Below are 115,343 nucleotides of genomic sequence, written 5' to 3'. Positions count from 1 at the left end.
ATCCCGGTGCTGCGGGACACTGGGCTTGCGATGGTGGTGTGGGCGATCGCGGTGGCTGGGGCGTTAGCCCTGGCGGGGTCGCTGGCGCACTAACAGTGCGCTGACGACTGCGACGGTGCGAATTGTCCTTGTTGGCCCACGCTTTCAGCTCCGCAGCTGGTCTCACTCCTCGTCGGGCAGCGACTCACCGCGCAGCCGAGCCCGTAACTGTTCGCGTTCGAAACGCCGACGCTCGCCAACGACAGCAAGCGCTGCGGTGGCGCGCCGACGCAGCGGACTGAACAGCCAGATGCCCAGGGGCATCGCGATGATCAGAGCGAATAACGCGGCTACGACGATGGGCAGCTGGGTTACCCCCAACAATCGCGCCACCCCGTAAATCGCACCGCTGAGTAGGATCACCAGCAGTAACCGGGCCGCGGCGTAAAGCAAGACGTCGACGACTAGGCGATCTCGATTGTGATCTGCAGCGCTGTTGCTGCTTGGCCCTTCTGACACGGTTTGAGCCTACGGCGCGGGTATATTCGCTCCAAGGAGGTCTCCAAGGAGGTGCGCGTGCTTTACCTGCTCCTCGTCCTGGTTTTAGGGACGCTGATTTACATCGGCTGGCGCGCCGCGCGGTCACAGGCCAACCGGCCGAAGACTCGCGTTATCGGACCCGACGACGATCCAGAGTTTTTGTGGCGACTCGGGCATCGGGACGACAACCCGCGCTAGTGACGATCGCAAGCGCGGCGGAGCCGGGCGCAGCGGGTCGTCACTCATCAAACCCAGCGACGATCGCAAGCGCGGCGGAGCCGGGCGCAGCGGGTCGTCACTCATCAAACCCAGCGACGATCGCAAGCGCGGCGGAGCCGGGCGCAGCGGGTCGTCACTCATCAAACCCAGCGACGATCGCAAGCGCGGCGGAGCCGGGCGCTGGGGGTACCTCCCGCTTGCGGGGGACAGGTCTTCACCCAGCAAACCTAGACCCGCACTAGACGGGGGAACCCGTCCGCGAGAACTGCTGCCAGCTCGGTGAGCGCTTCGCGGGTCTGTCGCCGCAACCGATCCAGGCTGATCTCGGCGCCTTCCTCCAGATGAGGGTCGAAAGGCACCAACCGCACTGCGCGGCAGCGCCGCGAGAAGTGATCGACCACCTTATTGATGTCGACCTTGCCTGTTCGCGGTCGCACGGCGTTGATGACTGCGATCGAGTTGCGCACCAGGCCCTGGTGGCCATGCGCATCCAGCCAGTCCAGCGTCGCCGAGGCGCTGCGCGCGCCATCAATGGATCCCGAGCTGACAACCACCAGAACATCGGCTTTGGCCAACACCGACGACATCGCCGAGTGCAGCAGCCCGGTACCGCAGTCGGTCAGCACCAGGCCGTAGAACCGCTCCAGGATTTCCAGGATGCGGCTGTAGTCGTCGGCGCTGAATGCGTCGGAGACCGCCGGATCGCTTTCCGACGCCAGCACTTCCATCCCGCTCGGGCCCCGCGAGGTGTAGCGGCGGACGTCGCTGTAGCGCTCGATGGTTCCAGCGTCGTGCAGCAATTGGCGCACAGTGGCCGGGGTTTCCAACGAAATCTTCTGGCTCAAGGTGCCGCGATCGGGATTGGCGTCTACCGCCACCACCCGGTCGCCTCGGATAGCGGCGAACGTCGAACCCAGCGTCGCGGTGATGGTGGTTTTGCCGACCCCACCCTTCAACGACAGCACCGCAATCCGGTAGCAACCCCGTACCGGCCGGTTGACCTGGGCCACCAAGTCGTTGTAGTGGGCGGCCCTGGGGCTCTCCCCCAGATTGATCAGCTGGCCGGACAGCACGTAGAGCAAACGCCGCCAGCCCTCCGACGGCGGCGGTTTGACCGGTCGCATGAGCATCCGGGTGGACAATTCCGGATATGGCGTGTGTGGCACGACCTCCGGGCGGTAGGGGGCAGCCACGGGTCCGACGGGTCTGTCAATCTCGCCACCGTAATAGCCGCTGAATTCCGCCGCGTCGACCCGCGGGACGCCGGTAACCAAAGTTGAATCCGAGTACGGCATCTGGGCCGGCGATGCGGGTGCTGTGGGAGGTGTCCCGGCCCGCGAGTCAGGTCCGGGGGGCAGCCGCTGTCTGCGAAATCCCGCAAAGGCGCGGGTCGGTGCTGCGCCGCCGGATTCGCCGGGCGGGCCGCCGGAGTACGGCTGCGGCGGCAACTGTGTTGTCCGATTGTCAGGACTATCGAGGCCGTCACGGCGCTCACGGGTTCGGGGCGTCTGCACCGGTGGATGCTCGGACACGTGAACTTCCCCTTTGCTGCAATCTTGGGGGCCGTCCGTCTACGAACTCGTCAGCCCACTCCCGCATACGAATGCAGGCCTACCGTCACCAGGTTAACGAAAAACAGGTTGAAGACCATGGCCACAAACCCGACCACGTTGATCCACGCTGCCCTCCTGTCCCGCCATCCCGCGGTTGACCTGGCGTGTAGATAAGCTGCGTATACCACCCACGCGACAAATGAAACCGTCTCCTTGGGATCCCAACCCCAGTACCTGCCCCAGGCTTCCTCGGCCCAGATCGCACCGAAGATCACCCCGAAACCAAACACCGGAAACGCAAAGATCGTCGTTCGATAGGCGATCCGGTCCAGGGTCTGTGCGTCGGGGAATCGCCGCACCAGTCGGGCCAGCGCGTATTCACTGCGCTCAGCGTCTTCGGGGTCGGGGTCCGCCAGCCGCGAGGTGCGCAGCAGGAACAAGATGCTGGCGATGCCAGCGACCAGGAACACCCCCGAGCCGAGGCTGACCACGGACACGTGGATGGGCAGCCAGTAGGACTGCAGCGCCGGCATCACCGGTGCGGCATTGGCGTAGAGCCAGCGCCCGGAAATCGTGAGCAGGATCAGCACCGGCACCAGCAAGAAAACCCACAGCGGGCGATACTGCCGGCGGCGCAGCACGATCGCGCCGGCGACCAGCCCGGAAAAGCAGGTCAGGTTGATGAATTCGTACATATTGCCCCAGGGCACCCGCAGGGTGGCCAGGCCGCGCAGCACGATGCACGCCAGCAGCAGACCGATGCCGAGGTAGGCCACGGCCAACCCGGCCCGCCCGACACGTTCGTCGAACGGCCGTTGCGGGGCGTCCATCACGATGCCGGGGGTGGCGCTGTCGGCGGCGACACTATTTTGCGCCCCGGTCTGGGGGCACCTCCCGCTTGCGGGGGACAGCCGCGCGTAGTTGTCTACCCGGCGGCCGCCAACGTACGCCAGCTCGTAAGCCAGCAGCAGCAGGGCGACCACCAGCGCCACCACGGCCGAGGTGAACGCCCAGTCGGAGTAGCGCGCCAGGCCGATGTTGACGTGCAGAGTGTTCATTTGACGTCCACCTGAGAACTCCTTATGGCTGCGGGCGTCCGGTCAGCCGCGACGGGCTCGCCGAGCCCGGCCATTAGCCGCTCCGTCAATCGCTCGAATTCGTCGCCCCACCCGGAATTGTCGGTGCGCGCCAAGCCGCCTAGTTCGACATTCACCGTACCGGCCTCCTCGCGACCAGCCATCGTGAGCCTGACCCACACCCGGCGACGACGCACCACCAGCGACACCACCAGCCCGGCCATCATCGCGATGGCGAAAACAAGCACCCAAGCCTGGCCGGGATCATGCGACACCTGCAGATTGACGAACGGCACGGCCCCGTCAAAGCGGACCACGGTGCCCGCCCCCGGACCTAGGTCAAGCCGGACCTGTTCACCGGCGCGCAGATTGACCCGTTTCTCTTTGGTCAGCCGGCCCTGATCGATCAGCCGGGGATCCAGGGTGAACAATGACTGCGGGCGCCCGCTGTCCAGGCCGGTGTCGCCGCGGTAGATGTCGATGGCTACCGCAGGGGCGTTCAGCGCCGGGAAACGCGACGACAATAGGGTGCCGTCGAGCTGCTCGGTCGGTGCCAATAGGCCCTGGATCGCGATCTCGTGTTGACGACGCTCGCTCGCGTTGGGATAGCTGCCCGCGGGCGGGTCGATGCGTGCCACGCCCGACGACAGCAGCGTCTGCGGGTTGTCGGGTCGCCATTGCACGGTCGACGTGCGCGTCTGCCCGTCGGGGAAGGTCACGGTGAAGGTGGGCGCGTAGCCGTGGCCCTGCAAGTACACCCGGTCACCGCCGATGCGCAGTGGGTGGTTGACCTCCAGCCGGTAGGGCCGCCAACTATTCACCGTCAGATCGTGGCCATCCTGATAGTCAATATCCGCGGCGAACGAGGTGGCCTGTCCCGAGGGCAAGTACTGCGCCGCAAAGTCGTTGACCCGAATGCACAGCTGGTGCAACGACGTGCCGTCGACGGTGTTGCCGGCGCGAAACGAGTCGAACGCGGCCGGCGATGCTGAGCAGAAACCGGGGCCGCCGTCGGCGATGACAACAACATTGCCCTCGTAACCGAACAGCTTGCCGACGGCCACCGCAACCAGCAGACCCAGCAGCGAGAAGTGAAAGACCAGGTTGCCGAATTCACGCAGGTAGCCCTTCTCAGCGGACACCTCTACCGTTTCGGAGACAGCGCCGTCGTGAGTGCGGGTGGCCGTGCGCCAGCCGCGCAGCCGACCGGCGATGACGCGTGCCAGGGTCTCGGCATCACCGATGGCCGCACAGCTGGCGTGTTTGGGCAGCCGGGCCAGGTTGCGTGGGGCCGCCACCGGCGTGGCGCGCAGGCTGCGGGCATGCTCGATCATCCGCGGGGTCAGGCAACCGACCAGGGATACGAACAGCAGCGCGTAGATGGCGGTGAACCAGAAGCTGGAGAACACGTCGAAGGCCTGCAACCGGTTCAGCCACGGCCCAATTATCGAGTGAGCAGCCAGGTAGTCGTCGACCTTGCCGGCGTTGAGGCTGCGCTGCGGCAGCAGCGCACCGGGTATGGCGCCAAGCGCAAGCAAAAACAGCAGCACCAGCGCGGTGCCCATCGAGGTCAGCGCGCGCCACATGTTACGCACCCAGGCCAGCAGCCGCGTGAGAACCTGCGTCAAATCGACACCCTCACGTCGCTGACGACGGCATCCCGCAGCCACGAAACGAAGTCATCCCACACCCCGGCGATCAGTGCCGCACCGATCGCAATCAGCAGCATGCCACCAAAGACTTGGATGGCCCGGCTGTGTTGTCGCAGCCACCCCAAGCCGGCCACCGCCCGCGCCGAACCGAACGCTAGCAAGACGAACGGGATTCCGAGGCCCAGGCAGTAGGCGATCACCAGCACGATTCCACGCATCACATTGGCGCCGTCGGTGGTCGCGGCGACGGTAATTACTCCGCTCAACGTCGGCCCGAGGCACGGCGTCCAGCCGAGCGCGAATACGGCGCCGAGCACCGGCGCGCCCGCCACCGTCGTCAACTGCCGCGGACTGAACCGGGCTTGGCGCTGCAAGGTCGGGATCAAGCCCACGAACACCAGCCCCATCACAATGGTCAGCACGCCTCCGACCCGCTGCAGCAGCACCTGATTGGTGGTCAGCATGGTGGTCATCCCCAGGACGGCGACGGTGTCCAGCACGAACACCGTGGTGAACCCGGCAACAAACAGCGCCGCAGACCCCGCCACCCGCCACCGGGCGGCGGGTGGGGCTTTGATCGCGCCCGACCCTGGGAGCGCCTCTTCGTCAGAGACACCGTCGACCCCGACGACCGCCGCCAGATACGACAGGTAACCAGGCACTAGCGGCACCACACACGGCGAGGCGAACGACACCAGCCCCGCCAGCACACACACCCCTAGTGCCACCAGCAGCGGTCCCGCAGCGGCAATCTCGGTGAAGCCGGTCATTGACCGGCTTCCTGGGCCAGCCGCGCCACCACGGGTTGCAAATCCCCGGCGAGCAATTCCCGCAGAAATACCGCCGCGACCCGGTGCTGACGGTCCAGCACCAACGTGGATGGGATCACGGTGGTCGGGTATTTGCCGCCGAAAGCAATCAGGGTCCGCATCGCCGGGTCATAGATCGACGGGAACGTGACATGGCGGTCGTTGACGAAATCCTGAGCCGCCTGGCGGTTGTTATCGCGGACATCGATGCCTAGAAAAGACACCGAGGACACTCCGGATCTCCGCGTGGCGTCATAGACCTGCTGCAATTGGGTCACCTCGGCCCGGCAAGGCCCGCACCATTGGCCCCACACGTTGATGACGACGACCTGGCCCGCAAAGGGTTCCGCGTCCAGCGACAGCGTGCGCGCCGGATCCATCAGGTCCGGCCCGGAAAGCGGCCCCGGGCGGCCGCGGCTCGCGGGCGGATCGTAGAAGATGTCGGTCTTGCCGCCGGGCGAAACGAATTCGAAGGTGCCGCCGTGGACTACCGCATCGCGACCCGAACAGCCCGCGAGCAGCGTCACCAACGTCACCAACACTGCCCCGACGATCGCCAGCCGCCAGATGATCATGGCGCCACTCCTCCGCATCGCTTCGCTCTGCATCGTCACCGGCGCGATCAAGTGCCCGCCGGCTGGGAATACTGCACGTCGACCAGCCGGTCACCGTCGTAGACGAAGGTGGTCACCGAGCCCAACGCGCAGTCTCGGCGCCGCGGATCGTGCCAGAGCCGCTTGCCGGTCAGGTGTAGCCGCAGCGTCCACACCGGCAGTTGATGGCTGACGCACACCACCTCATGGCCGGCGCCGCGGGCGCGTGCCTTCTCCATCGCGGTCGTCATCCGGGCCGCGATCTCGACGTAGGACTCCCCCCACGACGGGGTGAACGGGTTACGCAGCTGCCACCACACCCGCGGGTCCCGCCAAGCGCCGTCTCCGGGGCCGACGCGCCGCCCCTCGAAGAAATTGACCGATTCGATCAGATCGGGGTCGGTGTCCACGGGCAGGTTGTGTTTCTCGGCGATGGGCGCCGCGGTCTCCTGCGCCCGCTGCAGCGGGGAGGCGATTACCGCGACGACATCACGATCGGCTAGTGCGGCGGCGACCGCGGCCGCTTGCGCTCTGCCCGTCTCAGACAGGCCGAATCCGGCGAGCCGGCCGTAGAGGATTCCTGTGGGGTTGTCCACCTCGCCGTGACGCACCACGTGAACCCGGGTTTGCTCGGCCATCAGGACTTCCGCTTTCGGGCGGCGGCTGCGGCCGCGGCAGGCAGCGCATCAGCGATACGGCCGAACGCGTCGTCGTCGAGAGCAGCCGAGACGAACCACGCTTCGAACGCACTGCACGGCGGGTAGACGCCCGCGTCGAGCAGGGCATGAAAGAACGCTGGATAACGCCAGATCTGACTGTTGCGGGCAGACGCAAAGTCGGTCACCGCCGTTTCGGAGAAGAACACGCTGAACATATTTCCGGCCCGCGGAATCTGGTGTGGCACACCGGCATCCGTGAGCGCCTCGGACAACAGCGTAACTAACCGGTCGGCATTGCTATCCAGTGCGGCATAGACCGCGTCGTCGGCGGCCCGCAACGTTGCCAATCCGGCGGCCATCGCCACCGGGTTACCCGACAGCGTCCCGGCCTGATACACCGGCCCCAGCGGCGCCAGCCGCTGCATCACCTCGGCGCGCCCGCCGAACGCGGCGGCCGGCATTCCGCCGCTCATGACCTTGCCGAAGGTAAACAGGTCAGCGGCGACCGGATCGAGTCCGTACCAACCACTTCGGCTGACCCGGAAACCGGTCATCACCTCGTCGATGATCAGTAGCGCACCGTGCTCGGCCGTGATCGCGCGCAGCGCCGCGTTGTAGCCGGGTGCGGGTGGGACGACTCCCATATTGCCGGGACTGGCTTCGGTGATCACCCCGGCGATCTGGTCCCCCAACTGGGCGAACGTCTGCCGAACGGCATCGATGTCGTTGTAGGGCAACACAATTGTGTCAGCCGCGGCGGCGCCGGTAACCCCCGGCGAGGATGGCAGGCCCAGCGTCGCCACCCCAGAGCCCGCGTCAGCCAGCAGCGCGTCCACATGGCCGTGATAGCAGCCGGAGAACTTGATGATCTTGGCCCGGCCGGTGAATCCGCGGGCCAACCGGACCGCGCTCATGGTGGCTTCGGTGCCGGAGTTCACCAGCCGTATCCGCTCGACGGGCGCCACCCGCCCGATGATCTCGGCGGCCAGCTGCGTCTCCGCCGGCGTCGGCGCCCCGAACGACAACCCGGAGGCGGCGGCCGTGGCGACGGCGTCGACCACGGCGGGATGCGCATGGCCGAGGATCATCGGCCCCCACGAGCAGACCAGGTCGACGTAGCGGTTACCGTCGGCGTCGGTGAGCCAGCAGCCGCGCGCTTCGGTGATGAAGCGCGGGGTGCCGCCGACCGCCGAGAAGGCGCGTACCGGGGAATTCACCCCACCGGGAATGACGGCGCAGGCATCCTCGAACAGCTGCGCCGAGATGCTGACGGCTGGGCCGGCCGGTGCGGTTGCCTGGTCAGTACTGGCCATGACGACCAGTGTTCCAGCCTCCGCGACTCGTTGAACTACAGGGTGTAAGACTTGAGGTCGGCCCAAGCCGACGAGTTGGATAACGGCATGCAACTACCCCAATGGCTCGCCCGGTTTAACCGGCACGTCACCAACCCCATTCAGCGGCTGTGGGCTGGCTGGCTGCCCCTGCACGGCATTCTCGAGCACGTCGGGCGGCGATCCGGCAAGGCTTACCGCACACCGTTGGTGGTGTTTCGCGCCGACGTCAATGGGCAGCCTGAGTTTGCAATCCTGCTGACTTACGGCCCCGACCGGGACTGGTTGAAGAACATCACCGCCGCAGGAGGCGGGCGGATGCGCCGCAGCGGCAAAAGCTACGGCGTCACCGACCCCCAGGTCGTCACGAAAGCCGAAGCTGCCCAGCACGTACGCATCGGCCGGTGGCTTTTCGCCAGGCTGCCGTTTGAGCAGGCGGTGCTGCTGACGCAGACTGGGTGAGCACGAGCAGACTCGTTACCTGCTCGATCACGATCCCCCCAGTCGGCGCTGCGAGCAAAGATTTTGTGGCGCAGGTGGTCGTGCGGTCACCAGGAAATATCGATTCCCGGCCTCCGCTAAACCTATAGCCTCCTGCTGGACCCACCGGACTCGTTGGCGATCTCTGGCGCCGCCAAAAACCAGCGCACCTTCGCCATCGCAGCCATCGCCTCTCTTGCATAGAGATTCATCGCCCGGGGGCCGACGAATTGTCAACGTCATCATCGTGAAACACCTAATCGTCATTGAGGAGTGAGAGAACTTCGCGGGCGAACTCTCCAGCGCCTGCGCGCAGCAGTGAGGCGAGGATGTCTTCGACACTTACTGGCGGGTGGTTCCGCTTCTCGACCATTTCGATCAGGCAGCTAAGCATTCCGCTCTTGCTGAGATCGAGTGCGTCGAGCAGGAATTCGTCTGCAGTGACGGCATGAAGCCCCACGGCTCAAGGACATCATCTGGAAAGTGCTTATCGTCATCCGTGACGATCGCCGCCGCATTTCCGCGCACGGCCGCGGCAACTACATGGCGATCATCAGGGTCGGGTAGTCCATCGCGCGTGATAACTCAGCCATGATGGCGTCACTCCACAGTGGGTGGAATGCGCCCCTCCGGGCGAGTGTTAACAGCAGATCCGCTTTGACGATAGGGACCATGCACGCATGTATCCAGCACCACTCGGAAACCGGACATCAGCCCTTTTTGCGCCGCTCTGCCCGCGCCGCACGAACAGCTTCTTGGAACTGTTGGGCCGGAATCTCGTAAAGGCTGTCTTCCTCGGCGTCCGTGACAAGCTTGGTAAGCAGTTCGCTTCGCTCGGCACTGCGACGCTTCTGGTAGTCCAACACCTCACTCAACCGCAGACGCCGATGGCGACTACCGCTGGGCTTGTCATCCTTCAGCTTGCCCTCATCAATAAGCTTTACCAGCGTCGGACGACTGATACCGAGCAGGTCAGCAGCCTGCTGCGTGGTCAATAGTTGCTCCACCGGGACGATGGTGACGCCTCGCTGCTTCCGCATCGCGGCGACGACACGGACGAGCACGTCATAGATTTCCAACGGAAGCGGAGTTTGCTCACCGTCTGGTCCGAGCAATGCTGCTGGTTCAGTGTGCCGCTCCAGGAACTTCGACAGATCCAGAAGCTCACGCATGTCTTCCGGCGGAAGGACAGTTCCTTTCTCACGAGTGCTGGTAGTCATAGACCCATGGTCTGCGAAATTCGAAAAAATCGCAACCACCGACGCTGGGTCGCATATCGGAATGCGCTGAACGCCGAGTACGCGTCGGCTCAGGCGGGCGGCCCAAAAGACCAGCCTGCGCTGGTAGGTACACATGAACACCTGCCGGCACACTATGACATCATGGTGTCATGACAACGAAGACCACGGGCCTGACTCTGCGTCTGCCAATAGAACTGGCAGACGCATTGAAGAATTACGCCTTTGTCACCGGCACGTCCGCCAATGAGGTCATCAAACAAGCACTGGTCGAATTCCTGAAGGCCAACGCCCGCACCGACATGGTGCGAGGCGCCTTCGAAAGGGTGCTTCAACAGCACGCCGTCGCGTTCGAGAAGTTGGAACATCTCTGATGACAATGTGGCTGACCGCCGCCGACGTGGAGCAATTCAACGCGCGGTTCGTCGGCCCTGACCTGCTGAGGGACTTCGGCCTCCTAGAGGCCGCGGTCCTGCGGCCCCAGGCCACTGCGTTCGGCGACGACGCATATCCGTCGCTGCACGAGAAAGCGGCCGCTCTGTTGCACAGCTTGGCCCGAAATCATCCGTTCGTCGACGGAAACAAGCGCACCGCGTGGGCCGCAACAGCGGTCTTCTACCACCTCAACGGTTACACCATCGGTTCCCACGTTGATGATAGTCAAGTTGTCGGCCTTGTCGTTGACGTCGCGGAGGGGCAGTTGGACGTGCCCTACATCGCGTCCACGCTCAAGGAATGGGCGGTTCCATTCCCGACGGACGACGAGTGGACGGACGACGCCGCCTACGCTTCCCCGGCATAGGCGCATTGAAATGCAGCCAAGGGATCGGCGCTTTACAAATGGAGGTCAAAATTGACTTGGATTAATCGGTCCGACGGCGGTGCCTGCGATGACATACCGGGTTGCGTATTCGCTCGTTCGCTAACGGTTTCAGCTACTTCTTTGAACCATTGCATACCAGCATAAATCAGACATATACTGTTTTGTACAGCCTACGGACAGCTCGAGCCAGCAGATATGCAAGCTCCCCGACTGGCTTTAATAAAGGCGGTCCACATGTCTTGGAAGAACATTTGCGACGACTGCAGCAGCAAGGTTAACCCTGATGGCCCGTTCCGGCTGGTTCGCGTAGGCACACAGGCCGCACCGAAAAAGACGGCGCGCTCCCCGGCAAGATTCTGCAACGGGCCTACCCCTGCAAGCATCGCATCGGGTACGCGTAAGTCAGGCGGGATCGACAAATGAGCGGTCAACCACTCAGGCTTGTGGACCTGGGATATGAACTACGGCTTTTGCTTGGCGCGGATAAAATCGTGGCATTCATCGAAGCTCACGACAACGCCGCATCAAGCGATACAGACAGATTCGGCAACATCGTCAACTACTTCAAAGATTCAGTGTACTTGTATTCGCGAAACCTATTAAATGCGTTCGTGGAGCATGCAGATACCGAGATAGGCAAGGTTCCGGGCAGGATCGGATCCACCGCCTACCGCAATAAAATTAAAGCGCCACTTGAACGATATGTTATGCATTTAGAGAGTGCGCGCGATCAGAGCGGTAAGGTTCAAAATACCTTGAGCGATGGACGCTACCTAAATGAATACATCCATGATTTGACTGCAGAAGTTCGGCGCTGTTGGTCTGAATGGATTGACTCAACAGAAAATCAGGAACTCAACGACATCTTGAAGGCCGCCGACAAAGATGCGCACAACGATTGCTCAGGTTTGAAAGGACTACTCAAGTGAGCGGTGAAGCAGGCCACCATGGAGGGGATTGGGTGCGTAAACGCAGCTCTGCCCACTACCAGGCCCAGCTACCTCGGACCAGACAATCAGCGTCATTTCGCGCCAGGTCAACTCACTAGCAGAGGCAAAGGCTCATCTGTCGGAATTGGTAGCCCGCGGTGAAGGCGAGAACCAGGACAGCCTTGCCGCAGCAATGCAAGCACGCCGAGCTAGGACGTGACCGACCGGCGATACCAGCTGATAATCGCGCCGATCGCGAAAAAGAAACTAGCCGAACAACTTTCCGAATCCGTGGCGTTCGCTGCCGACAAGTACCGGATCGATGACGAGGTGCAGCACGTCACCGTAGTTGGTGTGTTCAACCGCGCAGATGCATACCGTGCCCGATAAACAACGGCGTGGGCACGATCATAGTTTCGCCGGCCGTGAGATACCGCGGGACTTTGGCCGCCCGGACGCCTCAGATGGGCTGCGAATACCTCAGCGCCCAAAGCGATTTCGTTGACCACCGGCAAGCCTCTCGGCCCTGCCACCGGCTGGCAGTTGGCGGGCGGCCGAGCCCCGCCGCCACTTGACGAGGAAGTACAACGCAATCACGACAGCCCACGACAACAGGCTGAGCCAGAGTTGGGTGTGCGCGCCACGGTCGAACGCCATCTGTACCAGCACACCCACGATGCCGGCGACGGTAAGGATGGAAAGCCATGGGAAGAACCACATTTTGACCAGAAGCTTATCCGGAGGCGTCCTACGACGAAGAACGATTTGGGAAAGTGCAATCAACATGTAGACGAATAGGACGACGGCGCCTGACGAGTCGAGCAGGAAGGCGAACACCGTGCCGGGCGAGAGCCAGGCCATCACGACACAGCCGAAACCCACCACCGACGAGCACAAGATCGCAACGTAGGGGACCCCGCGCCGGCTGAGCTTGACCAGCTGAGCCGGTGCCTCTCGGCGGCCGGCGAGCACGAATAGCATGCGCGACGCGGTGTATAAGCCCGAATTCAAGCAAGACAGTACGGCGGTCAGCACCACCGCATTCATGATTTGATCCGCACCGGGAATGCGCATCCGCTTGAACGCAGCCACGTAGGGCGAGGCACCGACCTGCACAGAGTCCCACGGCAGCAGCACAACCAGTAGAAAGACCGAACCGACGAAGAACACCACGATGCGGGCGACCACGGTGTTGGTCGCGCGCTGCACCGCGCGCTCCGAGTTGGGGGTTTCGGCGGCGGCGATGGTAGCGATTTCCGCGCCGACCATGGAGAAGATCGCGACCACGATGGCGGCAAAGACGGCCCCCACCCCATTCGGGAAGAATCCGCCATGCGAACCGAGGTTGGACAAATCCAGCTGACGATCTGGCCACAGCCCGAGGACGAACAATGTGCCGGCGCCCAGAAAAGCCACAATGGTAGCGACTTTGATTCCGGCGAACCAGAATTCGAACTCCCCATAGGATGCGACGGAGAACAGGTTGGTCACGGTCATCATGACCATCAGGACCAGCGCGGGCAACCACAACGGCGCATGAAACCAGTAGGTGATGACCTTCCCGCCGGCGACGGCCTCGAATCCGACCACGATTACCCAGAAATACCAATACAGCCAGCCAACCGAGAAGCCGGCCCAGCCGCCGAGGGCTTGTCCCGCATAGTCAGCGAACGATCCCGTGCGGGGGTTCGCGGCAGCCATCTCACCGAGCATCCGCATCACCAGAATGATCAGCACACCGCACACCGCGTAGGTCAGGAACGCGGCCGGGCCGGCCGCATGGATTACCACGCCAGACCCGACAAACAACCCAGCGCCAATCACGCCGCCGATGGCGATCATGTTGAGCTGACGCTGCGACAGACCTTGGCGCAGCTCCGATGGACTACCCATGGCTTGCCATTTCGTGGGTCCTCCTGGCGCGCCCCGCCACCTAGTGCTGGTGTCTAACCACAGCACATTAGGGGGCGAGGCACCACTCGGGAGCGTCCAATGTAGAGCTATCGAAGCCGGCGGGATCAGATCCTGCCGGTTTAGCTGCGCTAGCGCTATTGCGGGTTTCCGGTATGGGCGTCGAGCGTCACCGTCGGTTGGGTCGGGCCCTTGAAATCAAACATTCCGTCCAGTACACCGGCGCGCTCGTCGAACGAGTGATCGCCAATGCGGCCGGTGCTCCAGTTGTCTTCGATGAACCGAGTGATTGAACTTTGGTCAGTAAGCGTGTGGTCCACGAAATTTGTTTTGGCATAAGGTGATATCACCAACAGCGGTAGCCGCGGGCCATACCCGCACCGTCCTTGGTAGACGATGGGTGCCCCGCCCGCATCGCCGCATTTACCTGGGCCGTCCAGAGCGTCTTCGGCTGTGGCGGAAGGCGATACGATCACCGGGGGCTGGTGGTCGTACCAGCCGTCGGAGTCGTCATAGGCGATGACAATGGCCATGTCCCGCCATTCCGGGAGTTTCTGCAGATGGTTGACCGTTTCAACGAGGAACTGCTGTTCGTCGAGCGGATCAGAATAACCGGCGTGCGCATCTTGGTAGCCCGGCGGTTTCAGAATGCTCACCGATGGCAGATGCCCCCCATCGGCGGCGGCCCAAAAGTCTGAGAGATCGTATTGGTGGTTGGCCTGATCGGTGAAGCCGATCTTGTCGGTCGCGCTCGGCGGCAAGTGATGCGGGTTGGCCGTGGATGGGTAGTACTGAAACGGCTCGTGGTGGGGCAGGTAGTCGGTTCTGGTGCCGAACGGCAATGCTCCGGTCTTGCCGGTGCCGCCCAGGATCTCACCGATGTTGTGCGTCGCGCCGCACACCGCCGTGCCGTCAGGCTTGCGGCTAGTGGGTTTGAAGCCGCCTTGAAAGTAGCCCCAGGTGACGCCCTTCGCGTTGAGCAAGTCACCGATGTTCTTGTTATCGGCGCTGAACTGAACCTGCTCCTGGCTGGAGCAATCATCACCTAACGGTTGCGGATCTGCGATCAGGGTGCCTTGTCCGTTGCCGGCGTCGTCGATGACCGCACGGGGCGGGAACGGTCTCCCGTCCGGCGTGTATTTGGTTGTTATTCCATGGGTTTGACCCGACACCAGGTTGATATGACCAGGCGTAGAAGGGCCGAAGATGGTGCCGTGGAAGTTGTCGCTCATCGAGTACCGCTGGGCGTAATTCCACAGCGCGGTCACCGAGTTGCCGTCGTAGTAGGACATCACCAGGCCGGGAGTGCTGAAGAACGGCGGTACGCAGGGGGCACCCTCGTCGTGTTCGACGAACCGGTCCATCGCACCGCCATTGGAGGACAACTGCTCGGTTTGGTATTCGTGACGCTGATCGCAGGTCAGCTGCTGACCCAGTCCACCCAGACGTATCGGCTGCGCCGAGTTCGGGTTGTGCGTCAACAAGTCTGGGGTCAGACCATTGACCGCAGGGGTGCCGGGTTTGGCCGTGAATGGCTGACCATCGGTGTTGGCGGCATGAGGATAGGTTCCGAAGTAGTGGTCAAAGGAGATGTTCTCTTGGAAGATAACCACGAGATGGTGGATCGGTGTCGCCGTGACCGGTCCCGCGCTCGGGGCCTTGGACCCGTGCGAGCACGCCGCGACAAGAACAACCACCGCGGCCGCAGCCAGGAAACGCACACCCGTCGGGCGGGGCGTGTTGCGGGACCGCGAATTCAGGTGACCGTTGGGCTGCGATGACATGTCGCAGACCCTATACCAGGCCTTAGGCGGCCTAAAAGGTGTCCATTGAGTTAACGACATGTGAACCATCGGCTGGCCGCCGATCAGGTGTCGAACTGCGGATCACTGCCTCTGCAGACCCTGCGGTGCCAGGTAGATCACATTGTCCTCGGGTGCGGCGTGGCTCGGCCGACAAGGCTCGGCCGTCGCGGCATTATGACGGCCGTGCCTGACCTGAACCGCCGCGCGGTATTACGCATGGGCGCCGGCGCTAGCGCTGCGGCCGCTGGCGTGTGGGCGTTGGGCGCCATCCTGGATCCGCTCGAACCGCAAGCGGCGCCGCAACCCCTGGCTCCCGCCCCGTTTGAGCCCGTGACGGCGGGTAACGCCCTACCCACCAGGCTGACCGGCTCGTTCATCTCAGCGGCTCGCGGCGGCGTCAAGACCAATTGGGTTGTCGCTTTGCCGCCGGGCAAGACCGGGGTGCTGCGTCCGGTGATTGCGTTGCACGGCAAGGGCAGCAACGCGGACATGATGCTCGACGCCGGCGTGGAGGGCACGCTCGCCCAACTGATCAAGGCGGGCCGACCGCCATTCGCCGTGGTCGGCGTCGATGGTGGTGATACCTACTGGCACCGACGTGCGTCCGGCGTGGACTCCGGCGCAATGGTGCTCGACGAGCTCCTGCCGATGCTGTCCTCAATGGGCATGGACACTTCCCGGGTCGGCTTCCTGGGCTGGTCAATGGGCGGATACGGGGCGCTGCTGCTGGGTGCCCGGCTGGGGCCGTCGCGGACCGCCGGGATTTGCGCGATCAGCCCGGCGTTGTTCACTTCATTCACCGGCAGCACCCCCGGCGCGTTTGACAGCTACGACGATTGGGTGCAACACAGCGTGGTGGGCCTGCCGGCGCTGTCGTCGATCCCCCTGCGGGTGGACTGCGGCACCAGCGACCGCTTCTATTTCGCCACCCGCCAATTCGTCAACCAACTGAAAACGCCACCGGCGGGAAGCTTCTCCCCGGGCGGGCACGACATTTCGTATTGGCGAGAGCAGCTACCCGGCGAGCTGGACTGGATGTCATCCTAGCCGTACGCGAACTTTGCCAGCCGCGCGGTGAACTTCTTGCCCAAGCCACTCGTCTTATCACTGAAAGGTTTTGGGAGGTTTGAGATGTTGGCGCTGCTGGTCTGCCTTTCGGCGGTCACGCCATTGGCTGGGCTTGGCCTGGTACTGCTGCAGGAGCGGCTGGAGCGCTGGGCCTACGAGCGGCATGCACAAGACTAAAGGAATTGTGCCGCTTAGCTTTTCACCTCACGTTTGGAGAGCATTCGGGCACGAAGAAGCCGGGTCGCCCCGACTACCGCCAGGATCCCGGCGAGCGTTCCCAACAACAAGGTCAGCAGCAGCTGCTGAGGGTCATACACCACCGACATTGTGATCGGTTGCCCATCGGCAACGGGCGCGACGGCAACCGTGTAACGCGAGCGCAACCAGCTCACCTCAGCGCCCACGAAGATGAGAAAGGCCAGACCGAGTTCGATCACCCCTCGATAACGACCGATCACCGCGGTGACCCGTTGTTGTCGTCACCATCGACGTCGGTGACATCCACACGCTCCTGGACCAGCGGAGTCAGCACCGCCCGAAGGTGACGATGACGACGCGCCCAGGCCTGCGCGGTGCGGCCCCCGCTGAGCTTCAGACCGATGCCGACGCGGCCGCGCGGCACCCCGACCAATTCGCCAAGCGCCCGCGCCGACTGCCACGGCTGCAGCTCCTGGTCGGACGCCGGTGAATTCTCGGCTTCCGGGTAGATCTTCACGATTTCGGCAACGAGGATCGTCTCGGTGCCCTGACGCAGGACATGGTCGGTCAGTTCGACCGAGGAATGGATCCGCGCCGCCTTCACCTGGATGCCGACAAACCCAGACACCAGCACCAGAAAGATCAACGGGACCACCGGCTGCACCGCTGCGCCGCTCCAGATTTCAATCAAGATCATGGCCGTCGCTGCCGCCGGTCCCGATAGCAGCCAAATCCAGCTGGCGCCGGGCTCATAAAACAACGGCTTGCGGTTGGCCTCCGTCGTTGACGTCATCACGACAGCCAACCCGCCACATCAGCAGCCCAGTAGGTGAGCACGATATCTGCCCCGGCGCGCCGGATACTCGTCAACGACTCCAGCGCAGCGGCACGTTCGTCAATCCAGTTGTTTGCGGCCGCAGCGCAAATCATCGCGTATTCCCCCGAGACTTGATAGGCGGCCACCGGCACCGGCGAAACGGCGGCCGCAGCGGCGACGACGTCCAGGTACCCCAACGCGGGTTTGATCATGATGATGTCTGCGCCCTCGTCGAGATCCAGCTCGATTTCGCGCAACGCCTCGCGGGCATTGCCTGGCTCCTGCTGGTAGGTGCGCCGGTCGCCGGACAGGCTACAGCTCACCGCCTCGCGGAACGGTCCATAGAACGCCGAGGCAAACTTCGCGGCGTAAGCCAGGATCGCTACATCGGTGTATCCGGCGCTGTCCAGTCCGTCGCGGATCGCGCCTACTTGGCCGTCCATCATCCCGCTCGGCCCAACCATGTGAGCACCGGATTCCGCTTGCGCCACAGCCAGTTCCACGTATCGTGCCACGGTGGCGTCGTTATCCACTCGGCCCCGCTCGTCGAGGACGCCGCAGTGCCCGTGGTCGGTAAACTCGTCCAGGCAGGTATCGGCCATCAATACGGTGGCATCGCCGAGATCCTTGACCAGGTCGCGAAGAGCGACATTGAGGATGCCGTCGGGATCTACCCCGATCGAGCCGGTTGCGTCCTTATCCTGGTCGCGGGGTACGCCGAACAGGTTCAGTCCACCCACCCCGGCGGCGACGGCCTCGTCGGCGGCGCGGCGCAACGAATCCCGGGTGTGCTGCACAACGCCCGGCATGGAAGCAATCGGCCGCGGCTCGTCGATACCGTCGGCGACGAACATCGGCAGCACTAAATGCCTTGGCTCCAGCGAGGTCTGCGCCACCAGGCGGCGCATCGCGGGGGTTGATCGAAGCCGACGCGGCCGGTGCCGCGGGTAGCTACCCATGCTGGCCGCGAGCGTCCGCAAAATGCCAGCCCCGACGGCGTGTCGCCGTGCAGACACGCGCGCTCGGCCAGTGGGCAGCCACTAGGTTCGATGAGTGCCGACCCGCTGCGCCCGGCTCCGCCGCGCTGGCGATCGCCACTAGCGCCTGCGGCTCTTCTTGCGCGGTGGGGGCAGCGCGCCCTCGGCGCGCAGCCGAGCGGCATGTTCGGCCAGGGCGTCAACTAACGGACCAACCGCGGCGGTTTCGGGCTGGACATCCACCCGCAAGCCAAACTCGGCGGCGGTCTCGGCGGTCTTGGGCCCGATGCAGGCGATGATGGTCCGCGCGTGCGGTTTGCCGGCAATACCGACCAAGTTGCGCACCGTGGAGCTGGAGGTGAAGCACACGGCGTCGAAGCCGCCCGTCTTGATCATTTCCCGGGTGGCCGCCGGCGGGGGTGCGGCCCGCACCGTCCGATAAGCGGTGACATCCTCGATCTCCCAGCCACGCTCGCGCAGTCCCTCGGCAAGCGTTTCGGTGGCGATGTCAGCGCGCGGCAGCAAAACACGGTTCACCGGATCGAAAACGCTGTCATAAGGCGGGAATTCGTCCAGCAGACCCAGCGACGACTGTTCCCCGGCCGGCACCAGCTCCGGGCTGATCCCGAAGGCACGGACCCGGTCGGCGGTCGCCTCGCCGACGCAGGCGATCTTCACCCCGGAGAAGGCTCGGGCATCCAGACCGAACTCGCCAAACTTCTCCCACACCGCGCGCACCGCATTGGTGGAGGTGAACACCACCCATTGGAAACGACCGTCGACCAGCCCCTTAACGGCGCGCTCCATCTGAGCGGGACTGCGCGGCGGCTCGACGGCGATGGTCGGCACCTCAACCGGCAACGCGCCGTACGACGTCAGCCGCTCGCTCATCTCGCCGGCCTGGTCCTTGGTGCGCGGCACCAACACGGTCCAACCGTAGAGTGCGCGGCTCTCCCACCAGTTCAGCTTCGCCCGGCTGGTCACCGTCTTGCCGATGGTCACCACCAGCGGCCCGGTCAGCGGGTCCCCCCCGGACGGGGACAGCTTGGCCCCCTGATCCTGCAAGGCGCCGCTCAGGACGGCCGGGTCAGCCAATCCCGCCAGCGTGGTTTCGACAGAACGTTGCTGGCAGGTCGTGCCCTGCGCAGTCACCACGCAGGGTGTGGCCTCGGCCAGCCCGTGGTCGATCAGGGTGCGCGCCGCGTCGGCCAGATGTGATGCGGTGGCTTGCAGAATCAGCGGCCCGGGAGCCGCGGCCAACGCGTCCCAATCCACATGTGGGTCACGCACATCAGCCACCGTGTGCGACGAACCCAGCGGCAGCCCGGCATAGGTCGGGACAGCGCTGCTGGCGGCCAAGCCAGGCACAATCTCGATGTGTAGGTGGGTGCGTGCCACGGCGTTCACCTCGGTGATGACCGCGTCCACCGTCAACGGATCACCCGCCACCAGCCGCACCACGTCGGCACCCGAACGAGCCTCGGCGGTCAGCATCTTGGCGACCTCGGTGGGATCACCCAGCGCAGGACGGATGTCGGCGCCACCGGACATGACCGCCGGTGCGGCGTGGTTGTGATCCCCATCGGGAGCACCCTCGGCAGCGCCGCCAGCGGCCGCAGCCGGACCGGCGGGTGCCGGGCCAGAGACCGGTGGCAGGTCCTTGCCAATCAGCGCCAACACCGGCTCAGGTACATCGGGGTCGATGAAAACCAGTGCGGCGTTTGCCAGCACCGCGGCAGCCTGGGTAGTCAGTAATCCCGGGGCGCCTGGACCGGCGCCCACAAAGGTGATGCGGCCCGGTCTCGGCTTGCGCCCTCGCGTCGTCATTGTCGCTCCCACCACTCTCGTTCAACTTCCTCGCGCCCGGTCTGGCCGCGCTCCCCACATCAGCTCCCGGGCACCGAGCTCGAACAGCTCGGCGGCGACCGCGAGCCCAAGCTCGCTTGCCCGACCGGACGTGCCGATGCCGGACGCGCGGATCACGTCGGATCCGTCCAGCGCCGCCACGCAGCCGCGCAGCGACAACTCTTCGAAGACGCGGCCTTCCTCATCGCTGGACTCGACCACCTCAGCGATCGCGCCCACCGGTGCGGAGCAGCCGGCCTCCAGTTCGGCGAGCAGGGCTCGCTCCGCAGTGACCGCCGCACGCGTGTCGGCGTCGTCCAACTCCGCCAGCACTGCCGCCAACCGGCTGTCACCAGCACGGCATTCGACCGCGAGCGCACCTTGAGCCGGTGCGGGCACCATCTGCACCGGATCTAGCGTCTCGGTGACTTCATCGAGGCGTCCCAGCCGGGCCAACCCGGCCCGGGCCACCACGATGGCGTCAAGATCACCACTGCTTACCCTGTTCAACCTGGTATCTAGGTTGCCTCGTAGGGGGCGGATTTCCAAACCGAGACCCAATGCCCTAAGCTGTGCTGCCCGCCGCGGCGAGGACGTGCCCACCAGTGATCCGGCCGGCAATTCCGCAAGCACCAGCCCGTCGCGGGCTATCACGGCGTCGCGGGGGTCGTTTCGTGGCGGTATCGCCGCCACCGTGAACCGCGGGTCGTCGGCGGTTGGCAAATCCTTGTGCGAGTGCACCGCAGCATCGACACGGCCTTCTTCGATCGCCTCACGCAATGCGGTGGTGAAGACGCCCACACCCAGACTTTCGATAGGCGCAGACGATTGATCGCCCGCGGTGCTGATGATCACCAACTCCGCGGGATGCCTGTTGGCGATGAGAGCGTCTCTAACGAGCGCAGCCTGGGTGGTGGCTAGCAGGCTGCCCCGAGTGCCTATCCGGATCACGTGGGCCAATCAACTACTCGGTGGGATGTTTGGAGCTGCCCTGCGCAGCACTTGTGCCGTGCCTAATGGCGTCGTCGAATCCGCTTGCTACCACTGGTAATTCACCTGCGGTGGCGACCGCATCAACGGCGGTCTGGTCAAGCTCGAAAAGCTCGCGCAGCGCCTCGGCGTAGCTGTCACCGCCGGGGGCACTGGCGAGCTGCTTGATCCGCACGGTAGGCGCATGCAGCAGCTTGTCCACCACCCGTCGCACGGTGCGTGCCACCTCCTCACGCTGGCCGCTGTCCAGCCCAGGCAGCCGGTGGTCTAGGCGCAGCAACTCCGCCTCGACCACATCGGCGGCTCGCTGACGCAACGCCGTCACCGTCGGGGTTACCTCGGCCATCCGCTGCCCGGCCAGATATGTGGCCACTTCGGCCGCCACAATGCGGCGCGCGGCATCGACGTCGGCGGCAGTGGCGTGAGCCGACGGTTCACGCTGCACACCGTCCACATCGACGACCCAAACGCCGGGCAGTTTGGCCACCGCCGGATCCACGTCGCGCGGCATGCCCAAATCGCATATCACCAACGGCTGGGTCGTTTCGTCACGGCGCATGGCGGCCAGCGCATGGTGCACGTCGGCCAACGAAACCACGGGGCTCACCGCCCCCGTACAGCTGACCACTAGGTCAGCGTTCGCCAGTGCCTCGGCCAGCTGATCAAGGGTCCGTGCCTCCGCCGGCACGCCCGATTCACCGATCTTGTCGGCCAGCCGCCGCGCTCGAGACAACGACCGGTTGAGTACCTTGATGCGCCCGATGTTGGCCTGCGTCAGGTGCGACGACGAGAGTGCACCCATCGCGCCAGCGCCGATCACTACCGCGGTCCGGCCCGCCAGCCCGCCCAGCGTGCGTTCGGCCATGCCAAGGGCGACCGACACCACCGAGGCCCCGGCAGCGTCAATGGCGGTTTCGGAATGCACCCGCTTACCCACCGACAACGCTCGTTGGGCCACCTCGTGCAACACCCGGCCGACCGCGCGATTAGCCTCAGCGGCGGCATATGCGCGGCGCACCTGACCCAGCACCTGCTGCTCGCCGACCACCGCTGAATCCAGGCCGCTGGTGACCGCGAACAGGTGCTCGACGGCAGCCTCGCTGTAGCGGACGTAGGCGTATTTGGTCAGGTCGCCGATCGACATCGCGGAGTATTCCGACAGCACCTGCCCGATCACTGACAAACCGGCGTGGAACGCGTCCACCACGGCGTAGACCTCAACCCGGTTACAGGTCGACAGCACCATCGCCTCGGTCACCAGCGGGGACTGCAGCACTCGGTCGACGATCTTGATCTGATCGGGTTCGTCCAGGCTGAGTTGTTCTAAGACCGAGACCGGCGCACTGCGGTGCGAAACCCCGAAGAGCAGGATGCTCACGGCAGCATCACCTGGCCAGCTCCCTTGCTTTCATCCAGTAAGCGGACTGGTGTCTACGGTAGACGTTGATCAAGTGGGCTACCAAATATCGTCAGCGGGTCAGATCCGCGCGGAGCCGGGCCTCGTCGACCTCCCAGTAGCTGTGCTCGCGGCCGTCGAGCAGGATCACCGGCAGACGGTCGCCGAAGGCCACCCGCAGCCCAGGGTTGCCCGCCAGCGCCGCGGCGTCGACATCCGTCACCGTCAGATCGAAGCCCAGCTCACCAGCCAGTTCAGTCAGCTGGGCGTGTACTCGCCCGCAGATGGTGCACCCGTCGCGGGTTAGCAGCTCAACCTGCGGCCGACTTGGCGCCTCGGTCATGGCCACCAGTGTGGCAGCCGTGGTCGAGAGGCTCTGCGAGTGAACCCACAGTGAATTGTGGCCCGGTGGGCCTGTCGATGTTGACACGGCTGTAGCCCAAGCCAACAGATGGCCGAGTTTCGGCGCTAGGCAGGAAGCATGCTCGCCGAAATCGACTCTCTGGTAACCAATCTGCGTGCAATGTGGTCGGGACAAGGTGCGGCGGCACATGCCGAGGTGCGCCGGCACTGGGCCCGCGGCGAGACGCTGATGCGCAACGCGTTAGCGCAGTTGGAAGCCGCCGGTGCGACCGCGCACCACAACTACACTGACGCCATGTCAACGAATTTGGCGATGTGGTCGTGAGCCGATGGACCGCTGGGCGTGGCCTCCGCGATTCGCAGTTAACATCGCGACGCTGACTCACCGGCTAGATGCGTAAACCTCCGCAACACATTTGCCAGATAGGGTTGATGTCGGCCACCGAACCGGCCACCGGGCAAGCGCAGCGATTTAGGAGGGTTTCGCGATGGCTTCCCCTGACCTGGGCAACGCACATAACGGTCGCATTGAGCTGGATTCCCTAGCCGACAACGCGAGCGCCAACCGGTCGCTTAACGACATGCACACCGCAGTGGCCGACGCCGGGGTCGGCCCGCAACCGCCGATTGACCTGACCGCGGCGGCATTCTTCGACGTCGACAACACGCTGGTGCAGGGCTCGTCGGCGGTGCATTTCGGTCGCGGGCTGGCCGCTCGCGACTATTTCACCTATCGCGATGTACTCGGATTCATCTACGCCCAAGCTAAGTTTCAGTTGCTCGGCAGAGAAAATAGCGAGGACGTGGCCGCCGGCAGGCGCAAAGCACTCGCGTTCATCGAGGGACGATCGGTCGAGGAGCTAGTCACTCTGGGCGAGGAGATCTACGACGAGATCATCGCCGACAAAATCTGGGCTGGCACCCGCGAGCTCACCCAGATGCACCTTGATGCCGGCCAGCAGGTGTGGCTGATCACTGCCACGCCATACGAACTCGCTACCACCATCGCACGTCGACTCGGTCTGACCGGCGCACTGGGAACGGTCGCCGAGTCGGTAGCCGGGGTATTCACCGGCAGACTGGTCGGCGAGATCCTGCATGGAGCCGGGAAAGCGCACGCGGTCCGGTCGCTGGCGATCCGGGAGGGCCTCAATCTGAAACGCTGCACCGCCTATTCCGACAGCTACAACGACGTGCCCATGCTGTCGTTGGTGGGCACGGCGGTTGCCATCAACCCGGACGCCCGGTTGCGCAGTCTGGCCCGTGAACGGGGCTGGGAGATCCGCGACTTTCGAACCGCTCGCAAGGCCGCTCGGATCGGGGTGCCGTCGGCCTTGGCGTTGGGCGCCGCGGGCGGCGCGTTGGCGGCAGCCGTGTCGCGTCGCCGCGAGCGCGAGTAATCGCACGAGAGGCGCACCGACCGCATCAAACCACGTGTCGCGTCGCCGCGAGCGCGAGTAATCGCACGAGAGGCGCACCGACCGCATCGAACCCAAGGGTCGCGTCGCCAATCACGCTGATAAGCTGCGCCGTTGAGCCCATAGTTGAGCGGAGAGCGCAGCGTCATGACAGTTCCCCTAGAGGCCGAAGGACTCATCGGCAAGCATTACCGACAGCTGGATCACTTCCAAGTCGGACGCGAGAAAATCCGTGAGTTCGCGATCGCGGTTAAAGACGACCACCCAACCCACTACAACGAGGCTGCAGCCGTCGAGGCCGGATACCCTGCACTAGTGGCCCCGCTGACCTTCCTGGCGATCGCTGGGCGACGCGTGCAGCTCGAGATCTTCACCAAATTCAACATCCCGATCAATATCGCCCGGGTGTTCCATCGCGACCAGAAATTCCGCTTCTACCGCCCGATTCTGGCGCAGGATAAGCTCTACTTCGACACCTATCTCGACTCGGTGATCGAGTCCCACGGCACTGTGATCGCAGAAATCCGCAGCGAAGTCACCGATGCGGAGGGCAAGCCGGTTGTCACCAGCATTGTCACCATGCTGGGCGAAGCCGCACATCAGGACGCTGACGCTGAAGAAACCGTGGCCGCAATCGCGTCGATATGAAAGGCGAACCATGGTTCCGTCACAGAGCCATCCGGCCGAAACCCGGCGCACCCAGCTGAAACCACCGGTCGAAGCCGTCCAGTCGCATTACGACCGATCAAATGAATTCTTCAAGCTGTGGCTCGATCCGTCGATGACCTACAGCTGCGCATACTTCGAGCGCCCCGACATGACGCTGGAAGAGGCCCAGCGCGCCAAGCGTGACCTCGCCCTGGGCAAGCTTGGGCTAGAACCCGGTATGACGCTGCTCGACATTGGCTGCGGCTGGGGATCGACCATGCGGCATGCGATCGAAAAGTATGACGTTAATGTGATCGGCTTGACGCTGAGCGAGAATCAGCTCGCTCACAACAAACTGAAGTTCGCCGAGATGGCCAACACCCGGAAGAACCGCACCAAGGACGTGCGGCTGCAGGGCTGGGAGCAATTCGACGAACCGGTCGATCGCATCGTCTCACTCGGCGCTTTCGAGCATTTTGCCGACGGCGCGGGAGACGCCGGGTTCGAGCGCTACGACAGCTTCTTCAAGATGTGCTACAACGTGCTGCCCGACGACGGCAGGATGCTGCTGCACACGATCATCGTGCCGGATGCCAAGGAAGCTAAGGAGTTGGGTTTGACGGCGCCGATGAGCCTGCTGCGCTTCATCAAGTTCATTTTGACCGAGATCTTTCCTGGCGGTCGGCTGCCGCAGATCCCGCAGGTCGACCACTATTCATCCAACGCCGGTTTCACCGTCGAGCGGTACCACCGGATCGGGTCCCACTACGTCCCGACGCTGAACGCCTGGGCCGCAGCGCTGGAAGCACACCAGGACGAGGCCATCGCACTGCAGGGCCAACAGGTCTACGACACCTACATGCATTACCTGACGGGCTGCTCGAACCTGTTCCGCGACCAGTACACCGACGTCTGCCAGTTCACTTTGGTCAAGTAGCCGGTGTTCGGGCTCAGCCAAAGAAGATGTTGCGGCGCCCGGCAAGCAACCGATACAGCGTCTGCTGGATCGTCTCACGGACCTGATCGGTCAGCTCAAAGGTGACCATCGGGTCCTCGGCGTCCGTGGCGGCATAGTCGGTGGTGTAAATCGGCTCACCGAACGCGATACGCCATTTCGACGGCAACGGCACCAGACCCGCAGGCCCAGCCAGCGGGAACAGCGGCGTGATCGGGAAATACGGCACGCCGAACAGCCGGGCCAGCAGCTTGACATCAGCCAGCATCGGGTAGATCTCTTCCGAGCCGACGATCGAGCACGGCACGATCGGCGCCTTGGTGCGTAGCGCCGCCGTGACGAAGCCGCCGCGGCCGAACCTCTGCAACCGATACCGGTCCTCGAAGCGCTTGCCCAGACCCTTGTAGCCCTCCGGGAACACGGCAGTGAGCTCACCCGAGGCGAGCAACCGGTGCGCGTCCGCCGTGCAGGCCATGGTGTGCCCCGCCTTGCGGGCGGCTTCGCCAACCACTGGCAAGTCGAACACCATGTCGGCTGCCAGCAGCCGCAAGTCCCGTTGCGCTGGGTGCTCGTCGTGCACCGCCACCGACAGCATCAATCCATCGAACGGCAGCACACCGGCATGATTGGCCACCACCAGCGCCCCGCCGGTGCTCGGCAAATTCTCGATACCGCTAACTTCGACCCGGAACCATGACTTGAAGAAAAACCGGAGCAAAGGCCGAACGATCGCATTGTTGAAGTGCGGATCGAACCCAAACTCGTCGACCGTGTAGTCGCCGGTCAACCGCTGCCGAAGGAACCCGGCAACGGCGGCAACACGCTGGGCAAGTTCACTAAGTGGTGCTTCAGTGGTTGTCCCCGACAAGCTGGTCGCGCCCGCAGCACGCCGATGTTCATCGATTTCGCGGACGACTGCCGCGATCTGCTCAGCTGAGGCGCGGCCGCGCGGATCAGAGAGTAGTGAGGGATGTTGACGAGACCCGTCGGCCCGGTGACCGGCTCTCCGACGTGTTGCTACCCGACCCCGATTGGTGTGCAGCGGAATGACATTCGCTCTGGTTTCGCCCACCACAGTTTCTACCTGACCCCACCCCATGGAATTGGATTTCGGCTACTCCAGCGCTGCGCTAACGCTATGGCGCGACCCTCCAAGGAGCGTACCCGATGCGGGTCGATTATGGGAGTCAAGCCTCGGCCACGAACATAATCATCGAACGCCTCGGCCGTGGTCCACTTCGGGTGGTAGCCGAGTTCGGAGGCCATCCTGGTGGTGTCCATGACCCGGCCATAGCTCAGGTAATCAAATTGATCCCGACTGATTTCGGTGTAGCGATTCGCCCGCCGTAGCGAATCAAGTGCCCAGACGCCGAAGCTGGGGACCGGCACCGGGATCCGGCCGGCCCGCCGGATCGCCTGCGAGAGCATCATGATGCCGCTGGCGCCGATGTTGAAGGTGCCGGCCTTGCCGGCCATTGCCGCGCACTCCAGCGCGCCCAACGCATCCTGCTCGTGGAGCAGCTGCAACCGTGCATCACGGCCGAACATCGTCGGAACCAACGGCCCGGCCAGGTACCGCGACAACGTGGTGTCCATCGCCGGGCCGATCATGTTGGCCAGCCGCAGAATGGTCACCGCGATATCGGGCCGGCGCCGGCCCAGCCCGCGCGCGTAACCCTCAATATCGAGGCTGTCCTTGGCGAAACCCTCGCGGAAGGGTCGCCGGCTACTGCTGTCCTCGGTGAACATCACCGGATCACGGGCACTCGACCCGTAAACCTCCGATGTCGACTTCAACACGACGCGGCGCACGGTGGGCGCCTTCTGGCAGGCAGCGAATAGTTGCATCGCGCCCATCACATTGAGTTCCTTCAACGCCGCACTACCGCCGGACCGCGGCGCATAGGACGCTGCGGCCGCGTGCACGACCGTGTCGACCTCGCCGTTGCGAATCACCTTGGCGATAAAGGGATTACGAATATCGGCACGAACGAACTCGGCGCGACCCATCCGACGCAGCATGTCCTTGCTGGGCGCGATCGCATCCACCGCGATGACCGCGTTGATCAACGGGTTTTGCGCCAACCGAGCGGTCAGATAGCCGCCCAGAAAGCGGCAGGCACCAGTAACCAGTACTACCTTGGGGTGGTGCGCGGTGCCGCCTGTTCCGGCGCCGTCCTGACCACTCGAGGAATCCACTCAGTCAGCCTAACGGCCAGGAGAAACAGTGACGTTACAACCGTATGAAGACCGACACCGGCAGCGGCGGTTACTTGCCAAGTTTTCTGCGCTGCACCCGGGTGCGGCGCAGCAGCTTGCGGTGCTTTTTCTTGGACATACGCTTGCGCCGCTTTTTGATTACTGAACCCATGAACTCCGCTATCCCGTGACCGGCTTGGAAGAAAATTTCCCGGTCACTTTACCCGGCTGGCCGGGCCGAACACCAAACGGGTGCCGACCGTGAATTCCACGACGCGACACGCGAGGTCGCCGTCGCGAGATTCACAGTCGGGCCAAGGGTTGGGCTAGCCCGCGTCGAAGTACGACGTCTCGAGCATGTCGTGGACGGCCTTGGCATGCACCCGGAAGGACCGCCCAACCCGAACCGCCGGCAATTCGCCGTTGTGCACCAGCCGGTACACCGTCATCTTGGAGACCCGCATTAGCGCCGCCACCTCGGCCACGGTGAGAAACTGTGTCCGGGCCTGCTGGCCCTCGACCGAACCGGTGTCCCGCACCGATTTGCCAGCTGAATCCCGCGCCGATGGCCCGTTCGTAGACGTCATCGCAACCCAATCGTGTCAGGCACGCGCAATGCCAGCGGCTTCCCCTCCGCTGGCACCCACACGTGCATACAAAGAGGAGAATAGCGGGACTAGTGGGGTTACTGGTACTGGTGGGGGACAATCGGTTCAAAAAACCTTGAATTATTCCGATGTAATTCGTAGCTGTTCAGACCGGCTTTTGGCGGCCTGAACCGCCGCATCGACAGCCCCCCGCAACCCGCCACGTTCGAGTTCGCGCAGCGCAGCGGCGGTAGTACCACCAGGCGAGGTAATCGTGGCGCGCAGTTGCGTCGCCGTGGCGTCCACCTGCGCGCCCAGCGGCGCCACCTGGGCCGAATGCCGATCTTGATCCATGCGCTCCAGCAGCATTGCCGCGGACCCCGCCATGGTCTGCGCGGCCAGTTCGGCGGCCACCTGACGACTCAACCCCGCCGCGACGCCGGCATCCACCAACGCCTCGACCAGCAAAAAGAAATATGCCGGACCCGAACCCGATACCGCGGTCACCGCATCCATTTGCGGCTCGGGAACCGTCAGAACACCGCCGACCGCGTCGAACAGGGCCGAAACCTCCTCGAGCTGTTGACCAGTGACGAAACGGCCCTTGGCCAGCGCGGTAACCCCCGCGCCCACGAGCGCGGCCGCGTTCGGCATGGCCCGGACCACCGGTGTCCCAGCCGGCAGCTTGGACTCGAAGTAGGTGATCGTGACCCCAGCAGCCACGGTGACGAACACTTGCTCAGCGCTGTCATTCTCGGCGGCGGCGGCCGCCTGAACCAGGTCCCCCATCACCGATTCGACGTCGGTCGGCTTCACCGCGACAACGACAAACGTTGCGTTCTCGACCGCGTCGGTTACCGACGTCACCAACACCGAGTAGGTGTCCGCCAGGTACTGGGCGCGATCGGGCATCCGTTCGGCCACCACCAGGTCTTTGACCTGCCGCCCTGCCCGCAGCAGGCCCGACAGCAACGCCTCACCAATGCTGCCGCCACCGATGATCGCGATTCTTGCCATGCCGGAAAGCATCCCAGACAGCTCGGCTCAGCCGTGCTACCGGGCAGGCGGGAGTCGGGGAGGTACCAGGGCCAGTTGGCGAGACTGCGCCACGATGCGGCCAACCTGGTCGACGACGATGTGATCCTGGTCGAACCAATCCTGCCCGATCTCTAGGCAGGTGCAGATCACCCGCAGCCAGCCGTCGGCGGGCAAGCACCGAAGATAAGCGGTAAGTGCGACGGTAGGCGCCCAGCCGGCGCGGCCCACGGCCAATGTTCACCGGCGCCGACAAATCTCCGCACATGAGGGCGAACAGCGCGTCGGGAGCGACGCCACGCGGGCGCGCCCACATTTGGATCACCGGCGGCCGCCCGGCCCTGGCGGGGGCCAGCGTCGACAGCACCGGCCGGACATCGCAGCCTTCACCCAAGTGCACCAGGCCAGCCATCGGGTGGCCTGGCTGGATCGGCGCGATATCGTCGGGCGGTTCGGGCGCCATCAGATCCACGACGGGGTTCGCCGACAGCAGAGGTGCGGCTGCATTGGCCCCGCTGTCGCCAGCGACCCAATGCTCGGGCTCGCCGAGGTTGACCACGACGTGTACCGCGGTGCGGTCGTCTTGGGTGAGCTCAACATCGACCACGCTGATCCGGCGGCCACGTTTGCGGATCGACGTCGTCAGCCGCATCAACCCCGGATCAGGCGCCCATAGGAAACTGGCCGACACGGCGACTGGTTGCAAGGCCGGTTGCAGTCCGCTCGATTCGCCACCGCATGCGGTGCGAGCGGCGTTGGCACACAGTGCCAGCATCGCGCCGCCGTGCACCTTGGGCCCGATGGTCCAATACTGGTTGAGCTCGCCTTCGTATACGCCGGCATCGACCTCCCGAAGCGTCATTGCGGTGGTGAATAGCGCGTTCATGGCAGTCCTCTGCAGGTCTCGGCGACAATCACCGCAGTAGGTGCGTGCGAGCGAATTGCAACGATTCGGCCAGCATGGTTTCGCGCTCAGTTGCCGAACGCGCGCTGGACGTGGACACCTCGAGCACCACGTGGCCGGCGAAGTCTCCGCTGGCCAGCAGCTGGCACACCGCAGCGGTAGGTTGCGTGCCACGGCCAGGCACCAAGTGCTCGTCGGCGGGCAACCCGCTGCCGTCACACAAGTGCAGATGCACCAGCCCCGAGCCCATCCGCTGCGCCATCGCCAGTGAGTCGGAGCCTGCGGTCGCGGTGTGCGACAGGTCCAGGGTGTAGTGCGCGTGGTTACCGTCCAGCGGGTCGAAAGAGGGTGCGAACGCCGAGATCGCCGGACCCGGGCCACCGCCACGCTTGCGCATCCGTTCCCGTGACTGGTCGGCCCCGAAAAATCGGTCGGCCCGGAACGGGAACATATTTTCGACGGCGATCATCACGTCGCTAGCTGCTTCCAGGGCGGCCACCTGGTCGCTGAATCCTTCGGCGTAGCGCCGTTGCCAACGGAACGGCGGATGCACGACGACGGTCTGCGCGCCCAGTTGTTCGGCGGCTCGCACGCTGCGTTCCAGTTTGGGGACTGGGTTGGCGCCCCACACCCGCTGCGAGATCAGCAGGCAGGGCGCATGCACGGATAGCACCGGCAGGCGGTAGCGCCGCGACAGCTTCTTGACGGCATCGATGTCCTGGCTGACCGATTCGCCCCACACCATCAGTTCGACCCCGTCGTAGCCGAGCCTGACCGCATACTCGAATGCGGCCTCGGCCCTCAACGGGTACACCGAGGCCGTCGACAGACCGACTTTGATGGCTGGGCGCAAGGTCGACGTGGTTCCGAGTAGCTGGGCCTAGCCCGATTGCAAGGACAGCGCTAACGGTCCCAGGGTGATCAGCGCACCCACCGCAACCGCGATCAGCGTACTGGCGATGTCCTCGGTTCGGCGAACTACCCGCACCCCGACCACCAGGCCGAGGATCACCAATACCGATAACATCAGCGCCACGATGCTGTTCCAACGCCACAGCTGGTCGAAGGCAACGAACAGCCCAGCGCCGAACACGACGGCCAGAATCGACTGCAGCACGATCAAGCCGCCGCGCCACAGTTCTTCGAATCTGCTCCGCCAGCCGCGGGCAGCTGAGGCTATGCCAGCAAGATCGGTGTGCAGGTCGAGATGCTCCTCGTCGAGGTCTGCTCCGACGGCCTGCGACCTCGCTGCGGCGTGTTCGTCGCCGCGCCGGCGAGCTAGCTCATCGGCAAGGGTCTGCCCGCTGAACAGCGCCTCCGCTGACACTTGCACGTGGGAGCGCACGTACGCCGACTCCTCCGCCGCTAATTCGGCCGCGCGTACCTCGGAGTCCAGCACGTCCACCGGGATATCGGCGAAGTGCTCCAGTGGATCCGGGCTCATCCCCTCGGCATCGGATTGCGGCTGCGCGGTGCCGGTCGGAGCTACCGGGTGCCGGGCGTCGCCGAGGTGGGGCAGCGGCCGCGGGTACGCACTCCGCTCCGGTCCCGACCCGCGTTGGGTGGGCGGCGGGGACTTGGGCCAACGCGGCTCAGGCTCGGACCAATACCCGGGTTGGACGTGGCCGTGGTCGTCGACCGGTGGTTCAGATTGGGCGGCCGGCTCGACAACCCGGACTCCTCCGTTGGCCCGATGAGCGTGGGTGGCTGTCAGATGCTGCTCGTCGTCGTGGTCATCGTGAATGATCGGAATCTCGCCGGTCAGCTCCGCGACGGTGACCGCGTCGCTATCACCGCGCCGGCGGCGGCGGCGCCGGCTCACCTCGGGGGCGCCGATGGTTCCATTCTTAGCCAGCAATTCGGCCACCGAGATCGGCCGAGGGCGGGGGCTTTCGCTGTCGTTGTGTGGTCCGGTCATGCTTTGTCGCCTCTCGATCGGTTAGCTGCGTTCCGATCAATCTCTTGGCCTCTAGCATCCCGCACCGAGGTTTGCACTAGTGCGGTTCCATCAGCTTCGCTGTCGAGTTTGCGCAAGATGAGACCTTCCCGTAATGCCCACGGGCAGATATCCACCGTTTCTATCGACAGCGCTCGCATGCTTGCTTCCGCCACCAAAGCGCCCGCCACGATTTGCGGCGCCCGCTCGGCACTTACCCCTTCTAGTTCGGCACGGTCAGACGCCGTCATCCTAGAGATAAACGCAATGAGTTGTCGCAGGCCGTTGGCCGTCAGCGTCCTCTTCGCCCGTGGTCCCGCGGCCGACGGCGCCGCACCAGTGAGCCGGGCCAACGAACGAAACGTCTTCGATGTTGCTACCGCGAGATCGGGGCTGCCCGCTTCGAGGACGGTCGCGCTAGCATCCGACAGCTCGGAGTCCAGCCAGTCACGCAGCATCGCCACCCGGCGCCGACCGGGCGGATCGTCTGGCAGCCACTCACGGGTTAACCGTCCGGCGCCAAGCGGCAGTGATAACGCGACCTCAGGCTCCTCATCGACACCGCTTGACAACTCCAACGAGCCGCCGCCGATGTCGAGGTTGATGATTCGCCCCGCGCTCCACCCAAACCATCGCCGCACCGCCAGAAAGGTCAGCCGCGACTCGTCGACGCCGCGTAGCACCTGCAACCGGACACCGGTTTCCTTGCGCACCCTAGACAGCACGTCGTCGGAATTTTCCGCCTCGCGGACCGCGGACGTGGCGAAAGCCATCAGCTCAGCGCAGCCGGAGCTGACGGCAATTTTGGCGAACTCGTCGATTGTGGAAACTAGCTTGTCGGCACCGCGCTTGGTGATTTTGCCCGAGCTATCCGTGGCTTCGGCCATTCGCAGCGTGGCCTTCGTCGAACTCATCGGTGTCGGATGTCCGCCGCGATGAGCATCCACCACGAGCAGATGGACCGTGTTGCTACCCACATCGAGCACGCCCAACCGCACAGAACACCAACCTAGCCGGGCGACGATGCGGGCGCTGCGCGACCCGCTGAGGAGCCCGGCAAAACAAACCCCGCCGGGCGACGATGCGGGCGCGATGTCGCCGGGTCGGGCGGTACAGCATCGTGGTCTAACGTTGAGTCCGTGGCAAACTCGCGCCTGGAACCGGTGCATCCGGGGGAAGAGGTCGAATTGGATTTCGCCCGTGAGTGGGTGGAGTTCTACGACCCGGACAATTCCGAGCACCTAATCGCGGCCGACCTCACCTGGCTGCTGTCGCGCTGGACGTGTGTGTTCGGCACACCTGCGTGCCGGGGCACCGTGGCCGGTCGGCCAGATGACGGCTGCTGCTCGCACGGTGCATTCCTGTCGGACGACGACGACCGCGCTCGATTGGACGACGCGGTAAAAAAACTCAGCCACGACGACTGGCAATTCCGCGAAAAAGGCCTGGGCCGCAAGGGTTACTTGGAACTCGACGAGCATGATGGCCAATCCCAATTCCGGACCCGAAAACACAAGGACGCATGCATCTTCCTCAACCGACCCGGGTTCCCTGCCGGCGCTGGCTGCGCGCTGCATAGCAAAGCTCTCAAGCTGGGCGTGCCGCCGCTGACGATGAAGCCCGATGTCTGTTGGCAACTGCCGATCCGACGCAGCCAGGAGTGGGTAACCAGGCCCGACGGCACCGAAATTCTCAAAACCACGGTCACTGAATATGACCGCCGCGGCTGGGGCTCCGGTGGCGCGGATTTGCATTGGTATTGCACCGGCGATCCGGCCAGCCATGTCGGCAGTAAGCAGGTGTGGGAAAGCCTGGCCGACGAACTCACCGAACTGCTTGGCGCGAAGGCCTACGCCGAGCTGGCGGCAATGTGTAAGCGCCGCAACAGATTAGGGCTCATCGCAGTGCACCCGGCGACGCGGGCGGCCAAGTAACGCCGGCTACCCACCGAATCCTGGACCGGGCGTGCCGCCTTCTCGGTACGACGTGACCATACGCAGCGCGCTGGCCTGCAGGTATGCCTCGACCGACGCGGCGGCCCCCGCCGCGTCGTGCGCCAGCACAGCCTCGGTGATGGCCCGCAAGTCAGCGACCACCGGGTCGGGGTCGGCGTAGGCACCGGTGAGCTCATGCTCACGGCCGCCGAAGGCGTGCTCGACCCAGCGATACAACAACCCCAACGCACGGTTGCCGGTGCTGTGGATGAGCACACGGAAGTAGGCGAGGTCGGCTGCCTGACGCGCTGGGGCTGTCTTGGCCTCACACACCCCGGCCAGCGCGGCGCGCACTGCCTCGGCATCATCGGGCGTGCTCCGGTCGGCCGCCAGCCGGCCGATCAGAGGACCTAAAGCCGCCCGGATCTCAAACAGCTCGATCAGGAACTCGGGACCTAGTTTCCGCACCAGCGCCTCGACGACCGCGGGATGGGTGAGGGCCGTGGGATCGCATACCACGTTGCCGCTCCCATGCCGGGCCTCAATAAGACCCATCTGCTGCAGCCGGGCCAGACCCTGCCGCAACGACGTGCGGTTAACACCGAGCTGCTCAGCCAACTCCCGCTCGGGCGGCAGGGTCGAGCCCGGCGGGAAGGCGCCGTCGAGGATGGCGTCGGCGATCGACGCAGCGATCTGCTCGTCCACCCGCTGGCGATCAGGCGGCTGAATAACGCTTGACTGGTTCATTGGCTCAACCAATATAGTGGATGGACCATCAACGGGGGCGGCCACCCGACCGGAGGTAATAGCAGTGGACGACGAAATGCGATCGGCGGTGACCCCGCGCTGGCGGGGCGCCGCGGGGCGCCTAGAAGTCTGGTATGCCACGCTGTCGGATCCGCTGACGCGAGCTGGCCTGTGGGTGCATTGCGAGACGGTGGCGCCAACGTCCGGCGCTCCATACGCACACGGCTGGGCGACTTGGTTTCCAGCCGACGGCCCACCGCGCACCGAGCGTTTCGGCCCCGAAACCATCCAACCCGCAACCGGCATGGCGTGGTTCGACGCGGCGGGTGTACGAGCGGCGCAGGATGTGTTGACCGGACGCGCGCGATCACTCGGATGGGATCTTTCCTGGAAGGACACCAGTGCGCCGCTGTGGACATTTCCGCGCCTGGCATGGGAGCGCGAGTTACTGCCAGGCGCTCAGGTGGTCATCGCGCCCACCGCCGACTTCACCGGTTCGCTGACAGTCGACGACACCACCCACTGCGTCGACGGATGGCGCGGTGGCATCGCCCACATCTACGGGCATGGCAATGCACAACGCTGGGGATGGATCCATGCCGACCTCGGGGGCGGCAATGTCGTAGAGGCTGTCACCGCGGTGTCACACAAGCCGGGACTGCGCCGGCTTGCTCCAATGGCGTTCGTTCGCTTCCGTATTGACGGAAAAGACTGGCCCGCAGCCCCCGGAAGAATCCTGCCGTCGCTGCGGATGCGGACAACACTCGGCCTGCAGCACTGGCAGCTGGAGGGACGCATCGGCGCCCGCGACGTGCTCATCCGTGTCGACCAGCCCGCCGACCGGTGCGTGAGCCTGAGATATACCGATCCGGACGGGGCCGTCGCGGTGTGCACCAACACCGAGCAGGCCGACATCCACATCGAGGTCGGCGACCGGCACTGGTCGGTGCTGGGCACCGGGCATACCGAAGTCGGGCTGCGCGGCGTCGAAGCACCCGATATCAACGAAAGGATCCCGCCGTGAGCTTTCTCCTCGACCCGCCGCTGCTGATTGCCGCAGGAATACTGATCGAGCGCGGCCTGCCCGCCAACCGTCGCGATGTGGCGGAAGCCGCAACCCTGGGCATCTTCTTCGGCGGCTCGTTCGGGCTCTACCACAACGTGCCCGGTCTCGGCGTGCTGTGGCGTCCTTTCCGCGCCCACAATGGCCGCGACTTCATGTGGAACAGCGGGGTTTTCGACGTCAAAACAGACGAAGCGGGATGGCCGCTGCACGCAGCGGCCGGGGGCATCTTCGCGACCTACCCGTTCTTCATCAAGCTGGGACGGCGGCTCGGGCGCATGATATGAGCCGTCTCGCCGCCTCGTTCGGCGCCGCGCTGCTCCCCGAGGAGTGCGGCGGCCCAACATCTGACCAGCTGGTCGAACGCGTCGACCGCTACCTCACCCGGCTGCCGACGGCATCGCGGCTGGCCGTGCGGGCCGGCTTGGCATCAATGACCGCGGCGAGCTACCTGACCACCGGCCGGCCGCTGTCGCGGCTTGACCCCGGCCAGCGGGAGCAGGTGCTGCGGCGGGTCGCCGCGCTGAGCCCAGATGCCAATGCGGCCATCGAGGCGATAAAGGTGATCGTGTTGCTGGCCAACGGCGCCGACAGCTACGCACCGGAATTGTTCGCTCGCGCCCACGAGCATGACCCGGCTCGCCCCGACGCCGCCTTGACCGTCACCCAGTCAACCGACAGCGCTTCCGTTATTACCGCCGACGCGGTGATCGTCGGGTCCGGCGCCGGCGGCGCCATGGTGGCTCGCACCTTGGCGCGAGCCGGCTTCGGAACCGTCGTGCTCGAAGAGGGTCGTCGCTGGACGGTCGACGAGTTCCGTACCAGCCACCCGATTGACCGCTATGCCGGCTTGTACCGCGGCGCCGGAGCCACCATCGCGCTGGGACGACCGTCGTTGGTGCTGCCGATCGGCCGCGCGGTCGGTGGCACTACCGTCGTGAACTCCGGCACCTGCTTCCGGCCGCCGCTGGCTGTGCAACGACGCTGGCGCGACGAATTCGGTCTCGGCCTGGCCGATCCGGAGCGGCTGACCGAGCACCTCGACGACGTTGAGCACACGCTGCAGGTGGCGCCGGTGCCGCTCGAGATCATGGGCCGCAACGGACGCCTGCTGCTCGACGCCGCCGAATCGGTGGGCTGGCAAGCGATGCCCATACCGCGCAACGCACCCGGCTGTGCAGGCAGCTGCCAATGCGCAATCGGGTGCCCCCGCAACGCCAAGTTCGGTGTACACCTCAACGCATTACCCCAGGCGTGTGCGGCCGGCGCGCGGATCATCTCGCAGGCGCGCGTCGACCGGGTGCTGCACCAACACGGACGCGCCCGCGGAGTACGAGCCCGCCGACCCGACGGCACCGCGCTCGATGTGCTAGCGGAAACCGTCATCATCGCCGCGGGCGCCACCGAAACACCGGTGCTGTTGCGGCGCAGCGGTCTTGGCGGCCACCCGCGGCTCGGCCGAAACCTCGCGCTGCATCCGGCGACCATGCTGGCCGGGCGCTTCGACGAAGAGGTTGTCGCGTGGCGCGGCGTCCTGCAAAGCGCCGCCGTCCACGAGTTTCACGAATCAGCTGGCGTGTTGATAGAAGCCACCGCTACCCCGCCGGGCATGGGGTCAATGGTCTTCCCCGGCTACGGCGCCGAACTGCTCGGCTGGCTGGATCGGGCGCCGCACGTCGCGACGTTTGGCGCGATGGTGGCCGATCGCGGCGTTGGCTCGGTTCTGTCGGTGCGCAGCGAGACGATGGTCCGTTACCACCTCGCCCAGGCCGACATCACCAAGCTGCTCGTCGCGATGGAGGCGATCGGCCGGCTACTTTTCGCCGCCGGCGCGGTCGAGGTACTCACCGGTCTGCCCGGCACGACGACCGTGACGTCGCTGCCCGCACTGCAGGAAGCGCTACGCCGATGCAACCCCCGATGGCTGCACCTGGCCGCCTTCCATCCCACCGGCACCGCGGCCGCCGGTGCCGACGAGCGGCTCTGCCCGGTCGACGCGCGAGGCCGGCTGCGCGGCATCGAAGGTGTGTGGGTTGCCGACGCGTCGATCCTGCCCAGCTGCCCGGAGGTGAACCCGCAGCTATCGATCATGGCGCTGGCGCTGGCCGTCGCCGACGAGGTGGTCGGCGCGCACTGATCGAGAGTGCATCCTGGGCGTCCAGCGTGCGGCCTGGGCGGGATCGGGGCGAATTTTTCGCCCCCAGTACACGCTCGACGCCCTCAACGCACACTCGTTGCCGCGACCAGTGGACAGCGACAAATGCCCGGAGCGTTTTCGATACCACCAGCCCGCTGCCGGCAGATACGTCGAGCTAGCCCTCCAGTTTGTAGCCCAGCCCCCGCACCGTCACCAGGTGCACCGGGTTCGCGGGATCGGCTTCGATCTTGGAGCGCAGCCGCTTGACGTGGACATCGAGGGTCTTGGTATCGCCAACGTAGTCCGCACCCCAGACCCGGTCGATCAGCTGCCCGCGGGTAAGCACCCGCCCGCTGTTGCGCATCAAGTACTCCAGCAGATCGAATTCTTTGAGCGGCAGCGTGATGGTATCGCCGTTCACCGAGACCACATGCCGCTCAACATCCATCCGGACCGGCCCGGACTCCAGCACGCCATCGCTGATTTCGGAGTCGTCGTCGCCACCACGCCGCAGCACCGCCCGGATCCTAGCGATCAACTCACGCGCCGAATAGGGCTTCGTCACGTAGTCGTCGGCGCCCAGCTCGAGGCCGACCACCTTGTCGATCTCACTGTCTCGGGCGGTCACCATGATCACCGGCACGCTGGAACGGGCACGCAGCTGCTTGCACACGTCAGTGCCTGACATCCCCGGCAACATCAAGTCCAGCAGCACGATGTCGGCCCCGGCGCGATCAAACTCCGCGAGCGCCGCAGGCCCATCGGTCACTACCGTGGGCTCAAAGCCTTCCTTGCGGAGGAGAAACGCCAGCGGATCGGCCAGCGATTCCTCGTCCTCCACAATCAGCACACTGGTCATCTGCGCCACTCCTTCTCATCGCTTCGCTCTGCATCGTCGCCGGCGCGGGTCATCAGCGCCACTCCTTCTCATCGCTTCGCTCTGCATCGTCGCCGGCGCGGGTCATCAGCGCCACTCCTTCTCATCGCTTCGCTCTGCATCGTCGCCGGCGCSGGTCATCAGCGCCACTCCTTCTCATCGCTTCGCTCTGCATCGTCGCCGGCGCCGGTCATCAGCGCCACTCCTTCTCATCGCTTCGCTCTGCATCGTCGCCGGCGCCGGTCATCAGCGCCACTCCTTCTCATCGCTTCGCTCTGCATCGTCGCCGGCGCCGGTCATCGACTTAGTTCTTCTTCCTCTCGTTGCGACCTGTTGGGCCGCACATCGCCGCCCCGCGGCTGCTCGGATTGCTCATCGCTGTCCTCGTATGGCGGCATGGCCGCTGGAATAGAAAGGGTGAATGTCGATCCGGTTCCCGGCTTGCTCCACACACCGATGCTGCCATTGTGGTTGGCTGCGACGTGTTTGACGATGGCCAGCCCCAGCCCGCTGCCGCCGGTGGCCCGCGAACGCGCCTTGTCGCCGCGGAAGAACCGCTCGAAGACCCGCTCCTGATCTTCAAGAGCGATGCCGATGCCGCGGTCGGTGACGGCGATCTCGATGTTGTCGCCACAACGGCGACGGCTGATCGACACCAGCGAACCACGCGGCGAATAGGCGATCGCGTTGGACACCAAATTGGCTAGCGCGGTAACCAGCAGGGTTTGGTCACCCAGTACCCGCAAACCGCTGGGCGCATCGGTGCGAACCTCGATAGAAGCGGTGTCGGCAGCCACCTTATGACGCACAATCGCCTCGGACACAATGGTATCGACGTCAATGTCGGTCACGTTAGGCAGCCGCTCGGCGCCCTGCAGCCGGGACAACTCGATCAGCTCAGCAACCATGTCTCCTAATCGGTTGGCCTCGACGAGCACTTTCTCGGCGAACCGGCTCACGGTTTCGGCGTCATCAGCCGACGCCAGCAGGGCCTCAGCGAGCAATGCCATGGCACCGACCGGGGTCTTGAGCTCGTGGCTGACATTAGCCACGAAATCACGCCTAGCCGCCTCCATGCGCGCATAGTCGGACTGGTCGTGGACGAACACCACGGCGAACCGGCGGTCGTCCTCACTTAGCAGTCGAGCGTGGCCGTGCACCGATAGCCCAGACCGGCCCGCGGCTGGGCGTTTTGCGGGTGACAGATCGAATTCAACATCCTCACCGCCCAGCGCCTGTTGTGCTGCCCGCCAGGCCTGGTCGTCGAGCTGCCGGTCGCGTACCAGGCCTAGCTCCCTGGCCTGTTCGTTGAGGTAAACCACGTCACGATGGGTATCGACCACCGCAGCGCCCAGCGGCATCAGCGCGATGATGCGTTGCAGCATCTGCGAAACAGTGATGCCCGCCCACTCGGTGGCCACTCGTTGCCGGCGTTCGGCTACTCGCGGCGACAGCCGGGTTCCGGCCGCAATACCAACGGCAAGCGCCAACCCGGATAATACCCCGGCCAGCAACAGCGCCGAGAACACAGTCACAAAGAAAATCCTACAAATCCTTCTTAATTCTGCCCTAGCGGCGCGAGGCCAAAATCGGACAAGTCACACCCTGCGCTACAGGTGTTCGGCTGCTGTTCACGGGATGTTTGACAAATGCGGTCTTGAAGCGCCAACTGGCACTGCGGCCAGTGTTTTACGCGCGACCCTGGCTGGCTACCGCCGCGGCGCCCGCAGCGGCCGCGTCGGGGTCGAGGTAGGTACCACCGGGCACCACCGGCCGCAGATCGGCATCCAGGTCGTAGCGCAGCGGAATACCGGTCGGAATGTTGAGCCCGACGATCTCGTCGTCAGACATCTCGTCCAAGTATTTGACCAGCGCGCGCAGCGAGTTGCCGTGCGCCACGATGAGCACTGTTCTGCCGGTCCGCAGATCGGGCACGATCACGTCGGTGAAATACGGCAGAAACCGGGCCACCACGTCGGCCAAGCATTCGGTCAGCGGGCCGCCACCGATGTCGGCGTAGCGGGGGTCCGCATCCTGACTGAACTCGCTACCCTTCTCGATCGGTGGTGGCGGAGTGTCGTAGCTGCGGCGCCAGGCCATGAATTGCTCGTCACCGTAGCGGGCCTTGGTCGCGGCCTTGTCCAGACCCTGAAGCGCGCCGTAGTGGCGTTCGTTGAGCCGCCAGCTGCGACGGACCGGAATCCATAGCCGGTCGGCGGTGTCAAGCGCCAGATGCGCGGTGGTGATCGCGCGTCGTAACAGCGACGTGTACAGCACGTCGGGCAACAGGTTGTGTTCGGCGAGCAGCTCACCGCTGCGGACCGCCTCCGCCCGACCCTTGTCGGTTAGCCCGACGTCAACCCAACCGGTGAACAGATTTCGGGCATTCCAGTCGCTCTCGCCATGGCGGAGCAGCACCAGCGTGGCAGAGTTTCGGAGTTGCATCGGCTTAGCATTTCACGGACGAGCACGGGCGGCGGCGTCGCCGTCATCTTCGTCGTCGGGCGTTGAATTGCCCGACTTTCCCTCGCAAGCGGGTGGTGCCCCCACCTCATCGCGCTCCGCGCTCTGCATCGTCGTCGATTAGGTGAGCGAAGGCCTGCAGGTTCTTCAGCGACTCGCCGCGAGATACTCGCCAGTTCCACTCCTTTTGGATCGACGAGCGAAAACCCAACTCCAACAACGTATTAAAGTCCGAGTCCACCGCCTCGAGCACCTGTCCGAGCACCCGGTCGATCTGGTCGGCGTCGACCGACGCCAACGACATCCGGCCCACTAGGTAGATATCACCGACGTTGTCCAGCGTGTAGGCAACGCAAAAGAGCCGGCGGTTGCGCTTGAGCAAAAACCGGTAGACACCCTCGTGGTTCTCGTCGGGTTTGCGGCATACGAACGCCTCGATGCGCACCGAATGCTCGCCGATGCTCAGGATGGTGTTGGTCTTGAGTCGGCGCTCACCGGGAAGCTCCACTACCAGCCGCGGCAATCCACCATGCGCCCCAGGGAATTCCGAGTAGGTGAGGTGGCTGGCCTGCAGCGCGTGCTCGATCACCGACCGCACCCGCCGGACCGTCTCCAAGGAAGACGTCATGCGCCCACCCCGTGGCGCGGCGTCCAGCAGCGAGGCTTGCGCATTGATGCCCGGTCGCGGAACCGGCGCTGGCGCAAGGCGGTGAAGTCGCCGATCGCGCGACGGTAGCTGGAGAGTAGGGCGTCGGTGGTGTTCTCCCAGGAAAAGGTCGCCGCGTGCGCGACGGCCGCACGATTCATCACCTCCGCCTTCGGTGCGGGCAGGCGCAACAGCCGATCGAGAGCCTGCGCCCAGTCACCGACATCGTGTCCGGACACCAAAGCGCCGGTAACCCCGTCCCGCACCGCCACGGGCAGGCCGCCGACCGCCGCCGCTACCACCGGCGTGCCACAAGCCTGCGCCTCGACGGCGACCAAGCCAAACGACTCTGAATAACTCGGCACCGCAACCAGATCGGCGGCTTGGAAGACGGTAGCCAGATCGGTGCGGGATTGCGGCGGCAGAAACGTCACCCGGGCCGTGATACCGAGTTCGTCGGCCAGCCGAACCAGCCCGTCCGGGGAGGCCAAACCACTGCCCGACGGTCCGCCAGCTACCACGATGTGCACCCCCGGCAGTTTCGCGGCGGCACGTAGCACGATGTCGGGCGCCTTCAACGGCTGGATCCGTCCGACGAAGGCCACCACGTTGTCGTCGAGCGGCAGCCCCAACGCCGCCCGGGCAGCCCGCCGATCACCCGGACGGAACATGTCCAGATCGACACCAGGATGGGCCACGTCGATTCTCGCCGGATCGGCACGATGAATCGAAATCAATTGTCTTGCTTCATCATCGGTGTTGACGATCATTCGATCGGCCTCGTCAACGACCTGCTGCTCGCCGACCCTGCGCAACGGCGGCTCAGCCGCGTCACCGTCGGCCAGCGCCGCGTTCTTCACCGCGGCCAACGTGTGTGCGGTATGCACCAACGGCACCGCCCAGCGGTCCCGGGCCAGCCAGCCGACCTGACCTGACAACCAGTAATGCGAGTGCACAATGTTGTAGTAGCCCGGCTCGTGCGCCGCTTCGGCGCGCAGCACCCCGGCCGCGAACGCGCACAGCTGGGTGGGTAGGTCGTATTTGTCCAGGCCCTCGAACGGTCCTGCTGCGACGTTGCGCACCAACACCCCGGGCGCTACCCGCACGATCGGCGGATCGGCAGAGGCAGTGGCCCGGGTGAAGATCTCCACCTCGATGCCACGCCGGGCCAGGTGCAACGCGCTCTGCAGCACGTAGACATTCATGCCGCCTGCGTCGCCGGTGCCGGGCTGGGCCAGCGGTGAGGTGTGCACCGCCAGCACCGCGACCCGATGGGGGTCATTCACTGGCGGAAACGCTTCAATTCGATGGCCCGCACACTGTCATCTTTACAGGACCGACCTGGAACTGCCCTAAACGTGCGTTAGCAGCACGTCAGGACCCATCAAGCTGAAGACTCGTCATCCGGCAACCGAGAGTCCAGTGCACCAGAGCGGCGCATCGCGCCCAGCGGATCGGCATAGAGCCCGCCCAGCGACACAATCCCCGCCCCGGCCTCTTGTACCCGGTTGCCGAAGGCCGTCACCCGGATATCACGAGGCGGTAGCACCGAGCGTGCAGCGAACGCCGCTTCCACCTGGTCCATCGCTTCGGGGTATTCGGTGAACGCCTGGCCACCCACCACCAGTTCGTCGGGATTGAGCAGGTCCCGCAGTAACGCGACCGCCTCACCGAGCACCCGGGCCCGCTCCGCCAGGAGATTTTTGGCTGGCTGGTTGCCGGCCCGGGCCACTCGCAGCAGGTCGGTGATAGCGGTAGCGCCACCGGCCGAGCGGGCGACGCCGGGCAACCTGCTGGGAATGATCCTTAGCCGGCGGGCAGCGGCCAAAACCGCCTCGTCGCTGACGGTGGACTCCAGCTGGCCAGTACCGCCGAGCAGCTCGGAGTGGGCCGGCAGCGCCACGATGGTGCCGGGGCCGCTGGCCGGGCAATGCACCCGTCCACCGATCACCAGCGCATAGCCGACCGTTTCGCGGGCGTACACGTACAGGCTGGTCGCAGAGCTGGGCGCGAACCGCCGCATGCCGAGCAACAGCTCGGCTCCGGCCATGGCGTCCACGTGCGATGCCACCGACACCGGCAGACCCAACGCGTCAGCCAACACCGGCCCAATCGGTGCCTGCCGCCAGCCCAGCCGGGCGTGGTCGACATGGCCGGTGGCGGCGTCGACGGTGCCGCCGATCGCCACCCCGACCCACAGCGGCCGGCGCCGATGCCAACGCCGCAAGTATCGAGAAGCGCTCTCGGCCAACGAAGTCAGGGCAGGCCCGGCGGCGTTGAGCGGCGTCGGGGTCTCGACCGTGTCCAGCGTGCGGCCGAACAGGTCGGTAGCCACGATGCTGGTGGTGCGCGCGCCCACATGGATGCCTAGCGTCAGATACGGTTCGTGGTTGATCTCGACGGGCACGCGGGGGCGCCCGATAGCCCCGGAAACCGACAGGTCGGCCCGCTCCCGCAGCAGGCCGGCCTCAAGCAGCGCAATGACCTGGCGGTTCACCGTCGCGATGGACAGCGAGGTGACCCCGGCGATGACGTCACGGCCGACCGGTCCGCGCAACCGCACGGCACGAAACACGGCCGCCGCCGCCGAATCAGACAGATGCAGCGACGGCGACACGACCTGGCGATGTAACCGCAGCTGACCGCGACGGGTAGGTGAATGGTGGGTAAGAGCAGTAGTGCGCACGAGCGTCCTTAATCCGAGTTCCTATCGTCGGTCTTGGCCGCACTTGCCGACTGGTGTGAAGTCAGACGCGGCAAAGCACGCGGCGACAACACGCACAAGCCGCGAAAACACCCGCGGTCGTGATGTCAGACAAAGCGGTGCGGTGCACACCGAGAATTTAGCACGTTTATTAGAGTTGTTCGGATGAATGCGGCCGGGGCGGATCAACGGATCGCGGTAGTCACCGGCGCCAGTTCCGGTATCGGCGAGGCAACCGCGAGAACCCTGGCAACCCTCGGGTTTCATGTGGTCGCCGTGGCGCGTCGTGAGGACCGGATCACCGCGCTGGCCAACGAGATCGGCGGAACGGCCGTCGTGACCGACGTCATCGACGACGACGCGGTCGAGGCGCTGGCGCGCAGTTTGAACCGGGTTGACGTGCTGGTCAACAACGCCGGTGGGGCGTGGGGACTGGAATTCGTCGCCGACGCCGACTTGGAGCACTGGCGCTGGATGTGGGAGACCAACGTGATGGGCACGCTTCGGGTCACCCGAGCGCTGCTGCCCAAGCTGATCGACTCCGGCGACGGCCTGATCGTCACGATCACCTCGATTGCGGCGATGGAGACCTACGACGGCGGCGCCGGCTACACGGCAGCCAAACACGCCCAGGGCGCCTTGCACCGCACGCTACGCGGCGAGCTGCTGGGAAAACCGGTGCGACTCACCGAGATCGCGCCAGGCGCGGTCGAAACCGAGTTCTCGCTGGTCCGCTTCGATGGCGACCAGCAGCGCGCGGACGCGGTCTACGCCGGAATGACACCGCTGGTGGCCGCCGACATCGCCGAAGTGATCGGGTTCGTGGCCTCACGACCTTCCCACGTCAACGTGGACCAGATCATCATCCGACCACGCGATCAAGCGTCAGCCACCCGCCGCGCTAACCACCGGGTCTAACCGACCCGGAACCGCTCGTCGGAGTGCCCGACAAGGTGGGGACACTCGGCGGGGCGACCGGCGCGGTGATGGGGATCTGAGTGGCCGGCGGATGCGCCGTCGGAGGTGGTAGCGCCGACATCGCCACCCAGGTGTCCCAGTCCACCGCCCAGTCCCAGATATCACCGTCGGAGTAGGACAGCTGGATCGAGCTTCCGGTCACCTCAACCGGGTCGCCGTAGATCGCGCTGCGGTAGTACTGCTCGGCGTCGCCCGTGGACAGGTTGATGCACCCGTTGGTGACGTTGCTATTGCCCTGCGCGCCGGCGCTCATCGGGTTGGCGTGGATGAATTCCCCATTGTTGGAGATCCGTACCGCCCAGCGTTCGTGCACATTGCTGTAGCCGGCGGCCGGGTTGGACATGTAGAAGTCGGAGTATTTCTCGGTGACCACGTGGATGCCGTTGCGGGTCACGTTGCGGGCCTTGTCGGCCTCGCCGTAGCTACACGGGAAGTCCATGATGACGCCGGCATCGGTGACGACCTGAATGCGGTGCGACGAGACTTCGGCCTTGACCACCTGGCGTCGACCGATCTGGATGTTCAACGACATGTCCTGCAGGCCGTACGCACCGTCGCCGAACGGCAGCCCGTAGAGCTTCGCGTCGACGTTGACGGTGGTGCCCGCCGGGTAGTACTCGCGCGGGCGATAGTGAATGCGGGCGCCTTTCGCCTCGTCAGGCAACCACGCCCAACTGCCCTCAACGGGTGGAGTGGTAGTGACGGTCAGCGCCTTTTCGACGGCGGCTTTATCGCTGATGGGTGCATCGAACTGAATGATGATCGGCGCCGCGACCCCGACCGTCTGGCCGTCAGCGAGCTGAAATCCGCCGTCGACTTTCTTGGTGGGGGTCACGGTGCTGAACTTGCCCGTGACCGGAACGGCCTTGCCGTCGTGGCCGACCGCCGAACCGCTCCAGGTATAGGTCGTGTCGTAGCCCAGCGGCTCGGTGATCGTGTAGACGGTGCGATCGAAGTTGAACGCACCAGCAACGACCTTGCCCGCCGGATTCGTCAATGCGACGCGCTGGAACCAGCCGTCGGCGATCTGGACGCTGATCGGCGCGACCGGGATCACGTCGTCGGTCGCCGGCGCCGGCTGGAACGTCAAGTGCGGCGCCGGCGCCGCCTTGTCAGACCGTTTGGTCACCTTGCCCACGCAAGCAGCCAAGACGCTCGGAGCCAACACTCCAACCCCAAGAGCCGTCAAAGCCACGCGCCGACTAATCGGCTCCGGGTTTTGACAGGACCCCTGATTTTGACAGGGATCAGATGGGCTCACGACACACAAAGATACCGGGCCAGGCGACTTGCGCCCTGCCCTAAAAACATGCCGCAGAGTGCCGCAATCCGAAAGCAGTAACTACAACACGCACCCGACCAGCGTGGGTTCAGGTTGCAGTGTGATACCAAACACATCGAGGACCCCGTTACGAACGGTGCGGGCCAGGGTTATCACGTCTTCGGCGGTGGCGGAGCCGCGGTTTGTGAGGGCAAGGGCGTGTTTGGTGGACAGCCGGCATGGGGCCGCATCATCGGGATAACCCTTGCCGAAGCCGGCCCGCTCCACCAGCCAGCCAGCGGCCAGCTTGACGCCGTCCGGCGCCGGATAATGCGGCACCGGCCCGTCCACCATCTTGGCCAGCTGATGGTAGACGTCCGGCGCGACCACTGGGTTAGTAAAGAAAGATCCGACGCTCCAGGTGTCGTGGTCTGCCGCGTCGAGCACCATGCCCTTGCGGGCACGCAGCGCCAGCACCGCCTCACGCACCGCGTGCGGGTCGGCGCGCTGCCCGCTGGTCGCGTCGAGGGCGGCCGCCAGCTCGCCATAGCGCAACGGTGCGCTGCACCCCGACGCATCGAGCTTGAACTCCACTTCCAGCACCACAGCAGGTGGTTGCAGCCCAGACGGGTCGGCTTGCTGGAAAACGCTGGTGCGGTAACCAAACCGCAACTCGCGGGCGGGAACCCAGCGAACCGTGCCGCTGCTGCGCTCCAGTAGCCGGACCCGAGTGATCGTGTCGGATACTTCTGCGCCGTAGGCACCCACATTTTGCACCGGGGTGGCCCCAGCCGATCCGGGGATACCGGACAGGCATTCCAGCCCGCCGAGCCCGTGCTCGATGGTGCTGGCCACCACGTCGTCCCAGACCGCACCAGCCTCGGCGCGCACCAGGTCGCCGTCGATAGTGACGCCGGCATTGGCCAAACGCACCGCGGTCAGATCGGCCAGCGTGTCGGCAATCACCAGGTTGGAGCCGCCAGCAAATACCAGCAGCGGTCCAGCTGCCCCGCCGCCGGCGGGTGCGTCTAGCTGCCGTATCACATCGACCACCTGTTCGGTGCTGGTGCACGTGATAACACGTTGGGCAACCGGACCTACCCGCAACGTGGTCAACGGCGCAAGCGGCACCGCCTCAGCGACATGCGCGCCGGCAAAGAGCGAACCGACAGCGCTCCGTTTCATGGCAGGTAACGGTAGCCTGGCCTCCTATGCCGCGATCATTCGACATGTCCGCCGACTACGAGGGCAGCGTTGAAGACGTTTTTCGGGCGTTCAGCGAGGCGGACTACTGGCAGGCCCGACTGGCTGAGTCCGCGGTCGACGACACGCGGCTGGAGTCGATGCGGGTGGGTGGCGAGTCCGGCGACGACGGGACCATCGAAGTGGTCACCCTGCAGGTGGTGCGCAGTCACAACCTACCGGGCCTAGTCACACAGGTGCACCGAGGCGACCTCTGCATCAGACGTGAGGAGACCTGGGGTCCGATCACCGAAGGCGTCGCGACGGCGTCCATTATGGGATCGATCTTGAACGCTCCAGCAAACTTGTCGGGCACTGCAGTACTGTCGCCAGACGCCGAGTCCGGCGGCGCCCGGCTGACGCTTCAGGTCACCGTTGCGGTGCGAATCCCCATTATCGGCGGCAAGCTCGAGAAGATCATCGGCACCCAGTTGGCCGAGCTGGTGAAACTTGAACAGCGCTTCACCACGATGTGGATCGTGAACAACGCCTGATTATCCGGCGGCCTGATCTGCCGCGGCCTAAGCAGAACCGCCCGGCTCCTCCTCACGCCACAAGCGGCGCGCATCGTCGCCGGGCCTAAGCAGAACCGCCCGGCTCCTCCTCACGCCACAAGCGGCGCGCATCGTCGCCGGGCCTAAGCTGGCGCGCATGCGAATCGCGTTGGCGCAAATTCTCAGCGGCACCGATCCGGCAGCGAATCTGCGGCTGGTGCGGGAGTCCACCCGCCGAGCTGCCGACGCTGGCGCGACGCTGGTGGTCTTCCCGGAAGCGACCATGTGCCGATTCGGTGTTCCACTGGGACCGGTCGCTGAGCCGGTCGACGGGCCCTGGGCCGACGGTGTGCGACGAATCGCGACCGAGGCCGGCATCACCGTAATCGCCGGAATGTTCACCCCCGCTGACGACGGGCGGGTAATGAACACGCTGATCGCAGTCGGGCCAGGGACCCCCAACCAGCCCGACACCCACTACCACAAAATCCATCTCTACGACGCGTTCGGCTTCACCGAGTCACGGACGGTCGCATCCGGGCACGAACCGGTGGTGATCACGGTAGACGACGTCCAGGTTGGGCTCACCATTTGCTACGACATCCGCTTTCCAGCGCTGTACACCGAGCTGGCCCGCCGCGGCGCGCAACTGATCGTGGTCTGCGCGTCATGGGGCTCCGGGGCCGGCAAACTCGAACAGTGGACGTTGCTTGCCCGCGCCCGCGCGCTGGACTCGATGAGCTACGTCGCCGCGGCCGGTCAGGCGGACCCAGGCGGCGCCTTGACCGGCGCGGCGCCCAGCTCAGCCACGCCGACCGGGGTGGGCGGCAGCCTGGTGGCCTCGCCGTTTGGCGAGGTGGTGGCGGCGGCTGGCGCCGAGCCGCAACTGGTCGTCGCCGACATCGACGTCGACAACGTGGCCACGGCTCGCGAGAACATCGCCGTCCTGCGCAACCGTTCACATTTTGCTCAGGTTGATAGGGCACAATCGCGTGGGTGACCAATCCGCAAGGACCACCGAACGAGGGCCCTTCGACGTGGGCGCGTCCCGGCGACCGAGGTCCCCTCGGCCCTCCGCAAGCGCCAACTGAGCGGATGCGGCCCGGTGAGCCTGCGACGACGCCCGGCCAGCTGACGCAGCAGACCGAGCAGATCGGCGCGGCCAATGCGGAGGCGCAGCGGGCGGGGAACCCGCCGCCGCGCACCACACCCCCGGCCCCAACAGATCCGCTGGCTGCACCGAAAAACGAACCAGCACCGGCGAAAACCAAACGACGCTTGCTGCGTGACCCGCTCACCATCGTCCTGATCTTGATCATCGTGGTTGCGCTCGTCATCAGCGGGCTAGTCGGAGCCGAACTTTTTGCCCGCCACACCGCGAACAGCAAAGTCGCCCAAGTGGTGGCCTGCGAGGTTAAGGATCAGGCCACCGCGAGGTTTGGTGTAGCGCCGTTGTTGCTGTGGCAGGTCGCTACCCGACATTTCACCAACATCTCCGTGGAGACCGCGGGTAACCAGATTCGCGACGCCAAAGGCATGAAGATCGCAATCGACATTCAGAATGTGCAGATCAGAGACACTCCGACTTCGAGGGGCACGATCGGCGCGTTGGATGCCACCATCACCTGGTCGTCTGATGGCATCAGGCAATCGGTGCAGAACTCAATTCCGGTACTTGGTGCCTTCGTGACCAACAGTGTGACCACTCACCCCACCGATGGCACCATCGAGCTGAAGGGAATGCTGAACGACATCGTGGCGAAGCCAGTGGTGTCCAACGGTGGCCTGCAACTGCAGATCATCAATTTCAATACGCTGGGCTTCTCGCTGCCGAAAGAGACCGTGCAGTTCACCTTGGACGACTTCACCGCCAACCTGACCAAGAACTACCCCCTGGGTATCCACGCGGACAGCGTGGAGGTCACCTCAACCGGCGTGACAAGCCACTTCTCGACCCGGAACGCCAATATCCCTACCGGCACCGGCGGCCAGGACCCCTGCTTCGCCAACCTCTAAGGCCCAGTTCAGGGGAGCAATTGGGGTTGGCTGAGCCCGTCCAGCACTGCGCGAGTGGACGACAGGCCCAGCCTCGTAGCACCGGCGTCCACTAGTGCGATCGCATCGGCGGCGGTACGGATGCCGCCGCTGGCCTTGACCCCTAGCCGGCCACCGACGGCCTCGGTCATCAGCGCAACGGCGCGCAGCGACGCTCCCCCAGCGGGATGAAAACCGGTCGAAGTCTTGACGAAGTCCGCGCCGGCGGCTTCCGCGACGTGACATACGTCAGCCAGCGCACGTTCGTTCGCCTGGCACAACAGCACCGCCGACTCCACGATCACCTTGAGTACAGCGCCGGCGACCGCGCATCGCACCGCCTCGATATCGGACCGCACCGCATCGAGGTCGCCGGCCAACGCGGCACCGACGTCGATGACCATGTCGATCTCAGTTGCACCGGACGCTGCGGCCTGGGCAGCCTCGTGCGCCTTGACGGTGGACACGTGCTTGCCCGACGGAAACCCCGCCACCGTCGCAACCCGCAAGCCACCCGCGCCGGCTGCACCGACCGCCTGGACAGCGATTGGCACCATCGACGGCGAGACACACACCGCGTAGACACCCAGCTCGACAGCTTCGGCAACAAGGGCGGCCACATCAGCATGAGTAGCCTCGGGTTTGAGCAGGGTGTGGTCGACCAGCGCCGCCAGCTGTTCCCGGGTAGGTTGACCCGGCATTACCGCGGTCCCCCGTCGGCTTGCTGTGTCCCCTCGGAGCCGCCGGGATTGCAACCGGCCGCGAACATCTCGGAATCGTCGACGACAGGCCGCCACGGCTCAAGATTCCCGCTTGTCGTGCCGGGTTGCACGAATTCGGCGGTGTCGACGTCCGGAGACAGCGCAACGACCTCGCTCCACGTTTCGGGGGCTGTCCCCGCCAGCGAGCCCAGTACGCCAACAGGCACCGCCGTCGGCGCGGCCAACAGAGCAGCCATTCGGTTAGCGCGACTTGCCCTGAATATCAAGCAGCTTGGGCCGCACGTCAACCAGATACACCCCAGCGGCACAGGCGGCTATCGCCATGCCAAGCACGCCGAAGACGAAGCCCAGGATGGAGGTCAGCGCCACCGCCGCACCGAGGATCACTAACCACACTGGTTTTGTCAGCTTTTCAGCGGCGGTATAGGCGTCGGGTCGCTGCAGCGCTGCATGCACAAACGCGTACACCGCCGTCACCAGGACGGCGAGCTGCAAAACCAACATGACAGTACCCACGAGGTGGCTCACCCCCTAAGCGTATGCGGGGACCGTCCCAAACGTCGACTCCGAGTTGCCACCAGGGCAACTCGGAGTCGAGTGCGTCACCGGTCCGAGCCGCCCCACCAGGGCAACTCGCAACCTTACCTACTTCTGGGTGACCTTCTTGGCCGGAGCCTTCTTCGCAGCCGCCTTTTTGGCGGGTGCCTTCTTCGCTGCCGCAGCCGCCTTCTTGGCCGGAGCCTTCTTCGCAGGCGCCGCCGCCTTCTTGGGCAGCTCGATGCCGACCAGCTTGGCTGCGCGCTCACCAACCGCGCGGGTTTGCGATGCGACCGTACCCAGCGCCTCTTGGGTCAACTCGACGGCCTGGTCCACGTAACCCTCGGCGCGTGCCGATGCATCCTCGAAGACCGGCTGGCTGCGCAGCCGCTCCAGAGCGGCTTCGCCGCGCTCGACTAGTTCGTTGTACCGGTTGGTCGCGGCCTCCAAATAGCCCTCAGCGGCCTTGCGCAACTCGTCGGCGGTGAACTTCTCACGCAGCTCGCTAAGCTGCTCGGGCAGACCCTCCTGCAATTTGGCCAGGCGAGCGCGGCTCTCCTCAACGCGGCTGCGGGTGTCGGTGCGGGTTTCCTCGGCACGCTCGCGCATGTTGCCGATCAGCTCGTTAACAGTGGCCAGGGCCAAATCTGCCGCGCCCAGCGCTGCCAACAACGGAGCCCGCAGGTCGTCGATGTTCGGGTTTTCAGCCATGGTGTTTCCTTTCATGGATTGTTGTCGTGATCGGCGTCAGTAGGTGTCTGGTCTGGAAAGTTAGGGCAAGCGTCGGCTCCGCTGGGAGGAGTAGTCAAGACCCGCGGATTGACATGGCGACCTCAAAGCGGCTCGCGATGGCCCGCATCGCTTGCGGATAGCTGATAAAACGTGCAGTCACTTCATGTCCTCCTTACCTGGATATCGTCGAGTCAGGTCATTGATCTGTTGGCCGAGTGATCGGGCTGGATCCACCACGACCTGAACAAGGTCGCCCTTCCTCGGGTAACCCGGCAGCCAGTGGGCTATACCCACCAGCCTCAGCCGATTGCGGCCCAACCGAGCTGGTCACTCGTCGGTATGGGACTCGGTGGGACACTCCTCACGGGTGGATTCGTTTTGATAGGTGAATGAGGCATAGATGTCGAGCAGAACCTGTTTCTGTCGCTCGGTTATCGCCGTGTCGGTGATGATGGCGTCACGCACTTGACTGGTCTCACTGGGCTCGAGAATTCCGGCTCGCACATAGAGGACCTCGGCGGAAACCCGTAGCGCCTTTGCGATTTGGTTCAACACGTCGGCGGACGGCTTGCGTAATCCGCGCTCCACCTGGCTCAAGTACGGATTGCTGACGCCGGACCGTTCGGCGAGCTGCCGCATCGAGACTTGTGCCGTCTCACGCTGCGTTCTGATAAAGCTACCGATATCAGAGGCAGCGGTGGACACCTTGGCGGAAAGCTTCTCGTCTGACGCCACTGATGCACCCCCTTGCGTCCGATCGCTGATGCTTACCGGTACGAGCGTACGGACGAGTGCTTGCTTTTGCAAGCGTTTGTTAGCACTTCTCAGAACAGCAGTTGCGCGACGGTGTAGATCGCCAGCCCCGCAAGCGCGCCGACCACGGTGCCGTTGATGCGAATAAACTGCAGGTCACGGCCGACGTGCAGTTCGATGCGTCGGCTGGCTTCCTCGGCGTCCCAGCGCTCGATCGTCTCGGTGATGATCGCGGTGATCTCCACGCCATATTGCATAACCAGGTGCTGGGCTGCCCGCACCATCCAGTTGTCGACCTTGTCTCGCAAGTCGGCGTCGTCACGCAGTGATTCCCCGATCCGAACCACCGTGTCGGCGATGCGGGTGCGCAACGCGCCGGACGGGTCGGCCAGTCCCTCTGGACCCTCGAGCACCAGCTTCTTCAGCGTCTGCCACGCCGTCGCCGCGGCGTTGCCGACTTCATCGCGCGCCATCAACTGTTCCTTGACTGCATCGGCGCGCGCGATCGTGGCCGGGTCACGCTGCAGATCGTCGGCGAATTCGAACAGAAATCGGGTCGCCGAACGACGCAATTCGTGATCGGGGTTGCGACGCACCTTGTCGGTGAAGTCCATCAACTCACGATGGATGCGGTCGCCGACGAGATGATCGATGAAGCGCGGCGACCAACTCGGCGAGTCACGCTCGACTACCCGCTGGATGACTTCGCCGGCATTCAGCGACCACTGAAACGCCCGATCCGACAGCAACTGGATCAGGGCCTCCTGCCGGTTCTCGGCGAGCAGGGTCGCCAGCACCCGGCCCACCGGCGGACCCCATTGCGGTTCGGCGATGCGGCGCACGATCATCCGATCGAGCACCTGCTGAATGTCCTCGTCACGCAGCAGCTCCACTAGCACACGGAGCACTGTCGCCGCCTCGGTTGCCACCCGCCGGGCATGCGCTTCTTCCGACAGCCACTTACCGAGCCGACCGGTCACCTGCGCGTCGCGCAGCTTGGCCTCGACGACCGACGGCGACAAGAAGTTCTCCCGCACAAAGGTGCCCAAGCCCTCACCCAGCTGATCTTTCTTGCGCTTGATGATCGCTGTGTGCGGGATCGGTATACCCAGCGGATGTTTGAACAACGCGGTAACCGCAAACCAGTCCGCCAGGGCTCCCACCATGCCAGCCTCCGCGCCGGCCCCGACATAACCCACCCAAGCTGCGGTGATGCCATGGGCTTGCGCCCACCGACAGGCGAGGAACATACCGGTGGCGCCGACCAAGAAACCCAGTGCCACCATTTTCATCCGGCGCAGCGCCGTCCGCCGCTCGGCGTCGGCCTCCGGATCAGCCCCCGCGAACGATTCCGCGAACGACGCCCGGCGTCGGCGCGTCACGGTCGGCAGCCTGGTCAAATCCAGCCCCAGCGCTGGCACGCCCGACGCTCCCCCGTTTGGTAAGGCCCTGTGTGCCACCTCACCATCATCCGCTATCGGCGGGACCAGTTACTGTAACCACACTGTTCTCCGAGCCCTTGTGCGCATGGAGCGATGCCATCGACGGGCCGTAATATCGAGTGCGTCTAGTGAATGGGAACCAGCGACAGTGGCAGAGCATATCCCGGCTGTGACCGTCAAGACGGATGGTCGCAAGCGGCGGTGGCATCAACACAAGGTGGAGCGCCGCAACGAGCTGGTTGACGGCACGATCGATGCGATTCGCCGGCAGGGCCGCTTCCTGAGCATGGATGAGATAGCCGCGGAGATCGGGGTCTCCAAGACCGTGCTCTACCGCTACTTCGTCGACAAGAACGACCTGACCACCGCGGTGATGATGCGCTTCACGCAGACCACGTTGATTCCCAACATGGCGGCCGCGCTGTCATCCAATCTGGATGGCTTCGATCTGACTCGCGAGATCATCCGGGTGTACGTCAAGACCGTGGCGGCCGAACCCGAGCCATATCGGTTTGTGATGGCGAACAGCTCAGCCAGCAAGAGCAAAGTGATCGCCGACTCCGAACGGATCATTGCCCGCATGCTCGCGGTGATGATGCGCCGCCGCATGCAACAGGCCGGCATGGACGCCGGCGGCGTGGAGCCCTGGGCCTACTTGATCGTTGGCGGCGTGCAGCTTGCCACCCACTCGTGGATGTCGGACCCGCGGATGAGTGTCGATGAGCTGATCGACTACCTGACCATGCTCAGTTGGAACGCACTGTGCGGAATCGTCGAGGTCGGCGGATCGCTGGAAAAATTCCGTGACCAGCCACATCCTTCGCCGATCATCCCACCACGAGGGCCCTAAACGGTTCTGCTGCGGACCTGGGCTCAATTTGCCCCGCGCGCCCCCTCGCCGCTACGCGACTGGGGGTGCCCCCACCTCATCGCGCTTGCGCGCTCTGCATCGTCACGTGGCTACGCTCAAATTGCCCCGCTCCTCCTCATCGCGCTTGCGCGCTCTGCATCGTCACGTGGCTACGCTCAAATTGCCCCGCTCCTCCTCATCGCGCTTGCGCGCTCTGCATCGTCACGTGGCTACGCTTGAGGAATGCCCGAGGTGAGCGTCGGCTCGCGGCTGAGGTCGTGGGCATACGCACTTCGCACCACCAATCCGCCACCTGACGGGCCGGTCGACAGCGTCACGCGCTGGCTCGTCGTGACACGCGCCGCGGTACTACCGATGACCCTGGTTTCCGGCCTGGTCGCGGCGCTGCTGGCGGTCGGTGAGCCGGGTCTGGATTGGCGCTGGCTGATCCTGGCCGTCGTGGGGATCACGTGCGCACATATGGCCAACAACTTGATGAACGACCTGTATGACACCCAGGTCGGTACCGACAGCGCCGATTACCCGCGTGCCCGCTACGCTCCGCACCCAGTGCTGTCCGGGCTGCTCAGCCGCCGCACGCTGGGCCTAGCGGTTCTGCTGGTGAATTTTGTCGACCTGGCGATCCTGGTCACGTTGGCGTGGGCTCGGGGCTGGCCCGTGGTGGCCTTCGCGCTCAGCGGCTTCGCTCTGAGCGTCGCTTACACAGCGCCACCGCTGCGGCTAAAGAAACGTGGCCTCGGTGAACCCGATGTTTTCATCGTCTGGGGTCCGCTGATGGTGTGCGGAACGTACTACTCAGCGGTGGGCGCGGTCGGTTGGGACGTCGTGCTGGCCTCGTTTCCCTATGGTTTGTTGTGCACGACGGTGCTGATGGGCAAACACATCGACAAGATCCCCTACGACCAACCGCTCGGCATCGCGACGGTGCCGGTCCTGCTTGGCGAGGCGCGCGCCCGCGTGGTGACGCTGGCCATGATGGTCGGGTTCTACGTCCTGGTCGCGGTCGCTGTGGCGGTGGAAGCGATGCCGTGGCCCGCATTGATCGTGCTGTTGGCGCTGCCCCGGCTGGTGCGGGTGTGGCCATATTTCCGTCGGCAGAAACCCGACCAGCCGCCACTGGAGTTTCCGGTCTGGCCACTGTGGTACGCCGCGTTGGCGTGGGTGCACGTGCGTCAGGCCGGTGGACTGCTCGTCGTGGGCCTCGCGATCGGCGCCATCCTGCACGCATTGTGAATCGCACCGGATGTTGTGATGTAATGCCGAGCGCAGCGTAGGCGACTTGAGCCGCTTGAACGGTTAGCATGCAGGGGATGCATCGGGGGCCAGACCAGAGTGTGTCGTTTGCCGCGCCGTACACGCCTCCGGGACACAGAAAGGCTCATACCGCATGTCCGCGCAGCTGACGCCGCATTTTGGAAACGTACAAGCCCATTACGACCTATCTGACGACTTCTTCCGGCTGTTCCTCGACCCCACCCGGACCTACAGCTGCGCGTACTTCGAACGTGACGACATGACGCTCGAGGAGGCGCAGCTCGCCAAGATCGATCTGGCGCTGGGAAAACTCCAGCTTGAGCCCGGGATGACGTTGCTAGATATCGGGTGCGGCTGGGGCGCCACCATGAGACGCGCGATTGAGAAATACGACGTCAACGTTGTGGGCCTGACGCTGTCCGAGAATCAAGCCACCCATGTTCAGAAGACATTCGACGAAATGGACACCCCCCGCACCCGGCGGGTGTTGCTAGAGGGCTGGGAGAAGTTCCACGAGCCCGTCGACCGCATTATCTCAATCGGCGCATTCGAGCACTTCGGCCGCGCGCGCTGGGCCCGCTTTTTCGAGATGGCCTACTCGGTGCTGCCGACCGACGGCGTGATGCTGCTGCACACCATCGTGCGCCCCGCATTCAAGGAGGCCAGGGCCAAGGGCCTGCCGCTGACCCACGAAGTCGTTCACTTCACGCAGTTCATCCTCGCCGAGATCTTCCCCGGCGGCTGGCTGCCTACGCCGGCGTTGGTGGCAGAGCACGCTTCCGAGGCCGGCTTTAAGCTCACCCGGATCCAGTCCTTGCAGCTGCATTACGCCAAAACCCTGGACTTGTGGGCCGCCGCACTTGAGGCCAACAAGAACCAGGCGATCGCCATCCAGTCTCAAGAGGTCTACGACCGCTACATGAAGTACCTGACCGGCTGCGCGAAGCTGTTCCGCGATGGGTACACCGACGTCGACCAGTTCACTTTGGAAAAATAACCCCACCCCGCGCCAGTCGGTCTGACGTCACGCCCATCGCGTGCGACACCGTCGCAGGCTTACTTCGTAAGGGTGAACTGCCCCACGTTGCTGATGCCTTTGCGGAAGAAGTCCTCGCACCCGGTCAGGTACTTCATGTAGCGGTCGTAGACCTCTTCCGATTGGATGGCGATGGCGCGGTCGCGCGCGGCCCGCAGGTTGGCCGCCCAAATGTTTAGCGTGCGCGCGTAATGCGCCTGCAGCAATTGCACCTTTTCGACTGAAAATCCGGCGTCCTGCGCAAATTTAAAAATATCTTCCTGCGCGGGCAACTGTCCGCCCGGGAAAATTTCGGTACCGATGAAACGCATGAATCGCACATCGCTCATCGTCACCTTGATGCCCATTTCATGCATCTGTTTCTGGGTGTACGTCAAAATCGTGTGCAGCAACATCCGGCCGTCCTCGGGAAGGATGCCGTAGGCACGTTCAAAGAACGCGGCGTAACGCTCCATCTTGAACGCTTCGAAGGCGCCGATGGTGACAATCCGGTCGACCTTATCCTCAAACTCTTCCCAGCCCTGCAGCCGTACCTCGACGGTGCGCTCGGTAGGAATCGCAGCCAGTTTGGCCTTGCTGTACTCGTACTGATTGCGGCTGAGCGTGATACCAATGACGTTGACATCGAATTTCTCGATCGCGCGCTGCAACGCTCCGCCCCACCCGCAGCCGATGTCGAGCAGCGTCATCCCTGGCTGTAGGTTCAGCTTTCCCAACGCCAGGTCGAACTTCGCATTTTGCGCCTCTTCGAGAGTCATATCATCGCGCTCGAAGTATGCGCACGTGTAACCCATCGTTGGGTCTAGAAATAGTGCGAAAAACTCATCCGAAACGTCATAGATAGATTGCGACTCTTCGTAAAAAGGCCTCAACTCGGTCATGCTCGACAAAAACCTCTCGTTTGTTGACCTGAGCAATGGTACCCGTTCTTACAACGACTGTCATACCATCTCAGCGGGTGCTCGCGGTCGATCTCGACATCATCTCGGCGCTTGTGACCTCGACAAGAACCGCACGTCCGGGTCACGGGCCGCTGCTGTACGGGTTTCAGTACGAATAGAAACCCTGACCCGATTTTTTACCTAGCCGGCCTGCCTCGACCATACGCAGCAACAGCGGCGGCGGACCATAGTGCGGTTCCTTGAATTCCTCGAACATCTTGTCCGCGATCAGTTTTAGGGTGTCCAGGCCAACAAGATCGGAGAGCCGCAGCGGGCCCATCGGGTGCGACAGCCCGGCAACCACGGCCTTGTCGACATCTTCGACGGTGGCAAAACCAGCTTCGACCATCCGGATCGCCGACAACAAATACGGCACCAGTAGGGCGTTGACCACGAAACCGGACCGGTCAGAACAGCGCACCACTTGTTTGCCAAGTACTCCGCTGGCAAATTCCTCGGTGCGGGTGGCAGCGGCTTTATCGGTGACCAACGTGCTGACTAATTCGACCAGGGGTAGCACCGGGACCGGATTGAAGAAGTGCAGGCCCAGGACGCGTTGCGGGTTCTTGGTGGCCGCAGCGATTTTCATGATCGGGATGCTGGAGGTGTTCGACGCGAGCACCGCGGCGGGATCGGTAACGACTCGGTCGAGTTCGGCGAAGACCTTGGCCTTAACGGCCTCGTCCTCGACGATCGCCTCAATCACCAATTGCCGGTCGGCCAAGTCATTCAGGTCTGTGGTGAAGGCCAAGTTGTCGAGGGCACGGTCGCGCTCGCGCTCTGTCACCTTGCCCGCGCTGACGCCACGCTCCAAAGACTTCACAATGCGGTTGCGTCCCGCGGTGATCAACGCGTCAGTGGTTTCGAACACCGTCACGCCAACACCGGCGCGAACGGCAACTTCGGCGATGCCCGACCCCATCTGCCCCGCCCCGACAACCCCTACTCGCTGGATCGCTGCATCGCTCACTGTTGTCTCTCCAGAGTCGTATTGTCGTGCACCGCAAAAGGCCCCGCCCAGGTTGGCTGGGCGGGGCCTAAGCTGTCAAATTCACCTCAGGCCGTCGAGCATAAAATCGCGGCGAAAACCAGCATGAAGTATCGCATCAACTTCACGCTCAGCAGAACCCCGGTCATGCTTAGCGGACCACTCAGTCGGTTTCACCTCGTCTGCGTCTGCGCGGCCTTACACCCGCTCATCCTCAGTGACCTAACCAGTCGGTTTCACCTCGTCTTCGCGGCCTTACACCCGCTCATCCTCAGTGACCTAACCAGTCGGTTTCACCTCGTCTTCGCGGCCTTACACCCGCTCATCCTCAGTGAAACTGGCCCTCTTCGGTGGAACCGGTCAGAGCCGTCGTCGACGAATGCGGGTCGACCGTGGTGGCAATGCGGTCAAAGTAGCCGGCACCAACCTCGCGCTGGTGCTTGGTCGCGGTGTAGCCACGCTCCTCGGCGGCAAACTCGCGCTCCTGCAACTCAACGTAGGCGCTCATCTGGTTGCGGGCATAGCCATAGGCAAGATCGAACATCGAGTAGTTCAGTGCGTGGAAGCCGGCCAGGGTAATGAACTGAAACTTGAATCCCATTGCGGCAAGTTCCTTTTGGAACTTCGCGATGGTGCTGTCGTCAAGGTGTTGCTTCCAGTTGAACGATGGCGAGCAGTTGTACGCCAGCATCTGGTCCGGATAGGAGTCCTTGACCGCCTCAGAGAATTTCCGCGCGACCTCAAGGTCCGGGGTGCCGGTCTCCATCCAGATCAAGTCGGCGAACGGTGCATAGGCCTTCGCCCGTGCGATGCACGGCTCGATGCCGTTCTTGGTGCGGTAGAAGCCTTCCTTGGTGCGCTCGCCGGTAATGAACGGCCGATCACGCTCGTCGACGTCGGAGGTGATCAGGGTGGCAGCCTCGGCGTCGGTACGAGCGATCACGACAGTCGGCACGTCGGCCACGTCAGACGCGAGCCGGGCAGCCGTCAAAGTGCGGATGTGCTGCTGGGTGGGAATCAGCACCTTGCCGCCCAGGTGACCGCACTTCTTCTCAGAGGCCAGCTGGTCCTCCCAGTGCGAACCGGCGACACCCGCGGCAATCAAGGCCTTCTGCAGCTCGAAAACGTTGAGCGCACCACCGAAGCCGGCCTCACCGTCCGCGACGATCGGCGCGAGCCAATTCTCCACCGAGGTGTCACCCTCGACCTTGGCGATCTGGTCGGCGCGCTGCAGCGCGTTGTTGATCCGGCGGACCACCTGCGGCACCGAGTTAGCCGGGTACAGGCTCTGGTCGGGGTAGGTGTGGCCGGACAAGTTGGCGTCACCGGCGACCTGCCAGCCCGACAGGTAGATGGCTTTCAGGCCGGCGCGCACCTGCTGGACGGCCATGTTGCCGGTCAGGGCACCGAGCGCGTTGACCCACTCCAGGTCGTGCAACTGTTCCCACAACACCTCCGCGCCACGACGGGCTAGCGTGTGCTCCTCGACGACGCTGCCCTGCAGGGCGACCACGTCCGCGGCGGTGTAGGTACGCGTGATGTCCTTCCAGCGCGAACTGGTGTCCCAGTCGTGCTGAATCTGCTCGGCGCTCTTGGGGGTGCCAACGACAGACATTGGGCCTGCTCCTTTAACGATATTTCTTGCTCAGTTGCTGCTGAATTGGTGCGGCCGGACCGCTATTAGGCGATGCTGATGGCCCAACATTCACTGCTGTGCTAACTCGACCATGGCACAGCCTGTTCCCCCAGGTCCACCTGTTTCACTTGCAAATTTCGGCCACGACTTCAGGCGATATTGCGAATTTTGCGAAAGAGCAAAGCCACTGAACCGTTTCAGAAGCTACCGTTCAGTAACCACAAATCAGCAGGTCAACCAAGTATTTGCCGGGGGCTTCCCGGCCTGCGGTTTCGCTACAGCGCGAAGATCGCGGCGACGGCTTTCGTCTCGTCGCCAACGGTGTATGTGAGCGTTGTAACAGGACGGTCGGCCAAGCCAGCGCCGAATTGATCGGTCGAGCCAGCCGGGTGAACGTGCGAGATGATCTCCAACTTGTCGCCCAGCGCCACCGGCGCCTCGTGTTCGATGGTGGTGCGCAGCGGCCCGTTGAGCAGTTCGGCATGGGACGCCAAATAGTCCTCGATCACGCTCCAGTACACCGAGTTGTTCATGTGGTCGAACAAGTCAATGTCGGTGACCCGCACCGGGAACTCGTGGATTTCCGACGCGTCGTCACGGCTGCCCGGCGTCAAATAGCCTTTCCACCGCAGCCGATCGACGGACGTGGTCCGGTGCAGGCCCTCCAGGAAGTCGTCCGCGATGCGTGCCGGCATCTGAGTTTCCCGGTTGATGTTGATCCAGAACGCCTCGGACTCGATGAGGCCGCCCTTGCGCCCATCAATACGGACACGCATTTCACACCACCGGTTCGAGGTACCCGAACACCACCGCCGCAGCCGCAACATGTCCTGGAACTCAATCGGACGGATCAGGTCAACCATGGTGCGGCGCACAATCCACAGCGGGTGGGTCTGCTCGAACCCCATCTCGCGCAGTTGGTCCTGACCGATGTCTTGGATGTGCCGGGCACCTGCGTCCAATCGCAGCCGACCGGTGCGGTCGATGTCCCCGACGCGAAGCGGCCATTCGCGATCAAACACATCGGGATGACCTTCGGGAACCGGCATCATTATTTTGTCCAGGCTCACGGCATCGGCCCCGTTTCCTACTCGTCCACGCCCCAGGTTTAGCCCGGGTCCCCGCCCCGAATCATGCCAAACGACGTCTGTCAAATACCAATCGAACACGCAACGCGATCCGGGTGCGAACTCTGCGAATGATGCCTTCACAACAACGGTAAGCTGAATTAGGTGTCCAAGACGTTCGTTGGCCCGCGTGTTCGTCAGTTGCGTAGTGAACGCGGGTTCAGTCAGGCCGCGCTAGCCCAGATGCTGGAGATTTCGCCGAGCTACCTCAATCAGATCGAACACGATGTTCGCCCGTTGACGGTGGGCGTCTTGCTACGGATCGCCGAGGTGTTCGGGGTGGACGCGACCTTCTTCGCCCCGCACGACGACACCCGGCTGGTGGCCGAGCTGCGTGAGGTGACGATGGACCGCGATCTGGGTGTCGACATCGACCCGCCCGAAGTCGCGGAAATGGTCAGTGCCCATCCGGGCCTCGCCCGCGCGGTGGTCAACCTGCACCGACGCTACCGACTCACCACCGCGCAGCTGGCCGCCGCGACCGAGGAACGGTTCTCCGACGGCAGCGGCAGCGGGTCGATCACCATGCCGCACGAAGAAGTCCGCGACTACTTCTACCAACGCCAGAACTACCTACACGAGCTGGACACCGCGGCCGAAGACCTGACGACCCAGACGCGGCTGCATCACGGCGATTTGGCCCGCGAGTTGACCCGGCGGCTCACTGAGGTACACGGAGTGCACATCAACCGGCGGATCGATCTCGGTGACAGTGTGCTGCACCGCTACGACCCCACGACCAACACACTCGAAATCAGCACTCACCTTTCGTTGGGTCAGCAGGTATTCAAGATGGCCGCCGAATTGGCGTATCTCGAGTTCGGCGATCTGATCGACAACCTGGTTGCAGCAGGCAAATTCACCAGCGACGAGTCGCACACCCTGGCCCGGCTCGGGTTGGCCAATTACTTCGCCGCAGCCGCGGTGCTGCCCTACCGCCAGTTCCACGACGTGGCGGAGAACTTCCGCTACGACGTCGAGCGGCTGTCGGCGTTCTACTCGGTGAGCTACGAGACCATCGCGCACCGGCTTTCGACGCTGCAGCGACCATCGATGCGGGGTGTGCCTTTTTCGTTCGTCCGGGTCGACCGAGCCGGCAACATGTCAAAACGCCAGTCGGCCACCGGCTTTCACTTCTCCTCCAGCGGCGGCACCTGCCCGCTGTGGAACGTCTACGAAACGTTCGCCAACCCCGGCAAGATCTTGGTGCAAATCGCCCAGATGCCCGACGGACGTAACTACATGTGGGTGGCCCGAACCGTCGAGCGCCGAGCCGCCCGGTATGGTCAGCCCGGTAAAACCTTCGCGATCGGGCTGGGTTGCGAACTTCGTCAGGCGCACCGGCTCGTCTACTCGGAAGGACTCGACTTGTCAGGAGACCCAGAGAGCTTGGGAAATATCGCCACACCAATCGGCGCGGGTTGCCGTGTCTGCGAACGTGATAACTGCCCGCAGCGGGCGTTCCCCGCTTTGGGGCGGGCACTCGATCTCGACGAACACCGCAGCACGGTCTCCCCGTACCTGGTGAAGCAAGCGTGAGCGGCGGCACTGGTACCGGCCCGGTCGGTCGCATCCCGTCGGGTGGCCTGCGTCAGCTGGGACCGATCAACTGGGTGATCGCCAAGTTGGCCGCGCGCTCGCTTCACGCACCCGAGATGCATCTATTCACCATCCTGGGTCATCGCCAGCTGCTGTTCTGGACATGGCTGATTTATGGCGGTCGACTGCTGCGGGGAAAACTGCCGCACGTCGATACCGAGTTGGTGATCCTGCGGGTCGCACATCTGCGCGCGTGCGAATACGAGCTGCAACACCATCGCGGCATGGCACGTAAACGGGGTCTGGATGCGAACATGCAGGCCATGATTTTCGCGTGGCCTGACGTTCCAGCAGGCGCCGGGTTGAGCGTCCGGCAACGGGCCCTGCTGGCCGCGACGGACGAGTTCGTCAAGGACCGAAAGATAACTAGCGATAGCTGGCAGCAGCTGGCAACTCACCTAGATCGACGTCGGCTGATCGAATTCTGCATGCTCATAAGCCAATACGACGGACTCGCGGCGACGATATCCAGCCTCGACATCCCGTTGGACAACCCGCGCTAGACCTTAATAGGTACTCCGCTTGTCCTTACAGATAGAGGTTGGCCAGCACAGCCAACGTCAGGACCACCGGAAGTACCGGCAGGCCGAAAGTGAACGCCCCCCAGGCAGGCTTACGGCGTTGACGCAGCCACCAGCCGCACGCCCCGGCGAAGAGTGCCAGCACGACCGACAGGATCAACACGATCAGGCTCCACCGGCTGACCGTCGTGGTGTTGTCTCCGATCGAAATGGCCACCAACCACAGCACGTAGCCGGTGGCCACCCCGCCGATGGCGCCCACCACGGTCTCGGGGATGTCGCTGCGGATCAATCCGGTTGCCTCCAGCCGCCCAAAAGCCGTGACTGCTGCTCAGAAGTTGATCATGTGGCCGATCAAGCCGTGAAAGCACTCCTGCAGCGCCTCTGACATCGTCGGATGCGTATGCACGTTGCGAGCCAGCTCGGTGGCCGTCAAATCCCATTTCTGTGCGAGCGTGAGCTCCGGCAATAGCTCGGACACGTCATGGCCGATCATGTGCCCGCCTAACAGCTCCCCATACTTGGCGTCCGCAACAAGCTTGACGAAACCGCTGGGGTCACCCACGCCGTGCGCTTTCGCGTTGGCGGTGAACGGGAACTTGGCGACTACGACGTCGTAACCCTCATCTCGAGCTTGCTGCTCGGTCAGCCCGAAGCTGGCCACATTCGGCTGGCAGAACGTCGCGCGTGGCATCATCCGGTAGTCACCGAGCGCCAAAGTCTCTGCGCCGGCGATGGTCTCGGCCGCAACCACACCTTGAGCTTCGGCGACATGGGCCAGCTGCAGCTTCCCGGTGACGTCTCCGATGGCGTAGATGTGCGAAACGTTGGTTTGCATGTAGTCGCCGACGCCGATGGCTTTGCCGTCGGTCAAAGCGACCCCGGCCTTGTCCAGTCCGTAACCCTCGACGTTGGGCGCAAACCCAATGGCCTGCAACACCTTTTCGGCTTTGAGCTCTTGCGCCTTACCGTCCTTGCTGACAGCCACCCGGACAAGGGAACCATCGTCGGAGATGGACTCCACTTTGGTTCCGGTCAGGATCTTGACGCCCAGCTTCTTGAACTGCTTCTCGATCTCCTTGGACACCTCGGCGTCTTCGTTGGGCAGCGCGCGTGGCAGGAATTCCACGATCGTCACGTCGACGCCGTAGTTCTTCAGAACGTAGCCGAATTCCATGCCGATGGCCCCGGCGCCGGCGATGACAATCGAGTCGGGCAGCTCCCGGGACAGGATCTGCTCCTCGTAGGTGACCACGTTGGCCGACAGCGACGTGCCGGGCACCAGCCGGGTGCTGCTGCCGGTGGCGATGATGGCGTTGTTGAACGTGACGGTTACAGGATTTTCAGCGCCACCGTCCGTCAATTCGACCGACAACGTGTTGGCGTCGGTGAATCTGCCGTAGCCGTGGATCTCGGTGATCTTGTTCTTTTTCATCAGGAAGTGCACGCCCGCGACGCGTCCTTCGGACACCTTGCGGCTACGGTCGTAGGCAACTCCATAGTCGAAGCTGGCGTCGCCGCTGATACCGAAAGTCTTTGCCTCTTTGGTGAAGATGTGCGCGAGTTCGGCGTTGCGCAGTAACGCCTTGGACGGGATGCAGCCGACGTTGAGGCAGACTCCACCCCAGTACTTCGGTTCGACGACCGCGGTACTCAAGCCCAGCTGTGCGGCACGAATGGCAGCGACATATCCGCCCGGACCGGCTCCGAGCACAACAACGTCATAGTGAGTCACGGCCACTACCCTAGTGGCCGGCTACACCTGGCAGGTCGTCAGTACGGAATGACGCCCACCACACAGTGGCCGACCCGTTCGCAGTAGTAGTAGCCGTAGAGGGGCGCCGCCGCGGCGACGGAGGCAAACGGCCCCGACATCACCGCAAGCGCCAATGCCGCGATCAGCGGCTTGCCGGGCACCATCGCCAGCAGCACGCCTGCCACGGTGCACCCGACGACATAGACCAGCACCATAAATACCGGCGCCGTCTTGTCGATCGTGTGATACCACCAATAAAACAGGCTGAGCCCGACCTCCGCGGCGGCGATCCACACACCAAGGATCACCAGAACCAACTTCCACCACTTTAGATACTGGTACCGACCGGGCACCGTGACCGGCGCGGCAGCCGACTCGGCCGCTACGTCCTCGTCGCCAGCCACGACCGGGTCGGACTTCTCCGGCCCGATGACCAGTGGCAGCGGCTGCGCGCCGGTGTCATGAATATCGGAAAAATCGGGCACAAACGGGACCGACTCCTCGCCGGTGTCGAAATCCGGAACGAACGGTTCAGTTCCCGGACTGGGCTCGCGCTCTTGGTCGACGTCTTTGTCAGCCACGAGACGCCACTTCGATAGCGACGAGCACCCCGAACCAACCTGGCGCCAACGCGAGGATGAACGCGCCCAGGGTCGTTACCCAGCGACGCCCGGAAAACAGAATCAGCGGCAAACCGGTCACACTGGGAATCCCGACCACCAGGGCAATGACGACGTCGGGCCGGATCCGCTGATGAACCAACACGGTGCACGCCACCCCCGTCAGCAGCCCGACCGCGCTTCCGATCAGCAGCGCGCCGGCCAGCAGCCGGGGGCGCGGAAAGGGGACCACGGTGACGACCTTACTGCGGTTACCGATGACCGGTGCGGCACGTTCGCGGCGCGGCCGGGTGCTCGACGTCCACCACCTGACCACGCACTAAGGGCCGTTCGCCACCCGCGTAGGCGTTGCCGGTGATGACCGGTGTGGCCTGTAACAGCGCTTTCTCCGCGTCGGTGAAAACCCGGCCGCGACTGAGGAACCGCACGCCCTCCGGCGCCTCCAGACTGAACCCACCGCCGCGGCCCGGGACCACGTCGATGACCAGCTGGGTGTGCTTCCAGGCGAGATACTGCGGACCCGAGATCCACACGGGCACCCCGTCCGTCCCGACGTCCAGCACGCCCAGCAAGACGTCGCGGTCACCGACGAGGAAGTCCCCGCACGGGTAGCACATCGGCGACGACCCGTCGCAGCAGCCGCCGGACTGGTGGAACAGCACCGGACCGTGACGGTCCTGCAGCCGGACCAGCAGCTCGGCGGCCGCCGCCGTGATGAGCACCCCGGGAGGAGCGCTCGACGCCGCGCTCATCAGAAGAAGCCCAGCGCCTGGTCCGAGTAGGACACCAGCAGGTTCTTGGTCTGCTGGTAGTGGTCGAGCATCATCTTATGGGTCTCGCGGCCGAAACCGGACTGCTTGTAGCCGCCGAAGGCCGCGTGGGCGGGATAGACGTGGTAGCAGTTGATCCACACCCGGCCGGCCTGAATGTCCCGGCCGGCCCGGTAGGCGATAGTGCCATCGCGGCTCCACACGCCGGCACCGAGACCATAAAGGGTGTCGTTGGCGATGCTGATCGCGTCGTCATAATCGGTGAACGATGTCACCGCGACCACCGGCCCGAAGATTTCCTCCTGGAAGATCCGCATTTTGTTGTTGCCGGCAAAGATCGTCGGTTGCACGTAAAACCCGCCGGCCAGGTCCCCGCCCAGATCGGCGCGCTCGCCACCGGTGATCAGGGTGGCGCCCTCGTCCTTGCCTATCTGGATGTAGGACAACACCTTCTCTAGCTGATCGTTGGAGGCCTGAGAACCCAGCATTGTCTCGGTGTCCAGCGGATCGCCCTGCCGGACCGCCTTGGTGCGGATCGCCGCCAGTTCCAGGAACTCGTCGTAGATATCGGCCTGGATCAGGCTGCGCGACGGGCAGGTGCACACTTCGCCCTGGTTGAGGGCAAACATGGTGAATCCCTCGAGCGCCTTGTCCTGGAAGTTGTCTTGGAGCTCACCGCTGCCGGCCAGCACGTCGGAGAAGAAGATGTTGGGGCTCTTGCCACCGAGTTCCAGGCTGACCGGGATCAGGTTCTGTGAGGCGTATTGCATGATCAGTCGCCCGGTGGTGGTTTCCCCAGTAAAGGCAACCTTGGCGATCCGGTCGCTGGAGGCCAGCGGCTTACCGGCTTCGGCGCCGAAACCGTTGACGACGTTGACCACGCCCGGCGGCAACAGATCGCCGATGAGCGACATCAGGTAGAGCACTGACGCTGGTGTCTGTTCGGCCGGTTTGAGCACCACCGCATTGCCTGCCGCCAGCGCCGGCGCCAGTTTCCAGGCGCCCATCAGGATGGGGAAGTTCCACGGAATGATCTGCCCCACCACGCCGAGCGGCTCATGGAAGTGATAGGCGACAGTGTCCTCGTCGATCTGCGAGAGCGAACCTTCCTGGGCGCGGATCGCGCCGGCGAAATACCGGAAATGGTCTGCCGCCAGCGGAATGTCGGCAGCCAGCGCCTCCCGGATCGGTTTGCCGTTGTCCCAGGATTCGGCTAGCGCCAACGCGGCGGTGTGTTCCTCGATGCGATCGGCGATCTTGTTGAGGATTGCTGCCCGCTCGGCGGGGGCGGTCTTGCCCCAGGCCGGCGCCGCAGTATGCGCAGCGTCGAGCGCCGTTTCGATGTCGGCCTCGTCGGATCGGGCTACCTCGCAAAACGTCTGGCCGGTCACCGGTGTCGGATTCTCGAAATAGCGGCCTTTGGTGGGCGCCACCCACTGGCCCCCGATGAAGTTGTCGTACCGGGATTCATACGACATCAGCGCCCCAGCGGAACCCGGACGTGGGAAGACAGTCATCGGCTCAGCTCCTCATACCAACGATGTAATACAACTCACACTACCGTCGACGCCACAATGTCTTCCATGTCCTCCATGTCTTCCCTGTCTTCTGGAACCGCTGCGGCACCCACACCCGACGACCCGTATCTGTGGCTCGAGGAGATCACCGGTGTGAAGGCGCTGGATTGGGTGCGCGCGCGCAACGAACCGACACTGGCCGAGTTGTGCGACGCGGAGTTCGAGCGGATGCGCACCGAGGCGCTCGAGGTGCTCGACACCGATACCCGAATCCCGTACGTGAACCGTCGCGGCGAGTACCTCTACAACTTCTGGCGCGATGCCACCAACCCCCGCGGGCTGTGGCGGCGCACCACGCTCGCGAGTTACCGCACCGACTCCCCCGAGTGGGACGTGCTGATCGATATCGATGAACTAGGGCGAATTGACGACCAAAAATGGGTGTGGGCTGGTGCCGGCGTCATCGAACCTGACCACACGCGTGCGCTGATCAGCCTCTCTCGAGGCGGCGCGGATGCGTCTATCGTGCGTGAATTTGACATGCTGACACGCGAATTCGTTGCCGACGGGTTCGAACTACCGGAGGCCAAGTCAGAGGTCGCCTGGGCCGACCCGGATACCGTGTTGGTGGGCACTGACTTTGGTGCTGACTCGCTCACCGAGTCCGGTTATCCGCGAGTGATCAAGCGATGGCGTCGCGGCACGCCGTTGGCCGACGCAGAGACCGTCTTCGAGGGGGTTAGCTCTGATGTCCGGGTCTTTGCGTCAGTGGATCGCACACCGGGCTTCGAACGCACCTTCCTGGGACGAGCGCTCGACTTCTGGAACGACGAGCTCTACGAACTGCGCGGCTCGGAGCTGCTTCGCATCGACAAACCCACCGATGCGGGCGCGTCGATCCATCGCGATTGGCTGTTGATCGAGCCGCGCACCGATTGGACTTTCGGCACCAACACCTACCCCGCGGGCTCTCTGCTGGCCGCTAACTATGACGAATTTCTGGCCGGCACAGCAGAACTGCGCGTGGTGTTCGAGCCTGACGAGCACACCGCGCTCAACCACTATGCGTGGATCCGCGACCGGCTTTTGATCGTCACGCTCGCCGACGTGGCCAGCCGCGTCGAGATCGTTACGCCAGGTAGCTGGCAGCGCGAACCATTGGCAGGTATCCCGGCCGCGACCAACACCGTCATCGTCGCCGCGGACGATCACGGCGACGAGTTTTTTCTCGACTCCAGCGGATTCGACACACCCTCCCGACTGATCCGCGGTGCGTGCGACGGACAACTGGATCAAATCAAGTCCGCGCCAGCGTTCTTTGACGCTGAAAACATCATCGTGGCACAGTATTTCGTTCCATCAGAGGATGGCACATCAATCCCGTACTTCGTGGTTTCACCCGGCAACGCGGAATGCCCCGGGCCCACACTGCTCAGCGGTTATGGCGGGTTCGAGTCATCCAGCACACCTGGATATGGGGGCGTCCTCGGCCGGCTGTGGCTGGCCCGCGGGGGTACCTACGTGCTAGCCAATATCCGCGGCGGCGGTGAGTATGGGCCCAGCTGGCACACGCAGGCGATGCGCGAGGGCCGACACAAGGTGGCCGAGGACTTCGTCGCGGTGGCAACCGATTTGGTGAACCGCGGTATCGCAGGCGTCGAGCAGCTCGGCGCACGCGGCGGCAGCAACGGCGGGCTGCTGATGGGCATTATGCTGACCAAATACCCAGAAAAGTTCGGCGCCCTGGTCTGTGACGTGCCGCTGCTGGACATGCGCCGTTACCACCGACTGTTGGCCGGCGCTTCCTGGGTGGCCGAGTACGGCGACCCCGACAACCCCGACGACTGGGAGTTCATCGCCGAATACTCTCCGTACCAGAATATTTCGGCTACCCGCCAGTATCCGCCAGTGCTGTTCACCACCTCTACCCGCGACGACCGGGTGCATCCCGGCCATGCCCGCAAGATGACCGCGGCCCTGCAGGCCGCCGGCCACCGGGTTTGGTATTACGAAAACATCGAGGGCGGGCACGCCGGCGCGGCCGACAACGAGCAGGCCGCGTTCAAGGCGGCGGTGAGTTACTCGTTCCTGCATCACATGCTGGGTGGCTAACGGCCAGCACGTTGGGCACGCAGGCGTGTGAAAGAGTGGCCGACTATGAACATCCTGTCTCGACTGGCCCTTGCGGCGATCGCGACTCTGTCGGCGGCGGCGTTCCCGCCTATCGCGTCCGCGACACCTGGCCAAGGGGTGAGCGCTGTGGTGTTGTCGCAGACCACGCTCAATGGCCAGGACCGTGTCCTGCGTGAGATCACGATCGCCCCCGGCGGCAGCACCGGCTGGCATTGGCACGACGGCAACCTCTTCGGCGTCATCAGACAGGGCACGCTCACCCATAACCTCGCCGACTGCAGTATCGACGGTATCTATGGTCCAGGCGATGCGATCACCGAACCCAGCGGCCCCGACCATGCTCACATCGGTCGCAACCTGGGACCCACTCCGGTGCTCATGCAGATCGTGTACATCAACCCAGCAGGCAGCCCGCTGTCCAGGGACGCCCACGATCCTGGCTGCGGATACGCGTGATCATCACTCGAACGTCAGGCCTGGGTTGAAACCCATTGGCCCACTAAGTGCTTGACCAGCAAGCCAGAAGTGACTTCGCTGCTGCTATGACTAAAGCCGAATCCGGGGCCAATTTCGAGACCCTGCTGTATACGACCACCGGTCCGGTCGCCACCATCACGTTGAACCGTCCGGAGCACCTCAATACCATCGTCCCGCCTATGCCCGACGAGATTGAGGCCGCCGTCGGGCTGGCCGAGCGGGACCAACACATCAAAGTCATCGTGTTGCGCGGCGCCGGCCGGGCCTTTTCCGGCGGCTATGACTTCGGCGGCGGATTCCAGCAGTGGGGCGATGCCATGATGACCGACGGGCAGTGGGATCCGGGCAAGGATTTCGCGATGGTTACCGGTCGCGAGACTGGGCCGACGCAGAAGTTCATGGCCATCTGGCGGGCCTCGAAGCCGGTGATCGCGCAGGTGCACGGCTGGTGCGTCGGCGGGGCCAGCGACTACGCGCTGTGCGCCGACATCGTCATCGCCAGCAACGACGCAGTGATCGGGACCCCGTATAGCCGGATGTGGGGGACCTATCTGACCGGCATGTGGCTATACCGGCTCAGCCTTGCCAAGGTCAAGTGGCACTCGCTGACGGGCCGACCGTTGACCGGCGTCCAGGCCGCCGACGTCGAGCTGATCAACGAATCGGTGCCGTTCGAACGCCTCGAAGCTCGCGTCGCCGAGATCGCCGCCGAGCTGGCACGAATCCCATTGTCGCAGTTGCAGGCGCAGAAGCTGATCGTGAACCAGGCCTACGAGAACATGGGTCTGGCGTCGACCCAGATGCTGGGCGGCATACTGGACGGCCTGATGCGCAACACCCCCGACGCGCTCGACTTCATCCGCACCGCGCAAACCCAGGGGGTGCGGGCCGCGGTCGCACGCCGTGACGGCCCGTTCGGCGATTACAGCCAGGCCCCACCCGAGCTACGGCCGGACCCCTCACACGTCATCGTTCCTGATGGCGATGGCTAGTGAGACAGGCTACTAATCTGGCAACAGGGCACTCTTCGAGGCCCCGAAAGTGTTACGGTAATCACCATGTCTCGGCTGAGCACCGGCCTGCGTGCAGGCGCTGTTTTTCTCGCTCTCGGTATCACCACTGCGACCTTCCCGAAGACCGCCGTGGCTGATTCCACGGAGGACTTTCCGATCCCCCGCAGGCAGATCGCCACCAGCTGCGATGCAGAGCAGTATTTGGCGGCCGCCAGGGATACCAGCCCGATCTACTACCAGCGATACATGATCGATATGCACAACAGGCCGGCTGACATCCAGCAGGCCGCGATCAACCGTATCCATTGGTTCTATTCCTTGAGCCCCGCCGACCGCAGGCAGTACTCCGAGGACACCGCCACGAACGTCTACTACGAGCAAATGGCCACACATTGGGGAAACTGGGCGAAGATCTTCTTCCACAACAAGGGCGTTGTCGCCAAAGCCACCGAGGTTTGCAACCAATACCCACCCGGAGACATGTCGGTGTGGAACTGGCCGTAGCCCTGTGCTAGTCGCGACTTCGCGCTGCGCCCGCCGAGTCGGACCGATCCGTCTTGTCCCCCAATTGGAGGACAACGCAATCATCCCTTTATAAGCCATTCGGCGGATTGCGCCCGCCAGGCCAGCAGGGAAAAGTGGCGTTTATCACGCCATGGTCCGCTTGCCGAACTGCTCACCACCAGGACTTAGATCATGCTCATCACAGTCATCGGTTATGGAATCACGACCGGCTCCGCGCTGACGCATCTCGATGCGGGCGAGACAAAGTTCGTCGCATGAGCCAAGCACCTGGTAACGAGATCCCCGACACGCTTGCGTCCCTCGATTGGCATCAGTTCACCTGCCAATCCGAAGTGGGCTGCACCCACCCGGCCACCCATATCGTGCACCGACACGCCGTAGATGAATGCAGCAATCCGAACCTGGACCCGGGCGGAAACATCGTCGACATCTTGTGCATCGGCTGCGTGCGCAGCCTGCGGCTCGACGTGCTGCGGCAGGTCAGCAAACTGACTCGCCACCCGGGCGCATACTGTCTGACGTGCGGGGCGCCGCTGCACGAGCTGAGCGACATCATCCGCAACACCGTGCGGTTGACCAGCTGACATGATTGTTAGCCGCACTCGCCGTCAGTAGTGCGGTGTGGTTACCGAGAACCGATCGGTGTCTGCGGCGTCGGCCGCTTTCCCATCCCTGGGCAGCAGCAGTGCACGAACCACCGGACGGGGTCCGTACGGTCGGAGCAGTTGACTCGCTGGCCGAGTGCGGACCTGCTGCGGCCACCAGAACCAACGTCCCAGCAGGGCGGCGATCGAGGGCATCATGAACGAGCGCACGATCAGTGTGTCGAACAAAAGACCCAGGCCGATGGTGGTACCAACCTGCCCGATGACCTTCAAATCGCTGAAGATGAACGACGCCATGGTGGCGGCGAACACCAGACCCGCGGACGTCACCACAGCCCCGGTGCCGGCCATCGAGCGAACAATTCCGGTCTTCAATCCGGCATGGATTTCCTCTTTAAAGCGGGAAACTAGCAGCAGGTTGTAGTCCGATCCCACCGCTAAGAGCAGGATGACGGACATCGCAAGCACCATCCAGTGCAATTCGAAGCCGATAATGTCCTGCCAGACGAGGACGGACAGTCCAAAAGACGCACCCAACGAAAGCAGCACAGTTCCCACAATGGTGATCGCGGCCACCAGGCTTCGGGTAATGATCAACATGATGATCAAGATGAGGCTGGCCGCAGCTATTCCCGCGATTAGCAGGTCGTACTTGGACCCATCGCGCATGTCCTTGTATACCGAGGCAGTGCCGGCAAGGTAAATTTTGGCGCCCTCCAGCGGTGTCCCTTTGATGGCTTCCTTCGCCGCGCTCTTGATCGGATCGACGTGCGAAATGCCTTCGGGGGTAGCGGGATCCCCTTCATGGGAAATGATGAAGCGGGCCGCGTGCCCGTCCGGCGAGAGAAACATCTTCAGGCCGCGCTTGAAATCGGGGTTGTCGAAGACCTCCGGCGGGATATAGAAGGAGTCGTCGTTGCGGGCGGCGTCGAAAGCCTTGCCCATCGCCGTTGAATTTTGGCTCATCACGTCCATCTGGTCATACAAGGACGACATCGAGCTGTGCATCGTCAGCATCATGGTCTTCATCGTCGTCATGGTCGCGATCATCGGCGGCATTTGGGCGAGCATCTGCGGCATTAACCGATCCAGCTCGTCTATGTCGCCGGTGAGAGCCACGAACTTTTCGGTGATCTGATCCAATCCATCTAGGGCGTCGAATATCGATCGCAACGACCAACAGAGCGGAACGTCGAAGCAATGCCTTTCCCAGTAGAAGTAGCTACGAATCGGACGCCAGAAATCATCGAAATCAGCGATGTGATCGCGCAATTCGCTGGTAACGGCGACCATTTCATGGGTAAGACTGTCCATGTGGTGGGTGGTCGCGGCGATCTTCGATGTGATGTCATACATGCGCTGCATCGTGTCAATAGACTGCTGCATCGCGTCGGCCTGTTTAAGCATGTCCGCCATGCGCTCATGTAGATACTGCTGGTTCTCGACCTGCGTCGTGTTTTGCATGCTGATCTGAAACGGTATGGACGTATGCTCGATCGGCGTTCCCAGCGGTCTGGTTATCGCCTGGACACGCGCCACACCGGGGATATGGAAAACACCCCTGGCGATCCGGTCCAGCACCAGCATATTGGCCGGATTACGCATATCGTGGTCGGTCTCGATCATGAGCAATTCCGGATTCATCCGGGCCTGGGAAAAGTGCCGGTCCGCGGCGGCATATCCGATGTTCGCCTTGGTGCTGGCAGGCAAATACCTGCGACCGTCGTAATTGGTCTTGTAGCCGGGCAAGGCGAGCAACCCGATAAGAGCAATCGCGACCGACACAGCCAGAACCGGCCCAGGCCAACGGACGATGGCGGTGCCCACCCGTCGCCATCCGCGGGTCCTCATCTTCCGTTTGGGATCGAATAGATGGAAGAAACTGCCGATAGTCAGGACAGCCGGACCCAGCGTGATCGCGGCGATCACGGCAACCAGCATTCCCACGGCGCAGGGCACGCCGAGCGTCTGGAAATAGGGCAACCGGGTGAAGCTGAGGCAATACATCGCACCGGCGATGGTCAGACCCGAGCCAATGACAACGTGCGCGGTTCCATGGAACATGGTGTAGAAGGCTTTTTCCCGGTCCTCACCGCGAGTGCGTGCCTCTTGATATCGCCCAAGGACGAATATCGCATAGTCCGTTCCCGCCGCGATGGCCATCAGTACGAGCAGATTAACCGCGAAGGTTGATAGTCCAATGATGTTGTTATAAGCCAGGAAAGCGACAACTTGCCGGGCCGCCATGAGCTCAATCCCCACCATCACGAGGGTCAAGATCACCTGAACAATGGAACGGTAGACAAAAAGCAACATCACGATGATCACCAGGAAGGTGATCATCGTGACCCGTTGGACCCCCTTCTCACCCGCCGTCGACTGATCGGCAGTCAGCGCCGCAGCGCCGGTCACGTAGGCCTTGACGCCCGGCGGCGCCGGTGAGCCGTCCACGACATGTTGGACCGCCTCGACGGACTCGTTGGCTAAACTCTCGCCCTGGTTACCGGCCAAATACACCTGCACATAGGCCGCCTTGCCGTCCGAGCTTTGCGACCCGGCCGCCGTCAGCGGGTCCCCCCAAAAGTCCTGGACATGCTGCACGTGCTTCTTATCCGCCAAGAGCTTCCGGATCAGCCCGTCGTAATAGTGGTGGGCGTCATCGCCAAGCGGTTTATCGCCTTCCAGGACGATCATGATCGTGCTGTCGGTGTTGAACTCGTTGAACACTTGGCCGGCCCGCTTCATCGCCTGCATGGACGGCGCATCGTTGGGGCTCATTGACACCGTGTGTTCTTTTCCGACGACGTCCAGCGATGGGACAAAGACGCTGAGGACGACGACAAGTCCTATCCAGAACAGGACGATCGGCACCGCGAGCTTGTGCACCATCCGTGCAAAAACCGGCATCTGCGGAAGCTGTTTGGCCGGATGATCGGTCATGCGGATTTCACTATGCAGAAGGTTTGAGCATTCACGCCGCTCGTCGACCTTTCGTCTTTGACCACATCGTTCACGATGATCCGGCAGCCGATCTGGTCGCTATCACCCTGCGCCACAACGTTGACGCTCACCGACGGAAGTGTCGTGGTGACCGAGAGCGTCCAGGGCAGGGGCGCGTCACTTACCCGCTGCGGCTGGGCGTCGACGTCCAGATAATTGATGTTGGCCACCGTCCCGGCGGGGCCATAAACCTGGTAGACCACATGCTTGGGGTTAAACGGCTTGATGTCATCGGAAATGCCGCTGTTAACCGCCCGGTTGTCGGAGGCGCCGAAGAAGCTGCGGAGCCGATAAACGCAGAACCCCGCTACCGCAACCACGATCGCAATCACGATCACGATCCACACTTTTCGCACCGCGGCGGCAACCGGAATCTTCACCATCCAATCACCTTCCGCTCATCGGACGCCCCACCGTCCGTTCGACCGCGTTAACCACCGCTCGCCCCTGTATTAGCGTCGACCGAAACTGTTCCTGGCCCAGCTCTGAGAGCCCGCGAAAACGCCTTCCCACCTGGCCGTCCCGCCGAATGCTTTGTTGTGCTAAGTATGTTAGCTGCAGCAGCGGGACAGCGCGCGGCGTGGCCGCGTCTCGACCGCCGTCACGCAAAGCACTGGTGCTCAACGTCATGCGCTCCGCCACAGCACAGCCCCTGTCTCTGTTCACTGCGATCCGGAGATGAGGCCGATGCAGGTGGCGGTAAGCAGTCGAGTCAGCGCGGCGGCAAAGTCAAGGTTCCACTCAGGTGGGAGAACCTCCGGTTCCTCGGCGTAGGCGTCGGTGAGCCGCTCCGGGGGGTTTGCGATCTGCCACACGGTAGCCGCCAAAGAGTAGGCGGCCAGCAGGATGTCGAATGCGCCCGAACGCCCGAGCGCGGGCAACGCGTGCTGGATTGCGTCCGCCAGGGCGATCACAGCAGCGGTACTGGTCCGCTTGACCTCGACGACCCTCGCGACGTCCACTTCGTGCTCAAGATGCAGATGCAGATTGGCGAGCAGATCGCAGAACAGCGGGTCGGCGGCCAGCCCGTTGGCCAACGTCTCAGCGACCCGCAATGGCGACATCGGACCGGGTTCCGCCAACTTTTCACACACCGTGTTCGACCACCGCACCCAACCCTCAGCGGCGAGGTGCAGCAGGACCTCTTTATGGGAGGTGAAGTAGCGGCGCACCGCGGAGTAGTGAATTCCGGCGCGGCCGGCGACAGCGGTCAGCGTCACCGACGCCACACCGGTCTCGAGCGCCAGTGAGCGTGCGGCTTCCACCAGCGCGGCCGCCCGTTGACGCTTGTTTTCCTCGGTGCGGGCGCGCTGGAACGTAAGTTGCGCCACCGCCCGAGGATAACGCACAGTACGTGATTTGCATAACGCACGGGGCGTGATTTGTCAGCGGCACACAGTAGCTTGCCGTTACGCACGTGATATGCGTTACACTCCAGGAGCGCGACAGGAAGGAGGCAACAGCCGGCCCCGTGATTTACTTTGGCAAGGCTTGGTTGCACTCCGGCCAAAGCGCCTCCTGCTCGGGCCGACCACCGCAGAGCTGCGGCGGTCTGGGATTGTGGTGCGGGCGGTCCGGCGCGACGATCTGAAGTTGAACTTGATCGAGCAGACAACGGGCCGGCGATGTCCAAATGCCAACAGGGTAAGGGGATTCCAATTTTCAAGCTGTTGTCACGGATTTGGATTCCACTTGTCGTCCTGGTGGTACTCGTCGTCGGCGGATTCGTTGTGTACCGCGTCCACGGTTTTTTCGCCTCCGAGAAACGCGAGTCGTACGCAGACAGCAACCTGGGAAGCAGCAAGCCGTTCAACCCCAAGGAGATTGTTTACGAGGTCTTCGGCCCACCCGGAACGGTCGCAGATATCAGCTATTTCGACGTCAACTCCGACCCTCAGCGAGTCGATGGGGCACAATTGCCATGGTCGCTACATATGACCACAACCTTGGCCGCAGTGATGGGAAACCTTGTGGCGCAGGGCAATACCGATAGTATCGGCTGCCGAATCACGGTGGACGGCGTGGTCAAAGCCGAGAGAGTTTCCAATGAGGTCAACGCCTACACCTACTGCCTGGTGAAGTCCGCGTGACGACCAAATACGCGAACGACCTTGACACCCACACCGAGCGACCGTTCGTCGCCAGGATGATCCACCGGCTTGCGGTACCGATCATCTTGGCCTGGCTGGCCATTGTCGTCGCCGTTAGTGTCTTCGTCCCATCACTAGAAGACGTCGGGCAAGAGCGTTCAGTGTCGCTGAGCCCTAAGGACGCGCCGTCGTACATCGCGATGAAGAAGATGGGCCAGGCCTTCAACGAAGGAAACTCCGACAGCGTAATCATGATCGTCCTGGAAGGCGATAGGCCGCTTGGCGACGATGCTCACCGGTTTTACGACACCCTGATTCGTAAGTTGCGGGCCGATAAGCACGTGCAAAGCGTCCAAGACTTTTGGGGGGATCCACTCACCGCGGCTGGCGCTCAAAGCAATGACGGTAAGGCCGCCTACGTCCAATTGAGTCTCGCGGGTAACCAAGGTGAGCCACTGGCTCAAGAATCCATCGACGCGGTCCGCAAAATCGTCGCGCAAACACCTGCACCGCCCGGGATAACGGCCTGGGTCACCGGGGCGTCGGCCTTGATTGCCGATATGCACCATAGCGGCGACAAATCCATGATCCGGATCACCGCAACGAGTGTGATCGTGATTTTAGTGATGTTGCTGCTTGTCTATCGATCGTTCATCACCGTGGTGCTGCTGCTGTTCACGGTCGGGATCGAATCGGCGGCGGCGCGGGGAGTCGTCGCGCTGCTCGGGCATACCGGGCTCATCGGTCTGTCCACTTTCGCGGTGAGTCTGCTCACGTCCTTGGCGATCGCGGCCGGCACCGACTACGGGATCTTCATCATCGGGCGCTACCAGGAGGCCCGCCAGGCCGGCGACGACAAGGAAACGGCCTTCTACACCATGTACCGGGGAACCTCGCACGTCATCTTGGGCTCTGGGCTGACCATCGCCGGGGCGACGTTTTGCCTCAGCTTCGCCCGGATGCCCTATTTCCAAACCCTGGGCATTCCGTGCGCGGTGGGGATGCTCATCGCGGTGGCGGTCGCACTCACCCTGGGACCGGCGCTGCTGACGGTCGGCAGCCGTTTCGGCCTGTTTGAACCCAAGCGGCTGATCAAGGTCCGTGGCTGGCGACGGGTCGGCACCGTGGTGGTGCGCTGGCCGCTGCCCGTTCTCGCCACCACTTGCGCCATCGCCATGGTCGGCCTGCTGGCCCTGCCGGGATATAAGACCAACTACAACGACCGGGCGTATCTGCCCACATTCATTCCCGCCAACCAAGGATTTGCCGCCGCGGATCGCCATTTCCCACAGGCCCGGATGAAACCCGAGATTTTAATGATCGAGTCGGATCATGATATGCGAAATCCGGCCGACTTCCTCGTCCTGGACAGGCTGGCCAAAGGAATCTTCCATGTTCCAGGAATTTCCCGGGTCCAGGCGATAACCAGACCCGACGGGACGGCAATGGATCATACGTCGATACCGTTTCAGATAAGCATGCAAAACGCCGGCCAAGTACAAACCTTGAAGTATCAGCAAGACCGGATGAATGACATGCTAAAACAGGCCGACGAGATGGCCAAAACGATTGCCACGATGCGGCGCATGCACCACTTGATGACGCTGCTCGCCGAAAATACTCACCGCATGGCCAACGACACCGTAGAGATGCAGCAAATCACCAATCAACTGCGTGATGAACTCGCAAACTTTGATGATTTCTGGCGGCCGATCCGCAGCTACTTCTACTGGGAAAAGCATTGTTTCGACGTCCCGATCTGTTGGTCGTTTAGATCGATATTCGACGCGCTGGACGGCGTGGACCAGATCGACGAGAAACTGAACACTTTGGTTGGCGACATCAAAAACATGGATCTGCTGATGCCGCAGATGTTGGAACAGTTCCCGCCGATGATCGAAAGCATGGAGAGCATGCGGACCATGATGCTGACCATGCACAGCACCATGTCCGGGATCTTTGATCAGATGAACGAGCTGAGCGACAACGCCAATGCGATGGGGAAGGCATTCGACGCGGCCAAAAACGATGACTCGTTCTACCTTCCGCCCGAGGTTTTCAAAAACGCCGACTTCAAGCGCGCGATGAACTCGTTCCTGTCATCGGACGGACACGCGGCTCGCTTCATCATTTTGCATCGGGGAGATCCCGCCACCCCCGAGGGCATCGCAAGCATCAACGCAATACGCACGGCAGCCGAGGAGGCGCTCAAGGGAACCCCCTTAGAGGACGCCAAGATCTACTTGGCCGGCACGGCGGCCGTCTTCAAGGACATCGACGAGGGCGCCAACTGGGATCTTGTGATCGCGGGGATTTCGTCGCTGTGCCTGATTTTCATCATCATGCTGATCATTACCCGAGCCTTTGTAGCCGCCGCCGTTATCGTGGGTACGGTCGCACTTTCACTGGGCGCGTCCTTCGGACTGTCCGTGTTGCTCTGGCAGCACATTCTCGGTATCGAATTGCACTATCTGGTGCTCGCGATGTCGGTCATCGTGCTGTTGGCGGTGGGATCTGACTACAACCTGCTGCTGGTGTCGCGGTTCAAACAGGAAATCCATGCCGGATTGAAGACCGGCATCATCCGTTCGATGGGCGGCACCGGCAAAGTCGTGACGAACGCCGGGCTGGTGTTTGCGTTCACGATGGCATCCATGGTCGTCAGCGACCTGCGAGTGATCGGACAGGTGGGCACCACCATCGGTCTGGGTCTGCTGTTCGACACGTTGATTGTGCGCTCGTTCATGACGCCGTCCATCGCCGCGCTGCTGGGACGCTGGTTCTGGTGGCCGATGAGAGTGCGTTCCCGGCCGCTGCGGACCCCGGCCGCGCCGGTCGAATCCCATCCAGACCGTTCCCTGGTTTACAGCACTAGGTGACCGCCCAGGCTCGGTGTCCGTCGCGGTCGCCGCGACCCACCGTAACCTCGCCCAATCCGAATAGCAGCGAGAGATCTTGGCCCATGTCGGTTCTGCCCATACCGATGCTGGGCTGGGATTTCTGTCCCGAGTTTGGACATTTTGCTTAGTACCCCGGTTTGAAACCGGGGTCGGTGAGGGTTTTTCGCTGAGCATCGGGAATCGCCGGCGGGAAGGTTGTGTGCGAGGAGGATCGGTGGTGCCGGCAGGCCAGCAGAGCCCGAGGCGAAGTCCAGGCGTTGCCCGGTCCCCTCAAGGCCGAGCTCATCGAGCCGGCAGAAGTGGTCAAGTCAGCGCAGGCGAAGCCTGCATCACGGGTAGCGCCGTGCACGTCGAGGTCTTTCGGATGGTTGGTGTAGGAACCTTCATCGTCGGAAGACCTCGCCCCCTACCCAGACACCGACGGCGCTGACCTCCTCTAGACCCTCATCTGCGATGAGCCACAAAAGAGCGTGAAATGTCAAGTCCCGGTGGTAGGGCGTCCCGCATTCGAGCCGACCAGGAGGCGACGAACCCTTCACCACGCCGTGGCCGGCGACACTGGGCTCGGCCACGCAGATGATCACGACAACCGACCATCACCGGACCACAGCGAGGTGACCGACCACACCGCGAATACCTCACAAATCGACGAGATACCGCCACTAATCGCCGATTATCTTAACCTCGTTGAGCGATTGTTCGTCGAACACCGTTCAGCGATCAACTCGCAAGTAATCGACGCTACTTATTTCTGGTCCAAAATTATTAATCTGTTGGCGTCCTCGGTGACCTTATACTTAGAGGCGCTGACCACCAAATTGGCCACAAACTGCTGAGAGATTTCGTTGGCTTTAGCGTTGACCGACCGATACTGCATCCCCTGCGCATTCAGCTTCGACGCAATTGACTGAGATACCTCGTCGGCAGCCGGCGCCCGCACCCCCGTTATCACAGGGTCCGCAGTGGCGTTGATGAACTTTAAGTCACCAAGAATCTGCTTTAGCTTGCCGGCCGCCTGCAGCAGTGCGGTTGGGTCGGCCGACACAGAATGGCGGTCCACCACATTCAGGTCGACGGGCGAGACGACCTCCACAGAGCCTGAAGGATCGTCAAACGGCCTCAACCTCGCCACGGCGTCCCCCACCGAACTCTCATAGACCTCCATCGCGTAAGTATTCTGTGACCACATTTTGTGGTACCGATGGTCGAGTTCGGCGATCTCCGACGTGTACGCGCCCAAGGAGTAGATGTTCTGTATCGCCAGTTCTTTGCGCGCAGACCGGTTAGCCCTAATTTTCTCCAGGGACACCGTGCTATCACGAGCCGAGCAATAGGCGCGCGCCGCAGCTCCGGCCTGATTACAGGCCCGCTCGGCCTCGTCTGCGGCGTTGTGCATCCAGCCACTTATCCGCGAGGCCTCGGCCGCCATACGACGCGACGATTCCCCGAGCCACGACGCCTCCTGCACCCCCAGGACCAGCCCCCGAAACCGGTACTCAGCCTCAAGCAGCCCGAGGCACACCTTTTCCCATGATATTTCCGCCGCCAGTAGTGAATCCGTACCTGGACCCGAGCGTATCAACGCAGAGGTGACCTCCGGTGGCACCTTGTTCTCGAAATTCACCGCATTGCTTCCTGCCATTCGAATATGGTCAATGACTTGACCAGTCAACACAATGTTGATCTGATAACAACTTCGGTGTTTTTATACAAACCAACGCTAGCTACAATAAAAAGCCGCGATATTATAAAATCGCTCAAAACTAGAACACGAAGTGTCCGGAATTAGTTTCCTGTAGCACCACGCTAACAGCTTCTAGCTGTCCTTTTCCGTAGGCCCATACCTCCCGCCGCAGCCCCCGCAGGTCAGGTCAAGGTGCGTTGACGACCCCGTGACGCTCGGCGAACGGCGTCATTAAACGCGCCAGGTCCGCCGCGACGTCGTGGTCGGCTTCCGGGGGCATCGACACGTAGCTCAACGACAGCCTGACGATGGCACGCGCCAGGATGCCGGCGTCTTCATCGCTAGTAGCCACCCAGCTCTGAGTGAACGCCATCGCCAACCGAGCCGACGCACGAGTGATCATAGGCGCGCTGTCGGTCGTGATGAGCTGCAACAGATCAGGCTTGGCGACGCCGGTCAGCAACGAAATCACCAATGGGTCCGCCGCCGACTCGGAGAAGAATGACCGAAAACCCTGCAGGAACGATTCGTAGATGTTGCCAACGTTGGCGTCCAGGGCGGCATGGACGCTGTCAACCAGGCGATCAGCCAGACGCAGCGCATAGCCCTGCGCCAGGCCCTGCCGTGAGCCGAACTCGTTGTAAATGGTCTGCCGGCTGATACCAGCGGCCCGGGCGACGTCGGACAACGTGATAGCCGACCAGTCTCGGGTCAGCAGCAGATCCCGCATCGCATCTAATACCGAATCACGCAACAAGACGCGCGACGCTTCGGCATAAGGAATCCGCTTCACCGGCGCGAGGATATCGTTTTGGGCGCTCACGGGCGCGCAACCTCTACCATCTCGAAGTCCGCCTTGGCCGCGCCGCAGTCCGGACAGCTCCAGTCCTCGGGGATGTCGTCCCAGCGGGTGCCGGGCTCGATGCCATCTTCCGGCCAGCCCTGCGCCTCGTCGTACTCGAAGCCACATTGGACGCAGCGGAACAGTTTGTAGTCACTCATGTGAGTTCTCCTAGCTTCTGGAAATCTGGTTTCTCGCGCACCGCACAGTCCGGACAACACCAGTCACCGGGGAGCTGCTCCCACCGCGTGCCCGGCGGAAAGCCTTCTCTGGCATCGCCTTTGGCCTCGTCGTAGATGTAGTCGCAGACCGGGCACTGGTAGGCGGCCATCATTGTGCAGCGCCATAGGTGGCCAGCAGCTTCTCCCTCAACCTGGGCTGCACGTTAGCCCGAGCGATATCGCCGCCGTAGTGCGCCAGCACCCGACGATCCATCACCTTGCGCCACAGCGGCGGGAAATACGCCAGCGTGATCATCGACGCATACCCGCTCGGCAGGTTGGGCGAGCCATCGAGGCTACGCAGTGTCTGATAGCGGCGAGTCGGATTGGCATGGTGATCGCTATGCCGCTGCAAGTGGTACAGGAACAGGTTGGTAACCAGATGGTCGGAGTTCCAGCTGTGCTCGGGGGCGCAGCGCTCGTAGCGGCCGGTCGCGATCTTTTGCCGCAGCAATCCGTAATGCTCGAGATAGTTCACCGTCTCAAACGTGGTCCAAGCGTACAGCGCCTGAATAACCACCAACGGGATCAGCGCCGGGCCGAACACCGCGATCAGTGCACCCCACAACACCACCGACATCAGCCAGGCGTTGAGCACGTCGTTGCCTGGGTACGTTTGCGGATTCCATGGGCTTCGCCCCCGGCGCCGCGCCCGCTGAGCCTCCAACCGCACGGCGGAACGCAGGCCGCCGACAACACTGCGCGGCAGGAACTCCCAGAATGTCTCGCCGAAGCGGCTTGATGCCGGATCCTCGGGTGTGGCCACCCGGACGTGGTGGCCACGGTTGTGCTCGATGTAGAAGTGCCCATAGCAGCTCTGCGCGAGGGTCAGCTTGGACAGCCACCGCTCCAGGGCTTCCTTCTTGTGCCCCATCTCGTGCGCGGCGTTCATGCCGACGGCGCCGAGAACACCGATCGACAGCGCCAGCCCGACCTTCGCCGGCCAGCTCAGCCCGCCCGGATAACCCAGCCAACTCAGGTCCGACGCGGTGAACAGGTAGGCACCAACGATCACGCTGGCATATTGGAAAGGGAGGTAGGCGTACGTGCAGTAGCGGTAGTACTTATCACGCTCCAGCCGCTCCATGACCTCGTCGGGCGGGTTCTGTCCGTCCGGACCGAACTTCAGGTCCAACGCGGGCAGCAGGATGTAGACCAAGAACGGCCCGACCCACAACAGCGCCGGCGAGACAGCCTGCCAGCCAACCTGATTCATGCCCCAGATGATCGGCAGGATCAACAACAGCATCGTCGGGGGAACCAGTCCGATAAGCCATAGGTAGCGCTTCTTGTCACGCCACACTGCGACGTCGGGTCTGAGTTCTGCGGTCATGCGCCCACCTCCTAGTCAGTCCCCCGAGGCCAGATTGGACAATACGGCAAATTGCGTCTTATGTCTAGACATAAGACGCAATTTTGTAAACTCACTGGATCCTGGGGTTCTCACCGACCGTGGACAGCAGGATGCGCAGTTCTTCGTTGGCGATCCATGCCGACAGGATCTGGGCGCTGGGCCCTCGGCGTCAAGCGTGTTTCTCGTCTTAGCGAAGCTCTTGCCCGACAAGCGTTCTCGTCTTCACAACAGCCGGCTCCGGTTGGCCCACTCGAGGTCAAGTTTGCGGCCGCGCCGCTCACGCAGGTCCCAGGTCACCCGGCGGCGCACATTAATCGGTGCGCCGTTAGCTAACTTGGCCAGGTGGAAGTGAGCCATCACGAGCGTGGGCCTCTCGCAGCGCTTAGGATCGCCGCGGCGTAGCTTGCGGCGGGGTCTATAGCCACGAACTGAACGGCGTCGCAGGACTCGGCCACCGAGCGGGCGCCTCCCCAATCGCTGAACCGACCGCCGTACGCAACCGCGTAGTGATCCGCGATCGTGCCGGCACTGGGTCAATCGCCTCTGTGAAACGAGCCTCGCTGACAGTAGTCCTCCTGCCCCATCGGGTCTTGTTCCACCACACCATGATTCGATCCACACCGTAAGGAATCACAACCCTTAGTTCCCTTCGTCGCCCAAATGCCTCGCAACACTCAGACTTCCCAAGGCCAAGGGCCGATCAACGAGCCCCTTGCCCGGTCAAGATCGACGAGTCCTTTTGCAGCATCTATTTAAGTGTTGCCGTAAGAAACTAATTCCGGATTGTCGTTGCGTCTTCTTTGTGTACATTGGGGAAGGATTTGACATGCGGCCGAGTCGGTGGTGCACTGTGTAGCCCTGTGTTCTAGTTTTTTGAGGTGGGCTTATTCTTTTGCGATCTCTTATTTGTTCCGTAATTATGGAGCGGAAATTCAGCATCACCGTCGCGGGGTACTGCTACCGGCACTGCTCGAGTTAATTGTTAATGAGGGGGAAAGCGCATGACGTCACTTTTCTGGCGTTTGTTCGCATGCGGCCAGCGAGGTTGTCAACTGACTAACACTGTGCTGACTAGTTCAGCGACCTGACGGCATTCAAACGAAAGGAAACACGCAGTGGGTTTCGAAGGACGTCCACCGGAGGTTACCTCCACGCTGATGTACTCGGGTCCGGGCAGTGATTCGCTTTGGGACGCATGGACCGCGTGGGACGAAGTGGCCGATGAGCTATCTGAAGCCGCGTTGGAGTTTCAGGGGGTGGTTCGGGGGTTGAGGACGGCATCGTGGCTGGGGAATTCGTCGGATCATATGGCGGCCGCGGCTTTGCGGATCAGCGACTGGATACACGACACCTCAAAGCGCGCTCTGACGACCTGTGCACAGGCCGAAGCCGCGGCGAAGGCCTTTGACAAGGCGCGTAAGGGCACTGTGCCCCCACAGCATGTCGATCTTAACCGGCAAATACGGGATGAACTGGTAGCGCAGAATTTCTGGAATATGACCACGCATCACATCACGGAGCTCGATGTTCGCTACCACAAAATGTGGGCCCGGAATACTACCGCGATGAATACCTATGCGCGTTCCGCGGGGGAGGCCTTAGCGAAATTACCGCTATTTACGGACCCTTCAGGTTTTGCGCGGGCTGACCCAATCTCGCTGAAGCCTAAAAAGCTGGGGGAGGCAAATATACCATACGCTTATATGCTGGACGATCCAACCTCGCTGAAGGAGGCGGCCGACAAACTTATGTCGGTCGGCAAAGAGCTGAAGTCCACCAACAATAAAGAGGCCCCAAAAATAACGGGGGTGCTGCCGCCAGCTGCCGATGCGGTGTCGCAGTCGATTGCGGTGAAGCTGAATGCGCAGGGGGCGCAATATCAGGCGGTCAGCACCAAAGCCGCGACGATCTATCAGCAGTTCGTGGACACTTTGAAGTTCAGCGCTGATATATATGACACCACCGAGGATACCAACAGGCGAACACTGGGGATTCACTCACCAGCAAGGCGTGGTTGCGAAATACTTTAGGACTCACGTTCGACTAGTGCTGCAGCCTTAGATCGAAATCATTGATTCTGACGTCGTCGGAAGTGGGAAACGTGAGATGGAGCTCCAAGTGCGAACGGTTATCGCAGCCGGGTTATTGGTGTTAGGTGGATTGATGACCACCGCGGTGGGCGTGGCCAAGGCAGATGAAATTCAGGTTGAGGGGAACTACTCGACCCTGGCCGCCTGCCAAACCGACGGTCCCCATGTGGAAATCACCCACAACGGGTTGTACACCCATTGGGACTGATATCGATGCCGGTTTGGATGGGCGTGCCGCCGGAAGTGCATTCCGCGGCGCTTAGCGCTGGTCCCGGCCCTGGTCCGCTCATAGCGGCAGCGGTAGCGTGGGCGTCGTTGAGTGCTGAATACGCTTTGGTGGCTGAGGAACTCACAACTGTGTTGGGCGAGGTGCAGGTAGGGGTGTGGCAAGGCCCGAGCGCGGACAGGTACGTGAGCGCGCATGAGCCGTATGTGACGTGGCTGGCCAATACCAGCGCTGACTATGCGGCGGTCGCCAACGCACATGAGGCTATGGCAGCGGCGTATGCCGTTGCGTTGGCGACGATGCCAACGTTGGCGGAGTTGGCCGCCAATCACGCTGCTCATGCGGTGCTGGCGGCGACGAATTTCTTTGGAATTAACACGGTTCCGATCACCGTTAACGAGGCCGACTATGCGCGGATGTGGGTGCAAGCCGCCCTCGTGATGAGCGGCTACCAGGCAGCCTCGGATGCGGCGTTGGAGTCCACGCGGCCCACCACGCCGGCGCCGGTAGTGCTCACACCCGGTATCGGTGAGGTCGGCGATGCGGTGGCCACCGCCACCCAAAACACCGCCCAAACCGGCACTCTGGCCACCGGCCCTCTCGTCCCTGGCCTATGGGAGCTACTCCTCCTGCTACTCCAGGCTGTGGTCAATGTGCTGGCCTTCCTGGTGCAGCTGCTGGTTGGATTGTCGGCCATCGCGATCGGAATCCTACTGCTGCTTTGGGCAAAGCTCTTTCAGCTGCTGGTTGGATTGTTGGCCATAATGTACGGAATCCTGCTGCTGCTTTCTGAGCTGCTCGGGCCGCTGCTTGCGAAATACGCTGTGGAGATCGCGATATCGGTGGCGGCGCTCGTGGCGCTGTTGACGAGTTCTTTGCCTGTGGTCATCGGCGGCCCAACCGCGTTGTCGACCACGTTGCCGCTGAGTCTTGGTGGTTTGGCGAGTGAGCCCACTGAGCCGGTTGTTGAGGCGTCGGAGGTAGCGGGGGCTGCTGCCGCACAAGCTGTGGCAGGGACGCATTCCGCCGCGTCTTCTGCGGTGACGCCGGAGATGAGGCTGGTTTCGAAGGTGGCCCCGGCTCCTGTGGATGCGTCGGCGGTGGCCCCGGATCGGGGGGCCGCAGGTGTAGGGTTCATCGGCACGATACGGAAGAAAGCAATCGGTAAAGCGGCGGCGGGGTTGACGACGTTGGCTGGTAATGGGTTTGGAAGTGCTCCGGAAGTGCCGATGTTGCCGGCCACCTGGGAACCGGGTGGGGCCGCCCCACTTTCTGGACTGCGTATCACATAGGGTCCACACCCGAAAAGGATAAGAGAAATCGGGTGCTGTGGACCGTCAAGGCGAAGCAGCAGCGATCGCCCAAAGACAACTGGCGTCCACCAGCCAGCGACCGCATTGCTCGGGCCAGTTCGGCGTCGGCTGGGGTCAACGACTTGATCGTGACAACTGGCCGCGGCAAGTAATTCGCGGAACTGGCTGGCATCGAGATCGGCGCCAACCAGCTTGCTAGCGACTTCCGGCAGGTTCGCCGTACCCAGGGACGCCGAATTTAGCTCGGCTGCAACAAGGTCAGCTAGAGCATCAGCATGCTGATGCTCTACAACACTCGCACCAGGTTCCTGGTCACCCACGATGGCCAGGACCGAGTAACCCTGCCGCGGTGATCGCTGAGATGGCCTACAGCCATCCGCTGTACACGCCAGAATCGGTTGCAGCACAGGGCAAGCTAGCAGCTCATCACTGACGGCCGAGTGATGTTCGCCGACGCATACCATGGCTGGAGATTCCACGAAGATGGCGCTGCCTCGGGATTGCTGCAAGCGCGTGGACTCGGGTACGTCTGCAACTTGTTTAGCGTCTTTTGGCGGCTGGATGGCTATTACTCGATGCACACACCACAACCCGACAGCAAGGTCCAAATCACCGTCACCTTGCACCGTGGCCACCGGCCGACGTTTAGAGCCAGCCTGTGCAGCAAACATCGACCGGCAACGACTCGGCAGGGAACGATCATGCAAATCATTTCACCGCTGGCACCAAGGTTGGTGGCGACGCGTATCCGGATACAGGGAATCATGTTGTGGCTACGTTGAGTTCGGGTGGTACCCGATAAACATCGTCGAAATTCCGTTTGCAGCAATCGATTAAGTACGTTGTCTGGCGTTAGCGAGGGCACCGTCAAGTCTGCCGCCGCGGCATCGTCGGTCAACGCCGATGCCGGCTGCTGCGTCGTGCTGCGGCGCGGTTGCCGCTGCGTCTGCGCTACCCCAACGGCGGGGTGATCGGCGCCGCCGATCCCAAGTAGCCAACCCTGCTAGTCCACCAGCCGGATGCGCTGGCGCGCCGGATCGGACGGCACGGCCTGATTGGCTTCGGCGAAGCCGTACCTAGCGGGCAAGGGATCTTCGACCGGCCTCACTGCGGTATTGACGGTGTTGGCCGCATCGGTGGCCGACCTGGTACCCGGCACACTGCAACGGCTACGGCCGATCGCCCAGGCCCCTCGACCGCGGTGGCGTGCCACCAACCGAGACCAGGAGAGCGGCGGAACACTATGCTATGCCCAGTCAAACAACTGTTCGCGGAGTTTCTCAACCCGAGCATGACGTACTCGTGCACGCTATTCACCCAACTGCCAGCCCGAACACCCGGGTTCTCCGATTTGGCCGCGGCTCAGCGACGCAAGATCGACCGTCTGCTCGCGGCCTGCTACCGTCCACTAAGGCCATCGTCTGTATCACCGAGCGGCACAACCTGTTACGTACTGTCGACATGACCTCGCTGCACCCGCATTACGCCGAGACCCTGCGGCTCTGGCGGGAACGGTTCATGCAGCGTCGAGATACGTTGGTGCACTTGGGTTTCGACGAGATGTCCGGACGGATGCGAGAGGTGTACCTAGCATAGTCGGAGGCGGGCTTTCGGTCCGGCTATCTAGATGTCAACCAGTGGACATTCGTGCATGGGGGTGCGTGGTGAACGACGGCGGCATTCTGGTGGTTTCAGGCGTGTCGGTGCTAGCGCTGGCGGTGGTGCATTCGATCACGTTTGTCATCGGCCGCAGGTTGGGCCGCTACAACGTCGTTGACGTGGCATGGGGCCAGGGCTTCGTGGCCGTGGCCACCGTTGCCGCGGTCTTCGGCCACGGCGACGCGGGCCGCCCGATGGCTGCTGCTAGCACTGGTGTCGACCTGGGCGCTGCGGCTGAGCTGGCACATTTACCGCAAGACGGCCGGCAAAGGCGAGGATGCGCGTTATGCCAGCCTGCTGCGCGGCGCCACGGCGGGTCAGGTGGTCCGCAAGGTCTTTCTCCTGCAGGGCTTCTTGACGCTATTCGTCTCATTCCCACTACAGCTGTCGGCGGTGAGTGGGCCGACATCGAAGCCGTTACTGGCCGTCACCGGGCTGGGATTGGCGGTGTGGCTTGATGCTCCTATTCGTGTTATGGGTCAAGCGGCGGTGAGCCATTGGCGATAATTGGCGGCGAGGGTGTCGTTGCGTTGGAGTCCGCGTTCGAGTCGGGAGATGTCGTTAGGCCAGACGCCGAAGTGCTCGGCCACGGTGCTGAGAGTGATGTTTTTGGCTTGGCGAGCTGGGCGTAGATCGCTGTAGTCGTCGATGACGCAGGGGCGGGTGAGTAGTCGGAAGACCTCGCGGGCGATGGCGCGTTTGAGGAGGCGCAGGATTTCGGCCTTGCGGCGATTGTTGGTGGTTTGGCGGGCGACGTAGTCGCGGGTGCGCGGGTCATTGGACATTCGCACCAAGGCGATGCGGTACAACGCGTTGTTTGCTGAGCGATCGCCGCCCCGCGAGAGTCGATGGCGGGTCGTCTTGCCCGAGGAGGCCGGAACGGGGGCAACACCGCATAGCGCGGCAAAGGCGGCTTCGCTGCGTAGCCGATATGGGTTGAGGCCGGCGGTGATTAGTAGCGCGGCGGCGGTGTCGGGTCCAATGCCGTGGGCGACGCGCAGCCCGGGGTTGATGCTCTGTACCAGGGTGTCGATCTGGTCGGTGAGTTCACGCTCTTGGCGATGCAGGAACTGCGCGCGAAGGGCCAGCGTCTTGACTGCGCTAAGGACGGCCATGGTGGTCGGGTCACCATGGGCAACAAGCCGGCAACGAGCTAGGGCTTTGACCAGACCGGCTGTGTTGCAACGGCGGTAGCGTTCACGCAGCTCGGCGGGTGCGGTGATCAATAAAGATTGAATTTGGTTGGTCGCTGCGGTGCGGGCTTTGACTGCGCCGCGACGAGCGGTCAACAGAGCGCTCAGCGCCGTGGTGCGTTCGTCTTTCGGGGCGGCAAGGCCGTCCCCGGACAACGCGTTACGGGCCGCGGCATAGGCGTCGAGCGGGTCGGACTTGCCGCGCCGGCGCCGGGTGGCGCGGTCGGGGCGGTTAACTTCGACGACCTCGATGCCGGCGTCCTGCAGCGCCCGGGTCAATCCCGCACCATAGCTGGAAGTGCCTTCCACCCCGGCGATCAGTACTGTCCCGAAGCTCTGCGCCCACGTGAGCGCCTCGCAATAGCCCGTCGGGTTCGTCGGGAACTCCGCATCTGCCAAGGGTTTGCCGGTATCGCTCAACGTGGCGAGGTGAACGGTATCGAGATGCGTGTCGGCGCCAATGACGACCAACTGCGATGCTGTCACGATGGTGATGTTCCCTTCTGCCGGTGTGATCACCGGCGGTTGCGGTGACACCCGGTAGGGCGGGCAGACAAGACATTGATGAGGGAACTACCAGGCTCCTGATTAGGTCATGTCCGCCCTGCCGGGCCTCATGGTGCGACCCGCCCGCCGCCGGTGAGACAGATCAAGAAAAAGACAACCCAGCAGGGCGTCAGTCAGTGCCAGGGTCACCACCGGAAGCGGACGGGCCAGCTAATCATCAACCGTTGCGGTTGAACACCATCAATGTCGGTGTCATCTTCGAAGCGGTCGGGGATCGCCAGCTGCGGGTATTCAAATCCGACCCGGCAAATCGCGGGGTCATCATGGACCGCGGCCTGTGGGCCTGGACGCGCCACCCCAACTATTTCGGCGACGCCTGCGTGTGGTGGGGATTGTGGTTGATCACAATCAACGGCTGGGTGCCGCTGACCACGGTGGTTTCGCCGCTGGTGATGACCTACTTCCTGGTGGACGTGAGCGGGGCCCGGCTAACCGAGAAGTACATGAAGGGCCGTCCGGGTTTCGCGGAATATCAAAAGCGCACAGCATATTTCGTGCCCCGACCACCGCGATGGGCGCCTCGATGATAACCGGCGTACCGATCGCCGTGCCGGCTGACGATAGGCTACCAATCGATGACCGGACCGCCACCGCTGAGCAGCGACCTGGACGCATTGTTGCGCCGGGTAGCCCGCGGCGACCGCGCAGCGTTCGCCGCGCTTTACGACCTCACCAAGACGCGGGTGTACGGACTGGTGACGCGGGTGTTGCGTGATTCGGGCTACAGCGAAGAAACCACCCAGGATGTCTACTTCGAAGTGTGGCGGACGGCGTCGGAATACGACTCCGCCAAGGGTTCCCCGCTGGCCTGGCTGCTGACCATGGCGCACCGGCGTGCCGTCGACCGGGTGCGCAGCGAGGAAGCCGGCAGCCGCCGGGAATCACGCTACGCCGTGGCCAACATCGACCCGGCCAGCGCCCCGACGCACGACCCAGTCGCCGAGTCGGCGATGGCCAGTGACGAACGTCGTCGGGTACTCGCCTGCCTGGATGCGTTGACCGATGCGCAGCGGCAGTGCATTGAACTGGCCTACTACGACGGGCTGACGTACGTCGAAGTGTCGCAGCGACTAGCCGCCAATTTGTCGACGATCAAGTCACGTATGCGCGATGCGCTACGTGGACTGCGTAACTGCTTGGCTGCGCCGTGACCGCGCCGGCGACGATGCAGAGCGCAGCGATGAAAAGGAGCGGCGCACATGACTGAGCCGAACGACTTTCGGCTACTTGAGCTGGCCACCCCATATACCCTGCATGCCGTGTCCGACGCCGAGCGAGCCGACATCGATCGGTCGGTCGCAGCCGCGCCGGCGTCAATCGCGGCTGCCTTCACCAACGAAGTTCGGGCCGTCCGCGAGACCATGGCCGCTATGTCCGCGGCGATCACCGCTGAACCGCCAGAACAGCTGCGCGCGGCCACGCTCGCCACGGTGCAACCCGATACGGGACGCCGGTTGCGTTGGCGTCCAGCGATATTGGCGGCTGCGGCGGCGGCGATCGTGGTGGGGCTGGCCGCGTTTGCCGCCGGGGTGTTGATGCAGCCGGCTGCCACGCCGACGCTCGCCGAGCAGATCCTGACGGCCCCGGATGTGCGGACCGTCTCTGCCCCGCTGGCTACCGGGACGGCCACGGTGATGTTCTCCCGCGACCGCAACGCGGGCGTGCTGGTGATGAACAACGTGCCGCCGCCGTCTCCGGGCACCGTCTATCAGATGTGGCTGGTCGGGTCTCACGGTCCAACATCGGCAGGAACGATGAGCACCGCGGCCGTGGCGCCCTCGACAAACGGCGATGCTCGCCAATCTCGGAACCGCGACGACGCTGGCGTTCACCGTCGAGCCCGGCGCCGGCTCGCCGCAGCCGACCGGAGCGATCTTGGCCCAGTTGCCGCTCAGCTGAGTTAGGCCCTCTTCCAGAGGCTGCCCAGCACTGCGACGAGCACGCCTAATGCCACCAGCGCGGCGCCGGCACCTAGCGTCAGGTTTAGCCATTGGTGCCAGCTGGCCGCGGCGTGGCCGACCATCACGTCGGCGATCTGGCGGATATCGCCAGTGCTCCGATTGAGTGCGTCGTTGATGTACTGGCCACCAACTTCGATAGCTGCCCAACCGGCCGCACCGACTAGTAACGCCGAGACACCGAGGCTGGTCAGTGCTCTGCCTCGGCCGCGTGCCACGGTCAGCATCAATAGGCCGCATACGGCGCTGACGGCTGCCGCGCCGATACTCACCCGAGGACCCCACACCGCGAGCCGGTGCAGTTGCCCCTGTCGCACCGGTTGCGGCGTCGACACTGTCAGCGGAACATTCAACGTTGCAGGAACTTTCACGTTGTGATTGGTCAACAGTTGCTGAAATGAACTGTCTTTGAGCATCGGCGCCACGTCGACCACCCATTGATCTCCGTTGCCGTCGGAGCGCGGTTCGCTGAACAGCCAGGTGTGCGCCGCCCGGTTCGCCTGGGCGAACAGCGACGGAAATGACGGGCTAGCGGTAAATGCGACGGCAGCGTCGTGCACCACCGAGCCGTCGATCGGATAGCGGCGTCCACCGCGTTCAGCGATCAGCGCCATCGCCCGGGTGGCGAGTTCAGCGGCCACGGCGGACTGCAGAGCCGGATCGCCAGCCGCCCGTTCAGCGAACGCCGCGGACCCGGCTTCATCGACGACGTTGCACTGCGTCCACGCCGCTGGAATCGCCACCGCTAGCGCGACAGTGGCGACCAACCAGCACAGCATCGTCACAGCGAACCGCACGCCCAGACTTACTGTGCGATTCCTCGTAGGTATGCGGCCTGGCCAAGGTGCTGCGCACAATCGTCAATGATGCTGACCAATCGTGCGCTGGCGGTAACCGGCGGATCCCAATGGGTGTCCACGATGCGCGCCAACTCATCCGCGTTGACACTGGCGACGTATTCCAACGTGAGCTGGTGCACCGCGTGGTAGTAGCCCGACAACAGACCAGCGGGTGCGCGCACCTTCGCCACATCGTCGCGACTATGGCCATAGCCGGTGTCGTTGCGCGGCAGGTCAAGTCCGAACCGATCCACCCAGCTGTCGCGCGTCCATACCTGCTCTACGCCAGCCACTTCGGCCAACTGAGTGTCTTGCACGCGGGCGCTGTGCCAGATCAGCCAGGCAATGCTGTTGGCGCTCACGGTCGGCTGGTAATAGCAGACCTCATCGGTCAGTCCGTCAGTAAGTTCGTCGACGTGTTCGATCAATCGGGTGAACGCATCCCGGAGCAATTCCCGAGCTGCGGCGTCGGTCCCTGTCATGAGGGCGACGCTACGCTCCCGCCCGATGACAGACCGCTTCGACGTTATTGCCGTCGGGGTCACGCACGAAGGCACCGAAGTAGCCGGGGTGATATTCGGGCCAGAGCCGCGGCGCATGCAACGAATCGGCACCTAAGCCCACCGCCGCCTCGTGGAAGGCGCGCACCGCAGCTTCGTCCGCGGCATGGAACGCGATGTGGACTTCCCGATTGGGCCCCTTGGCCTCACCGGCGGCGGCGTCCGCGATCCAGAAATCCGGCTTGCCGTCGCGGCCGTAGCCGATCGCGACGCCGAAATCCATTTGTCGGGAGAAACCCAGAACGCCCAGAACCGCGTCGTAAAACTCTTGCGATTTCGGGTAGTCAGCGCAGTTGATTCCGATGTGATCGATCACGGCTCCGATCATGGCATGACCCACCGACGCGGTCGTAGATTATTGAAATGCCCTACGACCTGCTTATCCGGCACGGCACCTCGTCGACGGGTTGGGGAGCGAACCATACGTCGGCGACGTTGCGGTGCAAGACGGCGTCATCAAAGCAACAGGTGCAATCAACGGCTACGCGGCCACACGTGAGATCGACGCGACCGGGCTGCTGGTCACCCCGGGCTTTGTCGACCTGCACACCCACTACGACGGCCAGGCCATCTGGTCGGAGCGGCTGACCCCGTCGTCGGCGCACGGGGTGACCACGCCACGAAGACCACGACGTCCTCGTCGACGTGATGGCCGGGGTCGAGGACATTCCGGGTGTCGTCATGACCGACGGCCTGCCGTGGACCTGGGAAACCTTCCCCGAGTACTTGGATGCCCTGGAAGCCGGCAAACGCGATATTGACGTCGCCGCCTACTTGCCGCATTCTCCGCTACGGGTCTACGTGATGGGCCAGCGCGGCGCCGACCGCGAGGAGATCAAAGAGATCGCCAAGGGTGTGGTCGATGGCGGCGGTGGCCTGCTCCAATTCGTGCCCGACATTCCGGCCGGCGGCTACCAACCGGTGCTGCAGACGGTTTTCGATGTCGCCGAGGAGGTCGGGCTGCCGGTCACTTTCACGATGGTTGTCGCCAACGCGGGTGACCCGGTGTGGCCGGATGCCATCGGCCATGGTCGAGAAAGCGAATGCGGCGGGTGGGGATGTCACCACGCAATTGTTGCCGCGTCCGATCGGACTGGTCATCGGACTGCAGCTTTCGGCCAACCCGTTCGTGTTCTACCCGAGCTACCGCGAGATCGCCCAGCTGCCGTTGGCCGAGCGCGTCGCGCAGCTACGCCAGCCCGAGGTTCGCGCCCGCATTCTGTATGTGACCCAAGCCTGGGACTGGATTTTCCCGCTAGGAGACAACCCCAATTACGAACCCGACCCCCGCGACCAGCAACCTGGAGGACAACTCACTCGACACCGTCGGAAAGCTCCTGCACCGCGACGACGTGGTGCTCGGCCTTGGCGACGGCGGTGCGCACTACGGCATGATCTGCGACGCCAGCTACCCAACGTTCTTCCTGGCACATTGGGCACGTGACCGGGCGTGCGGACGGTTCTCGGTGTCCGAAGCTGTCCGTGAACTCACCTCCGTGCCGGCCCGCGTCGCCGGCCTGGCCGACCGCGGCCGGATCGCGGTCGGCTACAGGGCCGACCTTAACGTCATCGACCACGCCGCGCTTCGGTTGCATAAGCCGGTGATCAACTACGACCTGCCCGCCGGCGGGCGTCGGCTCGACCAGACCGCCGAGGGCTATGTCGCGACCGTGGTTTCCGGCCAAGTAATCGCCGAAAACGGGTTGCCGACCGATGCCCGGCCCGGCAAGCTGGTATGTGGTCGTCAATCCGCGCCCCGGTCCGGCTGATACGGCCACGGTGGCGGTCGTCGCCGGCTAAGTTTGAGTAGTGACAAACCCGCATTACGCGTGGTTGCCGCCTGAGATCAATTCGGCACTCATGTTCGCTGGTCCCGGATCGGGGCCGCTGCTTGCTGCAGCCGCGGCATGGGACGAGTTGGCCGAGGACCTGCTGTCGTCGGCAGCGTCGTTTGGGTCGGTGACCGCGGACCTGGCGGGCGGTTCATGGTTGGGTGCGTCGGCGGCGGCGATGATGGCCGTGGCGACGCAATACATGGGGTGGCTCAGCACCGCGGCGGCCCAGGCCACTGCGGCCGCCAGCCAAGCCGCGGCGACGGCGGCCGCGTTCGAGGCGGCGTTAGCGGCCATGGTCCAGCCAGCGGTGGTGGCAGCCAATCGGGTCCTAGTGCAGGTGTTGGCGGCCACAAACTGGTTGGGGCAAAACGCTCCCGCGATCGCGGACATCGAGGCCGCGTACGAGCAAATGTGGGCGTGGGATGTCGATGCGATGTCGGGGTACCACGCCGGCGCGTCAGCAGCGGCTGAGCAATTGGCGCCGTGGCAGCGGGTGCTGCGCGACCTTGGCATTAATATCGGCACGAACAGCGGAAGCTCTGCCAGTGGCCACGTGAGCAGCGGCACCACCAGCGTGACTCCGAGCGCAGGATCGGCGAGCGCCGCCAGCGGCCTAAATCTGGGCTACGGAAACTCGGGTAATTTCAACTTCGGCTGGAACAACGTCGGCAACGCGAATTTCGGCATCGGCAATATCGGCAATTTCGACATCGGTTTTGGGTTGACCGGCGATCATCAGGTGGGCATCGGCAGCTTCAACTTCAGCAGCAGCGCCTGGGCAAACCTTTTCAACCCCGGCAATGCAAACATGGGCATCGGGAATCCCGGCCCGCTCAGCAGCAGCCTCTGGACTCCGGCGGCCGCTACCGGCCCAGCGAACTCAGGGCTGGTAGGCGCCGGACTGGACAGCCCGGGCGACGTCAGCTTCTTCAACTCCGGCCGCTACGTCACGGGCGGTCTCAACGCGGCAAACCTGAACTCGAGCGCCCTCAACCCGGTCGGCGCAAATACGGGCGGCTTCGGCCCGGCGCTGGCGAACTCGAGCTTGCTCAACGCAGCCGCACCAAACCAGGCTATCGCCGCTACCAGCGGATTCGAGTCGGGTAACCCGAACATCGGTGTCGGCGGCGCAGCGGGGCCTAGCTCGACCCTCAGAAACCCCGGCACGAATGCCGCTACCGGAGGTATCCCGAGCTCAGGCTTTTTCAACAAGGTCGCCCGCGACACCGGCATCGTGAGCTCGGACACCCGGCAGCAGGTCCCATCGCAGCCTTGACGCCTATCCTCGAATCCATGGGTGCCAAGAAGGTGGACCTCAAGCGGCTAGCCGCAGCTCTCACGGACTACCCGTTCGCCTATCTGATCACCGTCGATGACGGCTATCGCGTGCATACGGTGACCGTTGAGCCGCTACTGCGCGGAGCGTTCCTTGACGTCGGGCTCATCGGGGGACGCACCCGCAAAAATCTGGCCCAGCGCAGCGACGTCACCCTGCTGTGGCCGCCGCCCGAGCCGGGTGGCTACTCCCTGATCGTCGACGGGAGTGCCGTAGTGACCGACGTCTCCGACGACGACACCGAGACCGCTCGGTTGAGGGTTATTCCCACCCGGGCGCTGCTGCACCGCGAGGCCGATTCACCCTCGGTGGCCAAGGGCTGCCTGCACGACTGCGTGGTGTTCTCGCTTCCGGCCTAGTAAAAGGTCACCGAGTGTGGGCCCTATGCACGGAAACTGTCTCTTGTTCGTCCATAGGCCCCACGCTCACGGAGCTTGGCCTTGACGCGCTCAACTATCGAATTCGGCCGCCGCGACAGCATCTCGGCACTGACTCTGATCACCGTCCAGCCGGCCGCTTCCAGCAAGGCGATTCGTTCGATATCCCAGGATCGCTGATATCGGTTATCCCAGTGCTGAATTCCGTCGTATTCGACCGCGACCTTCCACTCGCGCCACCCCATGTCCACCCGGATGTGGAGATCCCGAAACTCAATCTGCGTCTCCGGCTTTGGCAGTCCAGCACCTACCAGGAACAGCCTTACCCTTGTCTCCTGTGGCGACTCCGCGCCGCCGTCGGCCAATTCAAGTGCAGCCCGCAGCCGCCGGATGCCACGGGCTCCCGGATGCCGGTCGGCCACGGCGGTGACGTCTGCGGGTTTGAGACCTGTCGCATTGAGCAGCGCGTCAAGAATCGGTACCGCCTTGGCAACGTGCAGTCCGCGACCGATGTCGAATGCAGTTCGGGCCGCGGTGGTCACGCGCATTCCCCGGAAAAGCTGCACCTCGTCATCGGCCAGCTGATAGCTGTGCACAACGAAGCCTGGCTGACCGTGCCTATCAGCGCGCACGATCTCTGCGGGGGCGGCCGGGTCGAGCCATTTCGTACCGAGCACCGCGGCGGCCGATAGGCCAGCCAATATGGCATCCGTCGACAGCCAGGCTGCGCGCGCTTTGGCAGCCGCCGTCAGCTGCACGTCCCTGCCGATATAGACGTCGCGGAACACCGCTCGGTAGCGCGTGCGCAATTCATTGCGGGTGATGGCACCGCGCCGGAGTGCTTCGCTGCCGAGAAATGGTTCCATGTCCGCATACTCGGCGGCCGGCCACGTTTACGTATGCGTCGAGCGTGGGGCTTGTGGACGAAATTCGATGTGTGGACATACATATCCGCCACACTCGCCGCGCACGACGAAGCCCGGCCCCCAAAGGGGACCGGGCTTCGTCGCTATTACAGACTAGAAGTCCATACCGCCCATGCCGCCGGTCGGGTCGCCCGCCGGAGCGGCCGCCTTCTCCGGCTTGTCAGCGACGACGGCCTCGGTAGTCAGGAACAGGCCCGCGATGGACGCCGCGTTCTGCAGCGCTGAACGGGTCACCTTCACCGGGTCGGCAACGCCGGCCTTAAGCAGGTCCTCGTAGTCACCGGTGGCCGCGTTTAGGCCGTGACCCGCCGGAAGGTTGCGCACCTTTTCGGCCACCACGCCGGGCTCCAGCCCGGAGTTGAAGGCGATCTGCTTCAGCGGAGCTTCCAACGCCACCTTAACGATGTTGGCGCCGGTCGCCTCGTCACCGGACAGCTTCAGCTTGTCCAGGGCCGGGGCCGCCTGCAGCAGGGTCACGCCGCCGCCGGCGACGATGCCCTCCTCCACAGCCGCCTTGGCGTTGCGGACCGCGTCCTCGATGCGATGCTTGCGCTCCTTGAGCTCCACCTCGGTGGCAGCGCCGGCCTTGATCACCGCAACACCGCCGGCCAGCTTGGCCAGGCGCTCCTGCAGCTTCTCGCGGTCGTAGTCGGAGTCGCTGTTCTCGATTTCGGCGCGAATCTGGGCCACCCGCCCGGCGATGGCGTCGGTGTCACCGGCGCCCTCGACGATGGTGGTCTCATCCTTGGTGATGACCACCTTGCGGGCCTTGCCCAGCAGCGACAGGTCGGCGTTCTCCAGCGTGAGGCCGACCTCTTCGCTGATGACCTGGCCGCCGGTGAGGATGGCCATGTCCTGCAGCATCGCCTTGCGGCGGTCACCGAAGCCAGGGGCCTTGACCGCCACCGACTTGAAGGTGCCGCGGATCTTGTTGACGACCAGGGTGGACAGCGCCTCGCCCTCGACGTCCTCGGCGATGATCAGCAGCGGCTTGCCGGCCTGGATGACCTTCTCCAACAGTGGCAGCAGGTCCTTGACGGTCGACACCTTGGAGCTGACCAGCAGGATGTAGGGGTCCTCCAGGACGGCTTCCTGGCGCTCGGCGTCGGTGACGAAGTAGCCCGAGATGTAGCCCTTATCGAACCGCATGCCCTCGGTGAGCTCGAGCTGCAGGCCGAAGGTGTTGGACTCCTCGACGGTGATGACGCCCTCGTTGCCGACCTTGTCCATCGCCTCGGCGATCAGGTCGCCGATCGACTGGTCACCCGCCGAGATCGCTGCGGTGGCCGCAATTTGGTCCTTGGTCTCGACCTCCTTGGCGCCCTTGAGCAGCGTCTCGGTGATCTTCTCGACCGCCTTCTCGATGCCGCGCTTGAGACCCAGCGGGTTGGCGCCGGCCGCGACGTTACGCAGGCCCTCTTTGACCAGCGCCTGAGCCAGCACCGTCGCCGTCGTGGTGCCATCACCAGCGACGTCGTCGGTCTTCTTGGCGACTTCCTTGACCAGCTCGGCGCCGATCTTCTCGTACGGGTCCTCCAGCTCGATCTCCTTGGCGATGGACACACCATCGTTGGTGATCGTGGGAGCACCCCACTTCTTCTCGAGAACAACGTTGCGCCCCTTGGGGCCCAACGTCACCTTTACCGCGTCGGCGAGGCTGTTCAGACCCCGCTCGAGGCCGCGACGGGCCTCTTCGTCGTACGCAATTGTCTTGGCCATTGCGAAGTGATTCCTCCGGATTGGGAATGAAACTAGGGTCACCGGGTGACGACAACCCCGTTACTTACGCTGGCCGGGTGCAGTGCCCGCGACGGACGACCACAGCTTCCTGGCTGGACCTCACCGTCCCGACCTAGCACTCGCCGGTCGCGAGTGCCAACGTCATTCTTAGCACTCGCCCATGCCGAGTGCAAGAACACCCTGGGGCTACGGCGCCGCGTACCAACCATCGACGACATCGGTCACCCGCTCGGCCAACGCCGAGTTGTACGCCTCCAGTGCCTGGCATCCAGTGGGGCCAGACTAAAGAGATGTCCCTCGTTGTGCCGCCCTATCCCCCGTCCCGCTACACCACGGACGAGCCAGAGGTCAGCGCCTGGCTCAAGCGTGCCGATTCACCGCCCGACCATGAGACGTTCGGGGTCAGGTACCACTACCTGGCCAATCAACAGGCCACCGGCGGCGACTACGGCCTGTACCGAGTCGATATCGCCCCGGCCGGTGGTGGGCCCGGACCACACTTTCACCGCACCATCTCGGAGGCCTTCTTCGTGTTGTCCGGAACGATGAGACTCTACGATGGCCGGGAATGGCAGGACGCGCACCAGGGCGACTTTCTCTACGTTCCGCCCGGCGGAGTTCACGGCTTCCGCAACGAGGCCGACGCCGCCGCCTCCATCTTGATGCTGTTCGCCCCCGGCGCTCCTCGCGAGGCGTACTTCGAGGGCTTCGGCGCGTTGGCGGACATGACCGACGACGAACGCCGCGACTGGTTCGTCCGACATGACAACTACTGGGTCCAGTAGGTCAAGTCTCGGAGCAACCAGATGTCGAATCTACTTCCACAGGACGGCCCGGGGTCAGGTTCCGGGTCGGTCGCAGCACCGCGTGCACGACAAGACCGGCAGTCAATGCCCAGAACGTGGCGCCGACGCCGGCCAGGCTCACTGCCGATGCGGCCACAACGAACGTGATCGCCGCCGGAGCCCGCCCCGCGAGATCCGTCGGGCCAGACATGGCTGCCGCCAGCGCCGAACCCAGGGTGCCGAGCAGCCCGAGCCCAGCCACGGTGCCAATCACCTCGGCGGGTGCTGCAGCAACGAACGTGGTCAGCGCCGTGGTCAGCGCGGCGAGCATCAGATAGACGAAGCCGAAGGTCGTCGCGGCCGGCCATCGCCGCGCCGGATCACAATGCGCTTCGGGAGAGGCCGGAACGGCCGCGCTGACGGCGGCCAGGTTGATCGCGTGCCCGCCGAAAAACGCGCCGACCAGCGTGCCGAGCCCCGTGACCGTCATGGATTCCCGCCAGGGCACTCGATAGCCGTAGGAGCCCATAATCGCAACACCGGGCACGTTCTGGGCGGCCATCGTGACGATGTAAAGGGGTAGCGCGATGCCGACCGCCGCCGCCCAACTTAGCCGCGGGACCGTCCACGCCAGGTGCGGGAGCAACGGTCCCGAAAGGCCGGAGCGGTGGGTGAACGCAACCATGCCCAGCGTGACCACGAAGGCCGCCGGCACCGCCCATCGTGGTGCGAATCTGGTGAACACCAGCCAGGTCAACAGGATCGGTGCCACCTGCAACGGGTGTGCCGCCAGCCCACGCAGCGGGGTGAGGCACAGCTGCAGCACGACGCCGGCAAGCATCGCCTGGGCGATTGGTGCCGGGATAGCGGTAATCAACGCACCCATCCGCGGCCACACGCCGGTCAGCACCATCAGGGCGCCGACGAGCAAGAACGCTCCGACCGCGGCCGGCCAGCCGCCATCCACCGCGCCGGTGCTGACCAGTACTGCGGCGCCGGGCGTCGACCAGGCGATGGTGAGCGGCAACCGGTGCCGCAGGCTCAGCCACAGCGTTCCAAGCCCGAGGGTGAGGCACACCGCCGCCAGCCCCGAGGTGGCCTGCGTCGGAGTAGCGCCGACCGCCTGCAGGCCGTCCAAAACGACGGCGAATGCGCTGGTGTAGCCCACTAGCGCGATGCTGAGGCCGGCGTGAATCGGCTTACTTCGTTCCACAAACAGAACTCTAGTTCCCCGCGTTCTGTTTAAAGAACCCTGGGTATGGTGGGGGCGTGGACGAGATGTCGGTCGTGGTGGGCGCCCGAGTGCGTGCCGAGCGACAGGCAGGCGGCCTTTCGCTCGCCGCGCTGGCGGCGGCGGCGGGCATCGGCAAAGGGTCGTTATCGGAGATCGAGAACGGCACGCGCAACCCGACGCTGGGGACGCTCTACGCGGTCGCCGATGCGTTGGGGCTGCCGCTGGCGACGCTACTTGACGGCCGCCCCGGGACGCGCATCGCGGCAGCAGGGATTGCCGCCAGCCTGCTCGACGTCACCGTAGCCGAACACGGCATCGTCGAGGTCTATCGCTTGCAGCTGGGCGCCGGCGCCCGACATCGTTCCGCACCGCATGGGCGCGGCGTCGTCGAGCACGTGTTGGTGACCTCGGGCCGGGCGGCAGTCGGCCGCGCCGGTGAAGAGGTGGAGCTGGCTGCGGGCGACTCGACCACCTGGGTCAGCGATGTACCCCACACCTATGCCGCGCTCGACGACGCGCCTGCCGACGCCGTGCTGGTCATCCGCTCGCCGCACCGATCCGAACCAAGCGAGCGGCCCTAACCTCCATCGCATCCCAGAATTGGCGAAACGACAACTGCCAATTAGGCGGCTGCTCAAGAGCAGCGAGCTGACGCGACTCGATAGCTAGCGAAGGGGTATTGGACAGGCCGCCGCAGGCTAGCCGGCCACTAGCATCGCCGCGGTCCACATGGCCAGCAACTCGTTGTCCAGCGGATCCCCGAACCGACGCACAGCAACCTGCATGTGCTGGCCGGCAAGCGCCCCACAGAACGGAGATGACGTGGCTTGATAGCTCTCGGTTATGACATGTTAGCGAACAGATATTGGACGGCTGACATTGTTTGCCGGCATCGTTTCGCTGACGCGCTGGATTCGTGCCCGGAAGGGAGTTGTTGCGGTGTATCTCACGGGTGCTGACATTCGGACGCAAAGCTAGTACGGCTGCAGAAATCAGTGGCGAGCTTGGCTGTCCTACTGGGGGGATTCCGAGCGATTGGGGCAGATAAGCCTGGAGCTTTTGCAACTTCGTCACACGCCGTATCGGACCATCACGACGTCGGAAGTAGAGCATGACTACGCCCAGTAAAGTATCTGGCTCGCCCAGAGTTGCCATTCGTCCGCGCGACGCGCTGAAGGCGTACAGACGTGGGGCACGAGGATTTGCCATCAGCGCCGGCGCTCCGGTCGAGGTTGTCGAGTCTGGCCCAAGTATTGCTGCGCGATTAGCTTCGCTGACGTCACGGCTGACGATCCGGCCCGTTCTGGCGGTCGGCAGCTACGTGCCGCATCTGCCGTGGCCGTTCGGGTTGATAGACCACGCTGCCCGTGTGCTGCTCCCGGTCACGAACGCGGCTCGGGCCGAAGTGAACTTGCCTAACGCGTCAGCGGAGCTGGTTCGCGCGGCTGGGGTGGGGCCGGCGGACGGCACCGGACGGGTGGTTCTCTACCTGCATGGTGGCGCGTTTCTGGGGTGTGGGACAAACTCGCACAGTCGAGTCGTCGAGGCACTATCGAAGTTCGCTGACTCCCCAATCCTGGTGGTCGACTATCGGCTGCTGCCCAAGCATTCCATCGGGATGGCGCTCGATGACTGCCACGATGGCTACCAGTGGCTGCGGCAATTAGGTTACGACCCGGAGCAGATCGTGCTAGCGGGCGATTCCGCCGGCGGGTATCTCGCGCTGGCGCTTGCGCAACGGCTACAGGAAGTGGGCGAGGAACCGGCGGCGCTGGTAGCAATCTCACCGCTGCTGCAGCTGGCTAAAGAAGACAAGCAGGCGCACCCCAACGCCAAGACCGACGCGATGTTCCCGCCGAAGGCGTTCGATGCGTTTGGCGCGTTGGTTGCCAGCTCAGCCGCGAAGAACAAAGTCGACGGCAAGCCCGAGGAGCTCTACGAGCCGCTGGACCACATCGCGCCGGGTCTGCCACAGACACTGATTCACGTGTCCGGATCTGAGGTGCTGCTGCACGACGCACAGTTAGCCGCCGCGAAACTGGCGGCCGTCGGTGTGCCGGCCGAGATCCGCGTGTGGCCAGGACAGGTACACGTCTTCCAGGTGGCCACGCCGATGGTGCCCGAGGCCGTCCGGTCGTTGCGCCAGATCGGCCAGTACATCCGCGAGGCCGCTGGCTAAAGCCGCGGGGCGCCCAATTTTCGGTGAGTATGTTGTGGCCATGACCCTCAACGCCCAGACCCGCAAATGGTCAGGGGCTGACATCCCGGATCAAAGCGGCCGCGTCGTTGTCGTCACCGGCGCCAACACCGGCATCGGGTACTACACGGCCTGCATGCTCGTCGACCGCGGGGCGCACGTCGTGTTAGCGGTGCGCGACCTCGCGAAGGGCAACGCCGCGCTGGCACGCATGGTCGCCGCCTGCCCGCACGCCGACGTCACACTGCAGGAACTCGACCTAAGCTCACTGGACTCGGTGCGGGCTGCCGCGGACAGGCTGCGCGCCACCTACCCGCGCATCGACTTGCTGATCAACAACGCCGGGGTGATGTGGACACCGAAGCAGGTCACTGCGGACGGTTTCGAAATGCAGTTCGGCACCAATCATCTTGGTCATTTCGCGCTCACCGGGCTGGTGCTCGACCGGTTACTGCCGGTGCGCGGCTCCCGGGTGGTGACCGTGAGCAGCCTCGGTCACCGGCTGCGGGCCGCGATCCACTTCGACGATCTGCAGTGGGAACGTCGCTATGACCGGGTTGCTGCCTACGGGCAATCCAAACTGGCCAACCTGCTGTTCACCTACGAGCTGCAACGCCGGCTGGCGGCCCGGTCTGATGCGAAGACCATCGCTGTCGCCGCGCACCCCGGCGGCTCCAACACCGAGCTCACCCGCAACCTGCCCGCGGTCATCAGGCCCGCGGCCAAGCTGTTGAGCCCGTTGCTCTTCCAGAGCCCGGAGATGGGTGCGCTGCCGACGCTACGGGCTGCCACCGATCCGGCCGTCGAGGGCGGCCAGTACTACGGCCCCGACGGTTTCGCCGAGCAACGCGGCCACCCCAAAGTCGTCACATCCAGCGCACAGTCGCACAACGAGGATGTGCAACGTCGGCTGTGGGCCGTCTCCGAGGAACTCACCGGCGTTAGCTACCCAATCTGAGTCTGATGCGTGGCGACCCGCTGCGGGGCCGATAATGGCCGAGTGCGGTCAGTTGACGATCATCAGCGTGTCGTAGCCGACCTGATCCGTTCCCGTCCGGCGGTCATGGGTTCGCTGACCGAGGCCCTGGGGCTGGTCCTTGCCGACGACGTGGTCGCGCAACTTTCGCTGCCGGTTTTCGACAACTCGGCGATGGACGGCTACGCGGTGCGCGCTGAGGACACCTCGGGGGCAACACCCGAACACCCGGTGCTGCTGCCGGTCACCGAGGACATTCCCGCCGGACGCACCGATCAATTGACGTTGCAGCCCGGTACCGCACATCGGATCATGACCGGCGCCCCGATACCGGCGGGGGCGACGGCCATCGTGCCGGTCGAAGACACCGACGGCGGGCTGGTATCGGTGGCGATCCGGCAGACCGCCCCACCCGGCAAGCACATTCGGCCAGCCGGCGAAGATGTTGTCCTCGGCAGTACCGTGCTTCGGGCGGGCCAGCTGGTGACACCGGCCATGCTCGGTTTGGCCGCGGCGCTGGGTGTGGCAGAACTCAACGTGATCCCGCGACAGCGGGTGCTGGTGATCTCCACCGGGTCCGAGCTGGTGTCGCCGGGCACCCCGCTACGGCCGGGGCAGATCTATGAATCCAACTCAATCATGCTGGCCGGGGCCGTTCGCGACGCCGGGGCGACCGTGGTCGCTACCGCCACCGCCGGCGATGACGTCACGCAGTTCAGCGCGATCCTGGACCGCTACGCCGGCACGGAAAACCACGTCGACCTGATCATCACCAGCGGAGGAGTCAGCGCCGGCGCCTATGAGGTCGTCAAAGACGCGTTCGGCCGGCACGGCTCCCAAGACCAAAACCATGGCGTGGAATTCGTCAAGGTCGCGATGCAGCCGGGAATGCCGCAGGGCATCGGACGGGTGGCCGGCACGCCGATCGTCACGCTGCCCGGCAACCCGGTCAGCGCACTGGTGTCCTTCGAGGTCTTCATCCGTCCGGCGCTGCGTATGGCCATGCACCTGCCTGATCCGGAACGCCCGCGCCGGCCCGCGGTGCTCACCGAGACGCTGACCTCACCGCGTGGCAAGCGGCAGTTCCGGCGCGCGCTGCTCCATCCCGCCGAGGATGCAGTCGGCGGAGTCGACACCGTCACCAGTTATGGCCCACCGGCGTCGCACCACTTGCGTTGGCTGGCGTCGGCCAATGGTCTGCTGGACATCCCAGAGGACGTCGTGGAGGTGTCCGCCGGGACTCAACTGCAAGTCTGGGATCTCAGATAACGACGCCGGGCGCTGCGGCTCCGTAAGATGACCGGGTGGCACGACGCCCCCGCACCGAATCCTCGAAGGAAGGCCCTGCGCACCTACTGGAGTTGGTGCGCTCCGCCGTTCCGCCGGTTCACCCTGCCGGGCACCCGTTCATCTCCGCTGGCTTGGCGGTGGCCTCGGCTGGGGTGATGGGGCAGGCCGTCACCGGACGTGACTTGCGTTGGCTGCGCCGCGCGGGGTTGCTGGCGGCCGGTGCCTGTGCAGCGTTCTTCCGTCACCCACCACGGGTGCCACCCACCCGCGCCGGTGTCGTCGTCGCCCCCGCCGACGGCGTGATCTGCGTCATTGACTCCGCCGCGCCGCCCGCCGAACTCAGCATGGGCGACCTGCCGCTGCCACGGGTCAGCATCTTCCTGTCGCTGTTGGACGCGCACGTGCAGCGGGCGCCGGTGAGCGGCGAGGTGATCGCCGTGCAGCACCAGCCGGGCCGCTTTGGATCAGCCGATCTGACCTCAGCGAGCATCGAGAACGAACGCACCAGCGTGCGAATCCGGACGACCAGTGGTGCTGAGGTGGTGGTGGTGCAGATCGCGGGCCTGCTGGCCCGCCGAATCGTGTGCGATGCGCACCTGGGCGACAAGCTGACGATCGGCGACACCTACGGACTGATCCGGTTCGGCTCCCGGCTGGACACTTACCTGCCACCGGGTACCGAGCCGGTCGTCCAGGTGGGCCAGCGTGCGGTCGCCGGCGAGACGGTGCTGGCCGACCTGCCATGACCAGCAAGCCCCGGGGCAGGCGAGCGGTAAACCTGCAGATCCTGCCCAGCTCGATGACGGTGCTATCTATCTGCGCGGGGTTGACCTCCATCAGATTCGCCCTAGAGCACCAGCCGAAGGCTGCGATAGCACTGATCGCTGCGGCCGCCATCCTCGACGGACTGGATGGCCGGGTCGCGCGCATCCTGGACGCCGAGTCGCGGATGGGCGAAGAAATCGATTCGCTAGCCGACGCGGTGAACTTCGGGGTGGCGCCCGCGGTGGTGCTCTACGCGACGATGTTGTCGACGGCGCCGGTCGGTTGGGTAGCGGTGCTGCTGTACGCGGTGTGCGTGGTGTTGCGGTTGGCGAGGTTCAACGCGCTGCTCGACGACGGGACCCAGCCCGCCTATGCCCGCGAATTTTTCGTCGGGATGCCGGCCCCGGCGGGTGCGGTCTCGGTGATCGGTTTGCTCGCCCTGAAGTTGCAGTTCGGTGATGGCTGGTGGACGTCCACCTGGTTCCTCTGCGTCTGGGTGACGGGGACGTCGATGCTTCTGGTCAGTCGAATCCCGATGAAAAAGATGCACGCCGTGTCCGTGCCGCCGAACTACGCGGCCGTGTTGCTGGCGATGCTGGCGATCTTTGCGGCGGCCGCAGTGCTGGCCCCCTACCTGTTGATCTGGGTGATCATCCTCGCCTACCTATGCCACATCCCGTTCGCGATCCGCAACCAGCGCTGGCTTGCCGCGCACCCTGAGGTGTGGGACGACAAACCCAAGCAGCGGCGGGCCGCACGGCGCGCGACCCGCCGGGCGCGTCCGAACCGCCGGCCGGTGCCGCGGCTTGGGTTGCGCAAGCCGGGCGGCCGGTCGATGGCGCGGCTGGGGCTGCGGAAACCGGGCCGGCGGCTGACATGACCCGGCCCGGTTCAACGTCTCAGGACGCGAACCCGCAACTCACGCTCACCGCCCGGCTCAACACCTCCGCCGTCGACTCTCGCCGCGGCGTCATCCGTTTACACCCGAATGCCGTTGCTGCCCTTGGCATCCGGGAGTGGGATGCGGTATCGCTGACCGGGTCGCGGACCACGGCAGCAGTGGCGGCGTTGGCCGGCCAAGACAGCCCGGTCGGCACCGTGTTGCTCGACGACGTGACGCTGTCCAACGCCGGGCTGCGCGAGGGCACCGCGGTGATCGTCAGCGCGGTCACCGTTTACGGCGCGCGGTCGGTCACGCTGAGCGGCTCATCGCTGACCGCCCAATCGGTTCCGTCGGTCACCCTGCGCCAGGCCTTGCTGGGCAAAGTGATGACCGTCGGCGACGCGGTGTCACTGCTGCCCCGTGACCTGGGTCCCGGTACCTCAACGTCAGCCGCGGCCCGCGCGCTGGCGTCGGCGGTCGGCATCAGTTGGACCTCTGAGCTGCTCACCGTCACCGGCGTGGACCCCGACGGACCGGTCAGCGTGCAGCCGAACTCACTGGTCACCTGGGGCACCGGCGTCCCCTCCCCGGCTGGGGCCGGGGAGGGGACGCGGGAACCGGTCAGCGTCGCGAACCCCACGATCGGAGTCGACGACCTCAAGGGCGTGCAGGCGCAGGCCGGCAAGCTCACCGAATGGCTCAAGCTTGCCCTCGACGAGCCGCACCTGCTGAAAACCTTGAGTGCCGCCACAAACCTGGGTGTGCTGGTGTCGGGTCCGGCCGGTGTCGGCAAGGCGACACTGACCCGCGCGGTGTGCGCCCGTCGCAGGCTGATCGAGCTCGATGGTCCCCAGGTCGGCGCGCTGAGCGCCGACGACCGACTCAAAACCGTCGCCGCAGCGGTGACCGCGGTGCGTGACGGTGGCGGCGTGCTGCTCATTACCGATGTCGACGCACTGCTACCGGCCGGCTGCGAGCCCGTCGCTGCCCGCATCCTCGCCGAGCTGCGCACTGCGGTAACCACTGGCGGTGTGGCGTTGATTGCCACCTCAGCGCGACCCGACCAGCTTGACACGCGGTTGCGCGCCCCCGAGCTATGCGACCGCGAACTGGGGTTGCCGCTGCCCGACGCCGCCACCCGCAGGGCACTGCTGGAGACACTACTGAAGCCGGTGCCCGTCAGTGATCTCAATCTCGACGAAATTGCTATCCGCACACCGGGTTTCGTTGTTGCCGATCTAGCTGCGCTGGTGCGCGAGGCGGCGCTGCGGGCCGCGTCGCGCGCCAGCACCGATGGGCAACCACCCGAACTCAACCAGGACGACCTCGTCGGTGCGCTCAGCGTCATCCGGCCGCTGTCCCGTTCGGCCAACGAAGAACTGGCCATTGGCTTGCAAGTGGGAAGCGTGACCCTCGACGATGTCGGCGACATGGCCGATGCCAAACAGGCACTGACCGAAGCGGTGCTGTGGCCGTTGCAGCACCCCGACACCTTCGCCCGGTTGGGCGTCGACCCGCCGCGCGGCGTGCTGCTGTACGGTCCGCCGGGCTGCGGCAAAACCTTCGTTGTCCGCGCGCTGGCTAGCATTGGGCAGCTAAGCGTGCACACCGTCAAAGGCTCCGAGCTGATGGACAAATGGGTCGGCAGCTCGGAGAAAGCGGTCCGGGAATTGTTCCGGCGGGCCCGCAACTCCGCGCCGTCACTGGTGTTCCTCGATGAGGTCGACGCGTTGGCGCCCCGACGCGGCCAAAGCTTCGACTCGGGTGTCACCGATCGAGTGGTGGCCGCGCTGCTGACCGAGCTCGACGGCGTCGACCCGCTGCGCGACGTTGTGGTGCTAGGCGCCACCAACCGGCCCGATCTGGTCGATCCGGCACTGCTGCGGCCGGGCCGGCTGGAACGGCTGGTGTTCGTCGAGCCACCCGACGCTGCCGCGCGTCGCGAAATCCTGTGCGCCGCCGGGAAATCGATACCGCTGAGCGCCGACGTCGACCTCGCCGACGTGGCCGCCGAACTCGACGGGTACAGCGCTGCCGACTGTGCGGCACTGCTGCGGGAAGCCGCGCTGGCCGCGATGCGGCGTTGTCTTGACGCCGCCGACGTCACCGCCGCCGACCTGGAGGCAGCCCGCAAAACCGTTCGCCCCTCGCTGGATCCCAGCCGGGTGTCGGAGCTGCGGATGTTCGCCGGGGGCCGGTAAGACCACATGCGGATATCGGGGACGCGGCGAGTGGCGGTGACGCTCGCGCTGCTGCTGGTCGCACTCCTCGGGGCGATGTGGGCCGGCGTCGCACTCGGCACCGTCGCCGTGCCGTGGCGGTCCACGGCCGGGTTCCTCTGGGCCGAGCTGACGGGCGGCACCGTCGCAGCTCGGGATGGGACCCTATACCGCATCGTGATCGACTCCCGCGTCCCACGGGTGCTCAGCGCGACACTGGTCGGCGCGGCCTTGTCCGCCGTCGGCGTGGCGGTACAGGCCATGGCGCGCAACGCGCTCGCCGACCCGTACGTGCTCGGTGTCTCTTCTGGGGCCTCGGTCGGCGCCACGGCGGTTGTGCTGTTCGGCGCATTCGGTGTATTCGGCTGCTACGCACTGCCGGCGGCAGCGTTCCTCGGGGCGCTCGCGGCCACGGTACTGGTATACGCGATCGCACAGTCGAGCGGACGCCTATCGCCGCTGCGGCTGGTGCTCTCCGGGACCGCGCTCGGCTACGGATTTTCGGCGGTCACCACCGTGCTGGTGTTCCTCGAACCCCGCGGCGACACCGCGCGTAGCGTGATGTTTTGGCTGCTCGGCAGCATGTCCGCGGCCACCTGGCGGACCACCGCCCTGGTGGGCATCGTCGCTGGGGGCGGGCTAGCTGCCCTGCTGCTGTGCGCCTCGCGCCTCAACGTGCTCGCGCTCGGCGACGATGCTGCGACGTCGATGGGGCTGTCGGTCGATCGATTCCGGGGTGCGCTGTTCGTGCTCACCGCGGCCGTCACCGGAGTCGTCGTATCCGTATGCGGCGCCATCGGATTCGTCGGCCTGGTCGTCCCACACGTCGCCCGCCTCCTGGTCGGCGGCGACCACCGCCGCGTTCTGCTGGTGGCCCCGGCGATCGGCGCGGTGTTCCTGCTGGTCGCTGACCTCCTAGCACGCGTCGTCGTACCGCCGCAGGAGCTTCCGATCGGCGCGATCACGGCGGCGGTGGGGGTACCGCTGTTCGTGGTGCTCCTCCGGCGGAAGCTTGCTGGGGCAGCGGGGGCCTAATGCGGGTCGAATACACCGGAGTCGACGTCGCGATCGACGGCCTCAAGATCGTGCGCGAGGCCACTCTCGCTGCCGACGCCGGGGCGTTCGTTGGCATCGTCGGCCCCAATGGGAGCGGCAAGTCGACGCTGTTGCGCTGTCTGTACCGCTCGCTGGCGCCCG

114 protein-coding genes and 11 pseudogenes (2 of these 125 cut by a window edge) are annotated in these 115,343 nt (G+C 64.0%); 56 read left to right on the top strand and 69 right to left on the bottom strand.

Going from position 1 to position 115,343, the window contains the following annotated elements; all coding sequences use genetic code 11:
• On the top strand, positions 1-93 hold the end of the coding sequence (locus B586_RS03005) for a 1,4-dihydroxy-2-naphthoate polyprenyltransferase (RefSeq protein WP_047313788.1). The gene continues 792 nt to the left of window position 1, outside the view; 93 of the gene's 885 nt are visible here — the last part of the coding sequence; its start codon lies off the left edge, out of view; it ends in the stop codon at positions 91-93.
• Between the two features lie 69 nt (positions 94-162).
• Here B586_RS03005 and B586_RS03000 read toward each other — a convergent pair whose 3' ends face one another.
• Positions 163-498 carry a DUF4229 domain-containing protein gene (locus B586_RS03000; protein WP_047313616.1) on the bottom strand — a complete coding sequence of 112 codons (336 nt, stop codon included), beginning with the start codon at positions 496-498 and terminating at the stop codon, positions 163-165.
• 57 nt (positions 499-555) lie between these two features.
• Between B586_RS03000 and B586_RS20690 the strand changes: the two genes are divergently transcribed.
• A complete protein-coding gene (locus B586_RS20690; RefSeq protein ID WP_156166283.1) occupies positions 556-717 on the top strand; it encodes a hypothetical protein in 162 nt (53 codons plus the stop codon).
• A gap of 248 nt (positions 718-965) precedes the next feature.
• On the opposite strand, the gene B586_RS02990 is transcribed toward B586_RS20690, so the two are convergent.
• Genes B586_RS02990 through hemL form a run of 7 tightly spaced genes read right to left on the bottom strand, consistent with a single transcriptional unit; the run spans position 966 to position 8,393 of the window.
• Positions 966-2,270, bottom strand: a complete 1,305-nt coding sequence (locus tag B586_RS02990) for a MinD/ParA family ATP-binding protein (RefSeq protein ID WP_418001115.1) — start codon at positions 2,268-2,270, stop codon at positions 966-968.
• A 50-nt stretch (positions 2,271-2,320) separates the two neighbouring features.
• Positions 2,321-3,349 (bottom strand): c-type cytochrome biogenesis protein CcsB, encoded by a 1,029-nt coding sequence (gene ccsB, locus B586_RS02985; protein WP_054880720.1) that lies wholly within the window; start codon positions 3,347-3,349, stop codon positions 2,321-2,323.
• On the bottom strand, positions 3,346-4,953 hold the full coding sequence (locus B586_RS02980) for a cytochrome c biogenesis protein ResB (RefSeq protein WP_082607718.1): 1,608 nt from the start codon (positions 4,951-4,953) through the stop codon (positions 3,346-3,348). Before B586_RS02980 ends, ccsB begins: the two co-directional genes overlap by 4 nt.
• A gap of 38 nt (positions 4,954-4,991) precedes the next feature.
• Positions 4,992-5,789, bottom strand: a complete 798-nt coding sequence (locus tag B586_RS02975) for a cytochrome c biogenesis CcdA family protein (RefSeq protein WP_054880722.1) — start codon at positions 5,787-5,789, stop codon at positions 4,992-4,994.
• Positions 5,786-6,403, bottom strand: a complete 618-nt coding sequence (locus B586_RS02970) for a TlpA disulfide reductase family protein (protein ID WP_054881097.1) — start codon at positions 6,401-6,403, stop codon at positions 5,786-5,788. The genes B586_RS02975 and B586_RS02970 overlap by 4 nt, the downstream gene beginning before the upstream one ends.
• 47 nt (positions 6,404-6,450) lie before the next feature.
• The gene (locus B586_RS02965; RefSeq protein WP_047313620.1) at positions 6,451-7,059 is read right to left on the bottom strand and encodes a histidine phosphatase family protein; all 609 of its coding nucleotides are present in this window, start codon (positions 7,057-7,059) and stop codon (positions 6,451-6,453) included.
• Positions 7,059-8,393, bottom strand: coding sequence for a glutamate-1-semialdehyde 2,1-aminomutase (hemL, locus tag B586_RS02960; RefSeq protein WP_047313621.1), 1,335 nt, complete (start codon positions 8,391-8,393; stop codon positions 7,059-7,061). The genes B586_RS02965 and hemL overlap by 1 nt, the downstream gene beginning before the upstream one ends.
• Positions 8,394-8,480: 87 nt before the next feature.
• On the opposite strand from hemL, the gene B586_RS02955 reads away from it, so the two are divergent.
• A complete protein-coding gene (locus B586_RS02955; RefSeq protein WP_054880723.1) occupies positions 8,481-8,873 on the top strand; it encodes a nitroreductase family deazaflavin-dependent oxidoreductase in 393 nt (130 codons plus the stop codon).
• 274 nt (positions 8,874-9,147) lie between these two features.
• Here B586_RS02955 and B586_RS02950 read toward each other — a convergent pair whose 3' ends face one another.
• Both B586_RS02950 and B586_RS02945 read right to left on the bottom strand, forming a co-directional pair.
• The gene (locus tag B586_RS02950; protein WP_054880724.1) at positions 9,148-9,351 is read right to left on the bottom strand and encodes a VapC50 family PIN domain-containing toxin; all 204 of its coding nucleotides are present in this window, start codon (positions 9,349-9,351) and stop codon (positions 9,148-9,150) included.
• A gap of 250 nt (positions 9,352-9,601) precedes the next feature.
• The gene (locus tag B586_RS02945) at positions 9,602-10,111 is read right to left on the bottom strand and encodes a helix-turn-helix domain-containing protein (protein WP_054881098.1); all 510 of its coding nucleotides are present in this window, start codon (positions 10,109-10,111) and stop codon (positions 9,602-9,604) included.
• A 170-nt stretch (positions 10,112-10,281) separates the two neighbouring features.
• On the opposite strand from B586_RS02945, the gene B586_RS02940 reads away from it, so the two are divergent.
• The 4 genes from B586_RS02940 (at position 10,282) to B586_RS21265 (ending at position 12,271) form a co-directional block, all read left to right on the top strand.
• Positions 10,282-10,503: a ribbon-helix-helix domain-containing protein gene (locus B586_RS02940; protein ID WP_054880725.1), complete on the top strand. Its 222-nt coding sequence runs from the start codon at positions 10,282-10,284 to the stop codon at positions 10,501-10,503.
• A 5-nt stretch (positions 10,504-10,508) separates the two neighbouring features.
• Complete coding sequence (locus tag B586_RS02935; protein ID WP_054881099.1) at positions 10,509-10,931, top strand: type II toxin-antitoxin system death-on-curing family toxin; 423 nt, start codon at positions 10,509-10,511, stop codon at positions 10,929-10,931.
• A 440-nt stretch (positions 10,932-11,371) separates the two neighbouring features.
• Entirely contained in the window at positions 11,372-11,881 is a 510-nt protein-coding gene (locus tag B586_RS02930) for a hypothetical protein (RefSeq protein WP_156406697.1), read from the top strand.
• Between the two features lie 216 nt (positions 11,882-12,097).
• Positions 12,098-12,271: a hypothetical protein gene (locus B586_RS21265; RefSeq protein ID WP_168162499.1), complete on the top strand. Its 174-nt coding sequence runs from the start codon at positions 12,098-12,100 to the stop codon at positions 12,269-12,271.
• Between the two features lie 90 nt (positions 12,272-12,361).
• Here the strand turns inward: B586_RS21265 and B586_RS02925 are convergent, their stop codons facing one another.
• Together B586_RS02925 and B586_RS02920 are read right to left on the bottom strand one after the other, a co-directional pair.
• Positions 12,362-13,774 (bottom strand): amino acid permease, encoded by a 1,413-nt coding sequence (locus B586_RS02925; RefSeq protein WP_082607486.1) that lies wholly within the window; start codon positions 13,772-13,774, stop codon positions 12,362-12,364.
• A 155-nt stretch (positions 13,775-13,929) separates the two neighbouring features.
• On the bottom strand, positions 13,930-15,576 hold the full coding sequence (locus B586_RS02920) for a phospholipase C (RefSeq protein WP_082607485.1): 1,647 nt from the start codon (positions 15,574-15,576) through the stop codon (positions 13,930-13,932).
• 195 nt (positions 15,577-15,771) lie between these two features.
• Here B586_RS02920 and B586_RS02915 point away from each other — a divergent pair, with 195 nt between their 5' ends.
• A complete protein-coding gene (locus tag B586_RS02915; protein WP_047313795.1) occupies positions 15,772-16,644 on the top strand; it encodes an alpha/beta hydrolase in 873 nt (290 codons plus the stop codon).
• A gap of 36 nt (positions 16,645-16,680) precedes the next feature.
• A complete protein-coding gene (locus B586_RS20685) occupies positions 16,681-16,842 on the top strand; it encodes a hypothetical protein (protein WP_156166284.1) in 162 nt (53 codons plus the stop codon).
• Positions 16,843-16,856: 14 nt separating this feature from the next.
• On the opposite strand, the gene B586_RS02910 is transcribed toward B586_RS20685, so the two are convergent.
• The 7 genes from B586_RS02910 to B586_RS02880 form a co-directional block, all read right to left on the bottom strand.
• A complete protein-coding gene (locus tag B586_RS02910) occupies positions 16,857-17,123 on the bottom strand; it encodes a hypothetical protein (protein ID WP_054880728.1) in 267 nt (88 codons plus the stop codon).
• Positions 17,120-17,656, bottom strand: coding sequence for a hypothetical protein (locus tag B586_RS02905; protein ID WP_054880729.1), 537 nt, complete (start codon positions 17,654-17,656; stop codon positions 17,120-17,122). The genes B586_RS02910 and B586_RS02905 overlap by 4 nt, the downstream gene beginning before the upstream one ends.
• Positions 17,656-18,639, bottom strand: a complete 984-nt coding sequence (gene hemB / locus B586_RS02900; protein WP_054881101.1) for a porphobilinogen synthase — start codon at positions 18,637-18,639, stop codon at positions 17,656-17,658. The genes B586_RS02905 and hemB overlap by 1 nt, the downstream gene beginning before the upstream one ends.
• 138 nt (positions 18,640-18,777) lie before the next feature.
• The gene (locus B586_RS02895; RefSeq protein WP_047313628.1) at positions 18,778-20,484 is read right to left on the bottom strand and encodes a bifunctional uroporphyrinogen-III C-methyltransferase/uroporphyrinogen-III synthase; all 1,707 of its coding nucleotides are present in this window, start codon (positions 20,482-20,484) and stop codon (positions 18,778-18,780) included.
• A 21-nt stretch (positions 20,485-20,505) separates the two neighbouring features.
• Entirely contained in the window at positions 20,506-21,453 is a 948-nt protein-coding gene (gene hemC, locus B586_RS02890) for a hydroxymethylbilane synthase (RefSeq protein ID WP_047313629.1), read from the bottom strand.
• A 13-nt stretch (positions 21,454-21,466) separates the two neighbouring features.
• Entirely contained in the window at positions 21,467-22,870 is a 1,404-nt protein-coding gene (locus B586_RS02885; protein WP_047313630.1) for a glutamyl-tRNA reductase, read from the bottom strand.
• A gap of 91 nt (positions 22,871-22,961) precedes the next feature.
• Complete coding sequence (locus tag B586_RS02880) at positions 22,962-23,231, bottom strand: glutaredoxin family protein (protein ID WP_047313797.1); 270 nt, start codon at positions 23,229-23,231, stop codon at positions 22,962-22,964.
• Between the two features lie 108 nt (positions 23,232-23,339).
• On the opposite strand from B586_RS02880, the pseudogene B586_RS02875 reads away from it, so the two are divergent.
• The 4 genes and pseudogenes from B586_RS02875 (at position 23,340) to cmaA2 (ending at position 26,254) form a co-directional block, all read left to right on the top strand.
• Positions 23,340-23,576: pseudogene (locus tag B586_RS02875) on the top strand (WXG100 family type VII secretion target).
• 163 nt (positions 23,577-23,739) lie between these two features.
• On the top strand, positions 23,740-24,651 hold the full coding sequence (locus B586_RS02870; RefSeq protein ID WP_054880730.1) for an HAD family hydrolase: 912 nt from the start codon (positions 23,740-23,742) through the stop codon (positions 24,649-24,651).
• A gap of 165 nt (positions 24,652-24,816) precedes the next feature.
• Complete coding sequence (locus B586_RS02865; protein ID WP_047313632.1) at positions 24,817-25,317, top strand: FAS1-like dehydratase domain-containing protein; 501 nt, start codon at positions 24,817-24,819, stop codon at positions 25,315-25,317.
• Between the two features lie 10 nt (positions 25,318-25,327).
• On the top strand, positions 25,328-26,254 hold the full coding sequence (gene cmaA2, locus B586_RS02860) for a cyclopropane mycolic acid synthase CmaA2 (protein ID WP_054880731.1): 927 nt from the start codon (positions 25,328-25,330) through the stop codon (positions 26,252-26,254).
• A 13-nt stretch (positions 26,255-26,267) separates the two neighbouring features.
• Here the strand turns inward: cmaA2 and B586_RS02855 are convergent, their stop codons facing one another.
• The 9 genes and pseudogenes from B586_RS02855 to B586_RS02820 all read right to left on the bottom strand — a co-directional run bounded on the left by B586_RS02855 (position 26,268) and on the right by B586_RS02820 (position 33,931).
• The gene (locus B586_RS02855) at positions 26,268-27,371 is read right to left on the bottom strand and encodes a lysophospholipid acyltransferase family protein (RefSeq protein WP_156166286.1); all 1,104 of its coding nucleotides are present in this window, start codon (positions 27,369-27,371) and stop codon (positions 26,268-26,270) included.
• Positions 27,353-28,471 (bottom strand): SDR family oxidoreductase, encoded by a 1,119-nt coding sequence (locus B586_RS02850; protein ID WP_054880732.1) that lies wholly within the window; start codon positions 28,469-28,471, stop codon positions 27,353-27,355. Before B586_RS02850 ends, B586_RS02855 begins: the two co-directional genes overlap by 19 nt.
• Positions 28,472-28,541: 70 nt before the next feature.
• Entirely contained in the window at positions 28,542-28,643 is a 102-nt protein-coding gene (locus B586_RS19800; RefSeq protein ID WP_003402602.1) for a 30S ribosomal protein bS22, read from the bottom strand.
• 154 nt (positions 28,644-28,797) lie between these two features.
• Positions 28,798-29,058, bottom strand: coding sequence for a cell division/environmental response transcriptional regulator (locus tag B586_RS02845; RefSeq protein WP_047313635.1), 261 nt, complete (start codon positions 29,056-29,058; stop codon positions 28,798-28,800).
• A gap of 141 nt (positions 29,059-29,199) precedes the next feature.
• The gene (gene proC / locus B586_RS02840; RefSeq protein ID WP_197079859.1) at positions 29,200-30,075 is read right to left on the bottom strand and encodes a pyrroline-5-carboxylate reductase; all 876 of its coding nucleotides are present in this window, start codon (positions 30,073-30,075) and stop codon (positions 29,200-29,202) included.
• Positions 30,076-30,111: 36 nt separating this feature from the next.
• Positions 30,112-30,979: pseudogene (locus tag B586_RS02835) on the bottom strand (thioesterase family protein).
• Between the two features lie 28 nt (positions 30,980-31,007).
• A complete protein-coding gene (locus B586_RS02830) occupies positions 31,008-31,850 on the bottom strand; it encodes a sugar phosphate isomerase/epimerase family protein (protein WP_047313638.1) in 843 nt (280 codons plus the stop codon).
• Positions 31,851-31,877: 27 nt separating this feature from the next.
• Entirely contained in the window at positions 31,878-32,915 is a 1,038-nt protein-coding gene (locus tag B586_RS02825; protein ID WP_054880733.1) for a hypothetical protein, read from the bottom strand.
• Complete coding sequence (locus tag B586_RS02820; protein WP_047313640.1) at positions 32,912-33,931, bottom strand: Ppx/GppA family phosphatase; 1,020 nt, start codon at positions 33,929-33,931, stop codon at positions 32,912-32,914. Before B586_RS02820 ends, B586_RS02825 begins: the two co-directional genes overlap by 4 nt.
• 141 nt (positions 33,932-34,072) lie before the next feature.
• On the opposite strand from B586_RS02820, the gene B586_RS02815 reads away from it, so the two are divergent.
• On the top strand, positions 34,073-34,867 hold the full coding sequence (locus B586_RS02815) for a DUF3109 family protein (protein WP_047313641.1): 795 nt from the start codon (positions 34,073-34,075) through the stop codon (positions 34,865-34,867).
• Positions 34,868-34,873: 6 nt separating this feature from the next.
• Here B586_RS02815 and B586_RS02810 read toward each other — a convergent pair whose 3' ends face one another.
• Positions 34,874-35,614 (bottom strand): FadR/GntR family transcriptional regulator, encoded by a 741-nt coding sequence (locus B586_RS02810; RefSeq protein ID WP_054880734.1) that lies wholly within the window; start codon positions 35,612-35,614, stop codon positions 34,874-34,876.
• A 64-nt stretch (positions 35,615-35,678) separates the two neighbouring features.
• On the opposite strand from B586_RS02810, the gene B586_RS02805 reads away from it, so the two are divergent.
• The 3 genes from B586_RS02805 to B586_RS02795 are packed head-to-tail and all read left to right on the top strand — an operon-like array spanning position 35,679 to position 38,814.
• Positions 35,679-36,638 (top strand): hypothetical protein, encoded by a 960-nt coding sequence (locus B586_RS02805; RefSeq protein WP_054880735.1) that lies wholly within the window; start codon positions 35,679-35,681, stop codon positions 36,636-36,638.
• A complete protein-coding gene (locus B586_RS02800) occupies positions 36,635-36,964 on the top strand; it encodes a hypothetical protein (protein WP_047313644.1) in 330 nt (109 codons plus the stop codon). Before B586_RS02805 ends, B586_RS02800 begins: the two co-directional genes overlap by 4 nt.
• Complete coding sequence (locus tag B586_RS02795; protein WP_054880736.1) at positions 36,961-38,814, top strand: GMC family oxidoreductase; 1,854 nt, start codon at positions 36,961-36,963, stop codon at positions 38,812-38,814. The genes B586_RS02800 and B586_RS02795 overlap by 4 nt, the downstream gene beginning before the upstream one ends.
• A 175-nt stretch (positions 38,815-38,989) precedes the next feature.
• Here the strand turns inward: B586_RS02795 and regX are convergent, their stop codons facing one another.
• The 6 genes and pseudogenes from regX to B586_RS02765 all read right to left on the bottom strand — a co-directional run bounded on the left by regX (position 38,990) and on the right by B586_RS02765 (position 45,486).
• On the bottom strand, positions 38,990-39,673 hold the full coding sequence (gene regX, locus B586_RS02790; RefSeq protein ID WP_047313799.1) for a two-component sensory transduction protein RegX: 684 nt from the start codon (positions 39,671-39,673) through the stop codon (positions 38,990-38,992).
• Between the two features lie 314 nt (positions 39,674-39,987).
• Positions 39,988-41,226: a sensor histidine kinase gene (locus B586_RS02785; RefSeq protein WP_156406695.1), complete on the bottom strand. Its 1,239-nt coding sequence runs from the start codon at positions 41,224-41,226 to the stop codon at positions 39,988-39,990.
• A 154-nt stretch (positions 41,227-41,380) separates the two neighbouring features.
• Positions 41,381-42,136, bottom strand: a complete 756-nt coding sequence (locus tag B586_RS02780; RefSeq protein WP_054880737.1) for a phosphoglyceromutase — start codon at positions 42,134-42,136, stop codon at positions 41,381-41,383.
• 105 nt (positions 42,137-42,241) lie between these two features.
• Positions 42,242-42,782: pseudogene (locus B586_RS02775) on the bottom strand (type III secretion system chaperone family protein); the annotation flags it as partial.
• On the bottom strand, positions 42,779-44,104 hold the full coding sequence (gene mshA / locus B586_RS02770; RefSeq protein WP_418001131.1) for a D-inositol-3-phosphate glycosyltransferase: 1,326 nt from the start codon (positions 44,102-44,104) through the stop codon (positions 42,779-42,781). The pseudogene B586_RS02775 and the gene mshA, both read right to left, overlap by 4 nt.
• Positions 44,105-44,184: 80 nt before the next feature.
• Positions 44,185-45,486, bottom strand: coding sequence for an ROK family protein (locus B586_RS02765; RefSeq protein WP_054880738.1), 1,302 nt, complete (start codon positions 45,484-45,486; stop codon positions 44,185-44,187).
• 183 nt (positions 45,487-45,669) lie between these two features.
• Here B586_RS02765 and B586_RS02760 point away from each other — a divergent pair, with 183 nt between their 5' ends.
• Entirely contained in the window at positions 45,670-46,422 is a 753-nt protein-coding gene (locus B586_RS02760) for an SDR family oxidoreductase (RefSeq protein ID WP_047313650.1), read from the top strand.
• On the opposite strand, the gene B586_RS02755 is transcribed toward B586_RS02760, so the two are convergent.
• Together B586_RS02755 and B586_RS02750 are read right to left on the bottom strand one after the other, a co-directional pair.
• Positions 46,406-47,800 (bottom strand): L,D-transpeptidase, encoded by a 1,395-nt coding sequence (locus B586_RS02755; RefSeq protein ID WP_197079866.1) that lies wholly within the window; start codon positions 47,798-47,800, stop codon positions 46,406-46,408. The genes B586_RS02760 and B586_RS02755 overlap by 17 nt on opposite strands.
• A gap of 24 nt (positions 47,801-47,824) precedes the next feature.
• A complete protein-coding gene (locus tag B586_RS02750; protein WP_047313652.1) occupies positions 47,825-48,928 on the bottom strand; it encodes a UDP-N-acetylmuramate dehydrogenase in 1,104 nt (367 codons plus the stop codon).
• A gap of 26 nt (positions 48,929-48,954) precedes the next feature.
• Between B586_RS02750 and B586_RS02745 the strand changes: the two genes are divergently transcribed.
• The 3 genes from B586_RS02745 (at position 48,955) to B586_RS02735 (ending at position 51,495) form a co-directional block, all read left to right on the top strand.
• Positions 48,955-49,479 carry a DUF2505 domain-containing protein gene (locus tag B586_RS02745; protein WP_047313653.1) on the top strand — a complete coding sequence of 175 codons (525 nt, stop codon included), beginning with the start codon at positions 48,955-48,957 and terminating at the stop codon, positions 49,477-49,479.
• A gap of 157 nt (positions 49,480-49,636) precedes the next feature.
• Positions 49,637-50,479 carry a carbon-nitrogen hydrolase family protein gene (locus B586_RS02740; protein ID WP_054880739.1) on the top strand — a complete coding sequence of 281 codons (843 nt, stop codon included), beginning with the start codon at positions 49,637-49,639 and terminating at the stop codon, positions 50,477-50,479.
• On the top strand, positions 50,476-51,495 hold the full coding sequence (locus B586_RS02735) for an LmeA family phospholipid-binding protein (RefSeq protein ID WP_047313655.1): 1,020 nt from the start codon (positions 50,476-50,478) through the stop codon (positions 51,493-51,495). The genes B586_RS02740 and B586_RS02735 overlap by 4 nt, the downstream gene beginning before the upstream one ends.
• Before the next feature lie 8 nt (positions 51,496-51,503).
• Here B586_RS02735 and deoC read toward each other — a convergent pair whose 3' ends face one another.
• From deoC to B586_RS02705, 6 genes and pseudogenes are all read right to left on the bottom strand, one after another.
• Positions 51,504-52,214 (bottom strand): deoxyribose-phosphate aldolase, encoded by a 711-nt coding sequence (gene deoC, locus B586_RS02730; protein ID WP_047313656.1) that lies wholly within the window; start codon positions 52,212-52,214, stop codon positions 51,504-51,506.
• A pseudogene (locus B586_RS21805) lies at positions 52,214-52,399 on the bottom strand (DUF2599 domain-containing protein); the annotation flags it as partial. The gene deoC and the pseudogene B586_RS21805, both read right to left, overlap by 1 nt.
• A 76-nt stretch (positions 52,400-52,475) precedes the next feature.
• Entirely contained in the window at positions 52,476-52,763 is a 288-nt protein-coding gene (locus B586_RS02720) for a DUF2516 family protein (protein WP_047313657.1), read from the bottom strand.
• A gap of 117 nt (positions 52,764-52,880) precedes the next feature.
• Positions 52,881-53,483, bottom strand: a complete 603-nt coding sequence (gene hbhA, locus B586_RS02715) for a heparin-binding hemagglutinin HbhA (protein WP_047313802.1) — start codon at positions 53,481-53,483, stop codon at positions 52,881-52,883.
• Positions 53,484-53,803: 320 nt separating this feature from the next.
• A pseudogene (locus B586_RS02710) lies at positions 53,804-54,239 on the bottom strand (helix-turn-helix domain-containing protein).
• Between the two features lie 89 nt (positions 54,240-54,328).
• The gene (locus B586_RS02705; protein WP_082607484.1) at positions 54,329-55,717 is read right to left on the bottom strand and encodes a DUF445 domain-containing protein; all 1,389 of its coding nucleotides are present in this window, start codon (positions 55,715-55,717) and stop codon (positions 54,329-54,331) included.
• A gap of 130 nt (positions 55,718-55,847) precedes the next feature.
• On the opposite strand from B586_RS02705, the gene B586_RS02700 reads away from it, so the two are divergent.
• The 3 genes from B586_RS02700 to pcaA all read left to right on the top strand — a co-directional run bounded on the left by B586_RS02700 (position 55,848) and on the right by pcaA (position 58,821).
• Positions 55,848-56,549 (top strand): TetR/AcrR family transcriptional regulator, encoded by a 702-nt coding sequence (locus B586_RS02700; protein WP_047313659.1) that lies wholly within the window; start codon positions 55,848-55,850, stop codon positions 56,547-56,549.
• Between the two features lie 243 nt (positions 56,550-56,792).
• Positions 56,793-57,803, top strand: a complete 1,011-nt coding sequence (locus B586_RS02695) for a prenyltransferase (RefSeq protein ID WP_054880741.1) — start codon at positions 56,793-56,795, stop codon at positions 57,801-57,803.
• 154 nt (positions 57,804-57,957) lie between these two features.
• Positions 57,958-58,821 carry a cyclopropane mycolic acid synthase PcaA gene (gene pcaA / locus B586_RS02690; protein WP_054880742.1) on the top strand — a complete coding sequence of 288 codons (864 nt, stop codon included), beginning with the start codon at positions 57,958-57,960 and terminating at the stop codon, positions 58,819-58,821.
• A 59-nt stretch (positions 58,822-58,880) separates the two neighbouring features.
• On the opposite strand, the gene B586_RS02685 is transcribed toward pcaA, so the two are convergent.
• From B586_RS02685 to B586_RS02670, 4 genes are all read right to left on the bottom strand, one after another.
• Positions 58,881-59,741, bottom strand: a complete 861-nt coding sequence (locus tag B586_RS02685; RefSeq protein ID WP_054880743.1) for a cyclopropane mycolic acid synthase family methyltransferase — start codon at positions 59,739-59,741, stop codon at positions 58,881-58,883.
• Positions 59,742-59,907: 166 nt separating this feature from the next.
• Positions 59,908-60,771, bottom strand: a complete 864-nt coding sequence (locus B586_RS02680; RefSeq protein ID WP_054880744.1) for a 3-hydroxybutyryl-CoA dehydrogenase — start codon at positions 60,769-60,771, stop codon at positions 59,908-59,910.
• A 346-nt stretch (positions 60,772-61,117) separates the two neighbouring features.
• Complete coding sequence (gene aceA / locus B586_RS02675) at positions 61,118-62,404, bottom strand: isocitrate lyase (RefSeq protein WP_047313664.1); 1,287 nt, start codon at positions 62,402-62,404, stop codon at positions 61,118-61,120.
• Between the two features lie 296 nt (positions 62,405-62,700).
• Complete coding sequence (locus B586_RS02670; protein WP_047313665.1) at positions 62,701-63,495, bottom strand: acyl-[acyl-carrier-protein] thioesterase; 795 nt, start codon at positions 63,493-63,495, stop codon at positions 62,701-62,703.
• 162 nt (positions 63,496-63,657) lie between these two features.
• Between B586_RS02670 and ramB the strand changes: the two genes are divergently transcribed.
• Both ramB and B586_RS02660 read left to right on the top strand, forming a co-directional pair.
• Positions 63,658-65,091, top strand: coding sequence for an acetate metabolism transcriptional regulator RamB (gene ramB / locus B586_RS02665; RefSeq protein WP_047313666.1), 1,434 nt, complete (start codon positions 63,658-63,660; stop codon positions 65,089-65,091).
• Positions 65,088-65,654 (top strand): carboxymuconolactone decarboxylase family protein, encoded by a 567-nt coding sequence (locus B586_RS02660; RefSeq protein WP_054880745.1) that lies wholly within the window; start codon positions 65,088-65,090, stop codon positions 65,652-65,654. The genes ramB and B586_RS02660 overlap by 4 nt, the downstream gene beginning before the upstream one ends.
• Positions 65,655-65,679: 25 nt before the next feature.
• On the opposite strand, the gene B586_RS02655 is transcribed toward B586_RS02660, so the two are convergent.
• From B586_RS02655 to exaC, 6 genes are read right to left on the bottom strand one after another with little or no spacing between them, the layout of a single operon-like run.
• Positions 65,680-65,964, bottom strand: a complete 285-nt coding sequence (locus B586_RS02655) for a hypothetical protein (protein WP_047313668.1) — start codon at positions 65,962-65,964, stop codon at positions 65,680-65,682.
• A 39-nt stretch (positions 65,965-66,003) separates the two neighbouring features.
• Complete coding sequence (gene lpdA / locus B586_RS02650) at positions 66,004-67,407, bottom strand: dihydrolipoyl dehydrogenase (protein WP_054881105.1); 1,404 nt, start codon at positions 67,405-67,407, stop codon at positions 66,004-66,006.
• A 38-nt stretch (positions 67,408-67,445) separates the two neighbouring features.
• A complete protein-coding gene (locus B586_RS02645) occupies positions 67,446-68,009 on the bottom strand; it encodes a hypothetical protein (RefSeq protein ID WP_047313669.1) in 564 nt (187 codons plus the stop codon).
• On the bottom strand, positions 68,002-68,280 hold the full coding sequence (locus B586_RS02640) for a putative holin (RefSeq protein ID WP_047313670.1): 279 nt from the start codon (positions 68,278-68,280) through the stop codon (positions 68,002-68,004). The genes B586_RS02645 and B586_RS02640 overlap by 8 nt, the downstream gene beginning before the upstream one ends.
• A gap of 19 nt (positions 68,281-68,299) precedes the next feature.
• A complete protein-coding gene (locus B586_RS02635) occupies positions 68,300-68,800 on the bottom strand; it encodes a DUF779 domain-containing protein (protein ID WP_054880746.1) in 501 nt (166 codons plus the stop codon).
• Entirely contained in the window at positions 68,800-70,335 is a 1,536-nt protein-coding gene (gene exaC, locus B586_RS02630; protein ID WP_054880747.1) for an acetaldehyde dehydrogenase ExaC, read from the bottom strand. Before exaC ends, B586_RS02635 begins: the two co-directional genes overlap by 1 nt.
• Before the next feature lie 75 nt (positions 70,336-70,410).
• Between exaC and B586_RS02625 the strand changes: the two genes are divergently transcribed.
• The 5 genes from B586_RS02625 (at position 70,411) to B586_RS02605 (ending at position 75,067) form a co-directional block, all read left to right on the top strand.
• Positions 70,411-72,447 (top strand): prolyl oligopeptidase family serine peptidase, encoded by a 2,037-nt coding sequence (locus tag B586_RS02625; RefSeq protein WP_054880748.1) that lies wholly within the window; start codon positions 70,411-70,413, stop codon positions 72,445-72,447.
• 45 nt (positions 72,448-72,492) lie between these two features.
• Positions 72,493-72,924 (top strand): cupin domain-containing protein, encoded by a 432-nt coding sequence (locus tag B586_RS02620; protein ID WP_054880749.1) that lies wholly within the window; start codon positions 72,493-72,495, stop codon positions 72,922-72,924.
• A gap of 86 nt (positions 72,925-73,010) precedes the next feature.
• Positions 73,011-73,937: a crotonase/enoyl-CoA hydratase family protein gene (locus tag B586_RS02615; protein WP_047313675.1), complete on the top strand. Its 927-nt coding sequence runs from the start codon at positions 73,011-73,013 to the stop codon at positions 73,935-73,937.
• A 66-nt stretch (positions 73,938-74,003) separates the two neighbouring features.
• Positions 74,004-74,462 (top strand): DUF5078 domain-containing protein, encoded by a 459-nt coding sequence (locus B586_RS02610; protein ID WP_047313676.1) that lies wholly within the window; start codon positions 74,004-74,006, stop codon positions 74,460-74,462.
• 275 nt (positions 74,463-74,737) lie between these two features.
• Complete coding sequence (locus B586_RS02605; protein ID WP_054880750.1) at positions 74,738-75,067, top strand: hypothetical protein; 330 nt, start codon at positions 74,738-74,740, stop codon at positions 75,065-75,067.
• A 24-nt stretch (positions 75,068-75,091) separates the two neighbouring features.
• Here the strand turns inward: B586_RS02605 and B586_RS02600 are convergent, their stop codons facing one another.
• From B586_RS02600 to B586_RS02585, 3 genes are all read right to left on the bottom strand, one after another.
• Positions 75,092-78,028, bottom strand: coding sequence for an MMPL/RND family transporter (locus tag B586_RS02600; RefSeq protein ID WP_054880751.1), 2,937 nt, complete (start codon positions 78,026-78,028; stop codon positions 75,092-75,094).
• Positions 78,025-78,471 carry an MmpS family transport accessory protein gene (locus tag B586_RS02595; RefSeq protein WP_054880752.1) on the bottom strand — a complete coding sequence of 149 codons (447 nt, stop codon included), beginning with the start codon at positions 78,469-78,471 and terminating at the stop codon, positions 78,025-78,027. Before B586_RS02595 ends, B586_RS02600 begins: the two co-directional genes overlap by 4 nt.
• Before the next feature lie 279 nt (positions 78,472-78,750).
• Entirely contained in the window at positions 78,751-79,437 is a 687-nt protein-coding gene (locus B586_RS02585) for a TetR/AcrR family transcriptional regulator (protein ID WP_054880754.1), read from the bottom strand.
• A gap of 318 nt (positions 79,438-79,755) precedes the next feature.
• Between B586_RS02585 and B586_RS02580 the strand changes: the two genes are divergently transcribed.
• Together B586_RS02580 and B586_RS02575 are read left to right on the top strand one after the other, a co-directional pair.
• Entirely contained in the window at positions 79,756-80,178 is a 423-nt protein-coding gene (locus tag B586_RS02580) for an MmpS family transport accessory protein (RefSeq protein ID WP_168162565.1), read from the top strand.
• Positions 80,175-83,057: an MMPL/RND family transporter gene (locus tag B586_RS02575; protein ID WP_054880755.1), complete on the top strand. Its 2,883-nt coding sequence runs from the start codon at positions 80,175-80,177 to the stop codon at positions 83,055-83,057. Before B586_RS02580 ends, B586_RS02575 begins: the two co-directional genes overlap by 4 nt.
• Positions 83,058-83,823: 766 nt before the next feature.
• Here the strand turns inward: B586_RS02575 and B586_RS02565 are convergent.
• The 6 genes from B586_RS02565 to B586_RS21260 form a co-directional block, all read right to left on the bottom strand.
• Positions 83,824-84,753: a PPE domain-containing protein gene (locus tag B586_RS02565; protein ID WP_156406693.1), complete on the bottom strand. Its 930-nt coding sequence runs from the start codon at positions 84,751-84,753 to the stop codon at positions 83,824-83,826.
• 196 nt (positions 84,754-84,949) lie between these two features.
• Positions 84,950-85,555 (bottom strand): TetR family transcriptional regulator AlkX, encoded by a 606-nt coding sequence (gene alkX, locus B586_RS02560; RefSeq protein WP_047313494.1) that lies wholly within the window; start codon positions 85,553-85,555, stop codon positions 84,950-84,952.
• A gap of 26 nt (positions 85,556-85,581) precedes the next feature.
• Positions 85,582-85,764, bottom strand: coding sequence for a rubredoxin (locus tag B586_RS02555; protein ID WP_047313328.1), 183 nt, complete (start codon positions 85,762-85,764; stop codon positions 85,582-85,584).
• Positions 85,761-85,934 (bottom strand): rubredoxin, encoded by a 174-nt coding sequence (locus B586_RS02550; protein WP_047313495.1) that lies wholly within the window; start codon positions 85,932-85,934, stop codon positions 85,761-85,763. The genes B586_RS02555 and B586_RS02550 overlap by 4 nt, the downstream gene beginning before the upstream one ends.
• A complete protein-coding gene (locus B586_RS02545) occupies positions 85,934-87,157 on the bottom strand; it encodes an alkane 1-monooxygenase (protein WP_047313329.1) in 1,224 nt (407 codons plus the stop codon). The genes B586_RS02550 and B586_RS02545 overlap by 1 nt, the downstream gene beginning before the upstream one ends.
• A gap of 243 nt (positions 87,158-87,400) precedes the next feature.
• Entirely contained in the window at positions 87,401-87,538 is a 138-nt protein-coding gene (locus B586_RS21260; RefSeq protein ID WP_168162498.1) for a hypothetical protein, read from the bottom strand.
• Between the two features lie 755 nt (positions 87,539-88,293).
• Here B586_RS21260 and B586_RS02540 point away from each other — a divergent pair.
• The 7 genes and pseudogenes from B586_RS02540 to B586_RS02520 all read left to right on the top strand — a co-directional run.
• Positions 88,294-89,208, top strand: coding sequence for a PPE domain-containing protein (locus B586_RS02540; RefSeq protein WP_156406692.1), 915 nt, complete (start codon positions 88,294-88,296; stop codon positions 89,206-89,208).
• An 88-nt stretch (positions 89,209-89,296) separates the two neighbouring features.
• Positions 89,297-89,476 (top strand): hypothetical protein, encoded by a 180-nt coding sequence (locus B586_RS02535; protein WP_082607715.1) that lies wholly within the window; start codon positions 89,297-89,299, stop codon positions 89,474-89,476.
• A 5-nt stretch (positions 89,477-89,481) separates the two neighbouring features.
• Positions 89,482-90,786, top strand: coding sequence for a PPE family protein (locus B586_RS02530; RefSeq protein ID WP_236971346.1), 1,305 nt, complete (start codon positions 89,482-89,484; stop codon positions 90,784-90,786).
• 290 nt (positions 90,787-91,076) lie between these two features.
• A pseudogene (locus tag B586_RS21800) lies at positions 91,077-91,331 on the top strand (amine oxidase); the annotation flags it as partial.
• Positions 91,308-91,589, top strand: coding sequence for a DUF1365 family protein (locus tag B586_RS21795; protein WP_257720477.1), 282 nt, complete (start codon positions 91,308-91,310; stop codon positions 91,587-91,589). The pseudogene B586_RS21800 and the gene B586_RS21795, both read left to right, overlap by 24 nt.
• A 125-nt stretch (positions 91,590-91,714) precedes the next feature.
• Positions 91,715-92,475 (top strand): annotated as a pseudogene (locus B586_RS22560) (SAM-dependent methyltransferase); the annotation flags it as partial.
• 17 nt (positions 92,476-92,492) lie between these two features.
• Positions 92,493-92,922 (top strand): annotated as a pseudogene (locus B586_RS02520) (DUF1295 domain-containing protein); the annotation flags it as partial.
• A gap of 23 nt (positions 92,923-92,945) precedes the next feature.
• On the opposite strand, the gene B586_RS02515 reads toward B586_RS02520, so the two are convergent.
• Positions 92,946-94,145, bottom strand: coding sequence for an IS110 family RNA-guided transposase (locus B586_RS02515; protein WP_054880758.1), 1,200 nt, complete (start codon positions 94,143-94,145; stop codon positions 92,946-92,948).
• A 266-nt stretch (positions 94,146-94,411) separates the two neighbouring features.
• Here B586_RS02515 and B586_RS02510 point away from each other — a divergent pair.
• The 3 genes and pseudogenes from B586_RS02510 to B586_RS02500 form a co-directional block, all read left to right on the top strand.
• Positions 94,412-94,753, top strand: a pseudogene (locus B586_RS02510) (DUF1295 domain-containing protein); the annotation flags it as partial.
• A gap of 48 nt (positions 94,754-94,801) precedes the next feature.
• Complete coding sequence (locus tag B586_RS02505; RefSeq protein WP_047313688.1) at positions 94,802-95,377, top strand: sigma-70 family RNA polymerase sigma factor; 576 nt, start codon at positions 94,802-94,804, stop codon at positions 95,375-95,377.
• 48 nt (positions 95,378-95,425) lie between these two features.
• Positions 95,426-96,125 (top strand): annotated as a pseudogene (locus tag B586_RS02500) (anti-sigma factor).
• Position 96,126: 1 nt separating this feature from the next.
• Here the strand turns inward: B586_RS02500 and B586_RS02495 are convergent.
• Genes B586_RS02495 through B586_RS02485 form a run of 3 tightly spaced genes read right to left on the bottom strand, consistent with a single transcriptional unit; the run spans position 96,127 to position 97,899 of the window.
• On the bottom strand, positions 96,127-96,981 hold the full coding sequence (locus B586_RS02495) for a hypothetical protein (protein ID WP_047313690.1): 855 nt from the start codon (positions 96,979-96,981) through the stop codon (positions 96,127-96,129).
• Between the two features lie 8 nt (positions 96,982-96,989).
• Positions 96,990-97,505, bottom strand: coding sequence for a mycothiol transferase (locus B586_RS02490; protein ID WP_054878814.1), 516 nt, complete (start codon positions 97,503-97,505; stop codon positions 96,990-96,992).
• A 10-nt stretch (positions 97,506-97,515) separates the two neighbouring features.
• A complete protein-coding gene (locus B586_RS02485) occupies positions 97,516-97,899 on the bottom strand; it encodes a VOC family protein (protein ID WP_054880759.1) in 384 nt (127 codons plus the stop codon).
• A 47-nt stretch (positions 97,900-97,946) separates the two neighbouring features.
• Between B586_RS02485 and B586_RS02480 the strand changes: the two are divergent.
• From B586_RS02480 to B586_RS02470, 3 genes and pseudogenes are all read left to right on the top strand, one after another.
• Positions 97,947-99,352 (top strand): annotated as a pseudogene (locus B586_RS02480) (N-acyl-D-amino-acid deacylase family protein).
• Between the two features lie 40 nt (positions 99,353-99,392).
• The gene (locus tag B586_RS02475; protein ID WP_052915595.1) at positions 99,393-100,694 is read left to right on the top strand and encodes a PPE family protein; all 1,302 of its coding nucleotides are present in this window, start codon (positions 99,393-99,395) and stop codon (positions 100,692-100,694) included.
• A 17-nt stretch (positions 100,695-100,711) separates the two neighbouring features.
• On the top strand, positions 100,712-101,113 hold the full coding sequence (locus B586_RS02470) for a hypothetical protein (protein WP_047313692.1): 402 nt from the start codon (positions 100,712-100,714) through the stop codon (positions 101,111-101,113).
• A 23-nt stretch (positions 101,114-101,136) separates the two neighbouring features.
• On the opposite strand, the gene B586_RS02465 is transcribed toward B586_RS02470, so the two are convergent.
• Both B586_RS02465 and groL read right to left on the bottom strand, forming a co-directional pair.
• Positions 101,137-101,997 (bottom strand): DUF559 domain-containing protein, encoded by an 861-nt coding sequence (locus B586_RS02465; RefSeq protein ID WP_047313693.1) that lies wholly within the window; start codon positions 101,995-101,997, stop codon positions 101,137-101,139.
• Between the two features lie 153 nt (positions 101,998-102,150).
• Complete coding sequence (groL, locus tag B586_RS02460; protein ID WP_047313694.1) at positions 102,151-103,776, bottom strand: chaperonin GroEL; 1,626 nt, start codon at positions 103,774-103,776, stop codon at positions 102,151-102,153.
• Between the two features lie 311 nt (positions 103,777-104,087).
• Here groL and B586_RS02455 point away from each other — a divergent pair, with 311 nt between their 5' ends.
• The gene (locus B586_RS02455) at positions 104,088-104,582 is read left to right on the top strand and encodes a cupin domain-containing protein (RefSeq protein ID WP_054878815.1); all 495 of its coding nucleotides are present in this window, start codon (positions 104,088-104,090) and stop codon (positions 104,580-104,582) included.
• Position 104,583: 1 nt separating this feature from the next.
• Here B586_RS02455 and B586_RS02450 read toward each other — a convergent pair whose 3' ends face one another.
• Positions 104,584-105,795, bottom strand: a complete 1,212-nt coding sequence (locus B586_RS02450; RefSeq protein ID WP_236971344.1) for a benzoate/H(+) symporter BenE family transporter — start codon at positions 105,793-105,795, stop codon at positions 104,584-104,586.
• 65 nt (positions 105,796-105,860) lie between these two features.
• On the opposite strand from B586_RS02450, the gene B586_RS02445 reads away from it, so the two are divergent.
• The 9 genes from B586_RS02445 to B586_RS02405 all read left to right on the top strand — a co-directional run.
• Positions 105,861-106,397: a helix-turn-helix domain-containing protein gene (locus tag B586_RS02445; protein ID WP_047313808.1), complete on the top strand. Its 537-nt coding sequence runs from the start codon at positions 105,861-105,863 to the stop codon at positions 106,395-106,397.
• Between the two features lie 530 nt (positions 106,398-106,927).
• Positions 106,928-107,995 carry an alpha/beta hydrolase fold domain-containing protein gene (locus B586_RS02440; protein WP_054878817.1) on the top strand — a complete coding sequence of 356 codons (1,068 nt, stop codon included), beginning with the start codon at positions 106,928-106,930 and terminating at the stop codon, positions 107,993-107,995.
• 40 nt (positions 107,996-108,035) lie between these two features.
• Positions 108,036-108,971, top strand: a complete 936-nt coding sequence (locus B586_RS02435; protein WP_047313697.1) for an SDR family NAD(P)-dependent oxidoreductase — start codon at positions 108,036-108,038, stop codon at positions 108,969-108,971.
• Positions 108,972-109,013: 42 nt separating this feature from the next.
• Positions 109,014-110,258: a molybdopterin molybdotransferase MoeA gene (moeA, locus tag B586_RS02430; RefSeq protein ID WP_047313809.1), complete on the top strand. Its 1,245-nt coding sequence runs from the start codon at positions 109,014-109,016 to the stop codon at positions 110,256-110,258.
• A gap of 35 nt (positions 110,259-110,293) precedes the next feature.
• Entirely contained in the window at positions 110,294-111,025 is a 732-nt protein-coding gene (locus B586_RS02425; protein ID WP_047313698.1) for a phosphatidylserine decarboxylase, read from the top strand.
• On the top strand, positions 111,022-111,924 hold the full coding sequence (gene pssA, locus B586_RS02420) for a CDP-diacylglycerol--serine O-phosphatidyltransferase (RefSeq protein ID WP_047313699.1): 903 nt from the start codon (positions 111,022-111,024) through the stop codon (positions 111,922-111,924). Before B586_RS02425 ends, pssA begins: the two co-directional genes overlap by 4 nt.
• Entirely contained in the window at positions 111,921-114,128 is a 2,208-nt protein-coding gene (locus tag B586_RS02415; RefSeq protein ID WP_047313700.1) for an AAA family ATPase, read from the top strand. Before pssA ends, B586_RS02415 begins: the two co-directional genes overlap by 4 nt.
• 6 nt (positions 114,129-114,134) lie before the next feature.
• Entirely contained in the window at positions 114,135-115,181 is a 1,047-nt protein-coding gene (locus B586_RS02410; protein WP_047313701.1) for a FecCD family ABC transporter permease, read from the top strand.
• Positions 115,181-115,343, top strand: the beginning of a protein-coding gene (locus B586_RS02405; protein ID WP_054878818.1) for an ABC transporter ATP-binding protein. The gene runs 599 nt beyond the window's last position; 163 of the gene's 762 nt are visible here — the first part of the coding sequence; it begins with the start codon at positions 115,181-115,183; its stop codon lies off the right edge, out of view. Before B586_RS02410 ends, B586_RS02405 begins: the two co-directional genes overlap by 1 nt.

It is taken from the genome of Mycobacterium haemophilum DSM 44634, from assembly GCF_000340435.2.
Lineage (GTDB): Bacteria > Actinomycetota > Actinomycetes > Mycobacteriales > Mycobacteriaceae > Mycobacterium > Mycobacterium haemophilum.
This window is presented reverse-complemented; position numbering and strand designations above follow the sequence as displayed.

Bases quoted from the DNA above. Each gene is read 5' to 3' on its own strand.
- ccsB (WP_054880720.1), bottom strand. From the start codon at position 3,349: ATGAACACTCTGCACGTCAACATCGGCCTGGCGCGCTACTCCGACTGG.
- B586_RS02980 (WP_082607718.1), bottom strand. From the start codon at position 4,953: ATGTGGCGCGCGCTGACCTCGATGGGCACCGCGCTGGTGCTGCTGTTT.
- B586_RS02975 (WP_054880722.1), bottom strand. From the start codon at position 5,789: ATGACCGGCTTCACCGAGATTGCCGCTGCGGGACCGCTGCTGGTGGCA.
- B586_RS02970 (WP_054881097.1), bottom strand. From the start codon at position 6,403: ATGATCATCTGGCGGCTGGCGATCGTCGGGGCAGTGTTGGTGACGTTG.
- B586_RS02965 (WP_047313620.1), bottom strand. From the start codon at position 7,059: ATGGCCGAGCAAACCCGGGTTCACGTGGTGCGTCACGGCGAGGTGGAC.
- hemL (WP_047313621.1), bottom strand. From the start codon at position 8,393: ATGGCCAGTACTGACCAGGCAACCGCACCGGCCGGCCCAGCCGTCAGC.
- B586_RS02955 (WP_054880723.1), top strand. From the start codon at position 8,481: ATGCAACTACCCCAATGGCTCGCCCGGTTTAACCGGCACGTCACCAAC.
- B586_RS02945 (WP_054881098.1), bottom strand. From the start codon at position 10,111: ATGACTACCAGCACTCGTGAGAAAGGAACTGTCCTTCCGCCGGAAGAC.
- B586_RS02940 (WP_054880725.1), top strand. From the start codon at position 10,282: ATGACAACGAAGACCACGGGCCTGACTCTGCGTCTGCCAATAGAACTG.
- B586_RS02935 (WP_054881099.1), top strand. From the start codon at position 10,509: ATGTGGCTGACCGCCGCCGACGTGGAGCAATTCAACGCGCGGTTCGTC.
- B586_RS02930 (WP_156406697.1), top strand. From the start codon at position 11,372: ATGAGCGGTCAACCACTCAGGCTTGTGGACCTGGGATATGAACTACGG.
- B586_RS02925 (WP_082607486.1), bottom strand. From the start codon at position 13,774: ATGGGTAGTCCATCGGAGCTGCGCCAAGGTCTGTCGCAGCGTCAGCTC.
- B586_RS02920 (WP_082607485.1), bottom strand. From the start codon at position 15,576: ATGTCATCGCAGCCCAACGGTCACCTGAATTCGCGGTCCCGCAACACG.
- B586_RS02915 (WP_047313795.1), top strand. From the start codon at position 15,772: ATGACGGCCGTGCCTGACCTGAACCGCCGCGCGGTATTACGCATGGGC.
- B586_RS02905 (WP_054880729.1), bottom strand. From the start codon at position 17,656: ATGACGTCAACGACGGAGGCCAACCGCAAGCCGTTGTTTTATGAGCCC.
- hemB (WP_054881101.1), bottom strand. From the start codon at position 18,639: ATGGGTAGCTACCCGCGGCACCGGCCGCGTCGGCTTCGATCAACCCCC.
- B586_RS02895 (WP_047313628.1), bottom strand. From the start codon at position 20,484: ATGACGACGCGAGGGCGCAAGCCGAGACCGGGCCGCATCACCTTTGTG.
- B586_RS02880 (WP_047313797.1), bottom strand. From the start codon at position 23,231: ATGACCGAGGCGCCAAGTCGGCCGCAGGTTGAGCTGCTAACCCGCGAC.
- B586_RS02870 (WP_054880730.1), top strand. From the start codon at position 23,740: ATGGCTTCCCCTGACCTGGGCAACGCACATAACGGTCGCATTGAGCTG.
- B586_RS02865 (WP_047313632.1), top strand. From the start codon at position 24,817: ATGACAGTTCCCCTAGAGGCCGAAGGACTCATCGGCAAGCATTACCGA.
- cmaA2 (WP_054880731.1), top strand. From the start codon at position 25,328: ATGGTTCCGTCACAGAGCCATCCGGCCGAAACCCGGCGCACCCAGCTG.
- B586_RS02855 (WP_156166286.1), bottom strand. From the start codon at position 27,371: ATGGGGTGGGGTCAGGTAGAAACTGTGGTGGGCGAAACCAGAGCGAAT.
- B586_RS19800 (WP_003402602.1), bottom strand. From the start codon at position 28,643: ATGGGTTCAGTAATCAAAAAGCGGCGCAAGCGTATGTCCAAGAAAAAG.
- B586_RS02845 (WP_047313635.1), bottom strand. From the start codon at position 29,058: ATGACGTCTACGAACGGGCCATCGGCGCGGGATTCAGCTGGCAAATCG.
- proC (WP_197079859.1), bottom strand. From the start codon at position 30,075: ATGGCAAGAATCGCGATCATCGGTGGCGGCAGCATTGGTGAGGCGTTG.
- B586_RS02825 (WP_054880733.1), bottom strand. From the start codon at position 32,915: ATGACCGGACCACACAACGACAGCGAAAGCCCCCGCCCTCGGCCGATC.
- B586_RS02810 (WP_054880734.1), bottom strand. From the start codon at position 35,614: ATGAACCAGTCAAGCGTTATTCAGCCGCCTGATCGCCAGCGGGTGGAC.
- B586_RS02795 (WP_054880736.1), top strand. From the start codon at position 36,961: ATGAGCCGTCTCGCCGCCTCGTTCGGCGCCGCGCTGCTCCCCGAGGAG.
- regX (WP_047313799.1), bottom strand. From the start codon at position 39,673: ATGACCAGTGTGCTGATTGTGGAGGACGAGGAATCGCTGGCCGATCCG.
- B586_RS02780 (WP_054880737.1), bottom strand. From the start codon at position 42,136: ATGCAACTCCGAAACTCTGCCACGCTGGTGCTGCTCCGCCATGGCGAG.
- B586_RS02760 (WP_047313650.1), top strand. From the start codon at position 45,670: ATGAATGCGGCCGGGGCGGATCAACGGATCGCGGTAGTCACCGGCGCC.
- B586_RS02750 (WP_047313652.1), bottom strand. From the start codon at position 48,928: ATGAAACGGAGCGCTGTCGGTTCGCTCTTTGCCGGCGCGCATGTCGCT.
- B586_RS02745 (WP_047313653.1), top strand. From the start codon at position 48,955: ATGCCGCGATCATTCGACATGTCCGCCGACTACGAGGGCAGCGTTGAA.
- B586_RS02740 (WP_054880739.1), top strand. From the start codon at position 49,637: ATGCGAATCGCGTTGGCGCAAATTCTCAGCGGCACCGATCCGGCAGCG.
- deoC (WP_047313656.1), bottom strand. From the start codon at position 52,214: ATGCCGGGTCAACCTACCCGGGAACAGCTGGCGGCGCTGGTCGACCAC.
- hbhA (WP_047313802.1), bottom strand. From the start codon at position 53,483: ATGGCTGAAAACCCGAACATCGACGACCTGCGGGCTCCGTTGTTGGCA.
- B586_RS02695 (WP_054880741.1), top strand. From the start codon at position 56,793: ATGCCCGAGGTGAGCGTCGGCTCGCGGCTGAGGTCGTGGGCATACGCA.
- pcaA (WP_054880742.1), top strand. From the start codon at position 57,958: ATGTCCGCGCAGCTGACGCCGCATTTTGGAAACGTACAAGCCCATTAC.
- B586_RS02685 (WP_054880743.1), bottom strand. From the start codon at position 59,741: ATGACCGAGTTGAGGCCTTTTTACGAAGAGTCGCAATCTATCTATGAC.
- aceA (WP_047313664.1), bottom strand. From the start codon at position 62,404: ATGTCTGTCGTTGGCACCCCCAAGAGCGCCGAGCAGATTCAGCACGAC.
- B586_RS02635 (WP_054880746.1), bottom strand. From the start codon at position 68,800: ATGAGCGCGGCGTCGAGCGCTCCTCCCGGGGTGCTCATCACGGCGGCG.
- exaC (WP_054880747.1), bottom strand. From the start codon at position 70,335: ATGACTGTCTTCCCACGTCCGGGTTCCGCTGGGGCGCTGATGTCGTAT.
- B586_RS02625 (WP_054880748.1), top strand. From the start codon at position 70,411: ATGTCTTCCCTGTCTTCTGGAACCGCTGCGGCACCCACACCCGACGAC.
- B586_RS02620 (WP_054880749.1), top strand. From the start codon at position 72,493: ATGAACATCCTGTCTCGACTGGCCCTTGCGGCGATCGCGACTCTGTCG.
- B586_RS02615 (WP_047313675.1), top strand. From the start codon at position 73,011: ATGACTAAAGCCGAATCCGGGGCCAATTTCGAGACCCTGCTGTATACG.
- B586_RS02610 (WP_047313676.1), top strand. From the start codon at position 74,004: ATGTCTCGGCTGAGCACCGGCCTGCGTGCAGGCGCTGTTTTTCTCGCT.
- B586_RS02605 (WP_054880750.1), top strand. From the start codon at position 74,738: ATGAGCCAAGCACCTGGTAACGAGATCCCCGACACGCTTGCGTCCCTC.
- B586_RS02600 (WP_054880751.1), bottom strand. From the start codon at position 78,028: ATGACCGATCATCCGGCCAAACAGCTTCCGCAGATGCCGGTTTTTGCA.
- B586_RS02595 (WP_054880752.1), bottom strand. From the start codon at position 78,471: ATGGTGAAGATTCCGGTTGCCGCCGCGGTGCGAAAAGTGTGGATCGTG.
- B586_RS02555 (WP_047313328.1), bottom strand. From the start codon at position 85,764: ATGAGTGACTACAAACTGTTCCGCTGCGTCCAATGTGGCTTCGAGTAC.
- B586_RS02550 (WP_047313495.1), bottom strand. From the start codon at position 85,934: ATGGCCGCCTACCAGTGCCCGGTCTGCGACTACATCTACGACGAGGCC.
- B586_RS02545 (WP_047313329.1), bottom strand. From the start codon at position 87,157: ATGACCGCAGAACTCAGACCCGACGTCGCAGTGTGGCGTGACAAGAAG.
- B586_RS02530 (WP_236971346.1), top strand. From the start codon at position 89,482: ATGCCGGTTTGGATGGGCGTGCCGCCGGAAGTGCATTCCGCGGCGCTT.
- B586_RS02505 (WP_047313688.1), top strand. From the start codon at position 94,802: ATGACCGGACCGCCACCGCTGAGCAGCGACCTGGACGCATTGTTGCGC.
- B586_RS02490 (WP_054878814.1), bottom strand. From the start codon at position 97,505: ATGACAGGGACCGACGCCGCAGCTCGGGAATTGCTCCGGGATGCGTTC.
- B586_RS02470 (WP_047313692.1), top strand. From the start codon at position 100,712: ATGGGTGCCAAGAAGGTGGACCTCAAGCGGCTAGCCGCAGCTCTCACG.
- B586_RS02465 (WP_047313693.1), bottom strand. From the start codon at position 101,997: ATGGAACCATTTCTCGGCAGCGAAGCACTCCGGCGCGGTGCCATCACC.
- groL (WP_047313694.1), bottom strand. From the start codon at position 103,776: ATGGCCAAGACAATTGCGTACGACGAAGAGGCCCGTCGCGGCCTCGAG.
- B586_RS02455 (WP_054878815.1), top strand. From the start codon at position 104,088: ATGTCCCTCGTTGTGCCGCCCTATCCCCCGTCCCGCTACACCACGGAC.
- B586_RS02445 (WP_047313808.1), top strand. From the start codon at position 105,861: ATGTCGGTCGTGGTGGGCGCCCGAGTGCGTGCCGAGCGACAGGCAGGC.
- B586_RS02440 (WP_054878817.1), top strand. From the start codon at position 106,928: ATGACTACGCCCAGTAAAGTATCTGGCTCGCCCAGAGTTGCCATTCGT.
- B586_RS02435 (WP_047313697.1), top strand. From the start codon at position 108,036: ATGACCCTCAACGCCCAGACCCGCAAATGGTCAGGGGCTGACATCCCG.
- pssA (WP_047313699.1), top strand. From the start codon at position 111,022: ATGACCAGCAAGCCCCGGGGCAGGCGAGCGGTAAACCTGCAGATCCTG.
- B586_RS02415 (WP_047313700.1), top strand. From the start codon at position 111,921: ATGACCCGGCCCGGTTCAACGTCTCAGGACGCGAACCCGCAACTCACG.
- B586_RS02410 (WP_047313701.1), top strand. From the start codon at position 114,135: ATGCGGATATCGGGGACGCGGCGAGTGGCGGTGACGCTCGCGCTGCTG.